Source organism: Pseudoalteromonas sp. APC 3694 (assembly GCF_030407565.1).
Classification (GTDB): domain Bacteria; phylum Pseudomonadota; class Gammaproteobacteria; order Enterobacterales; family Alteromonadaceae; genus Pseudoalteromonas; species Pseudoalteromonas tetraodonis.
On record NZ_JASDDE010000008.1, the window covers coordinates 1 to 101478 of the forward strand.

Here is a 101478-nt window from a genome sequence, read left to right on the forward strand (position 1 = left end):
GCGCAAAGAGCAGTTTAACCAATCAATTAACGACGATATTTAGCCAATTTCAATGTCCGGTTATTGCTCATCGGCATCACGAATACGTTCTTTACGTTCTTGCTCTTCATCAAAGGCGGCTTGAATTTCGTCAAGTACAGAATCTACATCTGCAGCTTCGCCATCGTCTTCAAATTCGCCACTGAGTTTTGAGTGCGGGGTTAAGTTAGCATCTGCAAACAGTGCCCACATTTCTTTGGCGTATTGCGTGTGTAATAACGCCGGTGCAAATTGGCCATAATAGCGGCGCATGTTATTTACATCACGGGCAAACATGGCTTCTGCGCTATTATTAGCAGAGGCGTTAACCGCTTGGGGTAAATCAATAATTACTGGGCCGTTGCTATCAACAAGTACGTTAAACTCCGATAAATCACCGTGAATAATCCCAGCGCACAGCATGAGTTTAATGTAGTGCATCATTAATGTATGTTGCTCAATGGCTTGTTGCTCGGTTAAATCAACTGCACCAAGCTGTGGTGCAACATCGCCTTCATCATCGCTTACTAGCTCCATTAGCAATACACCGTCAATGCAACCGTAGGTTTGTGGTACGCGAACACCCGCTGAGGATAAACGCGATAACGCGTCAACCTCGGCATTTTGCCAAATTTCTTCTTCTAATTGGCGGCCATAACTAGAACGTTTACCCATAGCACGGGCTTGTCGGCCACTGCGTACTTTGCGGCCTTCTTGATACTGGGCGGCTTTTTTAAAACTGCGCTTACTGGCATCTTTGTATACTTTAGCGCAGCGAATGTCATCACCACAGGCGACTACAAATACATCGGCCTCTTTACCGCTCATTAACCGGCTGATCACCTCATCAATAAAACCATCATCAACTAATGGCTGTAAGCGTTTAGGTATTTTCAAACGACACCTACTAAAAATACAGGGTTGGCTTTTTGTTTTGCTATGTGGTTCAAACGAGGCATACCTTTGGGGATTGAAGAAAGTTATAAATTATTAGTAAACTTTAAAGTTACATTTAATGACTAAATTACGCAGCTAGAATAAGCGACTACAGCTAAAAAGCCAACCGCCTTTTTTGCTTTTTAAACATTATTGAACAAGAGCCGAGATAAAACCAAAAAACGAGCACGGTTTAGCGTACTCGTTTACTTTACATTATTAAAAAGTGTTTAGAACTGCCACACTAAAGACGCCCAATAGCGGCGACCATCTTCAACATAGCCATACTCTTGCTCTGTGATCTCTTTATCAAGCAAGTTGTAAATTCCAGCACCGAGTTTAACATCATCAGTTAGCTGATAATTAGCGCCTAAATTCGCAATGGTATAATCAGGGGCAATTAAACTACTTTGTGAAGGCCCTGTGGTAGGCTGACTTTCTTCACCGCGATATTGCACACGTAACCATCCGCCTAACTTATCTGTTGGACGCCAATTTAAAGACGTTTGTAAACTATGTTTTGGTAGCTGATTAAGTGGGCTGCCCTTATATTGACCGGTTTTTTGCTCTGAATCGGTGTAGGTATAACTAGCACTCACATCAATTTCAGTTGAAATATCGTAATCTACTGATAGCTCAATACCTTGGGTTATGGCTTCATCCACATTAATGTACGTAGTTGGCATCGAGCCGAACTGATTTGGGCCATCTGTGCACTGCGTTAATGGGCATGCTATACGGGTTATTTTGTCATCAAATTCATTGTAAAAAACGGTTGTTGATATACTTAAATCGCGTCCAGAATCATAGTAAACACCCATTTCATAGTTAACTGATTGCTCAGGCTTTAAGTCAGGGTTACCATAAATATTCCCGCCACGACTCACTTGTCCCCATTGCGCGGTAGATTGACGAATATTTGGGGCCCGAAAACCGGTTGATATGCCGCCTTTAATGGTGATCAACTTAGATGCGCTATAAACACCATACAAACGTGGGCTCCAATGACCTGCAAAATTGCCATCATGATCGTAACGTAGGCCTGCGGTGAGCTTAAAGTCATCGGTTGCTGTCCACTCGTTTTCACCAAAAACAGACCATTGCTCGTTTTCTACATGGGTTAAGTCGCTGATTTTATTACTTGTATAATCATCCAATGACTCTTTTAAATAGGTCGCACCAAACGTAGAGTTATGATCACTAAATAGCGGTAAACTCCATGTCGTTTGAATGTCGGTATTTTCGACAAACATTTCACGTGAGTTATTATCAAACTTATCGTACTTAATGTAACTACGCGACGAGCCAAAGTCGTAAAAACCGTTGTGTGACATAGAGTATGTTTGTTGCTCATACTCAGTAGTTGCTGATTCAGGGCAGCCACGTCGACCACAGCTTTCACCTGGGGCAAGCGGGGCAACTGTTTTACCAAGTGTTTCGTCTAATGTTTGTTTTGCCGAGCCAAGTTCAAACATTAATTCGTGACTATCATTAGGTGTTAATGTGAACTTGGCTTTAACATTACTTTGCTCTTTGCCTCGAAATCCTGCAGTAAAATCATCTTCATTTCGCTTTGAAAATTGACCGTATAATTGCACGCCCAATAGATCTGGAATAATGCCACCAGAAGTGAAAAAGCTGGCTTGGTTTATATCACCTGACTGGCTTTGCTCTTGAATGGTGCTGTCTAAACGCAGTTCTCCATACCACTGCTCTGGCGCTTTACGGGTAATAATATTGATCACACCACCAATAGCATCAGAGCCATACAACGACGACATAGGGCCACGTATTACTTCAATACGTTCAATCGCTGAAATTGGCGGCGTCCAAGCACCTTCTACGCCCGGACCATCACTATTTGGTCGTGTTTCTCTTGAACTTTGGCGTTGCCCATCAATAAGAATAAGCGTGTATTGGCTTGCCATACCACGCAAGCTAATATCTTTTCTGTCACCTCCGCCAGTCACTATTACACCCGGAATATCAGCCATTGCGTCGGTTAAGTCACGATAAAAGCGTTTTTCTAGCTGCGCTCTGTCGATAACACTAATACTTGCAGGTGCCTCTTTGAGCATTTGTTCGTAACCAGAAGCAGTGACAACCATTACTTCCATATCTTGTTTTTTTTCATCAGCAAAAGCAGGGTTAGCAATTGCAAAAGTACTTAAAATAAATGCAGTTACCGGCCTTAACTTACAACTTACCGTGTTCATGATATTTCTCCGTGACATTTAGCATGTAAATGATAATAATTAGCGTTTGCGATAATAGTGAGAAGTTCCCTTTCTCACAACGTTATTTTTATTAAAGCTAATTTAAGTAAGGCTTAACGGTATGAGTGATAAGTTAACTAAAACCCTGAATATATTTGTTCGCACAGTACAAACGGGAAGTATGAGTAAAGCTGCCGCAGAACTTTTAATGACAACCTCTGCAATTAGCCAGCAAATAAAACAAATAGAGCTAGATGTAGGTTTGAGTTTATTTAATCGCAGCCCTCGAGAATTAACGCTTACCGAGGCGGGTGAGCTGTATTATCAAAGTTGTTTACAAATGCTTGCCGTTGCAACAGCTACTTCAGAACAATTACAGCATTTACAAAATTGTCCGAGTGGGCAATTAAAACTAGCCGCCCCTGTTGGTTTTGGTGGTGGGTTATTAAGCGAGCCTGTAAAGCATTTAATTAGCCAATTTAGTGATATAGATGTGCACTTAACGCTTTCTGACGAGCCCATTGATATGATCAGAACAGGTATAGATTTAGTGCTGGCGATTGGTCCTCTCGAAGACTCAAACTTAATTGCACGCCAACTCGCTAGTTGGCCATTAATACTGTGTGTTCATAAAAATCATGCACTAGCACAGCAACCAAAAATCACACTGGATGACCTAAAAGCGCATAACCGCATTGCACATATAGCTGTTGATCCGGCGCTTACGCACCTTACCCGCGGTGAAAGCACAACACTACCAAAAGCACGTATTGCCATTAATAATATGCAAACTGTGATTCAATTTGTTCTCGATGAGTTAGGCTATGCTATTTTGCCAGAGCCTGAAGTACGCAATTTCTTAGCTACAGGAGAACTTTTAGAAATATGCACTGATTGGCAGCTTCCCCATTACGATGTATTTGCTCTAACGCCTGCACGCGACACGTTAGCAGCAAAGACAAAAGCTGCAATTAAAGCACTTAACGCATCATTTTCAGCTATTTAAATAACCTAAGTTCAGTTTAAGGCTTGTTTATAGTTAACTAATTGCAAGCCAAACTCCTACCTGCATCATTTAAATCCCCGCAATACGATTCAGTCAATTAATATTATTGTCTTTGGTTAAAGTTTATTCTAGCAGTTTTTCTGTTATGTAAACGCAAAACTAGCATATAGCTAAGCGCTCATTCAGTAAGACTGCATTATTATTAATACTTTATAGAACATTAATAAACACAGGATTATTACACAGGAGTATATATTACATGGCAACCACACCTAAAAATTCACATGAGGTTAGTAATGCGCAATCGGCTTTATTAAACCCAGAGCACAGCATTCAAGTACGAGGCGCGCGTGTTCATAACTTAAAAAATGTGGATGTAAACTTGCCCCGTAATTCACTTGTTGTTTTTACTGGTATATCGGGCTCGGGTAAATCATCGCTCGCCTTTGGAACATTATTTGCCGAATCACAGCATCGTTATCTTGATTCGGTATCGCCTTATGCGCGCAGATTAATAGACCAAGTAGATGAGCCTGATGTAGATTCGATTGAAGGGCTGCCACCCGCGGTAGCATTACAACAACAGCGTGGCGCACCCTCGGTACGTTCATCGGTCGGTAGCGTAACCACTATTTCTAACGCGCTGCGAATGCTTTACTCACGCGCGGGCGAATACCCCAAAGGGCAAGGTATACTGTATGCCGATGCGTTTTCGCCAAATACACCACAAGGCGCCTGCCCAGAGTGCCATGGTATTGGCCGTGTATTTAACGTAACCGAAGAGCTGTTAGTGCCCGACCCTACTAAATCAATTAAAGAGCGCGCCATTGCAGCATGGCCGCCAGCTTGGCAAGGTAAAAACCTAAGCCGTATTCTTACCTCGTTAGGTTACGATATTAATAAACCGTGGAATACCCTGCCCAAAAAAGCCCGTGATTGGATTTTGTTTACCGACGACACGCCCACAGTACCCGTGTTTCCCGAGTACACGCTTGAGCAAACCCAAGCGGCTATTAAAAATGAAGAAAGCCCCAGCTACATGGGTACATTTATAAGTGCTAAACGCTTTGTTTTACAATCGTTTGCGAGCACTCAAAGTCCGCGCACAAAAAAGCGCGTGTCGCAGTATATGCAAATATCACAATGCCCACAGTGCGAAGGAAAAAAACTTAAAAAAGAGTCGTTATCGGTTAAAGTAGCAGGCCTTGATATAGGCGAAATTTCGCAGTTAACACTTGGCGAGCTGGCAGAAAAACTCAGCATTGCTGCCAATAACCCCGCTAAAAGTAACGCAGCCAACCCCGAAAAAACCATTGTGGCAAAGCGCATCACAAGCGACATTATCAAACGCGTAGAAGCACTCACTAAGCTTGGTTTAGGGTATTTATCGCTTGAGCGTACTACGCCATCGTTATCAGCTGGGGAATTACAACGCTTGCGGCTTGCAACGCAAATTCGCTCAAAATTATTTGGTGTTGTGTATGTGCTAGATGAACCTTCGGCAGGTTTACATCCAGCCGATACGCAAGCACTTTTAAGCGCCCTAGATGAACTAATAGCGGCTGGTAACTCAGTATTTGTGGTGGAGCACGATACAAGTGTAATTCGCCACGCCAATTGGGTGGTTGATGTAGGGCCAAATGCGGGTTCGCATGGCGGTAATATTGTTTACAGCGGCCCAGTTGAAGGCTTAGAGCAAGTGATCAACTCACATACAAGTCAGCATCTTTTTAAGCATAACAATAACGCAAAGCCAAATCATCAAACACAACGTACGCCCGCAGCCTGGCTTAAGCTAAGTGGTATTGAGCGCAACAATTTACACAACATCAGTGCCGAATTTCCGCTTGGGGTTATTACAAGTGTTACGGGGGGTTCTGGCTCAGGTAAATCAAGCTTAGTAAGCCAAGCCTTAGTCGAGCTTATTCAAGATGCTTTAGGACAAAAAACGCCGCCGCCAATGCCTACCGATGAAGCCGACTTGCTTGATCAAGAACTCCAAACACCAACCCATGGCAAAATTACCGAGGGCCTTGAGCATATAAAGCGCCTAATAACGGTTGATCAAAAAGCCATTGGCCGCACGCCTCGCTCAAACCTTGCTACTTACACTGGTTTGTTCGATCACGTACGTAAATTGTTTGCCAATACCAAAGAGGCAAAAGCGCGTAAATACGATGCAGGTCGTTTTTCGTTTAATGTGAAAAAAGGCCGTTGCGACAACTGCGAAGGCGTAGGTTTTGTAAGCATTGAGCTGTTATTTTTACCGAGCGTGTATTCGCCGTGCCCTGTGTGTAACGCTAAGCGCTATAACCAAAAAACACTCGAGATTACCTATAAAGATAAAACCATTGCCGATGTGCTTAATTTAACGGTGGAGTCAGCGCATACATTTTTTGCCGATGAGCCTGCTATTTTACGTGCGCTAAATGCGCTCTTACAAGTAGGCCTTGGCTATTTACGTTTAGGCCAACCTGCTACTGAGCTTTCGGGCGGAGAGGCCCAGCGCATTAAACTTGCCACAGAGCTGCAACGTGCGCAGCGCGGCGATACGCTGTATATTTTAGATGAACCAACCACCGGCCTACACCCAAAAGATGTAGCCATGTTGATGACGCAGTTAAATGGCTTAGTTGATGCCGGCAACACCGTCATTATGGTTGAGCACGATATGCAAGTTGCCAGTAACAGTGATTGGGTTATTGATATTGGCCCCGGAGCCGGCGATGAAGGCGGCTTAATTGTAGCACAAGGTTCCCCCGAAAAAGTGGCAAGTGTAAAGGCGAGTAAAACCGCACCATTTTTACTTAAATAGTTAATAGATGACGCTTTTAGTTGTATAAAAGCGTCACCTATATATGGTAGTTAACGCTGAAAATAACGGCTCGAGATAGATTAATTATCCAAAGTTCAGGTTTACTAATACATCCCTTTTTTATCTTGGTAACCAATCTGAAATAGCTTTACCTATTTCGTGCGGTGAATCCTCTTGGATGTAGTGAATACCGCTTACGGTTACCTCAGTTAGGTTTGGCCATGTGCGCACAAAATCTCTTGCGTAACCAACTAAAAAAGCACCCGGTTCAGCATTAATAAATAGCTTAGGAATATCGTGAGAGTTAGCTAAATAGCTCGCATAGCTTTTAACTAAAGCCACGGTATCGGCAGGCTCTCCAGCAATGGGCAGTTGGCGAGGCCCTGCTAAAATTGCACGGCGATCTTCTCCTGCATTTATAAAGGGTCTGCGATACTCATCATGCTCTGCCTGCGTTAATTTGCGTGCAATGGTCGCTGGTAATATTGTTTCAATAAAAAAGTTGTCATCAAGCACCATTTTTTCACCCTCAGCTGAGCGCATAGTGCCAATGGGTCCGTGCAAATCTTTAGAAAAATCGTCCCATGTTGGAAAATCGGTAACAATTGCTTCCATTAAGCCAATCGCTTTTACTGCATCACGATGTGTATTAGCCCAGTTAAAACCAACACCAGAGCTCCAATCGTGCAGTACTAAAGTAACATTACTGTTCACGCCCAACGCTTCTAAAAGTGCAAATGTGTATTTGCTGCTTTCATGGGTGTTATCTAACTTTTTCGAATCTCCTAATCCAATCATATCGATAGCAATTAAACGCCCTTTTCCTTGTAAATATGGCATAACATTTCGCCAAAGGTAGCTAGATGTAGGATTACCATGTAAAAACACAATAGGATCGCCTTCGCCTTCATCTATTTAGGCCATTTTTTTTATCTAATATAGTTTTAAACTTTTTTGTATAACGTAATGTTTCTGAATCATTTTTTATTTAATTGATATACATGACTGAATCACACAATAAACGAGCGTACTTAACTTGTCACTATATTTATGTGATCGAATCACATACAATTGAATTAATGAAAAATGAAAAATACATATCAAATTTAATCGGCACGTTTACCACTTTTGTTTCTAATGACATTGAAAAAGCAGATTGCCGAATTAGGCGGGCGAAGCTTAAGCCACGAATCGGCACTCTTCACTATTTACAACCACCCAAATGAAACCATAGATGTACTGAGCAAGGTTTTAGGCTTAACGCACTCTGGTGCGGTTAGATTAATAAATACGCTTGAAAAAGAAGAGCTTGTAGAGAGGCGTAAATCGGTAAAGGATGCTCGCTCTGTTGTTTTATACGTAACTGATAAAGGAAGTCAAAGGGTTAAAAGAGTACTAAACAGCCGAGAAACAGCACCTCTAAAATACTAAATAGCTTTAATGATGAACAAAAACAAAGCTTTTTAAGTTTGATAGAACTAGCGCTTAGCAGCCTAACAAGCGAGCAGATAGAAGCCCGTAAAATATGCAAACTATGTAACGAAGGTGTATGTAGAAAGCGTGGTTGCCCAGTAGAAAATGCTATTAAATAAAGTACACCCCACTTAAAAATTTATCCAATAAGTTAAAGAATGATAACAGCCACTTTAGTCGTTTTTCTTACATGAAATTAGGTAAAGATAGATTCGATTATAGTTATAAAATTCATGCATCTTTTTAAATTGTAAAGGTATTCCCCCCTTGTACCTTTTTTAAAATAAGAAAAAAGAACCGTTTTAATGAAAGTTTTTAGCTATAAGGTTGACCCATCTAGTTACAAGTGTTAAAAAGTAAAAATGAACACTAACTTAATAAAGGAATAATTGTATGATAAAGGGAATAAAAATCGCTTTAGTATCAAGTGTAATGCTCTCTGGCTGTGTAGTTACTGAAACTATTAATGGAGGTATTGCTATTTTAAATAACTCTCTCACAACTGCTGAATTACCTATTACATACACAAAAGCGGCTAAAGAAAGTGGCACTGAGAAAATGAAGCGTCTTGCAGTTATTTCAAATAACAGAAACGCAGCTACAGGTATAATTGAAACAAACCTTGCAAATATTCGTGTGAATGGCCAACCTTACTTTACCTTTGTTGATAAAGCTTCTCTTAGTAAAATTATAGAACAACAACGGTTTAATGAAAGTGATATCAGTAACTCAAAAAACAGAACCCGCCTAGGTCAACTTACAGGCGCAGATACACTTATCACTGCTGACTACACTGCTGATGTAGATACCTCTACTTACTACGAAAAAGACAGTGAATGTATACAAAAAGGTGATAAATGGTACAAGTGTGAGAAGTCTAGAGAAATAACCATTAAGTGTTCAGAAAAAATTGCGAAAGTAAATTTTAAACCTAAGGCTGTATCTGTAGAAACAGGGCAAATTGTTTTTACTAAACAATATTCACGCCTATCAAGTAGTAAAGTATGTAAAGGTGACGACCCTCATCCATCTGACTCTGTATTACGAGGCAGAGCACTTGCCGCTGTAATAGAAGAATTAAAACAAGATGTTGCACCACACCAAGTGACTAAAAATGTAAAGTTGATGGAATCTGATGATTCAGATTTAACTGATAAAGCAGAAGAGTTATTAGACCTCGCTGTTGAATTTGTAGAAAAAGACATGCCTGACCACGCCTGCAAAACCTTTGCAAAAGCTCAAAGCCAGTATTCAGAATCACTGGCTATAAACTACAACAATGGTGTGTGCGCAGAAAGAGCGAATGATTTAGAATTAGCAAAAGCATATTATGAAAAAGCGAGCAACTTAACATTAGACGTTGACGAACTTAAGTTTGTTATTGAAGGCCAAACACGGCTTGTCGAGCGTGAATCGGATAACGCAAAGCTAACTCTAGCAACAACTTCAAACCGTTTGTAATTTAAGTTAAGGCCTACCAATTTTGTGTTAGGCCTTATTGCTGTTGGTAAAACTATGACTACTAGAACATCCTCACTACTATTAGCGGCAATAGCGCTAAGTCCTTTCCTTACTAATGCAGCATCACATTGTAGTTGCAGCTCATACTATGCAAAGAATGCCCAGCCTAAGTGGGTAGGAATAGATATTGTTGATGATGAAAAATTAGCTAGCTCAGGCTCTTCACAATGCTCTGGTTTAAAAACAATTGATGAACGTCGGTCAGCTAAAAATGCGCGTGAAGAGCTCGCAAAATTACTAAGTACTGATATTTCAGTGAAAGAAATAATTAAAAACACCTCATCAAGCACAGTAAGCCATTCTGATTACAAATCGGTGATTGAGTCTCAAACCAATCAGCTATTAAAAAGCGCAAAAGTATATGATCGTTATGTAGACCCTATTAACTGTACTGTATATGCAGCTATTTCAATTAGTAAAGCCGATCTTGAAGAAGGCCAACAAGAAAAAATAAAACAACAACAAGCAATGCTAGGCGCAAAAAATAGTTGCTTAAAAGTAACGGGCGAAAATAGCTCTCAACTTACAGAGTTACTCACTGAGCAACTTTTACAGCATGGATATAAATTAACAAACTCGGCTTGCGAAGTGACCTATTTAGTTAAAAACTCGATAATAAAAGCACAAAGTAAACTTGTAATTACACAGTTAAAACTTCAAATAGATACACAAAGCAAAAAGTCTATTTGGCAACAACGTTTTGAAGGAAAAGGTTTGAGCTACTCTAAACGCTCAAAAACCGAGTTAATTCATTTAGCCAATCAAGACAGCACAACTAATTTAATAAATAGCATTGTAAAGTTAAAAAATACTGCTATCGATTCTTATTAGCGATTATATTAAGCCATGTTTTAAACAGTTATATTTAACACTGATAAACTATATTTTAAGGATGAAAATGTCTGTAGGAAATAACTTAGAGCCTGAGGCTAACACTGAAGAAAATAAATCTTTGTTAGCTAAATTGAAAGGTTACTTTATTTTACTTATGGTTACTTTAATGGGTCTTGGAAATTGGGCCGATAGTAAAGCACTCATAATTGAAGGGTACAACGGATTCATTACTCACTTTACGAACCAAATCGAAGAAAAAAAGATTACTGCGCTAGATATTGGCAACTACTTACCTTACGCTGAAAAAAAAATAGGTATTCCGCAAGTAATTAAAACATCATCTTTGAATACTGATTACGAATATAGGTATTACAAAAATACGAAATATTTACTCACACTTATTAATAAAAATACTCGTATAGTCGGCATCGCCGTACATAGCTTAAAATACGATAAAGCTATGGTACCGGAATTTACACCCTTAATACCTTTTAATAAAAAAATGCTCAGAGTTAATAGTTTAAGCGATGTTATAAAATCAAGTAACGAATTTTATTTTGATTCTCATAATATTAAATATTATATGCAGTCAAAACAGTTAAATGCTCAAGGTATGTTTTTGAACCTTAGCGTTGGCTTTAGTAACTACGCACCATTACTTGATGAAACGCAAAAAGCTTTATTTAAACTTGATGAGTTAATGCTTACTCAAGATGACGAAAAAGCCTTAGCTAAAACAACCGAGATACTTGCTAACACTGCGGCTACATTTTATGCAGTATCTGAGCTATCTAGTGAATACATCTCTGATTCATTACTGACCAAGTATGAATTTAACGCTTATTTTTAAGGATAAAAAATGCGTCACACTTTATTATTTTTTGCTTTATTTAGTGCTTACAGCGGGGCTACCACGCCGACGTTCGAAGAATTTAAAAAACAGCAACTTGCAAAACAAACCACTTTTAAAAACGATCATCAGTTGGAATATCAAGCATTCAGACAAGCATATCTCGAGGAATACGATAAATTTAGAGATAGATTATTGCAAAACTGGTCAAGACCTGTACAAAGCTCATTATTAGAACGTGTTGAATATAGTGCGGATAAAAAAACACGTATTATTATTGATGAACAAAATTCGACCGTGACTGTACAAACACTTGAAGACTCAAATGAAACAGGACTAAAAGCGACTTCTCAAGAAGAAGCATTAACAACAAATCAATTGTTAAATAATGTTAAATTATCGCCGGTTTTAACTGATATTTTTAAAGACCTTAGCTTACTCGATAAAGCAGTAAAAACAGCAAAAGTTGATATAAAAGCACAGCCAGACAAACATGAAAGCGAAGTCGCATTAATTAATGAAATTACTTCTCAACACGAGCAATCATTGAGTAGTTTAGATAAAAACGAGCAATTACCTAAATCACAAATTGATATCCAAAAAGAGCAGCTTACCAAAGAAAAAGAACAACGTATTAGTAATTTAAATAATGCGCTAAAAAAAACAAAAGAGCAAAACCTTACCTACAAACGCATTAAGTCGCATACTTTCGCTCTACCCGATACTTATTTACAAAAAAAAGTAGCGCCTTTTGTTACTTATTATAGCCAGTTTTCTAAAGACCAATTATCTTTACTATTAGCTATTTCACATGCTGAGTCGTCATTTGATCCTAATGCAAAATCGCATATTCCAGCATTTGGATTAATGCAAATAGTGCCAAACTCAGCAGGCTTAGATGTTGCTCGCAAACAATTTAAAAAGGATATAGCTCCTACAGCTAAAGAATTATTCGACCCAAAAACTAATATAACTTACGGTGCTGGGTACTTAGACATTTTAACGACTCGATATTTGCGCAAAATTAATAATCCCATAAGCCGAAGATATTGTGCCATTGCAGCTTATAATACTGGCGCTGGTAACGTAGCTAAAGCATTTAACTTAAATAGAAGTACGAATATAAATAAAGCGGTAGCCTTAATAAACCAATTAGATAGCGAAGGTGTATACGCACAACTTATAAATAATTTACCGTACGACGAAACAAAAAAGTACTTACAAAAGGTAAGTAAATTAGATATTCAATATCAAAAAAACTTAGAACAATGGAACCTTAACAATAAGGAAGTAAATCATGCGAAATAAACTTTTAATATTGGCAGTTGCTGGAGTTATTACAGCATGTGGTACAACACCACAAAAGTCTCAACCTCTTGCTGAAAACGATTCTGTTCCAAGCTGGGTTTTACAACCTACAGCACCCGAGGGCGGTTTGGCTTCATCTAGCTGTGTAGTATGGACGGGAAATATGGCTGCAAGTAGAGCACAAGCTATTGCCAATGCACGTGCCGATCTAGCAACTCAAATTAGTGCTAAAGCGCAAGTAATGGATACACTAATAAACAAACAAACCCAACAGCAAGACTCAACGACGACTAATTCATCATTTACGCAAATAAGTAAACAGGTAGCTGAGCAAAGCTTAGTAGGGGCTATTGCTAAAGAAATTGGTTTTGCTCGCTTAGATGGAAAGAAACAGTTATGTGCGCTTGTAACTATGGAAAATACTAAGCCTTTATTTGATAAATTAATCGAAACGTCAGGAAAGAATTTAAGCCCTAATGATGAAGATATGCTTTATCGTGAATTCAAATTAAAAACAACAACTGATGAGCTTAAAGCGCTAGATAAATAAGCGTTTCATAACAGCCCTAATATAAGTTAGGGTTGTTATATTAATTAAATAACTACAATAAATTACCCTAGTATTAACCAAACCCCCACTAGCACCATTAAACTTCCCGCAATACGATTCATCCACTGAATGTTGTTGCCTCTACTTAAAAATAACCGCAGGCTTTTACCACCTGTTGCGTAAATCATCATACAGATAAACTCTGAGAGCAAAATAATGGCCACCAGCACCGCTAATTGGGGCGCAACACTGTATTGTACGTTAATAAAAGGAGGTAATAAGGAAATCATAAACGCCCACCCCTTTGGATTGGCAATGGCGGTTACAAACCCCTGTGAAAATAATGAATATCGGCTCACGGCTGTTGTATTATGCGTATCAACCGACATTTTACCTTTTGCGCGCCACATATTTATACCTATATAAATTAAGTATGCACCGCCTACCCATTTTAAAATATCGAACGCATTAGGGTAATTTAGCATTACGCTTGCAACACCTAATACCGCAGCAATAGCAACACTTGCGACCCCTAACAGCTCGCCAATCATCATCCATAAAGTTCGGCGCACGCCTATACTCATGCCTAAAGTCATGGCCAGTGTCATGCACATACCCGGAGTAATAGACACAAAAAAGAAGGTAGGAATAAAAACGGCAAGTGCAGCTACATCAATCATTTAAAGCTCGCAATAGGTTAAAAAAGTAGTGTTAATTTTGAATGAAAGGGTAAAGGAAAAATAGCTATCGGTAAATTAGAAATAACAGCATCGAGAGTCGGGCTACGGGCTACGGGCAATGGGCAACGAGCTTAGCCGAGTTAGCAGCGCAGTATTTCGCGCCGCCAAACCTCGAAGCCCTGAGCTCGAAACTCTTAGCAAATTAATTTACTGTTGTTTCAGTGTCTACTTCGTTATCACTTAACAAGTACTTATCTAGCCACTGCTCTTGCTCCCACAGTACATGTAATAAGCTTTTACGTGCGCGGTAGCCATGTGCCTCGTAAGGGAGCATTACTAAGCGAGCGTCTTTACCTAAGCCTTTTAGGGCGGCGTACATGCGCTCACTTTGCATTGGGAAAGTGCCAGAATTAGGATCTTCTTGACCGTGGATCATTAGCATTGGCTCGTCAATTTTTTCAGCATGGAAAAACGGCGACATGTTAGCGTACACACTTTGTGCTTGCCAAAAATCACGTTCTTCACCCTGAAAACCAAACGGCGTCAATGTGCGGTTATACGCACCACTGCGGGCAATACCTGCCTTAAATAAATCGCTATGTGCTAATAAATTAGCCACCATAAACGCACCGTAAGAGTGCCCTGCAATAGCAATGTTATCTTTATCGGCAATGCCCTTTTCAACCAGCACATCGACTGCAGCTTGTGCACTTGAAACTAGCTGCTTTCTAAAGTTATCGTTTGGCTCGCTGCCATCAATACCTACAATAGGCATTTTAGGGTCGTCAAATACGGCAATACCTTTAGCAAGGTAAGGCATAGGGCCCCAATAGCCAATGTAAGTAAATTCGTATGGCGATTCGCGCACTTGTGATGCTACGGCTTTATCTTTGTATTCAAGTGGGTACGCCCACATAAGTACGGGTAACGGGCCATGGGTTACGTCGTAACCTGGTGGTAAATAAAGCGTACCTGAAAGCTCAACACCGTCATCACGGGTATAACGTAGTTGCTCTTTGGTAACCCCTTTAAATGCTGGGTACGGATGAGCAAAATTAGTAAGCTGTGTAAGAGTATCGTTATCTAAATCACGAATAAAAAAGTTAGGTTGCTCGGTTTTAGACTCTCGCACAGTTATAAAGCGCTCGCCTTCGTCGTCAAGCAATGCACGAACACGCTCGTAGTATGGCGCTTGTGATTGCCATAAACGCTTGCTGCTATTCGTTTTTACATCGTACTGGTCTAAAAACGGAATATTACCTTGCTCAGACGCGCCGTTACCGCGCAGATACATATAACGCCCGCCAACAATTTTAATAACGTTGGCGCCTAAATCGTTACGCTCGTATATAAAGCTACCTGGGTTTTTGTACGCATCGTTATAGCTTCGCTCAGAAAAAAGCACGCGGTTACTATCGGCATTACGTGGTTGAATTACATAAGTGCGCACTTGTCGGTCACTAAAACGCCAATCACTTAGCATAGCAATATTATCATTACCCCATTGTATGCCAGCAAAACGACGCTCTACTTTGGCAAATAATTTAGGGTCGCGTTTAAATGGCGCTCGCAAACTGTAAAGGTAGTCATGATATTCAACCTCAGTTTTCATATCACCGCCATCTTGCGCCTCGGCCCATATGACTTCAGCGCCTTGATCCGCGCGCCATTCAAAATCACGACGACCGGTGCGTACACTGTCGTAGCCTTGTGGAATGTTGTCGGCAAGGGGTTGCTTTGCCAGCTCTACTAATGCATAGCCACGCATTCCCCATATTTGCCATGTAGTTGCAAAACGACTGTAAGGGACTTGATACGAAAATGGCTCGTCGATGGTCGCGACTAAAATATTGGTTGAATCAGGCGATACCGAAAACGATTTAAATAATGCAGGGCTGCCAATGGCTTGTGTATTGCCATCAAGCGTTACGTAAGCTAATTGCCCTTGGCCGTAAAATTTAAACTGCGCTTCGTCAAACGGGCTGGTTAATAAGTTTTGATAAGTACGCGCGGGGGCTTTTTCGCCTGTGCTTTGCTGTATAACAGGCACTACATTTTGACTGCTGTTTTTTAACGCGGGTTTACCTATATTAACCGCTAAATTTGCAACCAGTGCGCTGCTATCGGGTAGCCATTGGTAAGGCGTAGCGGTAATAACTGAGTTAAGCGCTGCATTTGAGAGCATTTTAGCTTGCTTTGTCTCTACACTGTAAAGCCATAAATTTGCTTGGTTTTGTTGCTCTACAACAAACGCTAAATATTTACTGTTAGATGACCATTTAGGCGAGCGAATAATACCGTTTGGTAAATTATTAATATTAATAACGGTGCCGCTTTGCACATGCTTAAGCTCAAGCGCGCTGTATTTAGCGCTAACACGCGAGCGTGAAAAGTTAGCAGGGTTAAGCTTTATACCCGCAAGTTTAAGCTCATCTTTAGCAAGCTCGTCAAGCGTCTCTACGCGCTTACGCTCAAATAAAGCAAGCCATTGGCCATCGCTAGATAAAAAACTAGTGGGTGCTAATTTGGCATCTACCACAGCGGCTAGCTCAGGCGAAGGTGTTTGATAACCTTGCTCAGCATAGCTGTTTGGCATTATTACAACACAACAAATAAAGGCAACTAACAGCCTAAATGCGTTCATGTTTTTATCCTTTTGTTATTTTTAAGATTATAAAAGGTATATAAACATGTTTTGCTCTGTTCATAAAGTATTAAGCTTTAAATTACAGGGCTAAAAGATGACTTAAATGCATTATATACGCTACACTACGCAGCTATTTACTCACTACTGCGCGCTTAAAATACCATGCCTAACAAAGCTAAATCGGTCACTATTTTTGATGTTGCTCACCGTGCGGGGGGGTCTAAATCGACCGTATCGCTGGTGCTTACGCACAGCAATAAAGTAGCCGATAAAAGCAAAAAAAAAGTGTTACAAGCCATAGATGAGCTAGGTTATGTGTATAATCGCGATGCAGCGGCTATGCGCTCTGGGCGCTCTAATTTAGTGGTTGTAGTAATTGACGATTTAACAAACCCGCTTATGGCATTACTTGCTAAAAATATAGAGCAGGCTTTAAGCGAGACTTTTTTTCAGGCCATTATTGTTAGTAGTAACAACAGCGTAGAGCGCCAAACGCAGCTAATAAATAATTTAAAAGAATACAAAGTGGCTGCATTTATAATTTGCCCTGTGGCTAGTACCTGTGCGCAGTGGCTCGACAACCTTGCTGCTGCCTACCATGTTATTAGCCTAATGCACGAAGTACCTTACAGCTCAGCCCCGTGTGTTTTACCCGACTACACTAAAGCAAGCCATGTAGTAACATTGCAGCTAATAAATGATTCGCCTAAAAACATACTGTTTATGGGTGATGACAGCTTATCTGCACAGGGTTTATTAAGTGGCTTTAATAATGCGTGTAAAAAACACAATATAACCCCTGAGCCTGCAATTACGTGCACAAAAAGCACCCCATTACATGCTAAGCAAGTATTTAGTAACACATTACTTAATAATCCGAGTATTGACGCGGTTGTATACGCTAATAATATAATTGCGCATGGCGTTTTAGCCGCCGCCCCGCATTTAAAAAGCAATATAGTAAGCTGCTTACATATTCCTGATATTACCGAAATGCAACCTCGCTTTACTTGCGCCAATATAAACACGCAAGAGCTTGCTAAGCGCAGTATTTTAGTGCTGCAAGAACAACTTCAAACAAACACTGCACCAGTAAAAACACTGGTAAATGTAAACCTACAGATTAGAGAAACACCGTAATGAAAAAAGTGCTGGTAATTGGCTATGTATGGCCAGAGCCCAATTCGTCTGCTGCGGGTACGCACATGATGTCGTTACTTAATGCGTTTAGGGCGCAAAACTGGGATGTTGAATTTGCTACGCCTGCACAACCTACCGAGCACATGGTAAATCTGAACGATTACGGCATCACCAGTCAAAGCATCGCACTTAACTGCGATAGTTTTGATGATTACGTTAAAGCCTACAACCCAGATATTGTTATGTTCGACCGTTTTATGATGGAAGAACAATTTGGCTGGCGCGTAGATAAGCATTGCCCAAATGCACTTAAAATTTTAGACACCGAAGATTTACAATGCCTGCGTAATGCCCGCCATGAGGCGCATAAAGGCGAGCGTGAATTCAACCATAGCGATTTACTATCAGACATAGCTAAACGTGAAATAGCCGCAATATTGCGCTGCGACCTAAGCTTAATTATTTCAAGCTATGAGATGGAACTACTCAATGAAGTGTTTAAAGTTGAGCCTAGCGTGTTACATCACTTACCATTTATGGTTGATTTAAGTGCCTTACCTGAGCAAACTAAATCGTATGAACAACGCCAACACTTTATGACCATTGGCAACTTCCGACATGCTCCAAACTGGGATGCGGTACTCTATTTACAAAAAATTTGGCCGCTTATCCGCAAACAACTACCGCAGGCAGAGTTGCATATTTATGGTTCCTACCCACCGCCAAAAGCCACCGCGCTTAATAATCCTAAAACCGGCTTTTTAATTAAAGGTTGGGCCGATGATGCGTATGAGGTAATGCAAAGTGCGCGTATTTGCTTAGCTCCTTTGCGTTTTGGGGCGGGTATTAAAGGTAAACTTTTAGAGGCCATGATCATGCAAACTCCAAGCATCACCACGCCTATTGGCAGCGAAGGTATGCACAACACGCTACCGTGGCCAGGTGTGGTAACAGCAGATGCGCAAGCTTTTGCAGATGCCGCAGTCTCTTTATACAACAACGAGGCTAAATTTAGCGAAGCGCAAGCCGCTGGCAACCTTCTACTTAATACTCTGTATGACAAAGTGCAGTTAAGTGCTCACTTAATTGAAAAAATCGACTCAATAAGCAGTAATTTAGATGCTCACCGGATGAAAAATTTCACGGGTCAAATGCTCAAACACCATACCATGCGCAGTACACAATATATGTCGCAGTGGATAGCAGAAAAAAATAAAAAATAACTTTAAAAATCACTAGACAGGCGGCGATTTGTGTTTAAAATCGCCGCAAATAAACTTGGGCAATTTTAGCATTATTGCCTATATTTTTAGCTTAGTTATTTAATAGTTGGTTCAAAACAAATTTGAAAACCGCAACGTTTACTGAAAAACGCAAATTTATCGTTAAATTGGGCAAAATGCTCCATAAATACGGTACCCCTGCCTATCGCTTAGAAGCCCACTTAATGGAAGTGGCGACTTATTTAGATCTTAAATCTTCGTTTGTTATGTCGCCCACGTCGGTTACCTTTGTTATTTGGACCGATGGCCATGAAGATGAATATACCCATGTTGCCCGCGTTGACCCAGGCGATCACGATTTAGGTTCACTTGCCGATACCGACGATTTAGTTAATAAAATGCTCAATGGCGAGCTCACGTTGCAAGAAGTTGATCAGCAACTTGATATCATTTTTGATGCCCCAAACCCTTATAACAGAGTGCTGACAGGTGTTGCTTTTGCTACCTCTGGCGGCGCATTTGCCATGCTCATGGGCACCAGTTGGAATGACGTTCTGTGGTCTGGGTTATTAACCTTTATTGTATACTTATTTGTATTGTGGTCGGCCCGTTCGAAACGTGTGGCTCACATGCTTGAGCCATTAGTAGCAATAGTGTCGGCTATTCTTGCTTGTGCTATTAGCGTTCATTTAGATGCACACATCAACATTCGATTAATTGTACTCTCTGCCATTATTGTGTTTATACCCGGTTTAGCCCTTGCACTTGGCCTTGCTGAACTTGCAGCCAGACACTTAGTATCGGGCACAGCACGCGTGATGGACTCATTTATGTTGCTGTTTAAGCTTTATTTTGGGGCTTTTATTGGTCTTGCTATTGGCTTTGCGGTCTTTGGGCAAGCCGATTTCGTACAACCTGAGCCGCTACCAAAGTGGACTGCATGGCTCGCTATTTTACTTTTGTGTAGTAGCTTAATCGTTATCTTTAGAACAAAGCTTAAACATGCAATGTGGTCTATTGCCTCAGGCTTTATAGCTTATGGCACTAGTATTGGGCCTGCTATTTATTTAGATTTAAATTACACGTTAGGGACCTTTACTGGTGCATTTTCTGTTGGTGTGTTCAGTAATTTATTTAACCGGGTTGCTAATGCCCCGGCCTCAATTGTAGCTATGCAGGGATTAATTGTATTAGTGCCTGGGAGCAAAACGTATATTGGTTTAAACTCACTCATTGAAGGCCAAGACTTTGTTTATGCAGATCATATTGGTCAGCAAACGTTTTTAATTTTCATGTCGCTCGTGGCCGGACTTATTTTTGCAAACGTGGCGCTTCCTCCTAAAAAGAGTCTATAGATTTATGCGCGGTTTTAAGCCGCGCTTTTGCATAACTACAACATTAAACCTCCTCTTTTGAGGATTAATCGCATTTTTTAGTATATTGAGAACACCTTGCTATAATGGCTGAAATCTAATAAAGCAAAGGAAATAACAATGCTAAAAACTAGCTTAGCGATAGCAATTGGGCTCTCAAGCTCACTTGCATTTGCGCAATCAGCAATTACTGTTGAAGACATTCCCAAAGTAAAATCGGTAATACAAACAACCGTTAGCCCCGATGGCGACAGTGTTGCATTTACCCGTTCGTTACCTCGCAAGCTTTACGTTGATGAAAATGGTAGTAATTACAGTGAGCTTTACGTTGTTGACGATAAAGGTGTTGAACGCCCTTTTATTACCGGTTCAGTTAATATTAAAAGCCTACAATGGTCAAACGACAGCAAAACAATTTACTTTTTAGCGAAATTAAAAGACGACAAATATACTTCGCTTTACCAAATACCTGTTGATGGCGGCCAAGCACAAGCGGTTATGTCATTAAAAGACACATCTATTTCAAGCTATCAGTTAAGCCCTGATAACAAGCAAGTCGCTATTTTAGCAATGCCAGCTGCTGATGAGTCAGAAAAAGAACTTAAAAAACTTGGCTTTAAAGCTGAAGTATATGAAATGGGCTTAAAGAACAAGCAGCTTTTTATTGTTGACTTAGCTAAAGCGGATAAACCACTTACCCCCACCGCACTCAACGTTGATAATTACGTGAGTGATGTTAACTGGGCTGCTAATGGTAAAAAGCTACTGGTTAAAACTCAACCTACCGCATTGATTGATGATAAATACACAAAATCTATGTGGCATTTGTTTGATATTGCTAGCAATAAAGTAACCTTATCGTTTAAAACTGAAGGCAAGCTAGGTGATGCAGAACTGTCGCATGATGGTAAATACATTGCTATTTTAGGTGCAGAAGATAAGCACGACCCTGCAACAGGCCGCTTATTTATTGCTGACACTAAAACCGCTGAAATCACTGAATGGTTACCTGACTTTATGGGGCACGTTGTTGATTTTGAATGGTCGCATAAGCGTAATACACTTAACTTTATTGCCAATGTAGGCACGCAAAGTTTTGTAGCGAGCATTAAAACGGGCTCTAATAAATACAAAAAATTAGTCAAAGAAGGTGAATTTATTGCCTCACAATTGAGTGTTTCAGATTCAGATAAAACACTCGCACTTCGTGGTAATACCGCAAAACACCCTAACGAAGTGTTTATTGTGCGCAGCAATAAAGCAACACGTTTAACCGATTCAAATAGCTGGTTAAATGATAAACGCTTTGCCAAGCAAGAAACCATTACCCTTAAAGCACGCGACGGCGTTGAGCTTGATGGTGTGCTTGTTTACCCATTAAATTATGAAAAAGGCACACGCTACCCACTGATTATGTCGGTACACGGTGGCCCTGAAAGCCATGATAAAGACGGCTGGGTAACTAACTACTCGCGCCCAGGTCAAATGGGGGCTGCACGTGGCTATGCGGTGTTTTATCCTAACTACCGAGGCTCTACAGGAAAAGGGGTAGATTACTCAAAATTAGGTCAAAACGATTACGCAGGTAAAGAGTTTGACGATTTAGTTGATTTTAAAAATCACCTTGTTGATATGGGTTTAGTAGACACTAAACGTGTTGGTATCACTGGGGGGTCGTACGGTGGTTATGCATCGGCGTGGGGCGCAACAAAACTAACCAAACACTTTGCTGCAAGCGTTATGTTTGTGGGTGTCACCAACCAACTGTCTAAATTTGGTACTACTGATATTTCTAACGAAATGAACCTAGTTCATGCGCGTTCATACCCATGGGATAAATGGCAGTGGTACTTAGAGCGCAGCCCTATTTACTGGGCAGGCCAATCTGAAACACCTCTGCTTATTATGCACGGTAAAGACGACCCTCGCGTTCACCCTGCACAATCTATGGAGCTTTACCGCTACATGAAAGTGCAAGGTAAAGATGTACGTCTTGTTTATTACCCAGGTGAAGGTCATGGTAACCGTAAAGTGGCAGCGCAATACGACTACAGCTTGCGTTTAATGCGCTGGATGGACAACTATTTAATGGAAGGCAAAAAAGAGATGCCTGCGTTTGAAATTGACCATGCTGCTAAGTTAAAAGAAGTTAAAGACGCGAATAAATAAGCACTTATAAACGCGTTTAATTTTAAAAGGCCAACATAAAAATGTTGGCCTTTTTTATAGGTCTAAATTGGCGAGCACGCATCCTTAGTGACATAGCACAGCTTATGTTAAACTCTCGGAAATTATTTTGTTAACTGCTAATTTTACTGCCATGTCAAACCCTGCTAGCTGCTTTACCGTTTTTGATGAAAACGTCGATTCCCTTGCTCTGCCTGAGCAGTTTACATTTCCATTTTATTATAAACCGCACCCTTTGGCCGTTGTCGCTGCACAGCAATTACAACAGCAATTAAAAAAGCTAGATAAGGCTATTTTAGATACGGATGATATTGATGCGGGTAAAATGTTTGGTGTGCTAGTCGTTCAAAATCAGGCGCAACAACTGGGGTTTATTAGCGCGTATTCGGGGCAAATAGCGGGCATAGATGAGCTATTGAATTTTGCACCTAATGTGGCACTTAAACACATAGACGATGCTGTATTTAGTCAGCAAAGCCAAATCATTAACGCCATTAATGCGCAAATTACGGCATTAGAAAACAGTGAAGATTATCAAGCCCTTGAGCAGCAATTAGCTACAGCACGTAAAAATTATGAACAGCAACTTGTAGCCAAACAACAAGCCATGCAAGTGACCCGCAAACAGCGAAAAGAGCAACGCCAAACTGGCCAAGAGCAACTCAATGCCGATGACTTTGAACAACTTAAAACAACCTTAGCTGGGCAGAGTATTGTTGAGAAAAAACAACTGCAGGCATTAAAGCAAGACTGGCAAACGCAAATTACAGCGCTTGAGCAAACCCAAGCAGCTATGCTGGGTGAAATTAACGGATTAAAAAAGCGCCGCAAAACACTCTCAAAAAACCTACAAAAGAAATTATTTGCTCAATACCAATTTTTAAATGCACACGGTGAAGTGACCGATCTGAATGCTATTTTTGCCAAACTTCCTGAGCACACGCCACCTTCGGGAGCGGGGGATTGCGCCGCCCCTAAATTATTACAATATGCATATAAGCACCATTTAAAACCAGTGGCTATGGCCGAATTTTGGTGGGGTGCACCGCCTAAATCAGCAATTAGGCATCACTTACATTATTACCCATCGTGTTATAGCAAATGCCAACCCATTTTAGGTCATATGCTAAAAGGCTTAAATGTTGAAGAAAACCCATTACTAACAAACCCTGCAAAAGGAAAAAACTTAACTATTGTTTATCAAGACGATGATTTACTGGTAATAAACAAACCCGCTGAATTTTTATCGGTGCCAGGGATTAATATTGATGACTCAGTGTACATGCGTATTAAAACTCAGTTCCCCGCGGCTTCTGGCCCACTTATTGTGCACCGGTTAGATATGTCGACCTCAGGGCTGTTAATTATTGCGCTTAATAAGCGCGCGCATAAAGCGCTGCAAAAACAGTTTATTGAACGCACAATTGAAAAGCGTTACGTTGCTTTAGTGGCGGGCAATATTACTGAGAATAGCGGAGTGATTAACTTACCTCTTGTGCTCGACTTTGATGATAAACCACGCCAAATGGTGTGTTATAAAACCGGTAAACCGTCGTTAACAACATGGCATGTACTGGAGCGCAAAAACAACACCACCCGACTGCAGTTATACCCTAAAACAGGGCGCACACATCAGCTACGGGTGCATTGCGCACATCAATTAGGTTTAAATACCCCGATAGTTGGCGATACTCATTATGGTGCAGAGGCAGAGCGCTTACATTTACATGCCGAGTATTTAGCCTTCACCCACCCTATTTCTCATCAACGTTTAGAATTTGAAGTAGCCGCTGATTTTTAAATCAGCGATACTAAAACTCCCCTCTGTTTTAAAAGCCTTGTCATTTTTTATATTGCAAAGTCGGTAACCTTTACCGTTACAATATAGAAAAATTTACCTGCATTATGCAAAGCTTCTACTTATAAACAATAAATAGCTATATATTTCAATGCATTAAAAGTTGGCATTAGCTTTGCTTTTATAAAAACAAGTATTTATTACAGTCCTCTTTATTTGATTAAAAGCGCCAATAAGCGCTTTTGATGACACACAGTAAATGGGTAACTAACCGTTTACTGTGTACAACAGAACTTCCTACACTCCCTGTGTACTTTATTGGTTATAGGCTAACGCTTATAACCATTTTTTTTTGCCTTTATTATTTAATCGTAAATTTTACGTCTTGATCGCGTAATAAATAAAGCGCAAAACACGCAGCCCACATCGGCCACGCCGCAAAAAACAGTAAATTATTAAAGCCATCAATATATTGATTATATGAAGAAAGCGTAGATAAACCATGCATTATAAAAATAGCACCGTAAGTAATACGTTTTTTAATACCGACCAAAAATGCTATCACTAGCAATAATTGCAGTGCACCTAAAATATAAGCAATAGTATCGGTAGAGCCACTGATCCCATAAAAGTGTTCAAAAATTCGGGCGCTATGCCCCGGATTTACAAATTTATCTAGCGTCCACTAGGGCCTGTTGACCTTTGCAGATTTAAATTTGTTCAAGCTAGGGGCGATTTAATCGCGGCGCGAGGTTTGTAGCCTAGTGGACTAAGTAAAAACCGAGCAACAAAGAGTAAATCGCCCCTAGGCAGAACCCTTCGAGCAGGGTCTGTTTGGCATTTATGCTGCGTTATCGCCTATTTATGGGGAATAACCACACTACATAGGCTCTGCCTTGCCTAAAAGCCAAACATACAGCTGCAAATTAAACCTCGAAAGATAAACAGGCCCTTTACATCACTATAAACACCCCACACCGAAGCGATAATAAAGACCACTGCAAACGATTTTGTACATCAGTATTCATTGAACCTGTCATAAAATTTCCTTAAAAAAGATATAAATAAACTAATAAGCAATAAAGACCGTACAAACTCCCTTTTATTTCATAATAATTGTAAATAGCTGTTAAGCTTGTTTAATAAATCGATTAACAAAGCAGCTATTTTTAATATTTTAATAAATAACAATATTGTTAAATTGCTGAAAGTTATTTTTAAGCCTTTCGGTCTTTTATAACCATCAACATACAATTACAGAGAGAAAACGTTTGAAATATTCATCCTTGGCCGTATCTATAGCCGCTTTATTAAATACACCCGCTATTGCTTTTGCTACAACAAAGCCTGTAACAGAAAATGCCATAGAGCGTATTGAAGTAGCGGGCCAAAGTTTAAATTCTCAAGGACTTTCTGTTAAAGATGCAACCATAAATGGCCCCTTTGGCGATAATTTAGCACTGCAAGATATAGCACGTTCAGTCACGCCTATTTCAAAAGAGCTAATAGAACAACTTAACATTACTACCTTGCAAGACGTACTTGCTGTGAGCCCTAATACGTATGCCGCCAGTGGCTTTGGGGCACCAAGCTTACCCACTATTCGAGGCCAATTTGGTGAGCTCTTTCAAGATGGAACTCGTCGCCAAGCGGGTAATAACGGCTTTGGTGTACCGCTATCATTTAACGCGGTAGAACAAATAGATGTAGTTAAAGGCGCTCCTCCAGTATTGTTTGGTTCAAGCCAGCGCAATGGTGGCTTTGTTAATTTACACTCTAAGCAAGCCTCAACTGAAGAACACAAAGGTAAAGCGAAGCTCTCTGCGGGTCGTTGGGATCAATACACCGCTCAGCTTGATTACACCGCACCGATTGTAAAAGACAAAATTGGTTTTCGTGTAAGTTATGAACACCTTGATCATGGAAGCTACTACGATTACTCAGGGACTAAAAGTGACAGCCTTTTTGCAGCACTGCGAGTATTGCCTGATGATAAAAGCAGCTGGGATATTAACTTTGAGCTATATCAGGTTGAGTTTACCGACAACGCAGGTATTAACCGCCCTACTCAAGCACTCATCGATCATGGCCTTTACATTACCGGCCAAGGCGTTCAAGCAAACGGCAGCACAGTACCCGCAGCGGGTTCAATTGTATCTCCAACAGGGTTAGTTAACATTGATCGCAGCACGGTACTTACCGATCCTGATAACCAAAACGAAGCCACTACTTACCTATTTCACAGTATTTATAAGCGCGAGCTTTCAGATAAAGCGTCGCTTAAAAATATTAGTTATTTTCAGCACTTAAAACGTGATGAAGTGGCTCAAAACAGTTTTGTTGAAATTATAGATGGTGCCGATACCGCACAGAACCGCACTGAACTAACGTATCAATGGAATAATGAACAGCAAACTATCTTAGCCTTTGATGTACGCTACAACAAAGTACTTGGCTACAGCCAATTTACCACCGAGGCCGACACGCCAATTGATTTAACGGGTCCACTTTCAAACCGTCGTATTCCATTAACCGATGCGCAAAAAGCACGCTTAGTTGAGCTGCGCCCCGGTGTATTTGTATCCCCAGGTGGTCAATACGATATAAACGGTGATGGCAGTGGTGATTTTAACTTATCAGACACCACCAACTCGCGTTCTTGGCAAACTGGCTTTGCTATACAACAAGACTCACAGTGGACAAATAAATTACGCACCAGTGTGGGTTACCGCGTTGATTATTATGATGTAGAATCACACGATCCCATAGCACCACAAGGACAAATAGCAGCCAGTGATAGCATTAACGACACACTGCAATCTGGCCAAATCAGTTTTAATTACAAGCTCAATACTGATTTTACAAGTTACGGCGCAGCAAGTTACAACGAAGCGACTTCAAATAGTATGGCCGGTGGTAACACCTTAGGTGGTGACAACACGATTAGTGCGCAAAACTTTGCAACCGAAAACACGCTGGTAGAATTTGGCTTAAAATATGCGCCTACCAACAGCGATTGGTATGCTGATGGCGCCCTATTTAGCCAGCGCCGTAGTTTACGCAACCGCGATGGCAGCAATACCGGTATTCGTACCTCAGGTTTTGAAGGCCAAGTATTTTACGACGCTTACCCATATTGGTTAAGTGCAGGTTATAGCTATATTGACGCGCGCTACGATAACTCTGCGACTGGCCAAGACTCGGCGCAAATTGCTGATGCGTTTGATAACTCACGCCCAGATATTATTGCCGGTAATGGTATAGGCGCGCCAAGTTATACAGCGTTTGCCCCTTCAAATAGCCAAGTACAAGGTATTCCTGAGCAATCGTTAAGCGTTAACGGTAGTTATTCTATTAATGAGAAATGGCAGGCAGGTTTTTCAGCATTATATACAAAGAGTTACCCGCTGGACTTTTTACAAACAGTGAAAATTCGTGACCAATACACGTTAAACGTCAATACCAGCTATGCGTTTACGCCTAGGACTAAATTGCGATTAGATGTGAACAACGTCACAAATCAAGATAACTGGCGCCCAGTGTTTGAAGGCGGCTATTTTGGCGCAACATTGGCATTCCCTGAACTACCAATAAACGCCAAGCTTACCCTAACGCATAACTTTTAAGCCCAAGAGATAATATGATTAAAAAACTATTGTTAGTATTGATTGCAGCAGCCGGTATTGGCATGTTCTTTCATTTTAATTTGCACCAGTTGCTTACACTCGATGGCTTAAAAGGGTCGATGGATCAGTTTAACCAATACAAAGCGCAATCGCCGTTGTTAGTTTTTGGCGGGTTCTTTTTACTCTATGTGGTAGTAACGGCTCTCTCTTTACCCGGCGCAGCTATTTTAACATTGGCCGCAGGCGCATTATTTGGCTTAGTAGAAGGCTTACTGGTGGCGTCGTTTGCCTCAACGATTGGTGCTACCCTTGCCTTTTTAGTGTCACGCTATTTATTACGCGACACCATTAAAAAACGGTTTCCTGAGCGTTTAGCTGCTATCGATAAAGGCGTAGATAAAGAAGGCGCTTTTTACCTTTTTACTTTGCGTTTAGTGCCTGTATTTCCGTTCTTTTTAATTAACCTATTGATGGGCTTAACCGCTATTAAGTCGTGGACTTTTTATTGGGTGAGCCAAATTGGTATGTTGGCAGGCACCTTTGTATTTGTGAATGCCGGTACTCAACTTGCACAAATTGAGCGTTTATCGGGCATTTTGTCACTAGATTTAATTCTGTCATTTGCTCTATTAGGTGTATTCCCACTGATTGCGAAAGCGATTTTAAATGTATTTAAAAAACAACGGGTTTATAAAAACTACACTAAGCCCAAAAAATTCGACCGTAACATGATTGTTATTGGCGCGGGTGCAGGCGGCTTAGTTACCAGCTATATTGCCGCCGCAGTAAAAGCCAAAGTCACCTTAATTGAAGCCGGCGAAATGGGTGGTGACTGCTTAAACACTGGCTGTGTGCCTAGTAAAGCGATTATTAAAAGTGCAAAAATAGCACAGCAAATGCGCCATGGCGAAAACTATGGCCTTGAAAACACTACACCGCAGTTTTCCTTTAAAAAAGTAATGGCACGTGTACATCAGATCATTGCTGATATAGCCCCGCACGACAGCATAGAGCGCTACACAAATTTAGGTGTGGAGGTTTTAAAAGGCTATGGAAAATTGATTGACCCGTGGACAGTAGAAATTAAACTTAACGATGGCAGCACGCAAACTCTTACCGCTCGCACACTTGTTATTGCCACCGGTGCTCGCCCGTTTGTACCGCCACTGCCAGGTATTGAAGAAACCGGTTACGTTACCAGCGATACTTTATGGAGCAAATTTGCCGAGCTCGACGAAGCGCCCAAAAAACTGGTTGTTTTAGGTGGCGGCCCGATTGGTTGTGAGCTTGCACAAAGCTTTGCCCGTTTAGGCTCAAGTGTGACGCAAGTTGAAATGACTCAGCGCGTTATGATCAAAGAAGATGTTGAAGTGTCAGCTTTTGCACACCAATCACTGACCGATAGTGGCGTTAATATTTTAACCTCACACCAAGCGCTGCGCTGTGAAGCACGCGAGGGTAAAAAGTACCTCGTGGTGAAACACAACGACACCGAAATTGATATTGAATATGATGAGCTACTGTGTGCCGTTGGCCGAAGCGCACGCCTCAAAGGCTATGGCCTTGAAGAGCTTGGTATAGAAACTAATCGCACCATAGTAACTAACGACTACCTAGAAACACTCTACCCTAATATTTTTGCCGCAGGCGATATTGTAGGCCCGTACCAGTTTACTCACGTTGCGGCTCATCAGGGGTGGTACGCGGCGGTTAATGGCTTATTTGGCCACTTTAAAAAGTTTAAAGTAGATTACCGTGTTATTCCATGGACCACCTTCATTGATCCAGAAGTAGCCCGCGTAGGCCTAAACGAGCAAGAAGCGATTGATAAAGGCATAGACTATGAAATCACCCGCTTTGAGTTTGAAGAGTTAGACCGCGCCATTACTGAGAGCGCCAATAATGGCTTTATTAAGGTGATCACTCCTAAAGGAAAAGACAAAATACTCGGAGTTACTGTGGTTTCTGAGCATGCAGGCGATTTAATTGCTGAATTTGTTTTAGCCATGAAACACGGCCTTGGCCTTAATAAAATTCTAGGCACAATTCACAGCTACCCAACATGGGCAGAAGGCAACAAATATGCCGCTGGTGAATGGAAACGTAACCATGCTCCACAAACTGTTTTAAACATGCTTGAAAAATACCATGCATGGCGCCGAGGTTAAGCCTTTGTATACGTTATTGAAGTTTTTAGTTTTAAGTGCACTACTGGTCACGGCGTTTAAAAGTAGTGCACAAAACCTGCACGATAGTTGGAACACGCTATTAACTAAACATGTTGTCGCTATTAATCATCGGCACAGCACTGAGGTTGATTACGCTGCAATTAAACACGAGCATACCCAATTAAAAGCATATTTAAATACGTTAACAGCCATCACACCAGGTGAATTTAACACGTGGGACAAACACAAACAGTTGGCGTTTTTAATTAATGCCTATAATGCCTTTACCGTTGAACTAATATTATCGCAGTACCCTAATATTGAATCAATCAAAGAGTTAGGTAGCTTTTTTAGTTCACCGTGGAGCAAAGAGTTTATTTCGCTGCTAGGTAAAACACGCAGCCTTGATGATATAGAGCATGAGTTAATTCGTGGTAGTGGTAAATACAACGACCCGCGTATTCACTTTGCAGTAAACTGCGCCAGCATTGGTTGCCCTGCACTTCGTGAAGAAGCCTACTCGGCAGATAAACTAGAAGAGCAATTACACCAGCAAACTGTTCGTTTTTTGTCAGACAACACCCGCAACATGGCAACAGGCAATACTTTAAATGTATCACCTATTTTTAAATGGTACGGCGGTGATTTTGAACAAGGCTTTAAAGGAGCAAACACATTACACCCGTTTTTAGCACAATACGCTGATGCATTAAAACTGCTACCCGCTCAACAAGAAGCGCTGCAAAATAATGACATGAAAATTAAATTTTTAGATTACAACTGGAATTTAAATGCACGTCGTTAAGCCAATACAAATACTCAGCCGATATTGTTTTTTGAGTATTGCTTTGTGCATTGTTTTAATTGCTAGCTTTAAAACCATGGCAGCCTCTTTTTCTGATACTCGCTGGCAAACTATCCAAAGCCAAGGTAAAAACCAACCCGTTTATTTTTATGCGTGGGGCGGCGATCCGCAAATAAATGCCTACATTCAATGGGTGGCTGAGCAGGTCAAAGCGCAATATGATATTGAATTAGTGCATGTAAAATTAAGCGATACCAGCGAAGCAGTAAGCCGAGTATTAGCAGAAAAATCAGCCAATAATCACGTTCAAGGCAGTGTCGATTTAATTTGGATCAATGGCGCTAACTTTGCCGCTATGAGTAAGCATGACTTGCTGCTTAAAGACTGGGCCCAGACGCTGCCAAATTTTGCATTAACCGATCCTAATAATAACCCCGCGGTAAACTTTGATTTTGGTTTGCCTACAAACGGAATGGAAGCGCCTTGGGGGCAAGCGTCGCTCACTTTTTATTACGACAGCCTAGCAATAGATGGCAGCACAACGAATCAATTACCCACCACCCTACATCAGTTATTAACTTGGAGCGCGCAAAACCCTGGGCGTTTTAGTTACCCAAAGCCGCCTGATTTTTTAGGCATGAGCTTTTTAAAATACGCTTTAGTGGTACTACATAACAACAGCGATGATGAATTAAAAGCACAGCTAAACCAGCCAGCTACAGATAAAAGCACCACTGAGGTGCTCAACCCTTTGTGGGTATTTTTAAATAAATTACACCCAACGCTTTGGCGCAGCGGCAAACATTTTATGCAAAGTGGCGCACAAATGCGCCGCTTAATTGACGATACTGAGCTTAGTATCGGGTTTACCTTTTCAGCGTCAGAAGTGCCCGCTGCAGTACAACGCTTTGATTTACCCACCAGCACCCGCAGTTATGCTATGCATGATGGTAGTTTAAGTAACACCCATTTTGTAGCAATACCGTATAATGCAAGCCATGCACAAGGCGCACAGTTAGTCGCTAATTTTTTATTAAGCCCTCAAGCGCAAGCTCATAAACAAAAGCCCACTATTTGGGGCGATAAAACCGTGTTGATCCAATCAATGCTAAATACCCAGCAACAAGCCTTATTTAAAACCACACAACCGCACCCAAGTGCGCTGCCTTTTAATAACATAAAACGCACACTCAGTGAGCCTCACCCAAGTTGGGTTAATGCCATAATGCAAGGTTGGCAAACGCGCTATGGGGTTAGCCAATGAATAAAGTACCCGCTTCAAATAGCCTATTTACCTTTTTGGTCAAACTAAGTCCTTACTGTTTGGTTGCATTGCTTACTTTACCTGTTTTAGGGGGGGTAATCGGCGTGCTTTTACCTGCCTTTGGTTGGGCGCCGGCACTCAATGAAACAAATATTGGCTTAGCAGGGTTTAACGCATTGTGGCAAACGCCTGGATTGACACACATGGTAGGGCTGAGCATACGAACAGGGCTTATTAGTACCTTGATCGCGTTTATGCTGATGATTATTATGCTTGGCGCGTTTTTTAATAGTGCGTGGCTTAAACGCATTGAATATATTTTAAGTCCAATATTGGTTATTCCGCATGCCGCTGCGGCGATTGCAGTGAGTTTTTTAATTGCCCCATCGGGTTTATTTACTCGTTTAGTTTCTCCATGGTTAACTGGCTGGCAATTAGCGCCAGAAGGCGCGTTACCTTACGACGCTTTTGGCTGGAGCATTATTATTGGGCTTGTGCTTAAAGAGTTACCTTTTTTACTACTGATTGCATTGGGTGTTTTGGCACAACCCGAACTTGGCAAAAAGCTACGCAAGCAGCATCAAATTGCGGTTAATTTAGGTTATTACCCTATGGTGGCGTTTTTTAAAGTGGTGCTACCCAGTTTATACCCACTGTTACGTTTACCTATTTTTGCAGTACTTGCTTATGCCTGCGCCAGCGTTGAAATGCCACTCATTCTTGGCCCAAATACCCCTCCCACTTTAGCCGTTGCTATAATGCACTGGTTTAACGATGTAGATTTAAACCTGCGAATAAAAGCCTCGGCGGGTGCCCTGTTACAATTAGCGGTCACTGTTGGACTACTCTTAACGTGGCTATTGCTTGAAAAAATCATCGCTCTAGTTTTTAAGCAATCACTTATTAATGGCCGTCGCCAGTATGCACATCAACTGATCCGCACGTTTACTCATGCATCCACAAGTCTAATTTTAACGTTTATTGTTGCTGCGCTAATTGGGTTAGTGATGTGGTCAATAGCGGGCTATTGGCGTTTTCCTGATGCTGTGCCCTCAAGCGTGGTATTTCTGCATGTTCAACATGCATTTACACAAATACATACTCCCTTGTTTAATACCTTAATAATAGGGGGAATAAGTACGCTGTTTGCTATCACTATGGTATTGCTGTGCTTAGAAGCCGAGCAGTTAAACACGAAACTCTTGTCGAAATGGACACAGTTAATTATTTATCTTCCTTTATTAGTGCCCAGTATTGCGTTTTTATTTGGTATTGTGTGGTTACAACAACTGCTCAATAGCCAGCATGCCTTTTTTAATGTGATATTTGTGCACGTTTTATTTGTTTTACCGTATGTTTTTTTATCTATTGCCGATAGTTACAGGCGTTTAGACCCTCGATTAGCGCGCGTTGCCGCAAGCTTGGGGGCAAGTCCCTGCAAGGTGTTTTTACAGGTTAAATTGCCACAACTATTCGCCCCTATTTTAATCGCGATAGCGCTTGGGCTGGCGATTAGTTTTGGCCAGTATTTATCTACACTTTTAGCCAGTGGCGGGCGTATAAGTACCATTACCACCGAAGCCGTAACCCTTGCTAATGGCGCAAGCAGGCGCACCAGTGCAGTTTACGCCATTTTACAAATGGCATTACCGCTAATTGGTTTTGGTGTGGCATGGGTGTTACCTAAATACTTTTTTAAAGCGCGCGCTTAACTATAAAACCATTAAGGCTATTTAATGCAGTCATCATTACACATCAAAGATTGTCAGCTTTATCGTCAAGGCGAGCTGTTACTAAGCTTAAACGAGCAAGTAAATGGCGGCGAAATACTCACCATTATGGGTCCATCGGGCAGTGGCAAGTCAAGCTTATTAAATTGGCTTACAGGCTGTTTGCCCAAAGACTTTAGGGCACAAGGCGAAGTATGGCTAAATGATCAAAATATAGATAACACACCCCCGCATTTACGCCATATTGGGGTGCTCTACCAAGACGCTTTATTGTTTTCGCATTTAACAGTGGCAGGAAATATTGCCTTTGCTATGCCCAAAGGCAATAAAAAGCAGCGTCTTGAAAAAATAGACCACGCCCTAGAACAAGTTGGCTTAACAGGGTTGGCAGCCCGCCATCCCGACAGCCTATCTGGTGGGCAGCAAGCGCGTGTTGCACTGCTACGCATGTTGCTCAGCGAACCTAAAGCTATTTTACTCGACGAGCCTTTTAGTAAACTCGACACCCAATTGCGTGTTGATACCCGCGAACTGGTGTTTAATCAAATACGCGAGCATAAATTGCCTGCCATTATGGTTACGCACGACCACAGTGACGCGGAGGCAACAGCTGGCAAAGTGATTACTTTAGGCACTGATGCTTAAAACCTGACTCATATTCAAGGCAATACGTATGTTAGATAAATTTGTTACCCCCATTATAAAGCCACTACTAACACCGGTTGTTATGCTCATTAATAAAAGCGGCATTACAGCTAATCAACTCACTGTTTTTGGTTTTTTAGTGGGTATGTTTGCCGTGCCTTTACTTGCCTTTGAAATGTGGTATGGCGCATTAATCGCCATTGCGTTGAATAGAATTTTAGATGGACTGGATGGCGCATTAGCCCGCTATGCTAATCAAAGTTCTAGCGCGGGTGGGTTTTTAGATATTACTCTCGACTTTTTATTTTACGCAGCGATTCCACTGGGCTTTATTTTGGCTAATCCAGCACAAAATGCCATTGTAGGTGCTATTTTACTGGCTACTTTTATAGGTACCGGTTCCAGCTTTTTGGCCTTTGCAATTGCCGCTGAAAAATTTAAACTCGACAAACCACAATTTAAATATAAAAGTTTTTACTACTTAAATGGCTTAACTGAAGGCACAGAAACCATTGCCTTATTTGTTGCCTTTTGTATTTGGCCGCAGCACTTTGCCATAATGGCCAGCTTATTTGCTGCAGCTTGCGCCATAACGATTTTCACCCGTATTTATGGCGGTTATCACACATTAAAACAACAAGAAACTAATATCAGTAAAACGGAGGCTACCAATGGATAACGAATTATGGTGGCGGCTTGGATGTTTTGTAAGTATTTTAGTCATAATGATGCTGCTTGAGTGGCAAACCCCTGCACGGCAATCGCCCATAAAAGCCACTAAACGTTGGGTTGCGAATTTTGGTCTTGTATTTACCTCTTCAGTGATTGCTCGGTTAGCGGTTCCTTTAGGGTTAACCGCCGCCGCGCTTTATAACCAAGAACATAGTATCGGTTTGTTTAATCAACTAACTATGCCTCTTTCAGTAGCAATTATACTTAGCCTGCTGTTGCTAGATATACTGATTTATTGGCAACACAGGTTATTTCATAAAATTCCAGTTTTATGGCGTTTACACCGTGTTCACCATGCTGATGCGCACGTAGATACAAGCACTGGGCTGCGCTTTCACCCTATTGAAATAGGTCTTAGCATATTGATAAAGCTTGCCGCCATAACTGCTCTTGGCGTGCCCGCCATTGCAGTACTTATATTTGAAATAACACTCAATGGGTTAGCACTGTTTAACCACGCAAATATTCGCTTGCCAAACGCAATAGAAAAACCACTGCGCCTCATCCTTATTACCCAAGCGCTGCACCGCATACATCACAGCCAAAACCCCGAAGAAACAAACAGTAACTTTGGGTTTAGTGTAACTTGGTGGGATAGACTTTTTGGCAGCTATAAATCACAGGCAAGCCAGCCTGATAAACGTATTGCACTTGGTTTGAGCCAATACCCAAACCCCGAACAAAATTCATCCTTGTGGCAATTGTTAATAATGCCATTTAAAAAATAGCAATACGGCTAATGAAAACGCCCATGTACACCTTTTAAACCTTTATTTATAACATTACTTGGGCGTTTAACCGTTCCTGTTAACAAAAACACCCTGTTAAAGGTAAATAAATTGTAAATTATTTAAACAAATTCTTGACCCAGTTAAAAATCCTCCATATTATTTGTAAGCGCTTACATTTATCACACACAAAAATGTAAGCGCTTACAAAAATGAAAGAATCAACAAATACACTATATTCTGACAATAATCAGTTGAACGGGGTTCAGTTATGAACATTGAAACAACACGCATTACTCGCCTTTTGGCTGCTATTTCATTAGCATCTCTGGCGGGTTGTGGTGGTGACGCAGCAACCACTACTACAGATATTGAAAAAGTAAGCCCTACTGAACCAGTCTCTGACTGGCGTATGGTATGGAACGATGAGTTTGACAGCACTAGTATTGATACTAACAAGTGGAACTTTGAACTAAACTGCGCTGGCGGTGGTAACAACGAAAAACAATGTTACACCGACAGTGAAGAAAACGCCTTTATAAAAGACGGTGTACTAAACATAGTCGCCTTACCTGCTGAAGAAGGCGCAGAAAAAACATACACATCAGCCCGTTTAAACACCCGTTACAACGCAGACTTTACTTATGGCCGCTTTGAGATGCGTGCAAAGCTGCCTTCGGGTCAAGGTAGCTGGCCAGCTTTTTGGATGATGCCAACCGATGAAGAATATGGTACTTGGCCGCGCTCTGGCGAAATTGATATTTTAGAAGCGGTAAATTTAAAAACAGTTGCTGAAGATGGCACCGTTGAAGCTAATATTCATGGCACACTTCACTATGGCCGTGAATGGCCAAATAACTCAAGTTCAGGTAAAGCGTATACATTCCCTGAAGGGATGAATCCTGCAGACGATTTTCATACTTACGCAATTGAATGGCAAGAAGGCGAAATTCGCTGGTACGTAGATGGCTATTTATACGCCACTCAACGTCGCTCTGAAGTTCGTTACAATTCAAAAGACGAACCCGTTGGCTTAAAGCACAAAGGCTGGTTTGCTGAATACTTTGAACAAGGTAGCGGCGAGCTAACAACGCATTGGGATAATGCCCCATTTGATAAAGACTTTTATCTTATATTAAACAATGCTGTTGGTGGTGATTGGCCTGAAAACGTAAATAACTTAGGCGTTGACGCTGCAGCATTTGCAGAAGGTCAAAGCTTTGAGATTGATTACGTGCGTGTTTACGAATGTGCCTCTAACCCAACCACAGGTAAAGGCTGTGAAACAGTCCGCCCAGGTTACGACAACTTAGAAGATGCACTTGTTGAAGGTAAAGCCCCTGTACCTACCCCGCCAAGTGATGGTGTTGCAAAGAATCTTGATATTTTTGATGGCAGCTTAAATGCCAACTGGATCGCATGGGATTGTTGCGGTGGAACCACACCAGAAACCATTACCGATGCTGACAAAGGCGAGGTAATTAAGTTTAACATTAACGATAATAACGGGACTGTGCTTGGGTTTTCTACCCGCGGTGGTCACTTCCCAGATGATTTTACTGGCACTTCATCTCCATTTGATGCATCACCTCTACTTGATTTAAATGGTCGACTCACCTTTGATATGAAAGTAGTAACCCCGCCAACATCTTCAACTACTTGGTTATTAAAAGCTGAAGCGGGTGATGGTGGTCCTAATACCGGCGATGTAGCCCTTAGCGATAGTAATGAAGGTGTAACCCCTGTTACTGGCCAATGGCAAACCTATACATTCCCACTTTCTTTACTACAAGAAAGAGGCTTAGATTTAAGTGCCATTGATGTATTAATGGTATTTCCTACATGGCAAACAGGTGAAGGCGCTGAGTACTTAATTACCAATGTGGCTATTGAAGGCGATGTTGGTGAATCACCATCTGTAGACCTATTCACAGACGGACAAAACTTAGATTGGCCAATGTGGGATTGTTGTGGCGGTTCAACACCAATTGAAGCAATGGACGATGAAGAACACGGTTTAACAGCAGAGTTTAGCATTGGCGTTGCCCCCACTGTAATGGGTTTCAACACTCGCACCTCAGCCGGTGGTAGTGGTAAACCATTTGATGCAACAAGTATTTTAGAAAATGGTGTACTACAGTTTGATGTAAAAGTAATGTCAAATCCAAATGATCCAGCAGCTATTTGGACAATGAAGATTGAATCTAATGAAGGCGATACAGCGGTAGAGCTTCCATTAACCGATGCTGGCGATGCACCCGTTGCTGGTGAGTGGAAAACTTACACTTTTACATTCGCTGACTTAGCGGGCGCCGGTTTAGATGTAAGTGCCATTGATGTAGTGATGATATTCCCAGCATGGGGCACAGGTGAAGGTGCGGTTTACCGTGTTGATAACGCTAAAATGTACGATCCGAGTGCATCAGCAGGCGATGAAATCACTATTTTCCAAGATACAGCCGCAGATATGTGGAGTATTTGGGACTGTTGTGGTGGCTCTACACCGACTGAAGAAACTGACGATGCTGAACACGGCACAGTGGCTGAGTTTGTTATTGGTGCTACACCAACAGTAATGGGCTTTTTAGCTGACGAAGGTGTTTCTTTTGATGCATCAGCAATATTAGCAAATGGTGTTGTGCAATTTGAAATGAAAATGGTGACACCACCAAATGATCCTGACTCAGTGTGGACATTTAAAATTGAGTCAACAGGTGCAGCAACGGCGGTAGAGCTTCCTCTTGAACAAAGCGTTGAAGGTGAAGTACCTGTTATTGGACAGTGGCAAACATACACGTTTACGTTGCAATCATTATTTGATGCAGGTTTAGACATTAGCGATATCAATGTACTGATGATGTTCCCAGCGTGGGGAACAGGTGACGGTGCAGTTTATCGTATCGACAATGTGGTTATCGCTAACCCATAAACCCTAATTCAGTGGTAGGTACTAAATTAAAAGTACCTACTTACCGTAATAAATTAAGTAAAAGCAGAGCAATTATGAACACAAATAAGTTTAAAAAAAGCCCACTAGCGGCTTCTGTGTCACTTATCATCGCTGCAAGCACATTTAACTTCGCTTATGCTGCGCAAGAAAATACTGTCGAACCTGAACTAGAAGTTATTGAAGTAAAAGGTATTCGTGGTTCATTAATACGTTCAATGGACGTAAAACGCGATGCATCAGGCGTGGTAGATGCCATTTCTGCTGAAGAAATGGGTAAATTTCCAGATACTAACTTAGCTGAATCGCTACAACGTATTACGGGTGTATCGGTAAGTCGCTCAAACGGTGAAGGTAGCCAAATTACCGTACGTGGTTTTGGCCCATCATTTAACCTTGTAACACTTAACGGCCGTCAAATGGCAGGCACCGGTTTTACGCGTTCATTTAACTTTGAGAACTTATCATCTGAAGGTGTTAGTTCACTTGAAGTTATGAAAACAGCGCGTGCGGATACACCAACAGGTGGCCTTGGTGCAACTGTAAATATTGTTACCGCTAAACCTCTACAAAAGCCGGGTCAGCGCTTTTCATTGATGGCTAAAGGCATTCACGATACATCGGTAGAAGAAGGTGATGAAGTAACACCTGAAATTGCAGGTATTTACAGCAATACTTTTGCTGACGAAATGTTTGGTTTTTCAGCTAACTTTTCATACCACCGTCGTGATTTTCAGCGCCAAGCAGCCAATGTACGCTCTTGGTTAGTCAACCCTAACCTATCGGTTGATGCTGAAAACATAATTGATAACCGTCCAATGGATGCAGACGGTAATCCAGCTAAGCAGTTTTTCGATCCAAATGCTGGGGATAATGGTGAATTTGTATCTGCCGCTTTCTTCCCACAAGAAGTGAGCTTTTCAAAAGATGATATTCAGCGTGAACGTTTAAATGCGCAAGCCACATTTCAGTTTGCACCAACAGATAACTTAACGTTTACACTAGATCACACAATTTCAAATGCAACAACGGGTAATAATTCGTTATCGTGGGGTGTTTGGAACGGCTCGTTTGGTGGTAATGGTAATGCCTATGAGCTAGATGAAAATGGCACCGCTATTTACTATAACTCAGCTGGTGATGATGCCTCATTCACGGCATTTCGTGAAACTGCCGAGGTAGACTCAAAAGCAACCGGTATTAATGTTGAATGGTTAGCAACAGAAAACCTTAGTTTTAACTTTGATGCCCATACTTCAAAAACCACAACAGATAATGGCAAAGATCCTGGCTTAAACTCTAATGCCCGTATTATTTTGGGCTCAGCAGAGCTATCTACTAAAGAATACTTTTTCCGCGAAGGCGATGTACCGGGTTTTAATATTAATTGGAACAACGGCACACAAGAAGTAAGTCCAAATCAAATTGGTTCTAACTTCAGTATTTTTACCAGAACACCAGGTGAGTCAGAAGTTTCTCAAGTACAATTAGACGGTAAATTATTTACTTATACAGATATTGGTCTTGAAACCGTTAAATTTGGTGCGGCTTACACTAAACAAACACTCAGTGGTTGGGGCGGCTCTAATAACGCCAATGCACCTGGCTTTAACAACGGTACATTCGCTGAAATTTTCCCAGATGCGATGTTCGAAAGGGTTGATTTAAGCGGATTCCTTGATGAATTTTCATTTGGTCCTAACGGCGTAGCGCCAGGTTATGCTTACACTTATGACCTTGATGAAGCATTTGCTCGTCAAAGTGCTTATTTGACCGAAGACGTAATTGGTAGTGATTATTACCGAATTGGTAGCTTTGATAACTTCCCAACTAACGAAGTAGAAGAAGAAACCATTAGTGTTTACCTTTCTAGCAACTGGGTATTTAACGTTAGCGACTACGACGTATTTGTAAACTTAGGTCTTCGTTATGAAGAAACTGATATTGTCAGCCCAGCAAAAAGTCGTGTAGCGGAACAAGTTTACTGGGCAGGCGGTTCAGAGTGGTTAACTCAATTTGCCGCTGGTGGCGAATTAGTTGAAGTAGACTATGAAGGACAATACGACTTACTACTTCCTATGATTGATATTAAAGTCGATCTTACGGATGACTTAGTAACCCGCGCATCATGGGGACAAACAATCACCAGACCAACTCTTGGCGATATGTTAGGTAACTTGGCTTTAACACCATCACCTAAATTAAATTCAAGAAGTGGTAGCCGTGGTAATCCAAACTTAGAGCCATTTAAATCAACTAATCTAGATTTAAGCCTTGAGTATTATTACAGCGAAGGCAGTTACGCTGCTGTCGGTCTATTTTGGAAAGACGTAGATAATTGGATTGATAACACCCAGGTAAAAACTACCTTTGAAGGTTTACATGATGTGTATTTAGGTGAGCGTTGGAACAATGCAGTAGCCGCCATTGAAGGTCGTGGAGAGCAAGCAACTGACACTGCAATTTACAATGAAATTGTAGCTAATGGCGTAGGCATTGGTGAAAACAACCGTATATTACCAGATCCAGCGACTGATCCGCTGATTGAATGGACCATCAATTCACCTGAAAACGTTGGTTCACGTAAAGTAAACGGTTTTGAATTTGCTGTTCAGCACTTGTTTGGCGACTCAGGCTTTGGGGCAGGCTTTAATGCCACCGTTGTTGATGGTGATGTAGAGTACGATAACTACTACCTTGCCTCTCAAGCAGTATTAGCTGGTTTAAGTGATTCTGCAAACATACAAGGCTTTTACGAAAAAGATGGCTTATCGGTGAAAATTACCGGTGCATGGCGTGATGAGTACTTAATTGCGCAAGGTTTACCTGACTCAGGTGCTACGGCTCCTCCACAATACGCAGAAGAGTACTTACAGTGGGATATTAGTGTGAACTACGAAGTTAACGAAAGCACAACGGTATTCTTTGAAGGTGTGAACTTAACCAACGAAACCGAGCGTTCATTCAGTCGCTTCGAAAGTCAGTTCTTAAGCGCGGCTCAATACGGCCCTCGTTATGCCTTTGGCGTTAGATACTCTATGGGCAATTAATACATTGCCCAAATACAGTTTTTGATTACCCCTTATAGTTGAAAAGTCAAAGCCGCTCATTGAGCGGCTTTTTTTATAACTGTTTAATTTTTTCTAATAGCTTATCGGTTGTCCAATCAATATCGTTATAGGCAATATCGGGTTTATAATAATCGCCCTTTCCTCTTGCTCTATTCACATACACTTTATTAGGCACTATCACTTTACCTAAACCTGAGGGTAACTGGGCTAATCGAACATCCATATACAGTGAGTCAGCACTGCTTGGCGCGCCAAATAACTGAGTGTTTGAAAACTGCTTAAATACATCAATGGCATCAAGACACGCACTTGCACACTGTGGCGGCACAATAACAAAAACCTGTGTTTTAAAGTCACTTACTGGTACCGTACTTTCGCTTTGGTTTGATTTACTTTGCGGCTCTTCGATGTAAAATAGCTTATTGTTTTCAAGTGACTGCGCCATACCTGCAGCTATTTCTTTAAATTCTTTTTGTGCTTTAGGTTGATCTTTCAACACTTCAATTAATGATTTAACATGGTTAGTATTATCTTTTGACGCTCTCCACCAAACTCGGCTATTTTGTGAGTAGCTGTCCATTTTTTGTTCAACAACTTGCTCACCCCACAGCGCTTTTGCAAGCTTTAAGCTCCAATACGACGAGCCACCTTGGTTGTGGCGAAGATCTAAAACCACCGTTTTTGCACTGAGTAACTTAGTACGTTGATCAGTCACTTTTTTATACAGGTTATTGTAATCATGAGTTTGCTTATCGTTATTTGCAAAACTGGGCATAGCAATCCACGCTATGTTTTGCGCAGGCCAAGTTAAATCGGTTGTAAGCTCATCCCCATTATAGGAATGTGTTAAATGCTTACTTACACTCTTTGGCCGAACAGACCAATCAAGGGTTTTACTGTAAGCTTGCCCATTAGCTTTAATAAATTGACATTCTTTTAGAGGTGTTAAAAATGGGTTGCCCTCATCAATTAGTAACCGCCAACCTTGCAGCCACCAATGCCCAGGTTGTGTAACCTGTCCATGAAATTTAAACACTCTTTGTCGCATTAACGTCTCGGTACTTTGCCCATCGCATCCACTTATCACATCACCTTTATTTATATTATCTGTTTCACTGTAATACACTTTTAATGCATCACCCCGCCAAACGGCACTAAAACCAGGCCAACGACGAGCAGGTCGTTCAACGCTTGAAAACACACCTGCATGACCATCTTGTAGCACAGTACTAAAACGCGCAATTGCCGCAACATGAACCTGCGGCCCGCTCGCTTTAGCCGACAGTGCAAGTGCTTCTGCTTTTGCTTGCTTTAATAGCTCAGGAAAGACTGGGTTGTTAACATCAAACATACCGGGGTGGTTTTTTGCCGAAATACTGTAAGCAGCTTCAATATCACGATCAGTAACACTGCGCCATTGCTCTGGTGTTTGAGGAGTAACTGCTAATTCTGCCATGCTCAAGGTAGGCGTAATTAATAAAGCACTCAATAAAGTACGGCTAACTATTTTTGTTTTTATGTTCATGAAAATCCATTTTAAATTAGGTTATATAATTACTGTAAACTCATTTGGTGGAACTAAAAATACCTTAAATCAAATAACTATCAGCAAATTATTTTTACAGCATTAACTTAGCAACATTAAAAGCAGCTAACAACGAGTAAGATTTAAAATGAACTGGCTTTAATTTAGAGCAACAGCTTACTTAGATGTTTGTTCAATTTTGGTTTGCAGTAGTGTTATGCGGGCATTGAGTTTTCTAAAGCTATACTGTGAATAGAAAAAGTTCAAAAAGAAAGCAGCAAAACCTGAACAAGCAAGCCCTATCAATGGGCTGAAATAAAACATTAACAACAAAACAATAGCAGCCATCGCTATCGTAAGTCCCAAATAATGAGATGCACTAAATAACTTTCGGTTGTTTTTTTCAAGTTGAACTATATGAGAATCTATATCCATTAAAAATTTTCTTTTTAAAAACTGATATTTAACAAATCAACACTAACTATTCTTTCAGCTTACTACCTACATAGTATTATTTAAACAAGTGAGTTACTCCACTGCGACTTAGTTAATCGATATAACTGTACGGTACGACCATGAAATTCATGAGTACTGTAGTCTGTAAAGCCAATTTTCTTTGCTACTTTTAATGACGCAATATGCTCAGGTTCAATAATAACAACGACGGATTGATGAGTAGTTTGAGTAAACACATACTTTAAAACACCTTTAGCCGCTTCGCAGGCTAATCCTTTATTCCAAAAATCGACCGCTAATCGATACCCTAAATTAGGCTCTTCGTTACCCGCGAAACTTTGTGGAGAAACGCCACAAAACCCAATGAGCAAATCGCTATGTTTATCTATTAATGCCCATGAGCCCAAACCATATGAATCGTAGCATTGTAAACACCACTTTATAAAATCACGAGTTGCGGCTTCATCGCATACACCACGAATTGAATATTTCATCACTTCATCGTCACTAAGAATTTCACTTAATGCCGGCACATCATCAATTGAGAATGGCCGGATAACCAACCTTTGGGTTTCACAAATTTTCACTCAAACCTTCTTGTTATCAAAGCTAAAAAATTTCAACAAACCAAGTGATTAAGGTTGTTATCTCAGTTATTTCGCTCTTTTTTATATTTCGAATGCCACAAAAAGTATCCAAATAATATGCCTACTAAAGGAAATATTATTAAAGATGAAATGATTCCATCAAAAAAATCTTGCTCACCTGTAAAGTACATAATTAATTGAAATAAAATAGCTGTAGGAATTCCCCAGCCTAGAACACCTTTTAGTAAAATAAAACGGAATTTAGCGTGGTTTATATTCATGAGCCTTCCTTGAGTTGTGGCGCCAAATAATAAGCTGAAATAAATCATAGTCGTTAGTGAGTTAAGTCTCTAAATTATTGAAGACGATTTAAATTAGTTTAAAATTACATTAACACTATTGAAAAAACACTTAACCAACTTAATTGGATACCATAAGAGATACGTTGATAGGTACCTGGATTACTTTGAAGCTTAACCGCTTTAGCCATAGCAAACAGATAATAAACAGTAGCGATAACAGAAATAATTGAAAAAACACGAAAGTATAAAGGAGTAATTTCTGTGGTTGGACTGATCGCTATTAATATTGGTGCTACAACCAACGAAAGCAACATAATGAAACCAGCCCAAGAGTGAACCTTGCAGCTAAAAGTTGGATGTTTAGTAAATGGGTCAGCATCCATAGGAAAATAACCCGCAACCCAGGTACCAATACCATGCACTATAACTAACCAACCAACAATATTAACCAATATAGAAACATTAGCCAATTGCGCCAAATACCAGCCAAAAAAGCAAAATAGAAAACCTAAAGGATAATTATTAATTAGCGGTGACAGTTTTTCAGTTGGGCTTCCCGTTGCACCTAATTCACTACAAAATTGTTTAGAATGACTGTAACCTTCATAAAACCGACTTGCTACATAAACACCAATGAATATCCATAATGTGGCTATTAACCCTGAATAAATCGCAATCGTTTCAAACATCACCATAATCCTTTTTGTGATTAATTCATTAAAGCCTTTTTGAACGCAGAGGAGAAAATGAGCCGGCTTCGAGTGACGAGCTGTGAGCTTGTACAAACAGCCTGAAACCTAGTCATAACAGCCCTGAGCTAGAACCTTTAATCTACTTTTTCAACCCAGCGCCTCATTAATAAATCATTTCTTTATCATTATAATTAACCACTAATCAAATGCTATCGGTATTAGTTTTAAAAAACAAAGCGCTGCAATAATGCAGCGCTTTCATTACTTATAGGTTGTTTGTTTAAACTAAAACGCGTTATTAAAAGAAGCCGAGCGGATCTTCGCTGTAGCTTACTAGCAAGTTTTTGGTTTGTTGGTAATGATCAAGCGCGAGTTTGTGAGTTTCGCGGCCTATACCAGACTTTTTATAACCGCCAAACGCAGCGTGCGCTGGGTACATATGGTAACAATTGGTCCATACGCGGCCTGCTTCTATTTTGCGACCAAAGTGATAAGCGCGGTTCATATTACGACTCCATACCCCTGCGCCTAAACCAAATTCTGAGCTGTTAGCCAGCTCAAGTGCTTCGGCTTCGTCTTTAAAGGTCGACATTGAAATAACGGGGCCAAAAATTTCTTCTTGGAAAACACGCATGTCATTACGCCCTTTTAGCAGTGTGGGTTGAATGTAATACCCGCCGTTTAGCTCGTCGCTTAATTGCTCAACATGGCCGCCAGTTAATACTTCAGCACCTTCTTCTTTACCAATTTCAATGTAGCTTAAAATTTTATCAAACTGCGCTTTAGAGGCTTGTGCGCCTACCATGGTTTCACTATCAAGCGGGTTGCCACGTTTAATTTGTTTAGTACGTTTTAAAATACGTTCTATAAATTGCTCATAAATATCTTCTTGAATGAACAAGCGTGATGGACAGGTACATACTTCACCTTGGTTAAAGTAAGCAAGAATGGCGCCTTCAATCGCTTTATCTAGGTATGAGTCGTCTTTTTCCATAACATCGCTAAAGAAAATATTAGGTGATTTCCCCCCAAGCTCTACCGTTGATGGAATAATATTCTCGGCTGCACATTTTAAAATATGTGAGCCCACAGGAGTTGAGCCTGTAAAGGCAATTTTAGCAATGCGTGTACTGGTTGCCAGTGCTTCACCAGCTTCTTTACCAAAGCCGTTTACCACATTTAAAACACCCCCTGGCAGTAAATCGCCAATAATTTCCATCAACACTAAGATTGAGGCGGGTGTTTGCTCTGCGGGTTTTAATATTACACAGTTACCTGCTGCAAGCGCAGGCGCAAGTTTCCAAGCGGCCATTAATAATGGGAAGTTCCACGGAATAATTTGCCCTACAACGCCTAGAGGCTCATGAAAATGATACGCTACCGTGGTTTCGTCTATCTCGCCAATACTGCCCTCTTGAGCACGAAGGCAGCCTGCAAAGTAACGAAAGTGATCGGCGGCCAGTGGAATATCAGCGGCGAGGGTTTCGCGAATCGCTTTGCCATTATCCCATGTTTCGGCCACTGCAAGTAGCTCCAAGTTTTGTTCAATACGGTCGGCAATTTTTAATAGTATATTGCTGCGCTCGGCGACTGAGGTAGTGCCCCACTGGGTTTTTACTGCATGGGCTTTGTCGAGTGCAAGGTTTATATCGTCTTTATCTGAGCGCGGTACTTTACAAAATACCTTGCCATTAACTGGGCTTATATTATCAAAGTACTGGCCGTTGACAGGGGCAACCCACTCGCCGCCAATGTAATTACCATACTGCTGTTTAAATGTGACGAGTGCGTCTGCTGAACCTGGGTTTGCATAAATCATATGTGTGTTCTCTTGTTGTTAGCTAAAAGTCTAAGCCGAAATTTGTTAGAGTAATGTAGCAACTTGCTTTATATTTAATCGGTATTGATTGACATTAGACCATTAAGCGCTTAAAAACTTGCTTAGCTGTCCAAAAAAGTTGTCTGTGAGTCCACATTAAAAACGCTCTATAACGATTAAAAAAGGCTGAACATGCACACATCTCAGTTAAATAAAAAACGCCAACAACTTGATGTACTGATTGAAAACAAAGTGACCTTTGCTGCCGATAACTCTGAGCTAAGTATTTACGATACCTATAAAAGTGCGCAAAAAGTGGCGTTGCACTCAAACGAATTACTGTTTTGTGCCATGCTCAGTGGTAAAAAAATAATGCATGTTGAGAGCAGTCAATACCACAAAGCGTTTTTACCACATGAATCGTTTGTATTAGCACCCGAGCAAGGCGTACTAATTGATTTTCCGCATGCATCCTTAAACGCACCCACCACCTGTTTAGCCATTGAAATAAGCACCGATAAAATAACCAATGTGGCTAATGCGCTTAATATGCAGCAAAGCTTTGCTAGTGATACCTTGTTTGAATACACCCCTAATTTAGTGCATACCCAACATAATACGCAAACTCAGCAGTTATTAGAGCGCATGGTGCATTTATTTAGTGAGCAGGGCGCTGAGCGACACTACTTAATTGATTTATCGTTAAACGAATTGATCACCCGTTTATTACAACAGCAAAGCCGTGATTTATTGCTGGCCAACTGTGACAAGCTGCGCCTAAAAAGTAACGTGAGTGATGCACTGCATTATATTGAAGAGCATTTAAACGAAAACCTCGACATAAACACCCTTTGCAAAATAACCTGTATGAGCCGTAGTAAGTTTTATCAGCAGTTTAAACTTGCTTTTGGTACAAGCCCTGCGCTTTGGCAACAACAACTTAGGCTTAAAAAGGCCCGTACGCTTTTATTAGAAGGCCACGCTATAAGCAAGGTGTGCTACGACCTGGGTTTTAATAGCGCCAGTCATTTTAGCCGTTTATTTAAGCAAACTTTTGGTATTGCACCAAAAGCGTGTCGCCACTAACCTAACACAACAGTTTTTGTTATATTAAACAGCCTAATATGCTAGATTGTTTGCAATGTTGTAAGTAGTAATGAGTCACCGATGAGTAAACCCACCCGCTGGACATTAAAGAGTATTGCCAAAGAATTAGGTGTGTCTAATGCTACGGTATCAAATGCGTTTAATCGCCCTGATCAACTCTCTGCTAAACGCCGCGAAGCCATACTTAAAGCGTGCAAAGAGCTGGGGTATTATGGCCCTAATAAAGCGGCGCAGTCTTTGCGAAGTGGCACCTTTAATATTGTTGCATTAGTCCTTCCCGATAGCGTGGAATACATGGTATCAGACCCTGTTGCGAGCAGTTTTATGCGGGGAGTAACCTCGGTACTTGAAAAAAACAATATTAATGTTTTATTGTTTTCAGGCAATAGTGACAACCTCAACAGCGTTGTTGATTTTGTCGATGGTTTTATTTGTTATGGTCGCCCGCGCAATAAAGCACTAGTAGAGCAACTAAAAACAGTCTCCAAACATGTGGTGACGGTTGATTTTGACATTGCCCGTAACGCCTCAATTAATGTTAATAACGAGCAAGCCAGTTATGAAATAGCCAAACATGTTTTACATAATCAAGATGATAAAGTGGCTATATTAGGCTTAAGATTACTTGATGAAAATGTATTGTGCCGAGTATACGAACATCACGAATTTGAAACTGGCCAATCTATTTCGCATCAACGTTTGCGTGGTTATCAACGCGCCTTAAGTGAGGCTAATATAACGGTTGCCGACGACCGCATTTGGAATATTCCTGAAAGCAGTGAGCGCTTTGCAAATATTGCCGCAAAAGAGGTATTAACAGCCTCCCCTCGCCCTAATGTGATTATATGCATGAGCGATTTAATTGCCCTTGCCACCATGCGAGAAGCCATAAAACAAGGAATAAAAATAGGCAGTGAGCTGCGTATTGTGGGGTTTGATGGCATAGAAGAAGCTGCCCGTTTTGTACCTCGCCTCACTACAATTCATCAAAATAGCCAAGAAAAGGGCGTTATGGCTGCTAACTTATTTATTTCTAAAGAAGAAAAACAATATGAAGTAGGTTACGCACTCGATATTGGTGCAAGTAGCTAAGCACTGTTAATAAAGCAAATAAAAAAGCCAAGCAGAAACTGCTTGGCTTTTGGTTTTCAACAAATAAAGCTATTAAGCCAATAAACTTTGTAAGTTTAGAGTGCTTTCTTGAGTGCCATTAAGCTGCGTAATAAGTGCAGTACGGCTTGCAAAGTCAATCCTCAATGAAATTGATTGTTGTTCAAGCTTCCACATTAAACAACAAACACTTGCGCCGCCTTGAGCCGAAAATTCACCTGCAAATGCGGGATGTTCATTACGCATTTTAATTAGCTCTATCAGCCCTTTTACTACCGGTTTATTAAGGGCTTGCTCTATTTTAGCCGCGTTCAAATATGGGCGATTTATATCACGGCCAACATTGGTTTTTGCTAACAGTTCCATATCGTTTTCACAGGCAAATAAGCCGCCGTAATAAACTTGCGGTACACCTGGCGCAAAAAATTGAATTGCGCGCGACAGTAAATAGTCAAAATCATTAGCACCTAATGCATTGTAATAAGTACAGTTTACTTGATATAAATCGACATTACTGGCAGCCGCGCCTGTTGCTTGGCGGCTTTGATTGTTACTATTTGCATGCATGGTTTCTACTAGGTTATCAATTTGCTCTGCATTTAATAAGCCTGGTTTTTCACCCATTGGGCCTGCATCAATAATGCCTATGCCATCATGCGTATCAAGTACCGTTAAACAGTTACGCGGCGATATTTTTAGCCATTTGAGTAATGCATCCGCATTGTTATTAAACAAGCTATGTAGAATTAGTGGTGGCAACGCAAAGTCATAAACCATATTAACGCGCTTAGCTACATCTACTTGTGTTTGATAATGGCTATGAATTTCTGCAATGGTTTCCATGCCTAAATCATTGGCTTGCTTTGATAAGTTATCTAAGTAGCCAAACGTTTCATCTAGCATAAAACAATTAGTACCCGCCTGCTTAATGGCATAACCCGCTGCATCTAAACGAATAATATTAACGTTGTTAGCAGAGAACTTAGTAAGTACATTATTTAAATACGCAATTCCTGCCTCTACTTTTACGTTTATATCAATTTGATTGTCGGTAAAAGTGGTCCAAAAATCATACGTTTGACCATCACCGCATTTCATTGGCGTAAAACAACTGCCTGGGCGTGGACGGTAAATAGCTTGCTGCTCAGCCTCGCTCATACCATTGGGGAACACGTCTTCTTTGGTTAAAAATAAATCCCAAAATGCTGACGCTTTACCTTTAGCCAGCACATCTTGAAATTGAAAAGATTGCGCCGACACATGGTTCACTATTAGATCAGCCATTAAATCATGGTCTTTACCGAGTACCTTTATGTCGTCCCAAGTACCGATTCGAGAATCAACTTCACTATGATCAATCGGGTCAAAGCCTGCATCGCTGCCATCAATTGGGTTATAAAATGGCAATAAGTGCACACCACCAAAAACGCCCTCTAATGGGCCATGTAAAAGAGTGGTAAGTGCATTTATATCTTGGCCAGTAATTCGATCAGCGTATGTGATCAATTGAACTTTATTCTTCATCATTGTGTGATTACCATGTTGAAACTTAATCGATTAAGATATATCTTTAACTAGCACGTACGAATTTACAAGTTATTTTTATAAATTTTACATACAAATATCGTGGCGACATTAATACTATAATCAGTAACTGACTTACTGAGTGTTAAGAACGCATTTAACGAGGAAAAGCACATGACAAAATCACACACACACGTAAGCAGCGATCCGTTGCAACAAATTCGCTGGCTCACATATATGATGTTTTTTATGTTTGCCATGACCTCCGATGCCGTTGGCATGATCATTCCCGAGCTCATAACTGAATTTGGTTTAAGCATGACCCAAGCCAGCGCATTCCACTATGCGCCTATGGCACTCATTGCCTTTAGCGGATTATTTTTAGGCTTTTTAGCCGATAGCCTCGGGCGTAAAAAAACGATTATGCTTGGGTTATTAATATTTTCTGCGAGTTGCTTTTTATTCGCCATTAGTAGCAGCTTTATATTTTTTGTTTTTTTGCTTTGCTGTATTGGTTTAGCTATTGGCTTATTTAAAACCGGCGCTTTGGCGTTATTAGGCGATATTTCTCATAGCAACGCAGAGCACACTAAAACCATGAACAAAGTAGAAGGCTTTTTTGGTATTGGTGCCATTGTTGGACCTGCACTTGTTGGTGTATTACTGGTACAAAATGTAAGTTGGACTTATTTATATATTATTGCCGGCATTATGTGCTTAATTTTAGCGTTTTTAGCGTGGCGTGCAGAGTATCCGAGCGTTGTTAAAAACACTGAAAAACCTGCTTCACTTGCTACTACCATGAAAATGATTAAAAACCCCTACGCGCTTGGCTTTTCGCTCGCCATTGCGCTTTATGTTGCAACCGAGGTTGCCATTTACGTATGGATGCCGACGCTGTTAAAAGACTACACAGGCTCTTGGCCCCTTTTGGCAACCTATGCACTCACCATATTTTTTATACTGCGTGCCGCAGGGCGTTTTATTGCGGTGTGGTTATTAAACCGCTATAGCTGGCAAGGTGTTATGGCTTACTTAAGTTTAGGTATTGCACTATGTTATGTGGGTACTTTAGTCGGTGGCGTTGATTGGGCTGTTGGTTTATTGCCGCTTTCAGGGTTATTTATGTCGATGGTTTACCCGACCTTAAACTCCAAAGGAATATCGTGCTTCCCGGTACAACAACATGGCGCAGTTGCTGGGGTTATATTATTTTTCACTGCACTTTCAGCCGCATTAGCGCCTTTATTTATGGGTATGATCAGCGATTACTTTGGTCATGTACGTTATGGTTTTTACCTTGCAACCGGCTTTGCCATTATTTTATTTTTAGCGATGCTGTTTAACTATTTCCGTGACCCATCAGCCTGCGCTTTACAAGAGAGCAACCTAATAACTGAGTAAATCAACAAATTGGGGGCTAAAAAAACACTATATAAATCAATAGATGAGTAAAAAAACAGCAAATAAAGAATAAAATAATTTGCTTATTGTAAAAGATTTGTTATTTTTACTTAATCGATTAAGTAAAAATAACAAACCCCTTCGGGCTCACAAAACGAGGCGTTCACATGACAACACACAACACACCTTTATATTTAATGAGTGCTTTAGCGCTGGCTGTAAGCCAAGGCGTTTATGCACAACAAGAAGAGCAAAACACACACGCGCAAGCTAACAAAGGTCTTGAGACTATCGTTGTAACCGGTGTACCACGTCGTACAACCATTATGGCATCAAGCTCATCAGTGAGCAGTTTATCGCTTGCTCAAGTTGAAGTATCTACACCGCGTTCAACTGCTGAAGCGTTTAGAATTATTCCGGGCGTACGCTCAGAATCAACCGGCGGTGAAGGTAACGCAAACATTGCTGTACGCGGCTTACCTGTGGCCTCTGGTGGTGCTAAGTTTTTACAATTACAAGAAGACGGTTTACCCGTTATGCAATACGGTGATATTGCTTTTGGTAACGCTGATATATTTATGCGCCTAGATAATACCGTACAAACTATCGAATCAATTCGTGGTGGTTCGGCCTCGACTGCAGCAAGTAATGCACCGGGCGGCATAATTAACTTTATATCTAAAAATGGTGAAAACGAATCAGGCAGTGTTTCTACAACACTGGGCCTTGATTACGACACTATTCGTACAGACTTTGAATACGGCACTTACCTTAGTGATAGCGTACGTTTTCATGTAGGTGGTTTTGTGCGCCAAGGTGAAGGCCCGCGTGAAACAGGTTACACATCAAATAAAGGTGGGCAAATTAAAGCCAACCTTACCAAAGACTTTGAAAACGGTTACGTGCGTCTTTATTACAAACATTTAGATGACAAAAGCGTGGGTTACTTACCAATGCCAATGTATGCAAATGGTGACTCAATCCCTGGGTTTGACGCACAATCGGATACACCACACTCGGCATTATTTACTAAAACAGTGCGTTTAAATGGCGAAAATCAAATTAGTAGCGGCGATATTCGCGATGGCATGAACCCGCAAGTTGACTCAGTGGGTTTTGAAGCCGTATTTGACTTAGATAACGATTGGCGTATTGAAAACCGTTTTCGTAAATCCTCTGTTAGCGGTAACTTTAATTCACTTATTCCTGCTGAAGTAGGCAGCGCGACTGCTATTGCACAAAGTATTGGCGGCGCAGGTGCAACGCTTAGTAATGCAAATACCGGAGCTGCATTTAATGACGATTTAGCCATGCGTATTCATACGTTTGACGTCACAATGAACGACTTTGACTCTATTGTGAACGACTTCAAACTAACTAAATCACTAAGCGATGATACAAGCGTTACGTTTGGTTACTATGCTTCAACGCAAAATATTGCTATGTCATGGTTATGGAACTCTTACCTTATGGAGCTTAAGGGCGATAATGCGGCGCTACTAAATGTAACAGCTGCTGATGGTACAGCGTTTTCTGAAAATGGTTTATATGCATACGGAACGCCTTTTTGGGGTAACTGTTGTCAGCGTGATTACGATACAGAATACGATACCCGCGCCCCGTACGTTTCATTTTCAACAAAAGTGGGTGATGTAAGTATTGATGCCAGTGCTCGTTACGATAGTGGTGAAGCACGCGGCAACTATGCAGGTGCCGTTACCTCAACGGTCGATATGAATCGCGATGGAGTGATTTCAGTTCCTGAACAAAATGTAGCAGGCATTGATACCGCAAATGCTAGCCCAGTAAATTACGATTGGGATTATGCATCCTATTCAATTGGGGCTAACTACCAAATAGATTCAAGCCTTGCGACATTTGCAAGACTGAGTAAAGGTGGCCGCGCAAATGCTGACCGACTTTTATTTGGTAAAGTACGCGCTGACGGTTCGGTTGCTGATGAAGATGCCGTTGATGAAGTAAACCAGTATGAATTTGGGGTTAAAAAACGTTTTGATTCACTCTCAGTTTTTGCAACAGCGTTTTATGCAGAAACAGAAGAGCAAAACTTTGAAGCAACATCGCAAACCTTTTTTGACCGTGAGTACGAAGCAAAAGGGATTGAAATTGAATCAACTTACTACATCGATGCATGGGATTTTCGTGGTAACTTAACATGGACTGATGCAGAAATTGCTAAGGATGCACTTACACCTGAAGTGGTAGGTAATACGCCACGCCGCCAAGCTGATTTAATCTACTCTTTAATGGCTCGTTATAGCTTTGATAAAGGTGCTGCCGGTGTCAACTTTATTGGTACTACTGATGCTTACGCTCAAGACAATAACGACCTTAAATTTGACGGTTACACTCAAGTAAATGGCTTTGTAAGTTACGATTTATCTGAAAACCTTAATATTGCACTTAATGTAAATAACTTATTCGATACGGTAGGTATTACAGAAGCTGAAGAAGGCTCAATTCCAGATAATAACATTATTCGCGCCCGTACTATTAATGGCCGCACAACAGCAATAACGCTTAAATACGCGTTTAACTAACCATCTTTAGTGTAACAAACGCTGAAGCTATGTTTTTCAGCGATTGTTACACTAACTTTAATTAGTTTTAATAATTCTCCCTTGAATTTTGACCTAGCTCTGCTGGGTTTTTTAGGATTTACACTATGACCAAATTACTTAGCCTCGGCGAGCTACTTATTGATATGCTGCCACAAGATTCTCAAAACAGTGCTTATTTGCCCATTGCAGGAGGTGCCCCTGCCAATGTAGCGGTAGGTTATGCAAAGTTAGGCGGCAAGGCTGCTTTTTGTGGCGGTATGGGTGATGACTACTTTGCTAAACAATTAAGTAAATCGCTTGAGCAATATAAAGTAAGTACAGAGTACTTATTTACGATTAAAGACTCTCAAACGGCCGTAGTTATTGTGAGTTTAGATGAAACCGGTGAACGAAGCTTTAATTTTTATCGCCACAATACCGCCGATTTACTGTTAACGAGTGATCACTTAAACCATATCAAATGGGATGAATTGAGTACCCTACACTTTTGTTCCAACACGTTAACCAATCCAGCCATTGCAAACACCACCGTGTGTGCTTTAAAGCTGGCTAAAAACAACCATAAACTCGTTAGCTTTGATGTAAATTTACGCTATAGCTTGTGGCAAAATAGCAATGACATTGAACACAATGTACACGCGTGTTATGCCTATTGCGATATTGTTAAGCTATCGCGTGATGAGCTGAACTTTTTAGCTGAGCAAACACAGCATGCACCTGATGATTACTTACAATCTATTTTAAATATAGGTGTTAAATTGGTATTTTTAACCGATGGCCCTGCACCGGCAACGGTTTACCATAAGGCGTTTATATTAAACGAATCGGCGCCAATCATTAATGCTGTGGATACTACCAGTGCCGGTGATGCGTTTATTGCAGGCGTGTTATATTATTTAAATCACACCGATGAAAATAGCCCGCTCATCGAAAAAATTAATAATGAGCATCTAGTAAAACACGCTTTAAATTTTGGTTTGCGCTGTGGCTCTAAAGCCTGCTTAGCCAAGGGGGCATTTCCCGCATTACCTACACTTCAAGAGGTATAATACCAATCCGCAATAATACTTAATCATTTTATGGGGCTAAACGTGTCGCTATCTGCGTAAAAAATTCTCATTTTGAACAACTAAATAGCAAACTTTTTGCCTAGCTATCAACACGTTTTTCCAGCCTCAAAATAGATCACTTAATTAAGCGAATTGATATAAATACTTTAAAAATAAAAGCCGATTATGGCCTTTATTTAAGCATCCGCTTCTTCATCATTACTTTTTAACCATTCTAAAGCCGCAGTGGCGTTCTCAAAATATTGAATTTCACCTGATACAAACCAACTGCCTAATTTAGCGATGGTTGATTGCCAGTCCTTGTTGCCGTATATGGCTATTTTTTTAAACTCTTTGTTATGTTTTAAGCCAAGTTTTAAATCATCCCATGCGGCTCTAAGTTCCCAGCCATCAAGCTCAGTACCATCTATGAGTACATTAACAATAGGATGTTTAACTTCGCCAAGCGCAGAGTCAATCATCGGCGTGATCACCTCATAATCTTTGTGAGTGAGTGTACCTATAGCTTTTAAGGTTAAAAAAAACTCGCAACCAGAGCGCTCAATACCAATAGATAAGCCGTGTGTTAAATTTACCATAACCCGAACTCCACAATAATATGAGCATCAAGTATAGGTGATAGCTTATTAACCAATAGTGAAGTAGATCAAAAAACAGGCACATCACTTTTATTGTGCCCATTTTAATTAAATGCTGAATTATGCATTTTTAAGCCGTGCTATTTGGTTTTCAACATCTGTTAAATGACCGATTTTAAGCCACACTCTGGCTCCTTCACTGCCTGCTGTTGCTTTAATTTCGCTGTTAGGCGGCACTCTTAACCAGCTGTGCTTTACTAATGTATCGCCCTGCTCTTCAAGCGAGCCTTCAAGAACTAAAAGCTCGCCCCCACCTAAGGCGTTTAACGATATTTCACTGTTAGGTGCAAATGCTAAAATACTCACCTCTTCAAAGGCATCTTTATAAAGAGGAGCCACATTTACATTACTAAACTCAGGGTGAGGAACACCGTGCATGGTATTAGTTTGCAAGCGAACATGCTCTGTGTCCTCTGGCTGAAACTGCCATAATTTTACAAATATAACGCACCCGTTTTCAGAGCTTGGTGTATGTTTTGACTCAGGCGGATTACGAATATAAGAACCCTTGGGGAAATCACCATGTTCATCTTGAAAAACACCTTCAAGCACAATAAATTCTTCACCGCCGGTATGTGTATGAGCAGAAAAATGGCTGTTTGGCGCATAACGTACAATGCTGGTTGCGCGTGCAACCTCATCGCCCACTCTATCAAGTGGACGCCTATCAACACCCGCCATCGGTGAGGCTATCCATTCTAACGATTCGCTATGTACAACAACACGTTCGCTAAAATCAGCTGCAATTTTCATATTTGACTCCATATCTAAACAGCAATGCTTGGACGTTGAGCGACCTTTTCTTGCCATGCTATTAAATGTGATAGCTCCTAGGAATAGCTATTTTTGCAAAGCCTGCAAACACCAGACCGGCGTACAAAGTAATATCTGCAACACTAAAATTCTCACCGGCAACATAAGCAGAGTTGGCTAACACTGTATTAAAATAAACAAAGCCTTGGCGCGCTTTTTCACCTTGCTTTTCTCCACAAGCAACATTTTGATAGGTTTCAAGCGCTGGGCCTAAACCATCCGTTGCATGATGAAAGTAACTGGCTACAGCATCAAGCACCATAGACTCCGCACGCTTTTGCATCATATTAATCACCACGCGTTCTTTTGCCTCAACACCGGTTAATGAAGAGCCTGCAAAAGCGGTATCAATATATTCAGTAATCGCGGTGCATTCTGTTATGAACGTTCCATCATCTAGCTCTAAAGCAGGTACGCCTGCTAAGGGTTTTTAGTTAAAAAAGCCTCAGTACGGTGCTCACCATTTAATAAATCGACAGCAACAAACTCTACTTTATCAGTCGCCTTTTTTCAGCAAGCGCAATACGTACACGTAATGGATTAGGAAAGTTTTCTACGTCAAAAATTTTCATAATTATCTCTTTATATTTTTTACCACAGTTTGAACTCATACTGGCAAGAATAAATTACCTACCTCCTGATAGGTAATTTATATTAAGATCTCGACCTTTGCAAACTAAAAATAAAAGAGCTTGAAAATAACTACCTACTGGTTGATAATTTTTGCAGCGATATGAAGGAAGTTTAAAATGACAAAAAAAGCGGCCCTGTTAAAAGCAGCAGAAAATAAAGTTAGACTTGGTGGCTATAGCAATTTTAGCTTTAGAGAGTTGGCCAGTGAAGTTGGTATTAAAAGTGCCAGTGTGCATTATCACTTTCCAACTAAAGCTGATTTAGGTGCAGAGCTTGCGCATCAATATACCGATGCCTTTATCGCTGTACTTGGTGAACCAGAGGCACACAAAGCAAACGGTAAAAACCCTATTGATATTTACACTCAGTTATTTAGAAATGCACTCGTGATTGATAAAAAAATGTGTTTATGTGGCTTGCTCGGCGCAGAAAGCGACAGCCTACCTGATAAAGTGCGGGTTGAAGTTCAGCGGTTTTTTAATAAAAATTTAGCCTGGTTAACCCAAGCACACGCTGCGAATGGTGAAGAAAACCCTGCTCGCGCGGCAATACAAACAGTGAGCTTATTAGAGGGTGCGATGATGATTAGTAAAACCCTAGATGATATCAGCTACTTCGAACAAGCCACTTTTTAGCGATTGGCGATCAAGTATAAAAAAAGCGAGCCTTAATAAGGCTCGCTTTTACATTTTTAAGATTACGATTTATTAAGCCGTACGCACTTTATGCTTTGAATGCACAACAGCTAATACAATAAACCCTATAACAGCCACCGCTGCACCAATCGGTTTACCTAAATCACTTGATAAGTTTAACCCTATTGCCGCGGTCATTATGTATGACAAGGTCACTGCTGTAGCGATTACTGCTGGTATACTAGTGATCCAGTGGAATGTACCACGGTCAAATAAGTACTTGGTCGCAAGCCACAACACACTGGTAGAAAGCAGCATATTTGAGAATGCGAAGTAGCGCCAAATCACAGAGAAATCGAGCTTAGTCATAAAGTAGGCAATGGTTAAAATAGGGATTGCTAGCAATAAACGATTACGTAAACTTTGCGGAATACTAAACGCATCAACCACAGTCAAGCGCAGTGAACGAAACGCCGTATCGCCTGAGGTAATAGGGAAAACAGCAACAGCAATAATTGCCATAATACCGCCAAATACACCTAAGTAGCTGTTTGCAATATGGTTAACCACCAAACCTGGGCCACCAAGATCAAGCATAGCTTTTAAACCCGCATAGCCTTCAGGGAATGCAGCAATACCCGCTAATGCCCAAACACAACCTACAATGCCTTCACACATCATCGCACCATAATAAACTGGGCGTACGTATTTTTCGTTGGTTAAACAACGGGCAATAATAGGGGCTTGCGTTGAGTGAAAACCACTAATAGCACCACAGGTAATGGTTATAAATAGCAGCGGCCAAGTGGGCAGTCCATCAGGATTTGGTGCTAAGAAGTCATGAGCGTGATCAGCCTCAAAGTATGCTAAAAAGTCGCCCGCTACTGGTAAATGCGGTGCGTTTATTAGCAGTGATACCGCAATAGCTACTGTCATTACGATCATTAACAAACCAAAAATAGGGTAAAACTTAGTGATGATTTTATCAATGGGTAATAACGTGGCTAAAAAGTAGTAAGCTAAAATGGCCAAAACCCAAAAGGTATTATTTGCAAATATTGTATCCTTAAATATATCAAGGTTACTTAATAATCCTGCCGGGCTCATAATAAATACAACACCAACAAAAAATAGTAGCATCGCAGTAAAAATAAGCATAAAGCCTTTAAATACAACGTTGTAGTAGTGCCCAGCTATTTCCGGTAAGCTTTTACCGTCTTCTTTTATACTCATTACTCCTGAGAAGAAGTCGTGTACAGCGCCACCCAAAACATTACCAAGCACAATCCATACAAGCGCAACCGGACCATATAATGCACCCAATATTGGGCCAAATATGGGGCCTACGCCTGCTATATTTAAAAATTGAATCAAAAATGCACGAACAGGGTGAATTGCAACGTAATCAACACCTTCGCTAAAGCGTTTTTGTGGTGTGTCGACCGTTGAATCCATGCCCGCTTGCTTTTCAACAAACGGGCTGTAAAACTTATAGCCTAATATTAAAATAGTTAGGCAAATAAAAAAGATGATCATAAAGCACGCTTCTCTTTTTGTATGTGTGTATAGGGCCAATTATTACAGCCCAAATTTTAAAATAACAATTGAACGTAGCATATGAAAAAGCACGCAACAATGAGACGTTTGGCTAATGCTCTGGCAAAATCAAATTTATTCAAAAAATAAAACTAAGTAACAGCATAAGTTACTTATAAAAAAGCGTTAAAAAACGTTAAAAGTACTTATATTGCGACTAAAATCTATACGCCAATTTGCAACAATAGCTACACCTGAATGATTAATTAGCCTACGATAAACATTATTACTACTTTAAATGTACTGCCGTTGGCCTACGTGGCTTTACAAAAAACAAGGATGCCCTCAATGACACAGTTTACTACGCCCGATTTATACGATGAACATCGCGACCATGTGCAAGTCGCTGACAGTGGCTTGCAACACTTTGGTAATAAAACTCTCTTTTATGGTCAAGTAGTGACTGTCACCTGCCCAGACGATAACTCATTTGCTGGCAATATATTACATGAAAATGGTGAAGGCAAAGTGTTGGTTGTGAATGGCTTTGCTAGTAAACGTTTTGCCTTCATTGGCGATATGATTGCAGAGCGAGCCCTAAAAAATGGCTGGCAAGGCATTATTATTAATGGTTGCTGCCGCGATATTGAAATTCTTGCCACGCTTGATTTACCCGTGATGGCACTAGGCGCTACGCCGCGCTGCACCACTAAGCGCGGTTTAGGTGCCAAAGATCACCCGGTTAATATGTTAAACACCACAATTAATACCGGTGATTGGGTGTATGCTGATGTCAATGGATTAATTATTAGTAATAAAGCCTTGTTTTGAACAATAAAAGTGACTGTTCGCGATAAAAAAAGCAGCTCGAAAGCTGCTTTATATAAAATCTAACATTAAGGTTTTACATTAAAGTGCTAACCATACATCGGTTACGCCTGGCTCGTGGTATTTAAATAACCAATCCCTTCAAACTCTTTAGTGCCGTATACGTTCCATTGTGTTAATTATGAGTCTAAACCGGTGTCAAATAAGGCAGCATTGTCCCCTACATGTGAGTTCCATGCGCCATGTAAGTCGTAAGACATAATGTTTACATAATCCAGATATTTAACCGCTTGAAAGGTTTCCATACCTCGTAATAAATAACCAGAAGATGGAGACGCAAAAGTGAGTAAATAGTGCTTACCTGCGGCTTCACCTGCACGATATAGCTCTTCACGTACTTTTTTCATTAGCACTTGGTATGAGGCATTCAATTCTGCACGGCGCGCGTTGGAAATAGGAAAATCATCGGGGTGACCTGAGTCGTTCATTGAAGATCGGTATTCGTAATCAATATCAACGCCGTCAAATTCATATTTTTCAATAAACTCAACGGTGGTTACCTCTCCATCGTTATCAATTGCTTGCGTCGATACGACAACGCTGTCTTTATCGGTTAGTTGAAAACCGTCTGCTGGCATTAACTCGATAATTAAGGGAATTTCATTTTAATGACAGCGTTGTCAAATGCACCCAGAATTTTCCAATCTTTATAATCACCAGCATTCTCCACTGGATTGGCTTGTGTCCACCAGCTAGCTTCATACGCTTGCACTTGCACTTGATCTCCAGCAACGTGTGTCTGGCCTGTTTGCCACTGTTCTAACGCACTGCAATCAATAGACGCGTGTACATTTAAACTAAGAAAATTTAACGATAAAGCACTTAGATTAAAGGCATTTGTTATTATTTTACGTGAGCTCATTGGCTCCTTCATTAACGATGTTTATACTCATTATTTTTTACCTTTCAGGTACAAACTTAACATGGATATCGTAAATACCAAGAAAACAATGCACAAAAACACATACAAAATAGTTACATTATAAAATTAACTAATTATTTATAACTATAAAGTTAAGAAGGGATATTCCATAAAAAAGCCCAGCATTGCTGGGCTTTGGATGTCTAAGGGGTAAACGTTTTATTCAGAAAATGAAACCGTAATAATATTCGAACATACGTTTTCAGATATACATAACTGGTAGTCGTATGCCGGTAATGTTGCTTTACGTAAGTAATCACGGTAACGGCCATTATCCGATACGGTATCTACTAGTTCGCCATTTCGGTATAAGCTAAGTGACTCAGCCCCTACTTCTGCCCAGTTTAACTCAACACGCATAGTATCAAGACGTGACTTGTTAGCGCGTTTTAAGCTCAATTCAATTTCAACATCACTAACAACCACTGTTTGAGTGAATGTATCTGAGTTATTTTCACTATCCGTTACGGTTAATTCAACCTCATAACTTCCTGACTGAGCGTAAACATGTGTAGGATTTGGGTTTGTTGATGTTGAACCATCACCAAAGTTCCAGCTCCACTGTGAAATGTCATCATTTACATCACGACTTGTATCTACAAATGTAGCAGTTAAACCTTGTGCTGAAACACTAAAGCCAGCTTGTGGTGGTTGTGGGCTTACCTCACCGATAGCGCTAAATGTAAGTGACCAACCATTGATATTACCCGTATCTGCACCAGCTGTATCTTCAACATGAAGTGTCCAATCTCCAGTTGCCACTTCAGAATTAAATACGCTTGATGTAAATGACTTAACAATATCGTCTGCACTGCCACCTTCATTGCTTTGTAAAGTTACTTCTGTACCTTGCGCTGAAATAAGCGTAAGTACTAAGTCACCAGACCAAGTATGCGTAATATCTACATCAGCAGTGGTGCCAAAAATAGTTAAATCATCAGCAACCGTAATAACCGAGCTTGCGCCCTCTGGAGAATTATCTGGAATAGCGATGTTTTCATCACTGCTGTAAGTAAAGTCATTTAAACCAGCAGGTTGAAGCATTAAGCTAACAGTTTGTTCTTTAACTTGCTCGTCTGATGTCGCAGTTACAGTAAAGTCGTAATTTCCCCACTGAGTATCGCTGTTAGTTGCAACTGTTAGAACAACTTCATCGCCCGGACGAGCAGTAGTTGCGCTTAGTGATGCACCTGAAAGATCTGAAGCTAAAGCCAGTGAAACGTCACCTTCCCATTGTGAAATTGAACCAATCGTAAAGGTATAAGTAACCGTATCACCTACAGTCGCTTGCTGAGAAACCGGCGATACAGATAATTTAAAGCCTGGAGTTGGATCAGCATCTATTAGCGCTTGATTAACATTTAGGCGTGTACCTGCAACCGTTTTACCATTTAATGCTGCATTAGCATCACCACTAGACATAAGTAATTCTTTAAGCTCTAGTGTTGTTAAATCAGGATTAACTGACAGTACAAGTGCAGCAGCACCAGCTACATGCGGTGTTGCCATAGATGTACCTGAATAAGTAGCATAGCTATTACCAGGAACGGTCGACAAAATACCTGAGCCAGGTGCGCCCATATCAACACTTGTTAGGCCCCATTGAGAAAAACTAGACATATTATCTCTGCTATCAGTACTTGCTATCGATAATACGTTGTCGTTTTCATAGTTAGATGGGTAGTGTGGATTTTGATCGTTATCAACCGCATCGTTACCCGCAGCAGCAACAAATAAAATATCAGCTTGCTCACTAGCCGTAATCGCATCAGCTAACGCTTGGCTAAAACCACCGCCGCCCCAGCTATTATTTAACACACGCAGATTAACTCCTGCATTTTTAAGGCCAACCATGTAATCGATACACTTAATAGCACCAGAGGTAGAACCTGTACCATCTGCGGCTAAAAACTTACAACCAACAATAGAAACATCATGGTTTACACCAACAACACCGACACCATTGTTACCACTGGCACCGATTGTACCCGATACGTGTGTACCATGGCCTTGGTCATCCATTGGGTCGCCAGCATCAGTAATCGCATTAATACCGTGAACGTCATCAATGTAACCGTTACCGTCATTATCGATACCATCACCAGCAATTTCACCGCTGTTTACCCACGCGTTCGAAGCTAGATCAGGGTGGCTATAATCTACACCGGTATCAATAACACCTACGACAACATCACGGCTACCAGTAGAGATTGACCATGCTTCTGGTGCATCAATATCGGCATCAGCCGTGCCACCAGTTTGGCCTTCGTTGTTTAAGCCCCATAAATCATCAAAACGAGGGTCATTAGTTGCACTTGCAATGCTCACGCGATAATCAGGCTCAACATACTCAATAGCTTGATGAGATTTTAAGCGGTCAATTGCTTCTTTAGCGCTCATTCCTGATATTTTAAATTTTGCGAGGCGGCCAGAAAATAACGAGGTGAAGTTATCATCAATTTCATCGTTATTTAGATCAGATATTTTGGCTTTTACTAACGAACGAGCTTGCTTACGCATTTCCGGCGAAGCATTCTTTTTATACTTAACAATAATCGAGTCACTGCTCGCAGTTACTTTTTGAGTTGTACTGTTAACATCAGGCAATTTAGCCGCAGCTAAACAAGGTAAAAGTGCAAGTGTAATAATAGATAATTTTGTTTTCATTGTTCTATCCGTAATTAAGTTAACTTAGCTTTACTAAGCGAAATATTTACGTTTATGAATTTAAGTAATCACGTGGCAAGCGTTAAGAAAACGGTTAATCAGTCAATAACTCAAGTAAAAAAAGCAAAATCAGGAACAAAACCATTATTTTTAACTAGAAATACAGTAAAAAAAACATTAATAGCAGCCATTTTAATGAATTAAATAACTTATTTTTAACATGGTATTAACTCATTATTTTTTACTGGTTTTTGATGTAAATAGATAGAAAATACAAATTAAACGGGTAAGCAATTGAAATTTATAGATTTAAATTATCATTAAAAAAGATGATTCAAAATGAACTCATTGAAGAATACATTGACTGAGCAGTTATGAATTAGTGAATGGCAAACCACCTTACCAAGTACTAATGACCAAACCCTAGTTCATATTTAAAACAGCATTTTACGTTTAAGAATAAAAAGCTAATCACACATTAATGGCAGCACGGCATGCTGCAACGAAAATACCTTTTTAAAACTTAATAAATAATCAAGGTATTTTATTTTATCTTTCAAGGAGAATAATAATGAAATTGAATAAATCACTTTTAAGCTGTGCAATTGCAATTGCAATGGGCGCCAGCTTTACAGCAAACGCAAACACAGAAACAAAAGCAGGTTCAACTTCTGAGCTTGCAGCTAAAGTATCTGTAAGTAGCATTGAGAATGCTGTAACAGTTAAGCAATCATTTTCTGACAACACGGCATTAGTCTCTCAAGATGGCGATGGCAATACTGCACTAGCTACTGAAATCGGTAACAACAACGATGTTAAAATAGCTCAATTACAAAATGGTAATTACGCCGAAGTTGAAACAACAGGTGATAACAACCAACAAACTTATGCACAAGATGGTGTTGCTAATGGTTTCATTACGCGCATAACGGGTGATAACAACGGCGTTTATGTTTCTCAATTCGGCCAAGGATTATTTCAAAACAATGAAGCAATCAATATTATCACTGGTAGCGACAATAATATTGACGTAGAACAAGGAAATGGCGGTCACTGGTTTTACAATATGGACATGAGAGGTAACGGTAACGAAATTATTTCATCTCAGTCTGGTATGTGGCAAGAATTTGAAGTACTTAGCTTATCAGGCGATGAAAACATTATTGAAATTGAACAAACAGACACCTGGAATGAATTTAAAATAGGCTCATTACGCGGTAACGAAAATGAGATTGACGTTAGCCAGGATGGTTCACGTAACATCATTACATTTACTGATATTGCTGGTGATGACAACGAAATAGCTATTGAACAAAGCAGCGGTGATAACAATACCATTACTTTTGCAGCCGTTACTGGTAATGATAATGAAATAAAACTAGACCAAGAAGGTTCGAATAATGCTATTGAGTCTGGTCTTTTTGACGGTTCATTCAATGAAGTAACAGTTAATCAAATTGGTGATGAAAACCTTGCGACTACTGAGCTAATGGGCGATAACAATGAGCTTACAGCAATGCAAGTTGGTAACACTAATGAAGCATACATGGGTGTCATTGGTTCAAATAATGAATTTACAGTAACCCAGGTTAGTGATTTTAACTCGGTTCATTTAGCTAACTTTAATGGCTCAAACAATGACGTTAATCTAACTCAAGCCGGTGATGAAAACGCAATTTTAGTGCAGTCTTCATACCCTGATGTTTCTCTCACTTCAAACGATAACGATATTGATGTTAATCAAGTCGGTAATCAAAACGAAGCAATCGTAACTCTTGCTGGTATCTTAGATAGTAACTCAAACCAAATTGATATTGCCCAAAATGGCGACATCAACCTTGTGGATATGATGGTTGAAGGAAGTGGTCATAGCGTTGATATTTCACAAGAAGGTTTTGGAAACTGGGTTATTGGAACTGATGATTCAGCATTTTTACTCGGTGGTGAAAATGTAGCATTTAATGTTACTCAAACTGGTAATGATAATATTGTTGAAGGCGCTGTTATTGGTTTTAATAGCACTGTTTCTGTTACTCAATTGGGTGATGGCAATACAACAACAATTACACAAATGTAATTGATAAATGAGAGGGAGATTGACTCTCCCTTTTTTCTTTATGATAAAAACAAAACACACCTACTTACTTGCCGTTTTACTCTTTTGTTCACCAGTGGTAACGGCTGCTGATGACCTAGAGATAGATGGTTTATTGCTCGATCGTAGTATTAGTCGCTTTGGTCATCAGTTTTATTACGAATTTTCTAATTACTGGCGAGATCTCCCCTCTACCGCTGGCTTTAATATAGAGATTAAAGAAACCGTCATTCCAAAAGCAGGTACGAAATTAACCTTAATAATGAATAATCAAGTTGTTTATGCAACATACTTAGGGCGAAGACTAGAGCCACTTGATGAACGTGTAGAACAAGCTGTTTACACAGTTATAGACGCCATGGCGCGTTCCAATATGAAAGTCTCCTCTCCTGATATGGCATTAAATGGATGGTAACAATGAAAAAAATAGCATTAACAATAATAACAACTTTAAGCTTTTCAGTCTCCGCTACTGAAATTATTTATACCCCTATTAACCCGAGCTTTGGCGGTAATCCACTCAATGCCAATATGTTACTTAGTAAGGCACAAGCACAAAATAAACATAAAGCGCCGGTTGTCGAAAAAGGGTATGCAGAGCAATTTCAAGACTCATTAGAGCGAACATACTTAAACCGTATGGTTAGAGAAATAACAGATATGGCCTTTGGCGAAAATATTGAAGACAGTATTTTTAACCAAGACTCTATATTTATGAGTGGTGATTATCAAATAGAAGTCATCACCAGCACAACCGACACAATCACTGTAAAAATAACAAACATAATTGATGACTCTGTGGTGATCATTGAAGTTCCGAGGTTTGGATAATGTATAAAGTAATTATAATAACAATCGCTCTTTCTCTTAGTGGTTGCTCTACCATGGGTAATTTAATTCCTCCATCAAAACAAAGTGCGGTAACGTTAGAGCCAACAGATGTTTTTTCTGATTTAAAAAGCTTACCTAAACCTGCGGGCAGCATTCCAGTCTCGGTTTATTCATTTCGCGATCAAACCGGTCAATATAAACCACAAACTAATGTTAGTTCGTTTTCAACGGCCGTAACTCAAGGTGCAAACTCTATTCTAGTGCAAGCATTACATGAGTCTGACTGGTTTACGCCGGTTGAACGTGAGGGTCTACAAAATATTTTAACAGAGAGAAAAATAATTAGAGCGGCACAAGCGACTAATCCTAATCAAGGCGAGCTACCGCCGTTAACCACTGCGAAAATCATTTTAGAAGGCGGTATAATTAGTTACGACACCAATGTAAAAACGGGTGGCTTAGGAATGGAATATTTTGGTATTGGCGCATCAGAGCTATATCGTGAAGATGCAATATCAATCTATTTACGTGCCGTAGATGTTAGAACTGGCCAGGTATTGTTATCAGTAGCCACCAGCAAAAAAGTATTGAGCCAAGAAATGCGAGCAGGTTTTTTTAGGTATGTTAGCTATAAACGTCTGGCGGAAGCTGAGGCGGGCTTTAGTGATAATGAACCAATGAGCATTTGCGTAACGCAAGCAATAGAAAAGGCGCTTACAGATCTTATCACCAAAGGTATTGATAAAGGCTTATGGGCTAAACAGGCAACTTAACCTACTCTTGCAGATGGCCACAACGTCATTGATGTGGCCAAGCAAATAACGATTAGCTCTCAACGGGTAATAATACTGAAATATATCTTTGCGCCCAATTGGCCAATTCAACTCTATTACGCGAATTAGTTTTTTTAAATGCGCTATAAAGGTGAGTTTTAACAGTATGGTCGCTAATATTTAGTTTGTCCGCTATTTTATTATTACTCGCTCCTTGTGCAATTAAATGAATAACCGACTTTTCTCGTTTAGTTAAATGCTTATAGTCAGCTTCATTTAACGTGATATCTTCGCTTAAGGAGCTAAACGAAGAGGCCACACTTAGAATATCATTAAAGGCCTTAGAGATTACTTTACGAGTAAACCAAAGCTCACCAGTAGAAATTCTTACTAAGCCTTTAAATATATCTTCTGCTGCTGCCGATTTATAAAATACCCCATTAAAATGATTGAGTAATAAGTTTTTTTCACATACTTGCTCTAGTTCTACATTAAAAAGCACAACTTTATACTGTTTAGCCAAACAAATTAAATCTGCTGGGATCAAGTCCTGCCAATCATTTTGAGAGCCATCAATTAGAAAAATGTCATAAGCACCACGCTGATCAATATGTGGGATAGTACTGTCCATTTTTATATCACCAAAAATGGCTTGAAGTGTTCTTAAAATAACTGTGTAGTTTTGAGAATGGAAAGACGATTGAAGCGTTGTCTTAATAAAAGCCGAGCTTTTTTGCAACATATAACTCATCCTTGAAACATTAGATTTACAACAATCGCCACATTACCTAAATTAACTACAAAACACAATGCTCTTTTGGTATAAGCCAATGAGTTTAGTTACCCTATAAAAGTGTATAAAAGCGTGATGTAACACCGTTAGTCCAACCAAATCCTTGTTGTACTTGATATTCACCCCCGCTAGCTTTTTGTTGCGGTGTGCATACGTTATATTTTTCGAGCAAGCATTTATTTTCAATAAAATCTTGTTCTACCATTGTTAGCCAGTTTTTCATTATGCGTGTAGCTAATTGATCAATACCATAATTACGCAAGCCTTTTACCGCAAACCATTGTAATGGAGCCCAGCCATTCGGGCTATCCCATTGCTGTGGAGTATCAACAACCGTTGTTACAATACCATCTACTTTTAAAAACTGCTCGCTCAATACGTTTGCAACCAGTTCAGCTTGCTGTTGCGAGGCTAAATTAACAAAAAGCGGGGTACTTGCCGCTGCACTTAAAATAGCAGACGGCTTAGATAGCTTATGATTATAATCAACAAAAAAACGCTGCTCATTACTCCAAAGATATTGATTAATAAGTGACTTTCTTTTTACAGCATAGTCGCTGTACGTTTGTGATTGTTGCTCATTGCCAAGCAATTTAAAGCATTCACTAAGCTGATTTTCTAAATTGTACAGTAGGCAATTTAAATCTATAGATACAATATCTGTCGTTTGAATTGAGCTTAGTAAGTTTGACTCGGCTAACCAGCGCGAGCTAAAGTCCCACCCAGATTCGCACGCAGCACGAATATTAGGATAAAACTCAGATTTTTTATCATCACTAAATCCTGATGCAAGCGCTAAGTCTTCTTTTAATGACTCTGCGCGAGGAGCCGCCTCATCATCCCAATAGCGATTTAATACCCCACCACATGGCATTGTTACCACGCGTTTTACACTTGTTTGCGTATCACTGAGTGTATCTGCTCCTTGCATCCAAAATGCGTGCTCTTTTGTTAAAGCTTCAACACACAATTTAAGCCAAGCTAAATTATGTGTTTTACTGTGAGTGTGCTGCCATAAAAGATCAACCATCAGCGCTAAAATCGGCGGTTGTGAACGCGATAAATAATAACTGCGGTTACCATTTGGAATGCAACCGTAATCGTTAATTAAGTCTATGAAGTTTTGTAGCATGTCTTCTGCTACATCACTTTTATCTGCATCAATTAAACCCAGCGCAGTAAAGTAACTATCCCAATAATAAATTTCTTGAAAACGTCCACCAGGTACAATATAGCTGTGCTTTAAAGCGAGTAAAGAATTAGCTTTGGGTGTATCGGCTTCACGTCGAAGGCCGCTCCACAGTGAGTTTATGTAGCCTTTTACACTGGTGGTATTTGCAGCCCCTTTCATTGTTAATAAAGGCGTTGTTATAAAATGCGCATCAACAAAGTCTCTTAATTGAGTTTTATCAAGGGGTGCTATTTGCTCATACTGTTTACAGGCACTTTGCCAATCAACACGCGCTATTGCATCAGCAAACGTTTTACAGTCGCTAAATATGTGCTGCGACTGTACATCTTTAAATAATTGGCTATTAAAAAAACTCATAACTGTCCTAATCTATTAACTATTGACTGCGTGTTGCGAAATGGCATGGGTGCGTTTTTTAAAAATAATCACGCTAATAAAAATTAAACTAATGGGCACAAGTGAAAGATAAAAAGCATGCTGGCCACTAAAGTGCTCAAATACATACCCGGTTATCACCGACCCTGTGGTGCCACCAAGTGCTGAAAACACAACGATTAACCCTGTCATTGCAGCATGTTGATGCTTTTGAAGCGCACTGAGCATGACTGAGTTGAGTACCGGATAAATGGGCGCCATAAAAAAGCCAATTAATGGCAAAACAAACGCCGCCAGAGGCGCATCAAATAAACTATTCACCTCGCTTTTAGGTAAGTTTTCCGTTAGTGGTAAGGTAATAATGATCAACGCAGCCATAGCAACTAAACAACAGCTAAGTACTACAAACCAATGAATATGCTTTAATACTTGGCCCGCCACTAAGCGCCCTAAAGCAAGAGCTGCGGCAAAAATACTCGCTAGTTGAATACTAATGGCTACTGGTAATTGCAAAACTTGATTATTAAATGTAGGCAACCAAGTCCCTACTCCTTGCTCGATTAACACATACAAAAATGCACTAATAATAAAAATCAGCACTAACGGTTGATAGGTAAGTTTGAGCATAGCAATAAAGTCATTCCAACCAGAGTTGCTTTTTTGACCTTTAATAGCAGGTTTTATTGGTGCTATTACGACACTGATAATCACCAAAAGCGTAAGCGCTGCTAATACGTAATAAACATTCAACCAGGCATTGCTATCAACAGGGTCTATAAATGCGGTGAATACCCAATAGCCACTTAATACACCCACCATAAAAATGCCTTCTATGGTGTTTAGTAATGATGAGTGACTATTTGCATCCTCAGTCACTTGGCCAATAATTGAATAAACCGACACCTTAACGACCGCAAAACCACAACCCACAATGGCAAGTACGTGTAACACCAAGCTATGACTTTGAAGTAGACGGCATGTATGCCACTTTATATGGTACCTTGTCAGCAGTGGATGACCGCTTTGGTAATAACGAAAACACCGTGACACTTGATGGCTACGAAAAAGTAGACTTAGGTTTAATTATTGAACCAATGGAAGGCATTAAACTGCAATTAGCCATAGATAACCTAACCGACGAGCAAGGTATCACTGAAGGCGACCCGCGCAATGCCGACGCCCCCAATGGCCGTTACATTATGCCACGTACAACACGCTTAAGTGTTAGTTACGCATTTTAATACACTCCCTAAGTAATAAATTAAAGTCGCGGTGATTAATATACTGCGGCTTTTTTTATTATAGGTGTCAACCTATTAGCAAGCTCTCTATGCTCACTAACAGGTAAATGTATGCCCTCTTTATTGCAAGATTGTATCAGCGGGTAACAATCTAAAAATACACACGTGTGACGATCAGCGGCGGCTTTAAATTCAATAGATAATTGTTCAGCTTTTATACCTGCACCTGCGTAAATACTTTTATAACTTCCCACTTCATGAACCTTGGGCGGGCTTATAATGATAATCTTTGGTATTGTTTTACAATGATAAAAGGCTTTAATGGCTAAAATCAACTCCTCAAGCGCTTTGCTAATATCGATAGCAGACAGTGCAAAACGGGCTTTTAAATCATTGGTGCCAAGCGCAATAATAACAACATCAACAGTGTGCGCTTCCAGATACGGTTTTAAATACTTTACGCCTGATTTATCGCCGCTAAATGGCGGGTTATTCACTAAGGTACGATTAGGCTGCCCAGCTTCAATAACGAGGTGCCCTGTACCCAACAGCTCTGCTAATATGCCCGGCCAGCGTTCATGCGCAGGCAGCCGCTTTCCATCAACGGGTGATGTACCAAAGGTATTGGAGTCGCCAAAACAAAGAATATTCATGTTTAAAACGGATTCAACGTATAGTCTTGTTGCTGTAACTGCGCATGCGCAGTCATCGCAGAAAGCGCCATTTTCACCCCAGGTATAAGCTGATCTGCAGCTACCTTCATATGCATTGCCGACTGCCCGCATATATATACCTGCGTGTTATTCGCAAGCAGCTGTTTAATTAAAGATTCGGTTTTGTTATCTTCTTCAAACCGTGCTTTATAAACGCTGTTTTGAAGTACATCAACACTGGCTCCACCGTGTACCACTAGCGCCAGCTGAATACTTTCCGGCTTAACGCCATGAGCCACATGCATATTGATAAAGCGCGCTAACGAATTAATATGATTATTTTGCGCGCCTTTTTCAGCGCCTTTACCTACATCAAAAGCTATCTTAAACTGTGCTTGGCTTAAATCAGATTTATGCTCGGGCACATTATAAAAATAACCATAGTCTTTAATAACAGGCGCAGGCTCTGCAGCAAGAGTACTAAAGCTAGCCAAAAGTAAGCTTGAGCCAATAAGTAACGTTTTCATACATCATCCTTTTTACTTTTTGTTTAGCCTAACGCTATTTAACGTGATTAACTAGCCTGAACATGTGAATGCGCTTTAAAAGTCATTCCTAAATAATTAAAGGTATGTTTAAACATATCGATAAATGCATCTGGCGCAGAGGGAGATGCGGCATTAGACAACAGTGAAAACTGTTTTTGACGTAAAGTTCTAAGCTTCGGTTTTAACGCCTCATCATCCATGTAATCTGTGATCCTGTCCATAAATGCTTTCATTTGTGGCGTGGTGTTATACCAGTACACAGGCGATGCGAACACCCAATGTTCGTAGCGAAGTAACACTTCAAACAAATTGTAAAAATCATCATTGTGATACTGCTTATCGTAGCGATAAGGTGAAATAACATAATCATCTAAGCAAAAAACAATGCCGCTTTGTTGCTTACTATAGGCATTAACTTGCGCGGTAGTGTTGCCATTTTTACGACCACTTGAATATATGATTGCGATATGGTGTGCTGATTTTTCTTGCATTGGGTTAGCTCCTTTTCTTATGATGGAGCAAAGCTTAAAACCTCAAGATAAGTTCAGGTCAATAAGAAATAATTTAATTTTTAAAAGGAATTAAAGTGATGGCGGTACAAAAAAAGCTTACTGGAGCCAACTTAACGGTTGGGTTTGTCGCTAAACGCAGTGGCGTTAAGGTATCTACACTGCACTTTTACGAAACTAAAGGGCTAATACGCAGTTGGCGAAACAGTGGCAACCAACGACGCTTTAAACCAGATGTACTAAGGCGAGTCGCAGTTATAAAAGCGGCACAAGCGATGGGGATCACGCTAGAAGAAATTAAACAAACTCTGGCAACGTTACCAGAGCAGCGCACACCTACCCAAAAAGACTGGTCTGCACTTTCAAAACAATGGCAAGCACAGCTTGATGAGCGCATTGCTTATATGCAACGTCTACGTGAACGGGTTGATGGCTGTATTGGCTGTGGGTGTTTATCAATGAGTAAGTGCCCTATTTATAACAAAGACGACCACTTAGGTGAAACCCAAAGTGGTGCCATTTTGTTAGAGCGAGATTAGTTAAATTTTACATGCACCATATATCGTAAAGAAATGCTCTGGCGCTTCTTCTATAGGTATGTCGTATGTTTGTGGCTCTTCGGCAATATCACACTCTAAGTTAGCGAGTAAGTTTTTTAGGGTATCACTGCCCTCGTACATAGACACGGTTGTATACCAAAGAACAACGCCCTCAGGCGTACCATTTTCTAAATAAACATGTTGAACGAGTGATTCGTTATCAAACATATTTGACGGTTTACCTGTTTTTATGATTTTCGCTTTAAAGGTAAAAAAACCATTATCATCGGTTATTGCTTCATCTTTATATTCATCACCATAAGTGAGCGAGCGTACAACCTTAGTATTTGCAACAGGCTGCCCTTTATCTAATAATTGCCCTTTTACCGGAGCCGATAAAACAAAATCCTGCTTATTAAAAAAACCAAACATATCTGCACAAGCCTGTGTTGAAGTAATACTAAATAAAATCACTAGTAAAATAGCTTTGAAAGCTGATATCGAAGTCCTCTCCATGGTTTAAACCCTAAAATGCATGTTTTTACTACTTTTTGAGTATTTGAAAGCTACATTATTAATGTTTGAAACCTAAATAAAATAACCGTTTAGAAATCATTAACACAATTGAACCCATTAATATCCTTTAAGCGACTAAACCTATAATCAGGAAGTTTAATTAACTTTTGAAGTTACTCATTTCATTTTGTATTACTGAAAACCTAATACTTAAATACCTTAGCAAATAAACATCCAGAAATAACCTAGAAAACATATATTAACCACAATACATACCCATAGCACTGCAATAAAGACTCGCTTTTGTGACTTATGTCGTAAACTTTGCTGCGCAATAAGTGCACCGGGCCATCCTCCAAATAAAGCCAATAGATGTAAGTGTCGTTCAGGTATACGACTGACTTTTTTATGGTTTGATTGTACCGCTTTTAGCTTATCCCATGCGTAACATACAAATGTAATACAGCTGATCGATGAAACATATATGGGTAAGTACATTTCAACTTCATTATTTAAGTAAGCTAACCAAAATAAGGCTATAAACAAGCTGGAAAATATAATTAAGCTACTTTTTATCAAAAAATAATCGCCTATAATGAAGATAATTAAAAGAAACACCAAGGTTAAATTATGACATATTTAAAGGCTTCGATGCTGCTGTTTTCACTATGTATATTCAGTATTCAAGCAAATAATAAAACGGATTTACTAGAGCCTGAGCTTGCGGTATTCACTCCTTACTTAGGTACTTGGCAAGCTGATTTTCATATAGATAAAAACCCGCTTCCAACCCAAGATGTGACCAAATGGGAGCGCACCTTAAATGGTAAAGCCATTCGCACTACGCATTCTATAAATGAAGGTGAGTATGGGGGCGAATCAATGATTTTCTATGATCGCAAAAAACAGTCATTAGTATTTTATTATTTTACTACGGCTGGCTTTTATACCAAAGGAGTCATGAAAGTGTTGAGCCCAACACAATTTGTTGCTTATGAAGACGTCACTGGCAGCCAAGAGGGAATCACTAAAGTTAAATCAACTAGTGAATTCAAGGATGAGCAATTTGTTGTTTCCACCAGTTATTTAAAAAAAGGTGAATGGACTAAGCCGCAAATTCGCACCTACCATCGCAGCAATAAAGAAGTAAAGTTTAAATAAGTTTTACTTATTGCCTTGTAATACCTAAAAACGTATTAGTTCTTTAAAAAACAGTGTTCTAGCCATTAATAATTACGATTTTGAACTAGAACACTGATTTTAAGTTACGTTATAAATTTTCTAAACGCATTATCAACAGGCGTATCTGCAAGATGGTTGGTGTAATTACTCATCACCTTTTGCGCAAGACCCAACACAATTTCAAGAAGCTGTTGTTTTGTATACCCTGCTGCAAAAAACTTTTCCTGCTGTGACTGACTTAACACACCACGTTCTCGTGTCATTTCAAGCGTTGTCTCACGAAGTGTCTCAAGTTTAGGATCAGCAAGCGGGGTTTTATTGACTAATGCATCCACAATATTCTCATCAACCTTCATGGCAGCGGCTATACCACTGTGTGCTGGCACACAATAATGGCACTCGTGCTCAACATTAATTGATTGCCAAACAACCGTTAACTCTTGTGCATTAAACGATGTTTTTTGAAATAACTCATGCAGTACTTGATAACCCTTTAGCAATGTTGGTGCCTCAGCCATCACAGCATGAAGATTAGGCAACATTCCAAAAGCGGCGACAGAGTCTGCTAATAAAGGTTTTGCCTCTGCTGATGCATTTTCTTGCGTGTATAAGGTAAATTCAGCCATAGTTTGCTCCTATATAATAAATAGTATTAAGTCATGTTGAGAAACATATTATTTGATTTTGAGCGGTCGCTCAAGTTAAAATTGAACAGTCGCTCAAATTAATAGAAACTATTATGGCCAATAAAATTAAATTTGAACGTGAACATGTTGTTCGCGTGGCAAGTCAGCTGTTCTGGGAGAAAGGTTTTCATGCTACTTCTACCCGCGATTTACAGGAAGCTATAAATATGCGGCCAGGAAGTATTTACTCTGCATTTGGCTCTAAAGAGGGGTTATACAGCGAATCTTTAAAAGACTACACCGCACAGATGAAAAGCCAAATCGAGGGCTTTATAGCAAACTCTGATTCGATTTTAGGTGGTTTGCGGGCATTTGTTGAAAATGTAATTATTAAAACCAAGGACTGCAGTCCAAGTGCTATTTGTATGTTAGTAAAAGCAAATACCGAATTTGCTGAAAAAGACACGGCTTTAAGTGAGTTAAGCGCAGGATTACTAACTAAATTTGAATCTTATTTAACCACATTGTTTACCCGCGCTATTGAAAATGGTGAGCTAAGCGGTGATTTAACTGCAACTGCATACGCACAATTTTTCCAAGTGCAATTTACAGGATTACGAGGTTACTTTAATCGTCCTGCAGTCGAGCATTTGGCGATGCCGATGATCAACCAAATGTTTGTACTAATCAAAAAACTGTAATCCTATTGGGTGACTTGTCTTTGCGCTTAAATAAACTCTTTTTATATTCAGTTTGATTATTCAGCGTATAAAAAAGCGGCTAATCTGTATTAAATTAGCCGCTTGTTTAACTCTAAATAAAAAATTTACGTTTTCAACTTATTCAGCTCAGCGTCTTGCTGTGCAACCAACTTATTGAGTTCTTGGCTGCTATCGCCTGCCTGAGCAGATAAATCAGAGAGCTGAGATGCCGCATCAGAAATAATAGTTAAATTACGATTTATTTCTTCAGTGACCAAACTTTGCTCTTCAGCTGCGGTTGCAATATGGGTGATTTGGTTAGTTATTTCATCCACTTTTACAACAACACTGTGCAGTGTATCAAAGGCAGTAGAAGTTTCATCAACTGCATTTTCAGCACGTACAACGCCTTTTTCGATGACAGTTGAGGCATTTCCTACTTCTGATAACAAGCTATCAATTAGGCTGCTAATATCATCGGTGGATGAGCGAGCTTTAGACGCTAAAGCCCTAACTTCATCCGCAACAACTGCAAAACCTCGGCCATGTTCACCGGCACGTGCAGCCTCAATGGGGGCATTCAATGCCAGTAAATTTGTTTGCTCAGAAATAGTTCGGATCACATCCAAAATTTGCGTAATATCATTACTACGTGAGGCCACTTTTTCGACTGCTTGGTTGGCTTCTTTGATTTCCTCAGACATTGTTTTAACTTGGGTCATCGCAGAAGATAAACTCGACTCGCTGCTAACCACTAAGGTATTGATTTCATCAGCTTGTTGCGCAGATTGCTCAGAAGCTTTTGCCACTTCAAGTGCAGTCGCGCTCATTTCGTTCATTGCCGTCACAACACTTTCAATTTCTTTAAACTGTGCCTGAACATTATGCTTGGTTTCTACGGCAATATTTGAGGTAACTTCGCCTTGATGCTTGGTTTGATCCGAGACCGCTTTTAGCTCACTAATAAGTTCACGCAGTTTTGATAAAAACTTATTAAATCCTCCGGCCAAAGCTATAAGCTCAGCATGCGTATCAACATGTAGTGTTTGTGTTAAATCACCTTCAGAGCTGGCTAGGTTATCTACACGTTCTTGTATTTGTTTAAGTGGCGCCACAACACTGCCTACAACAAGTTTCATTACTATAAATGCCAATACCGCAATCACAGTTCCCGTGATCAAAATAATCACACCCAGCTCTTTTGCAGCCTCAGACATCCCAGCAGTTAATTGAATAGGTCCTTCAAAGGCAAGTTCAGCGGGTACTTCAATTAGCAGCATCCATTTCACATCAGCAAGCTTAATTTTAATCGGGTAAGACACGATTATTTCAGCGCCTTGTTTGTTCCTTTGGTACCTTTTAGTGCTTTGTAACTCTCATAACTTTTAGCGCTAACCGCTTCTTTTAAAGGGCGACCTAGTTTTTCTTTGTAGTGGCTCGTACCGACAATTAAACCTAAATGACTAAGTAACGTTACTTTTGCTTTACCATCGTAAAGCGCTTTTGAAATACAGGTAGTGTAATATCCGCGCCTGTTACCCCTACAAACTGGCCTGATTTAATAATAGGCACCACTAAAGAGGTCATCATTTCAGAATAACCCGGTGTTATTTCATAGAGGTAGGGTTCCATGATACAGGGTTTTAATTTGTCTTTTGCACACAAGTACCATTCGGCTTCACGTAAACCGAATTCATTAATTTTATCAACATATTTTTCTGAGGCATCTTCTACTACTTGTTGTTCAACAACGCCGTTCGAATTTCTCGTTAGATAAACCTCTAGTGTGCCAGCTCCAGCAACTGAGTGATCGTACCCTTGGGTAAAATCACTATCTTTGCCATCAAAGCCATTTTTTTCAAACTGTGAGTAAATACTAGAAATCACATGATTGCTTTCTAGTATTGAACGATTTAGTAGAACGACAGATTCTCTGTTTATGGATGTTTTATCGGCGTCCTCTAAGATACTGCCAAGAGAGTATGGGATCCGATAAGCTTCATTGATAAATGCCGCGATTTTCTCACCGTATGCGGCTGCATTTGCGGTTAAGCGACCATCTACTTCACTGACAATTAATGCTTCTGCCTCTGAAGAGGTTTGTGCATTACTTGATGATAATTTAGACCATAATATTCCTGAAAATAGTACAACCGTTAAAAGTATACTTCCGACACTTATCCACAATAACTTTTTTTGCTAACGCTATTTCCCCGTATTAAAATTACCTTACCTTACATATGTATTTTTTAGTTTAGACCAATTAAAAGAACATACTATAAAATATTTCAGAAATACCGTTTAGTGACTTATTTTAGTATTTAGTGTTCGGCTAACTTTGTTTAGTTAACCGCTGAGTGATTAAACAAACGAGCAAAAGTAAGCTAGCGCTTACCCACAAACAGGCCTGCAGCCCATATACTTTATACATAAAACCAGAAAGTACTGTCCCGACCAGTCTTCCTGCAGCGTTAGCCATGTAATAAAAACCTACATCCAAAGAAACACCATCACTTTTAGCAAGGCTGACAATCAAATAACTGTGTAATGATGAGTTAATAGCAAATGCAGCACCAAAAATAAATAGCCCAACAATTAGCGTAGTGTTTACAGCTATATTCAACTGCATCAAACAAGCTAATAACAAGGTGACACACGCCAATACTCCCCCCCAGTAATACGCTTTATTTATCGCATCATTACTGACAAGTGACTTACCCGTAATTTTTGGTGCTTGAGATTGCACTACCCCATAAGCAATCACCCATAGTGCCATAAAACCACTAACCCACCAGTGTGGCCAATTAAATTGCGAGGCTAAATAAACAGGCAGTGCAACAACAAACCATACATCACGAGCAGCAAATAAACAAAACCGAGCGGCACTGAGTAAATTAATTGCCCTAGACTTAGAAAATAACGCTTTAAATTTTGGTTTATTTTTAGCTTTGCCTATATCACCCTCTAAATACACTAAGCTAATGATCCAAGCGATAGTTAAAAGCATAATTAAAGCAACTAACGCTCCAACAAATCCTAGTAAAGTAAGTAATAGCCCCCCTAAAAAGAAGCCAACTCCTTTTAATGCATTTTTAGAGCCCGTTAATATAGCAATCCATTTGTATAATTGGCTTTGCTGATTGTCACCTTCGGGAACTAAATATTTAATCGCACTTTTAGCGCTCATTTTATTGAGATCTTTGGCAACCCCACTTAAGGCTTGCGCTAACATTACATAACTTACCGATAACCAATCGCTTGGTGCACACAACATTGCTAAGGCCACAACTTGCAGCCCTAATCCTATGTTCATGGTTTTATTTAAACCTAAATGCGCACCTAACCAACCGCCAATTAAGTTAGTAATAACCCCAAATAACTCATAAAACACAAACAGCATGGCAATCGCGAGCGCGCCATACCCTAACTGATGAAAATACAGCACCACCAGCATGCGAAGTGCGCCATCTGTTAGTGTAAAAGCCCAGTAATTACCCGTAATAATGCCATACTGTTTTAAAGCCGATGGTAAATTGGCGATTTGCGAAAACATCTTCAATACCCTGAACTAGTTTACTAAATCACTTTGTCCTACTTTGAGCATCAGCTCAGCAGTCCGGTTGGCATAACCCCATTCATTATCATACCAAGCATAGAGTTTAAGTTGAGTGTGGTTTATAACCATTGTCGAAAGCGCATCTATAATTGTGCTACGAGGGTCTGTTTTGTAATCAATAGATACCAATGGCTTTTCTTCATAGCCTAAAATGCCTTTTAGCTCGTTATTAGCCGCTTGCTTAAACCATCCATTCACTTCTTGTTCGGTTACACCACGCTCTAGTTCAAACACGCAATCAGTAATTGATGCATTCGTTAGGGGGACTCGAACTGCATGGCCGTTTAATTTTCCTTTTAGCTCAGGGAATATCTGCGTAATAGCCGTTGCACTGCCGGTAGTGGTAGGAATTAAACTTGTTCCGCATGACCGCGCGCGACGTAAATCTTTATGAGGTGCATCTATAATGGTTTGGGTGTTGGTAATGTCATGAATCGTTGTTATGGATCCATGCTTAATCCCTACTTTTTCTTGCAATACTTTTACCACAGGCGCTAAACAATTTGTTGTGCATGAAGCCGCGGTAACAATTTTATGTAACTGCGGATTATAAAGATGATCGTTCACCCCTATTACCACATTTAAAACACTTTCTTCTTTAACTGGGGCAGTAACAACCACACGCTTTACACCTTGCGCTAAATAAGCGTTAAGTAATTCTGTGGTTTTCATTTTACCGCTGGCTTCAATCACCACATCACATTGTGACCAGTCAGTCTCTGCAATCGATTTATTATTTGTTACTTTAACCGTATGCTTTGCTACAGAAAAACTATTATCATCGGCTTGCACCTCATATTTTAGGCGCCCGTGAACCGAGTCAAATTCTAATAAATGGGCATGTGTTTTCGCATCAGCAGCCACATCATTAACATGTACAAATTCAACCTCAGGCCAATCAATTGCCGCTCGTAAGGTTAAACGTCCGATTCGTCCAAAACCATTTATGCCTACTTTAATCGTCATTATAAAATTCCTTTAGTTAGTCACAGCATTTTAAAATTCGCTCAGGACGCTTGCCCATCACATTTAAACGCTTTAATTGATGCTCATAAAATGTAGGGGTGGCATGTAATGTTTTTGTAATTACATCTTTCGCCCAATCAGGTAGTGATTTATTTAAGCTATAGAACACCCATTGATTTTGCTTACGATCAGCAAGCAAACCGCATTGACGTAATACAGCTAAATGCCGTGAAATTTTAGGCTGGCTTACATCAAGTGCCGCCACTAATTCACATACACATAACTCATCTTCATGCGCAATAAGCAGTATTATCTTTAAGCGGGTGTCGTCAGCGATACATTTAAAAAAATGCAGAGGATTTAGTTGATTCATACAGTGTAGTCTTGTTTTGCATACAACAACAATATATGAAAAGAAAGACATATGGAATAGTGAATATGTGAAATTTCATATATTCAGGTAAAGTTATCTATTTTCCGCGTCAACTCAAGTTTGGCTTTTAGAGGTGTGCCCAATAAAAAACACGCAATGATCACTCATGGCGTGTTTTTATAAACAATATAAAGGGGTTAATTAAATAACCGACAGCTCTACTTCAATATTGCCGCGAGTTGCATTTGAATATGGACATACTTGATGTGCTTTCTCTACCAAGGCTTGTGCCGCTGCTTTGTCCATATCACCTAGTGATACAGCCAATTTTACAGCAATACCAAAACCGGCATCAATCGCACCAATAGACACTTCAGAGTTAATGTAAGTATCACTTGGTAACGCAATTTTTTCGCTACCCGCTACAAACTTAAGTGCACCAATAAAACAGGCAGCATAACCTGCTGCAAATAATTGCTCTGGATTAGTGCCTTGTCCATCGTCACCACCTAACCCTTTAGGTGTTGATAAGTTAACATTTAAACGACCATCATCCGATTTAGCAACGCCTTCACGTCCGCCTGTTGCCGTTGCTTTTGCTGTATAAGCTACATTTTGTAATACATTCATAGTGAACTCCTAAGATTAAAATTTTTAAGTTAATTACTTTGCATGCAAAATAATAGATCAACTAAATTCCGATTGCAAATACTTTGCATGCAAACTAAAATACTCTGTATTGAAATGAAGGATAAAGCGATGTCGTTTGAACAGTTAAAATTAAAAAATCAGTTATGCCATCGTTTATATATGGCGTCCAACAGCATAGCCCGTGCCTATCGAGAACCTCTAGCTGAGCTTAACCTTACCTATCCTCAGTATGTTGTTATGATGGCGCTGTGGGAACAAGATGAAGTAACCATCGCTGAGCTAATAGATAAAACCGCAATTGATGGTGGCGCGCTTACTCAAATATTAAAAAAAATGACCGACAAGTCATTACTTAGCGTTATAAAAGACGAACACGATAAGCGTAAGCGTTTGGTGCAACTGACTCACACGGGTCACTCTTTAAAACTTGAAGCTGCCGACATCCCAAAAAGGATTTTTTGCAAATTTGACAGTATCGACACAACCCAAGCACAACAATTAATGCAGTTACTCGACTTAGTGGTCAATGATCTAACTGACTAAAAACCCAGCTTTAGCCAGCTATAACTTAACAAACAAGGCGTTAATTAATGACTCATTTAAAAAAACGACTTATTGCTATTACTTACAGCATTACATTACTGGTAAGTAATGGAGCACTTGCCAATAATAGTGAATTAACCACTGTTGCGACATTTGATGCACAACACCCGCCTGGCAACATAGCCATTACGCCATCTGGCCGTAAGTTTTTATCCATACATGGTTTTTATGGGCAAAATCAAAAAATCATGGAGCTATTAAGTGATGGCACCACTAAACCCTACCCTAATGAGCAATGGGCTTACGCATACAACAAAGGTAAGGGCTTTTACGGGGTACTCGGTGTTAATGTATCAAGTGACGGCATACTGTGGATGCTTGATACCTCAGGGCCTGATCATGCGGGGCGATTAGTTGGTTGGGATACCAACCAAGAGCAACTGCATAAAATTATTTACCTAGCCAAACCAACAATTACCGATACCTCGTTTTTAAACGATTTAGTTATCGATAATAAACACGGCGTTATTTACATTGCCGATACAGCACAAGGCAGTCAGGCTGCGATTATTATAGTAAACCTAAAAACCGGTGAAGCGCGAAGAGTATTACAAGATAGCCAATACACCACCGCCGAAAATATTGATATGGTTATTAATGGCCGAACAATGCGCCTGGGCGGACAACCTGCGCGTTTAGGTGTTAACCCAATTACGCTTGATCCTAACGAAGACTGGCTTTACTTTGGGTCAATGTCGGGGACTTCGGTTTATCGTATTGCCACCAGCGCAATTAACAACGAGCAGCTTTCAGCAAAAGCGCTAGAAGCTAAAGTAATGCGCTACGGCACTAAACCCATTTCCGACGGCATTACGGTGGATGGGGGCGGTAACGTCTATGTGACCGATATAACCAATGGTGCTATTGGTGTCGTAAAGCCAAGCGGCGACTATGAAGTGTTATTTAAAGATGATCGCCTAAGCTGGCCAGATGGCTTTAGTTATGGTGCAAATCATAAAATATATTTTACAGTAAACGATTTGCACAACTCGCCGGTGTTAAGCAATGATAAAACTCAAAACCCTAATAAGTTTAAAGTGATGTCGTTTACGCCCCTTGTAAAAGGTAAAGTAGGTCGTTAATAACCTAACGTAATTACCTTAGCCCTGTCATGTAATGCAGGGCTTTATAACATCACACCAAAAAAGTGCATATTTTATAATTACTCCCCCAATTTGGTGCCTCAACCAAACTAGGTATTAAAGAAATAATAATAAATATCTGATTTATATTCATAAAATATTCAATAAACAATTGGCATACTTCTTCCTTATATTTAATTGTCATTAGTTACACCAAGGAAAAAAATTATGTCTAATTTATACAACACTCTTTATTTTTTATGGCGCTTAGATATCACAGTGTGGCAAGTTAATGAGCCAACAAATACGCATACCACCAGTGAAAAAGAGCGTATCTACTCGCGTTAAAAACTATTTTTGAACAGACTTTGCAAGCTAAGTCATAGCGTTGTATTGTAAAAGACTATTTAATTGGTTAGTGGAACGTGTATGCATGCTTTAGAAGTTAATTTTGACGGCTTAGTCGGCCCTACTCACAACTACGCAGGTTTGTCGTATGGAAATGTTGCCTCGTTAAATAACGCGGCGAGCTTTTCAAATCCGCAAGAAGCAGTATTGCAGGGCTTGGCTAAAATGAAAGCCATGCACGATAAAGGCTTAACCCAAGGGGTATTTGCGCCTCATGCTCGCCCAGATTTAAATGTATTGCGGCGTTTAGGGTTTACTGGCAACGATGCACAAGTCATTAATAAAGCCTTTAAAGCCGATCCTATTTTATTGCGCGCTTGTTATTCTGCCTCAGCCATGTGGACCGCTAATGCAGCCACCGTATCGCCTTCACCTGATACTAACGACGGCAAAGTACACTTCACTGCGGCTAATCTAAATAATAAATTTCATCGCTCTTTAGAGCCAAACACCACTACACGTTTGCTCAAAGCGATGTTTAATAACGAACAATACTTTGCACACCATTCACATTTGCCTGAGCAAGGTTTTTTTGGTGATGAAGGCGCAGCAAACCATACTCGCCTGTGCGACAGCCATGGTGAAACCGGGCTAGAATTATTTGTATTTGGTGCAAGTGCCTTTAACAGTCAGCTTGTTAAACCCGTTAAGTTCCCTGCAAGGCAAACCTTGGAAGCGTCTGAAGCCATTTGTCGATTGCACAATATAAAAGATACCAGCCAAATACTATTACAACAAAACCCTGATGTGATTGACCAAGGGGTGTTCCATAATGATGTAATCGCGGTGGGTAACGCTAATGTTTTATTATGCCATCAGCAGGCGTTTTTAAATCAAACGCAAGCATTAGACGATATCCGCGAAGCCTATGTAGGTAACAAACAGCTTTATATTATTGAAGTGCCAACCAGCAAAGTGAGTATTCAAGATGCCGTTAGTAGCTATTTATTTAATAGCCAACTGGTTAGCCTTAGTGACGATAAAATGTTGCTCGTTGCCCCACAAGAATGCCAGCGTAATCCTGCTGTAAAAGCGTATATTGAAGAAATGATTATTGCCGATAACCCCATAAATCAAGTGCAGTTTTTTGATTTACGCCAAAGCATGCAAAATGGCGGCGGACCTGCTTGTTTGCGTTTACGCGTCGCGCTTAATAGCCAAGAATTAGCAGCGGTAAATCCTGAGGTTATTTTAGATGAGCAAAAGTACACCCAATTATGTGATTGGGCTACGCGCCATTACCGCGATAAACTCGGTGCTAACGATTTTGCCGATCCAGCGTTATTAACCGAAAGTTATCAAGCGCTTGATGAGTTAACCCAGTTACTTAGCCTAGGATCGGTATACCCATTTCAACTAGAAGCTTAATTGCTTTCGGCTACTAGGGTTTGAAACATACGTTCAAACCCTTATCGCTAATCTCTCTAAATTCAATTAAGGTTAAGTTTATATAATTATACTTATAGCTTAACTATTCAAAAAAATATGATTCTATCTATTAGGGTAATGAATTACTCCTGATAGCATGCTTAAACGACATTACTGTCACTCAATTAACCCTAACTAACTCATTTAATTGAGTCTATACACTCAAGCTTGGCAGAATTCCAAAAAAGGAGACAAACCATGGCAACACAGAAAGTAATTTTAATTACCGGCGCATCGAGCGGCATTGGCGAGGCAACTGCTAAAACATTAGTTAATAATGGCCACAAAGTAATATTAACTGCGCGCAGCGAAGATAAACTCAATAAACTAGTTGACGAGTTAGGCCATGAAAATGCATTTAGCGTTTCAGCCGATGCCACTGAATTTAATGAACTTGAGAATGTAGTGAGTAAAGGCGTTGAAAAATTTGGGCGATTAGACGCAGCATTTGCTAACGCCGGCATGGGTGTGTCATCACCTGGTACAGAGAATGGCGATCCTAAAGAGTGGTCAGCCATGGTTGACCTTAATATTAAAGCACTACTGTGGACCGCCAAACTCACTTTGCCTCATTTACGTGAAAAACAAGGACATTTTATTTTAACCAGCTCTGCAGCAGGGCGAAGACCCATTGACGGCTCTATTTATGGTGCCACTAAATGGTTTGCCCATGGCTTTGGTCAAAACCTTGCAGAAGAAATGAAACCTTGGCATGGCCGCTGTACCACCATAGCCCCTGGAATGGTAAACACCCCATTTTTTGATGAAGCAAAGCCCGACAAACTCGACCCACAAGATGTAGCCGACGCCGTATTGTTTGCCATTGAAGCTAATCAGCGTAATAGCGTACGCGAAATCTATTTAATGCCCACCAACTAATAATAAAATGTAAAGGCCAATGTTTACTGGCCTTTACTATAAAAGTGCTTACCTGTGTTTTATTCAAATCACTATCTATTCAATCAATAAAAAATCACTTATTGAAACGCCGCTTACCATGCTAAATCACAATTTTATGTCTATTATATAAATAAAGTAATTCAATAACTGGAACCTATTTAATGGCTCCCAATAAAACTAATAATATACCGACTCATCAATATGTTACAAATGACCCATTGCACCAGCTTTTTGATGCTGTCGATTCTATCTCAGTACAAGGTTACGATGAGCAAAGACGTGTTATTTATTGGAACAAAGGCAGTGAATTGCTTTATGGGTATACACACCAAGAAGCCATTGGCAAAAAACTCGAAAATTTAATTATACCCGCACCAATGCGAGAGCCCGTTATTAAAGCGCATGGTAATTGGATTAAGCATGATATTGAAATTCCCGCCTCAGAACTTATCCTCAAACATAAAGAAGGTAATGATGTGGCTGTATTTTCAAGCCATGTTATGTTTACTAATCAATACAATACCAAACAAATGTACTGTATTGATATTGGCCTTTCTGAGGTTCACAAAGCACAAGCAGAAGCCGTATTTAATGCCACCATGCTCAAAACTTTATTTGAGGCAATTCCTGATTTATTTTTTGTACTAGAGCAAAATGGCACTATTACTGACTACCATGCAAACAATGAAAACGATTTATATATTTCACCTAACCAGTTTATTGGTAAAAAAATGGTGGATGTATTACCTGAAAAAATAGCGCAAAAGTTTCAGGTTCATATAGAAAAAACGATAGCACAAGACAGTATGGTCAGTTTTGAATACGAATTAAGCATGCCTGAAGGCGTAATTTATTACGAAGCGAGATTGCGTTTATTGCCCAAAACAAACCAAATTATGGTGATTATTCGTAATATTAGCGAACTACACCGCTCCGCTGAACTAATTCGCCATCAGGCCCACTTTGATAGTTTAACCGATTTGCCTAATCGCTTTTTATCTCTAGACCGCTTATCACAAATATTACTGGAAGCACAAAAGAGCCACGAAAAAGCCGCCGTGTTCTTTTTAGATCTTGATGACTTTAAAAAAGTAAATGACTCTTTAGGCCATGAAGTGGGGGATAAATTATTAATTGCGGCAGCAGCAAGATTACAGCAAACACTTAAAAAAAATGACACAATAGGCCGATTGGGCGGCGATGAGTTTATTGTTTTAATATCCAATTTAAATGATGAAAGCGATGCTTTAGCGATTGCTGAGCGGTTACTTCAAGCATTTAAGAAACCATTTAAACTTGTAGGCAGAGACTTAATACTGACATTAAGTATTGGTATTGCTATTTCCCCTAAGGATGGCACCTGCGCCTCGGTGTTGTTACGAAATGCCGACACCGCTATGTACCAAGCAAAAACCATGGGGCGAAACACGTTCTCTTTTTTCACCCCACAAATGAACGTCGCCATGCGCCGCCGCTTTGAAATAGAAGAGCAAATGCATGGTGCACTAGAGCGTAATGAATTTGAGCTTTATTACCAACCACAAATAGATGTAAAAACAAACACTATCGTTGGCGCTGAAGCCTTGCTTCGTTGGCATAATATAGTGTTAGGGGAAATCACCCCAGATGAGTTTATCCCAATTGCAGAGCAAACCGGCTTAATTGCGCCTATTGGTGTATTTGTTCTTCAACAAGCCTTACGCTTTTTAAATGAATGGCAATCAATTAACAAGCAAAACTATACCATGGCGATTAATTTATCACCGCGCCAATTCAGAGACCCTGAACTGGTCAATATAATTAAACACACTCTGCATAAAAATAGTATTAATAATGAATGTTTAGAGCTGGAAATTACCGAAGGGGTGCTGATGAATAGCCAAGCATCAATTCATGATGCCTTATTGCAAATTGATGAGCTGGGCATAAAGCTGTCAATGGACGACTTTGGCACAGGGTATTCATCATTAAGTTACTTACGAGAATACCCTTTTGATGTGCTAAAAATTGACCGCAGCTTTATTACTGGTATAACAGATAACAAGGCAGACTGTAATTTAGTGAAAGCGGCCATAGCTATGTCACACAGCCTAGAAATAAAAGTAGTAGCTGAAGGGGTAGAAACCAAAGAGCAGCTAGATTTACTCAACGAGCTAAACTGCGATATTGCTCAGGGATTTTATTTAAGTAAGCCCTTGCCGGCCGCCAAGCTGCTCAATTTTTCATTGCGTTACTTAAAAGCACTTTAGTTAAAAAGTGCTTTTATAGTTATGTTTTAGCTCATGATTTTAAAGAGTAAATCGCGCACCGTAGCAGGCTCAAACGGTTTGTCACATATTGTATCCACACCCGCTTGAGCAATATTAGCTAAATGGGTATCGTTAGCTTGTGAGCTCACCATCAGAATTGGAATAGGCGAGTACGCATTCGATTGCCTTACCGTTTCAGCTAATTCTTTACCATCCATTTCTGGCATATTGTAGTCTGTAACAATTAAATCAAATGATTGGCTGTTTAACATTTCAATCGCTTGTTTAGCGTCTTCGGCCTCTACCGGTGCTAGAATTCCCATCCCCGCCAAGACACGTATTATATGTTTTCGCGCAAAACGGCTGTCATCAACCACAAGCACTCTAAGAAGCGTCACATCAAAGTGCTCTAGTTCCACTTGTTGCTCGGTATTACTATTACTGCGTATTGCCTGTAATAAAGAATCAGCTGTGCCATCACTTAAATACAGGCTGCTAATGACTAAATCAGGGTGATAATTTGATAAAGCAGCCAACGCGTTTTCTTGAGTGCTGGCCGTTTCAATTTGTGTAACACCGCACTGAGCCAGTGATTTTTTTATTAGCTTTTACTGAACTTCAGAAGGCTCAACTAATAAAATAGATAAGTTGGCTATTGCCGTTAAATCACTCATTTCAACCCTGTTATTATTAATTCTATAATTTTTATAACGCTCATTATAAAGTAATAACTTACAAGAAAAAGCTAAAACAGCAACAAAGCAGCTTGTTTACCCAAACTCAACACACTCAGCTTAAAAACGGTAGTTTGCCCGCATAATAACGTCTTCCCGAATAGCTTGAGTTTAATAACCGAGACTCTGTATCATTACCTAGGCGCTTTACCGACTCAGATTTAGTTAAATTAATAACTGCAGCGGTCAAACTCAAATCCTCTAATAAATTAATCGAAGCATTTACATCAACTTGCTCGTATGGGTCTTGGTATACATTTAAGCCGCTGTTTAAACCCAACACGGTTTCACCGCGTTTATTATAAGAAGCACGAACATTAAAGGCATCTCCCTCATAATATATCGAGGTATTGTATTGATACTTAGCACTGCCTATTAATGGTGATTTACCAAACTCTTTACCATTAACACTTACATCGGCTTTATTGGTTTTGTTATAAGTGTAGTTTGCATAAAAACCAAAACCACTATCAAAGGCATGCTGTATAAATACTTCCGCCCCTTTAGATACGGCATCAGTGCCATTACCTACTGTGCTATATGGCGATACAGTAATATTTCCTGCCTCAACTATGCCCTCTTTACCAGCAAAATCTTGTTGTACGTCAATAACTAAGGGAACAACAAAATTATCAACAGTTTTATGAAACAATGCTAAACCAATGGCAGAGCCTTCGCTGTAATAATATTCAATAGATAAATCAGCTTGCACCGACTCAAATGGCTTTAAGTTTTTATTACCGCCACTGCCACTAAAACCCGGAATTTCATTAAACTCAGCTCTATCGTCTGCCCACTCATCTGAGACAAAGGTAATGCGTTGTTGTGCGCCTAAATCGGCATAATCAGGTCGTGACATCACTTTAGCAACCGCGCCTCGCACCACTACATCATCACTTATATCCCATGCAATATTAAAGCTAGGAAGAATTTGAGTATCGGTACTCTCTTGAGTAATAAGTTGATAGTCTTCAACAAATCGATCATCTCCGGTTACCGGCTCGCCGCTGTCATCATTGGTATGATCTAATAAATAAGTATATAGGTCGGTTGATGATGTCATGGTTTTAGTGCGCACCACCCGTACCCCTAAATTACCTCGCACGCTATTAAACTCAAAGTCACCTTGCAGATAAAACGCCGCTATTTGCTCTTCAATATCATAAATAAAGTTATCTTCTTTGCGTGTATACGGCACATAATGACTGGTCACAATATCGCGGTATTTTTGCCAATCAATACCGGGCATTTGGTTAATATTAAAACCACCCGCAATGTTACCTTCGTTAATAAACACGTCTTGTGCTAGTGGCATACCGTTGTTCCACTGATAACTGTCAAAACGTGTGATCCCCCCCTCGCTGGCTTCTGCTGCAGCAATATCAAAATTAGGATCTAAAAAGAAGGTATTACCGGTTTCGCGATGCAGCGTAGCTTCTCGGTACTTAACCCCTGTTTTAATTGTTCTTAAAATGCCCCAATCGGTATAAATATCAAAGTCAGCTTGATAATAATCTTCTTCGAGTTCACTGCGCACAAAGCTTGAATTTGACGAGCCTGGATCGCGCCCACCGCCCACACCATTTAATAAGTTAGCTAGCGTATTAGGGTCTATATTTAAACTAATATCGTTTTCATTAATTTGCCAACCCGCTGTTTGCGATGCATTTTCTATACGGCTTTCATTTTCACCGGCGTTTGAACTTTTATACGCCGCTTCCCAACTCTCCTTTGGCCCGCCTTCAGAGCGCGTATTGCCCGCCACAAAACGGGCTTTAAAATAATCGCCTTCATAGGTTAAATTAAAATCAAAGGTGTCTGAGGTCGACTCTTCACGCACATAACGGCCTCGCATCCACGGCAATTGCATATCATTCTCTATGCCACTTGCAGCTGCATCAAATTGCATCCCATTGATAATAGTGCCCGACTCATCCAAACTTACATCGGTTAAAAAGTCAGGATTTAAAGACCATTCAGGTATATCAATCACCGACTCAGTTCTATTTTTATCAAGTGAAAATCCAAAATAGTTAAAGCCAATTTCAACACGGCTGGTTGGGCGCCACTGCGTGCTAAATTGCATCCCTTCTCGCTCACGTAATTCGTTTACAATTGAGCCACGAACCACTTGAGGAAACCAAACATCGTTATAATTATTACCCTGAGCATCACTTATTGAGTCCCACTGATTATTGTTTTCAACCAGCTCACCATTGGTATCTATCGGGTTATCGCCGGCAAAGCGCCATACGTTTGCATCTGTGCCTCCTGAGAGAGTTCGGTTAGTGCGTTTTTGTGAGGTATAACCAAGCAACACCCCAAAGGTATCAGCCTCATTCTTCCAAGAATAAAGCGCAGTTAACTGCGGCTCAGACTCTTCAGTCACATCGGCATAGGTGCTTTCAATGTTAATTATCCCAGAGTTTGCCTCCATACTTAGCGGTTTACGACTATGCATTAATACCGTGCCGCCCACACCACCTTCGTCTAAACGTGCCTCTGGTGATTTATACACTTCCACGCTTTCAATCATGGCTGAGGGGAGTAATGCATAATCAAACGAACGAGATGGCTCACCTGGTGATGACGCAATAAAATTACCATTTAGCTGAGAAAAGGTGAGTTCAGATGATAACCCCCTAATACTTACCGATGAGCCTTCGCCTCCGTCACGGTCAATCACCACGCCAGGTACGCGTTGTAATGAATCAGCGACATTTTTATCAGGAAACTTACCAATATCTTCTGCTGTTATGGCATCAACCACAGAGCTCGATAAACGCTTTATATCTAAATTAGCCGCCATACTGGAACGAATACCACGCACCTCAATGACTTCCATATCTTTGCTTTTTAATGCTTTATCTGCTGCTTCATCAGCATATGCATGATTGATAACAGATAGAATAGACACGCATAGCGTTGATTTAATAAAAAGTGGAAAAGAGTGATGTGCAGCGTGGCTTATTCGATGAGCGGTCATAGTTTTAACAGTTCCATTTAAAATACAGTTAACACTTAAAGATGAGCGTACCGGCTAAAGCTGATACGAAAAAAGTAGCTGTATTTTACACAACCAAGCTTAATAGTTTGTTAATGTAAACTGATAAGTAACTGAATAAACTATCAAAAAATAGTCAATTCAAATAAAGGTAGGAAGTTAAGCAGCAAAATTGCTATTTAGCTGCTTATTAAAAGAGCATAAAAAAGGAATGACGCGATTAAACAGCAATACACCGTTATTTTTTATCACTAATAGCTTGAATATAATAGCCTAAACTCGCATGAGAAAGTTCTCCCATATGACTGGTAACTAACTCACCTTGGCTATTATAAAACAAAGTGGTTGGTAAGCCCGCAGCACCTGATTCGCGACTCACATTACTACTTTGATCAAAAAACACATGATTTAGGTCGAGTTGCTGTTCATCAAGGAACGCTTTTACCGTGTGTAAGTCTTCGCCTTGATTGACAAATGCCACCGTGATATTCGGGTTATTTTTTTGAGCCGCTTGCAGTACCGGCATTTCTTTTCGACACGGCGGACACCACGACGCCCAAAAGTTAATCACCACCGGCTTACCTTTGAAGTTTTGTAAGTTAACTTGCTGCCCTTGCATATTATGCACAACAGACTGCGGTAACTGCACACCCGTTTGGTAGATAGACAGCGCAAAGTTAGGAATAATCATTGAACAAAAACCAACAAACCCAGCAATAGCGTAGTTTTTCATTACCGCTTTTTTACCACGTGCATAAAACGCTAAAACCACTATACCGCTGAGCCAACCATAATAACCAATAAAGCCACCGTCGCTAATATTAAAAAGCTGCCACCAGTTACCTTGATAGGCATCCCACATGGTAAACACAAACGCTAAACGCGAGACTAAAAAGCCCACCACAATTGCTTTAAAAACCGTATCTAAAATCGCTTTTTGTAATGGATGTTGGCGCGTTAATAAATAGGTGAGCCCCCAAAAAATGCCTAACCCTAAAAAAATAATTAACTGAGAAATGGAAATAACCAAAGGTCCAAGAGAAATACTTAACATTGCTACCGTCTTCTTAATAATATTTTTAAGTACCTAAAATAACGAGTACCAGCGTGAATTAAATACCAACAATAACATAATGTAAGTTGTACTGATTATTAATAACGCATAATAGGTTATGTATACCAGCTGCAATACATAACCTATTTACCTAATTAACCTTGTTGCTGTATGTACTCCAATGCAGTCATTTTTTTATAGCTTACATTTGAGTGCAATACATGAGTAGGTTCAGGGTCAACAATTTCAATTGGAATAGCATAATTACGTGCAATCTCTAGTGCCATTTGGGTAATGTTTACACTAAAAGAGGTCCCCATAAATACCATTTTATCGGCATCAATCATTCGCTGCTGCGCCTCAGTAATACGGTATAGCTCGGTGTAATATTCATCAAATAACAGCACAAAGGGCTTTAAAGAATGATTAAGCTTTGGCTGATGGTTTTCAATATTGAATAACGCAAGTAGAGAGCGATGTAAGTTGCTCTCATCAACATTACTCCATAGCGTAGCTTGTGGTGTAACGTTATCACCTTGATGATGAAACAGCGTCATTTGATCAAGCCGACCATGAATCGCAATGTAATTTTTATTACCCGCCTTACCATCTAGCCCATCAATATTTTGAGTTATTAAGTTTTTATCACTAAGCCAATGATGCACTTCGTTAGGACCATGATGACGATAAGTTGCAAAGCGATGATAATACCAAGCTAAAAACTCACTTGGGTTATTTTCATACATTGCACGTGTCGCCATTTCCATTGGCGTATAGTTTTTACTACCAATGGTCCAAAAGCCATCCTCACCGCGAAAGGTGGGAATACCGCTAGCAGCACTTACTCCAGCCCCTGTAATGTATAAAGTATTCATAAAGCCATCTCTTATTTTCAATAAACCTATAATACTTTATAAAACTTTGTTTTTAGATCCTAACTGTAAGTATTTTTATAGTTAATTATTCTTTACTAGGTGCGGGGGCTTGATTACGTATAAACGCTGGTATGTCAAAAATATCAGAGGGTTGAGGTTTGGCTCTCGCAGCTGGCGATTGTTCGGTTTCGCTACTAGGCGCTCTATTAAAAGGTTCAACAATCATCTTAGCGCTTGCACCAGTGGCGATGATCAACAGTTCATAATTCGTTGCTAAATTTTCTATTTTTGAAACACCACAAATAACCAACGCATTTGGGCTCACCTGCTGGCGCACTGTATCGGTAATCAGGTTATAACTACCCAGTGAAATCTCTTCCTTACAGTTTACCTGTATAATTACACCGGTACTTGATGACATATCAACTTGATTAACTAACGGGTTATTAAGTGCTCCATCAAGCGCATTAGTTAGCTCGCTTTCTTCATCGCATTTACCAACACCTAGTACTGCATCACCCTGGCAATCCATAATTTTAGCAAAATCGTTTAAATCAACATTTATTAGGCCTTGATAGCACAGCATATCGATGAGTGATTTTATCAGTGAGTGGAGTATTTGGTTTGAGTGTTTAAACGCATCAAATAAGCCAATATCATTACCAAGTACTTCAATAAGTTGATCGTTTGGGAGTGTAATAACCGCATTAGCATGTTCTTTGAGAGCATTTAGGCCGGTTTGCGCAATGTTGCTTCTAAACTCGCCTTCACTACTAAAAGGTAATGTGGCAACGAATATAATGGGTTTACCTTGCTCACTTGCAAGCTCTGCAATGTAAGGGCTAGCGCCAGTTCCAGTACCACCCCCCAGCCCTGTAGCACACAGTATTATATCGCAGCCATTAATGAGCGTTAAAAGCTGCTCTTTACTCTCTTCCGCTGCTTGTAGCCCAACTTTAGGGTCAGCGCCTGCACCATAGCCATGAGTGAGCTCTGCACCTATAAGTACCGTTTCATCACTTTTCGTATGCTCGAGTACCACTTTGTCGGTATTAACACTGTACAAGTGCGCCTGCTCAGACTCGCGTTGTTCAAAAATACTGTTAAGCGTATTACAGCCACACCCACCAATACCAAATACACCAATCGATAAACCATCATTTTGTTGAATTAATTGAAACATAATCTAATCACTCCTTAACTTTTAAAGGAGCATAACAAATAGGTGCGTCAAAAATTGACGCACCTAAACTAGTTGGAGTTATTTATAAATGTTAGCGGCCGCTTGAAGCTTGCTAACAATTCTTTGCCGCAACTTTTCAGGTTTAATTACTTCTAGCCAATAAGAAAATTTAAATAATTCATCGGTTAATTGCTCGGTATCAATAGTCTGGTAAGTAACTAATACACTTTTTTCATCAATATGTTGCTTATCAGTCAGCTCGCCAAGCTCAATAAACTCTTGATTAACAGCAGAGTGTTTGGGGACTTTTATAATTAACTCAATCCCTTCTTGCAACATGCCTTTGTTAATCGCACTACGTAACGACTTTAACTGCCCAATACTTGGCTCACGTCGTGTCTTTTGCAAAGTGTGTATATTGCGTATACGGTAAACCGGCATCTGGTAACACTTATCGTGAAGCGTCCCCACCATAAACTGCGCCATCAACACACCGCCGTGCTCAACTAAGTTGTAAAAACTCAACTCAGCAAACTTCAACCAATGTGCCTCATCATAAAGCACCCTATAAAGCTCAGCGCTTACTGCACGCTTATGCTTAATCACATGCTCAATTTGCGCCACTAAATGAGTATCAATATTCACCTTTAATGAAGGCTTAGGCAAGTTTGAAAGCCAGTCAGGTACATGGCCATTAAAACGTTTAAGCGCCTGCTCTGCTTTAGTATGTACCGACTGTTTAACATAACTCGGGACAGATTGCGGCAGTAACTGCTCCAACAACAAATAATGTTCAGCTACTTCACTGCTCATTATTTTAGCGCTACCACCTCGCCACTGCGCATTGATAGACCAACCATACGGCTTACTACGCGTGTCTTTTTCAAGCCCAAAACAACCTTGATCGTAAAGTGATTGTAGGTCTCGCTGGAGCATCCGAGTTGTTACTTTAAAGCCTTGATTTAGTAGCATAAGCTTCAGCTCAGAGGTTGACCTACGAAAAGGTCTAACGGGTATACAATCTAAAATAATTTCGTATCGTAAAACTTGCATGATTAATTCTATAAATTAAATACTTATACTAAAGACACTAATTAACAACTTTTCTTGGTCATCAAAACCATATGGTTGAGCATCTTCTAACAAGCTATATCTAACACTAACTTTTGCTTTACCTTCTAACTGTGTACTAAGGTAATCTAATCTTTTGTCTATTAAATCACTTGCTTTTGTACTTTTTAGAGTTTCTTTGAGGCGCCGAACACTAACGATATAGCCCGTTTGTAAACGCTTAGATCCATGTTCGGCATCCGCCAAAGTATAAATCCTCTTTGCCTCTTTCAACAATTCCTTTTGACTAATGGAGCGTTTAACTTCGATAACATGCCTTATTCTTTTTGATTTACGACTGACTATTGCTATGTCAAACTTACCACCAATTCTTAAATCTTGATCGTTGCTGGTTTCGATAAGCCCAAAACTCCCTAATACTTCTCGAACTGGTATCTCTAATCTATAGCCAAGATTTGGAAATTTATCACATAACGCATTTACTATACTCACATTAAGAAAATACTCTGGCATTTGCCTATATGTGACCCCCGTTAATTGATGCGCTTTTTCTAAACTGTCTTGAATTGAGTCTAAAATTGTATCCTGAACTTGTATCTTAGTTGCTTTAGTCATTATTGTTCCTTTGAATTGATTTTTTAAAATATCACTACACTTTAATAATAGTTAAACAAACCCAATCTTCTGCTTCCCACCTTCTTTTAGGTCGTTTTGCTCTTGTAAAATCGATAACATGCTCTCTTGAGTCATGCGCTTTTTTGAAAACTTCATTTGCCTTTTTACAATCGCAAAGTCACCTGGTGTGAGCTTTGTAAGCTTGAATAACTTATCCATTAAGTGCTTATTTAACACTCCAGAGCCTAATGTATCTTTAAATAATTGCTTAGCCTGTACCGCAGTCAAATAGGTTAAGTTTAAATAAAAATCAAATCGCCTCATTACCGCTTTATCTAAATTTTTAGTAAAGTTAGTTGCGGCAAAAAGTGGGAGTTGAAATTGCTCCATTTGGCATAATAATTCATTGACTGTTTGCACCTCCCAGTTTGCCGTCGCTTGTTCACGGCTGCACAACAAACCATCAGCCTCATCAATAAATATTGCACTCCCCTCCTGTGTAGCTTGTTTAAATAATTGAGCAATATTTTTCTCATTTTCGCCAACCCACATACTTAATAAGTCAGATGCTTTGACCGAAATAAGTTTAAAATCTGCTTTTTCGCATAAGTAATTTACAAAAGCTGTTTTACCGGTGCCTGGCGGGCCCGTTAGGAGAGTTCGTGAACTTGAATATTCAATTACAGCCTCTTCTACCTGTTCGAGTGACGCATACTCAGACTCTATATTCACCATTTTAGGATTAAACTTTTGCGCTGCTTGATAAGTTAATTCGTGAGCAGAAAAGCCGCATGCAGTTAAAGTATCTTGAATATTCTCTTCTATGCAGTCACGCGCGGTTTGTGCTTTAAATCCGCATAACCTGGCTACATGAACAGCTTTAGCAATATGAGCTGGCAATAAGTTTTGTTGGGCAGCTAATTTACTTATAAAACTGTTACCAACACTCAAGCCTTTAACATATTTACCGATCATTTTTTCTTTAGTCGTTCTGTTTAGCTCAGGAATTTCGTAAACAATATTAAATCGTCTAATAACGCTCTGTGGTAAATCCTCTAAATGATTAGTGATCCAAATACTCACCACAGGGTGGTTCTCAATGTAGGTATGAAGTAGCTCTTTAGAGAAGCTTTTAGAGAATAAATCACGCTCAAAAATGTTTTCACACTCATCCAGTAGCAGCATTGTTTTTTTACGTTTACCTACCAACTTACTCACCACATTAAAGTGCTCTAAACGCAGCTCAGAACTTGCACTTCGGCTATCGAGCTCGTTTGTTGGATTTATTAAGTTACTACCTTTAGCTTGTACCTTAAGCAACTGCGCACCAGAGGCTTGCGCTATATATTTCGCCAATGAAGTTTTACCCGAACCTGGTACACCATAAAATAGAATACTTAATGCTTGATCACCCGTCTTAGTCGCATTTTGCGTAGCTTTTAGTAAAGTATTTAAATCTAAGTGAGATAAATCAGCAGCGCTAAGCTCAGAAGTTTCACAAGGAGAGACCAAGTTAGATAAAATATCACTTTCACTATTTAACTTACCTTCGAGAAGACTTTTAGCAATTGCGTTTGGTAATATTAAAAACTCATCTTCCCCTGCAAATATCTCCATATCCATTGAAAACATGCCAGATTCAATAATTAACCCTATTTGCTTGTTGAGTAGTGCTTCATCAATACCAATCACATAAGCTATTTTTTCTAAAATAACGCTCGCGTAATCGTCGCGTAAGTATTCAACAAGTTCGCGCAATGGCTTACTGAGCGTCATACAGCAAGAAAAAATAACTAAAGGAGTAACCGTTTTTGGTAAACAAAACGCTTTACAAAATATATGTACATTTTTTTGTAGCGTTTTAGGCGTAATATTTATTGCTAAATGATCTAATCTCGAGATCAAATCATCAGCATCTAAGCCCTGTAAATTTGTATAGCTAAAGCCCGAAATGTTACACAAAGCCTTTTTAAATAGCTTATCGTGCCAAAGCTCTTCTACATCGAACTCTTCTAATAATTCAGTGGCAAAGTGTGCCACAATACGTTTTAATTGGGGGGTCGTGTTCATGCTGTGTACCTAGTTGTTTATAATCAGTAAGTACATAGTAACTGGTATAAACTAGTATTTTATAACGTAAAAAACGCACAAAAAATCATGCGTAATGCATTGATTTTAAATAAATTAAATGTGGTTCTATTTGTTTTTTTCATTGAGGAGTTGCAATACCTTGTAAGGTTTTGTTTAAAAAAGAAAAAAATTAAATAAATTGAGTTGAAGCGTTAATATAAACTTTATTAGGATTTATATGGAAATAATAAATAAAAACCCAGGCTCATTTGACAACCCTATTACTATCAAAAATAAACACCAAAACTCAAAATTATCGAAAGAATATAGAGCTCGTGATGAGACATACATTCATCGCCTATTACTACAAAGCTCTACTAAAAATAACAATGGCGATATTTTTGCATTTGATAAAGCACCTGAAGGAGACGAACACTTTGCTTTAAATGTTATATCCAACCCTAACTTACAACCGCTTGATATTAAAATAGCCTTAGCCTTATTTGAAATACTTGAATGGCGTCACAAAGGCGACGGCATGGTTTATCTTTGTACTTCAAAAGAGTTAGACCTCGAAAACTATGGTGAATTCGGGGAGGATATTGTTTTTAGCGATGGATTTGAGAGAGAAATAGACCCCATCCCTCTTGCCGAGCAATTATCTGCGTTATTTAAAAATTCAATTTCTACCGAAGCTTTAAATAAAGTACTTAGCCGCTTGGATAGCTTCCACTATATAAACGTAACCCCAGTTACAATGGCTAATTGCATATTCTCTCCAGCTTTGATCACCCAATTGCATTAACTTTGATCGCTTATTC

80 protein-coding genes and 6 pseudogenes are annotated in these 101478 nt (G+C 40.0%); 44 read left to right on the forward strand and 42 right to left on the reverse strand.

The window, feature by feature from the left end; all coding sequences use genetic code 11:
- Positions 1-60: 60 nt before the first annotated feature.
- Positions 61-915: a PA4780 family RIO1-like protein kinase gene (locus QMA00_RS04610; RefSeq protein WP_076921996.1), complete on the reverse strand. Its 855-nt coding sequence runs from the start codon at positions 913-915 to the stop codon at positions 61-63.
- A 269-nt stretch (positions 916-1184) separates the two neighbouring features.
- A complete protein-coding gene (locus QMA00_RS04615; RefSeq protein WP_290156204.1) occupies positions 1185-3170 on the reverse strand; it encodes a ligand-gated channel protein in 1986 nt (661 codons plus the stop codon).
- Between the two features lie 121 nt (positions 3171-3291).
- Between QMA00_RS04615 and QMA00_RS04620 the strand changes: the two genes are divergently transcribed.
- Complete coding sequence (locus QMA00_RS04620; protein ID WP_290156206.1) at positions 3292-4176, forward strand: LysR family transcriptional regulator; 885 nt, start codon at positions 3292-3294, stop codon at positions 4174-4176.
- 259 nt (positions 4177-4435) lie between these two features.
- The gene (uvrA, locus tag QMA00_RS04625) at positions 4436-6991 is read left to right on the forward strand and encodes an excinuclease ABC subunit UvrA (RefSeq protein ID WP_290156208.1); all 2556 of its coding nucleotides are present in this window, start codon (positions 4436-4438) and stop codon (positions 6989-6991) included.
- Between the two features lie 120 nt (positions 6992-7111).
- On the opposite strand, the gene QMA00_RS04630 is transcribed toward uvrA, so the two are convergent.
- Positions 7112-7879, reverse strand: coding sequence for a haloalkane dehalogenase (locus tag QMA00_RS04630; protein WP_254843654.1), 768 nt, complete (start codon positions 7877-7879; stop codon positions 7112-7114).
- A 249-nt stretch (positions 7880-8128) separates the two neighbouring features.
- Between QMA00_RS04630 and QMA00_RS04635 the strand changes: the two genes are divergently transcribed.
- The 6 genes from QMA00_RS04635 to QMA00_RS04660 all read left to right on the forward strand — a co-directional run bounded on the left by QMA00_RS04635 (position 8129) and on the right by QMA00_RS04660 (position 13527).
- Positions 8129-8422 (forward strand): MarR family transcriptional regulator, encoded by a 294-nt coding sequence (locus QMA00_RS04635; protein ID WP_253944076.1) that lies wholly within the window; start codon positions 8129-8131, stop codon positions 8420-8422.
- 435 nt (positions 8423-8857) lie between these two features.
- Entirely contained in the window at positions 8858-9925 is a 1068-nt protein-coding gene (locus QMA00_RS04640) for a hypothetical protein (protein ID WP_076921992.1), read from the forward strand.
- Between the two features lie 54 nt (positions 9926-9979).
- Positions 9980-10816 carry a TonB-dependent receptor gene (locus QMA00_RS04645; protein WP_138765091.1) on the forward strand — a complete coding sequence of 279 codons (837 nt, stop codon included), beginning with the start codon at positions 9980-9982 and terminating at the stop codon, positions 10814-10816.
- Positions 10817-10883: 67 nt separating this feature from the next.
- Entirely contained in the window at positions 10884-11669 is a 786-nt protein-coding gene (locus QMA00_RS04650) for an ETEC_3214 domain-containing protein (RefSeq protein WP_013463048.1), read from the forward strand.
- A gap of 9 nt (positions 11670-11678) precedes the next feature.
- Positions 11679-12977 carry a transglycosylase SLT domain-containing protein gene (locus tag QMA00_RS04655; RefSeq protein ID WP_024602726.1) on the forward strand — a complete coding sequence of 433 codons (1299 nt, stop codon included), beginning with the start codon at positions 11679-11681 and terminating at the stop codon, positions 12975-12977.
- Positions 12967-13527 carry an LPP20 family lipoprotein gene (locus tag QMA00_RS04660; RefSeq protein ID WP_013463046.1) on the forward strand — a complete coding sequence of 187 codons (561 nt, stop codon included), beginning with the start codon at positions 12967-12969 and terminating at the stop codon, positions 13525-13527. The genes QMA00_RS04655 and QMA00_RS04660 overlap by 11 nt, the downstream gene beginning before the upstream one ends.
- A 62-nt stretch (positions 13528-13589) precedes the next feature.
- Here QMA00_RS04660 and QMA00_RS04665 read toward each other — a convergent pair whose 3' ends face one another.
- Together QMA00_RS04665 and QMA00_RS04670 are read right to left on the reverse strand one after the other, a co-directional pair.
- The gene (locus tag QMA00_RS04665) at positions 13590-14207 is read right to left on the reverse strand and encodes a LysE family translocator (protein WP_076921991.1); all 618 of its coding nucleotides are present in this window, start codon (positions 14205-14207) and stop codon (positions 13590-13592) included.
- A gap of 202 nt (positions 14208-14409) precedes the next feature.
- Positions 14410-16851 (reverse strand): prolyl oligopeptidase family serine peptidase, encoded by a 2442-nt coding sequence (locus tag QMA00_RS04670; protein ID WP_076921990.1) that lies wholly within the window; start codon positions 16849-16851, stop codon positions 14410-14412.
- 165 nt (positions 16852-17016) lie between these two features.
- Between QMA00_RS04670 and QMA00_RS04675 the strand changes: the two genes are divergently transcribed.
- From QMA00_RS04675 to QMA00_RS04695, 5 genes are all read left to right on the forward strand, one after another.
- Positions 17017-17994: a LacI family DNA-binding transcriptional regulator gene (locus QMA00_RS04675; RefSeq protein WP_076921989.1), complete on the forward strand. Its 978-nt coding sequence runs from the start codon at positions 17017-17019 to the stop codon at positions 17992-17994.
- On the forward strand, positions 17994-19217 hold the full coding sequence (locus QMA00_RS04680; protein ID WP_076921988.1) for a glycosyltransferase family 4 protein: 1224 nt from the start codon (positions 17994-17996) through the stop codon (positions 19215-19217). The genes QMA00_RS04675 and QMA00_RS04680 overlap by 1 nt, the downstream gene beginning before the upstream one ends.
- A gap of 122 nt (positions 19218-19339) precedes the next feature.
- Entirely contained in the window at positions 19340-20572 is a 1233-nt protein-coding gene (locus QMA00_RS04685; protein WP_076921987.1) for a threonine/serine exporter family protein, read from the forward strand.
- A 138-nt stretch (positions 20573-20710) separates the two neighbouring features.
- On the forward strand, positions 20711-22759 hold the full coding sequence (locus QMA00_RS04690; protein WP_290156215.1) for a S9 family peptidase: 2049 nt from the start codon (positions 20711-20713) through the stop codon (positions 22757-22759).
- A 151-nt stretch (positions 22760-22910) separates the two neighbouring features.
- The gene (locus QMA00_RS04695; RefSeq protein ID WP_076922019.1) at positions 22911-24578 is read left to right on the forward strand and encodes a pseudouridine synthase; all 1668 of its coding nucleotides are present in this window, start codon (positions 22911-22913) and stop codon (positions 24576-24578) included.
- Positions 24579-24936: 358 nt separating this feature from the next.
- Here the strand turns inward: QMA00_RS04695 and QMA00_RS04700 are convergent.
- Positions 24937-25260, reverse strand: a pseudogene (locus QMA00_RS04700) (hypothetical protein); the annotation flags it as partial.
- 586 nt (positions 25261-25846) lie between these two features.
- Here QMA00_RS04700 and QMA00_RS04705 point away from each other — a divergent pair.
- The 10 genes from QMA00_RS04705 (at position 25847) to QMA00_RS04750 (ending at position 42270) form a co-directional block, all read left to right on the forward strand.
- A complete protein-coding gene (locus tag QMA00_RS04705) occupies positions 25847-28201 on the forward strand; it encodes a TonB-dependent receptor (RefSeq protein ID WP_076921985.1) in 2355 nt (784 codons plus the stop codon).
- Positions 28202-28215: 14 nt separating this feature from the next.
- Complete coding sequence (locus tag QMA00_RS04710) at positions 28216-30369, forward strand: bifunctional TVP38/TMEM64 family protein/FAD-dependent oxidoreductase (RefSeq protein WP_076921984.1); 2154 nt, start codon at positions 28216-28218, stop codon at positions 30367-30369.
- Positions 30350-31174, forward strand: a complete 825-nt coding sequence (locus QMA00_RS04715; RefSeq protein ID WP_076922018.1) for a DUF547 domain-containing protein — start codon at positions 30350-30352, stop codon at positions 31172-31174. Before QMA00_RS04710 ends, QMA00_RS04715 begins: the two co-directional genes overlap by 20 nt.
- Positions 31161-32438 (forward strand): ABC transporter substrate-binding protein, encoded by a 1278-nt coding sequence (locus QMA00_RS04720; protein WP_076921983.1) that lies wholly within the window; start codon positions 31161-31163, stop codon positions 32436-32438. Before QMA00_RS04715 ends, QMA00_RS04720 begins: the two co-directional genes overlap by 14 nt.
- Entirely contained in the window at positions 32435-34150 is a 1716-nt protein-coding gene (locus QMA00_RS04725; protein ID WP_076921982.1) for an ABC transporter permease subunit, read from the forward strand. Before QMA00_RS04720 ends, QMA00_RS04725 begins: the two co-directional genes overlap by 4 nt.
- 24 nt (positions 34151-34174) lie before the next feature.
- Positions 34175-34813: an ATP-binding cassette domain-containing protein gene (locus tag QMA00_RS04730; protein WP_076921981.1), complete on the forward strand. Its 639-nt coding sequence runs from the start codon at positions 34175-34177 to the stop codon at positions 34811-34813.
- Between the two features lie 28 nt (positions 34814-34841).
- Positions 34842-35492 (forward strand): CDP-alcohol phosphatidyltransferase family protein, encoded by a 651-nt coding sequence (locus QMA00_RS04735; protein ID WP_076921980.1) that lies wholly within the window; start codon positions 34842-34844, stop codon positions 35490-35492.
- Positions 35485-36273 carry a sterol desaturase family protein gene (locus QMA00_RS04740; RefSeq protein ID WP_076921979.1) on the forward strand — a complete coding sequence of 263 codons (789 nt, stop codon included), beginning with the start codon at positions 35485-35487 and terminating at the stop codon, positions 36271-36273. The genes QMA00_RS04735 and QMA00_RS04740 overlap by 8 nt, the downstream gene beginning before the upstream one ends.
- 271 nt (positions 36274-36544) lie before the next feature.
- The gene (locus QMA00_RS04745; RefSeq protein WP_076921978.1) at positions 36545-39202 is read left to right on the forward strand and encodes a glycoside hydrolase family 16 protein; all 2658 of its coding nucleotides are present in this window, start codon (positions 36545-36547) and stop codon (positions 39200-39202) included.
- Positions 39203-39276: 74 nt separating this feature from the next.
- Entirely contained in the window at positions 39277-42270 is a 2994-nt protein-coding gene (locus QMA00_RS04750) for a TonB-dependent receptor (RefSeq protein WP_076922017.1), read from the forward strand.
- A gap of 73 nt (positions 42271-42343) precedes the next feature.
- Here the strand turns inward: QMA00_RS04750 and QMA00_RS04755 are convergent, their stop codons facing one another.
- From QMA00_RS04755 to QMA00_RS04780, 6 genes are all read right to left on the reverse strand, one after another.
- Positions 42344-43816, reverse strand: a complete 1473-nt coding sequence (locus tag QMA00_RS04755; protein ID WP_076921977.1) for a S41 family peptidase — start codon at positions 43814-43816, stop codon at positions 42344-42346.
- 177 nt (positions 43817-43993) lie between these two features.
- Positions 43994-44251 (reverse strand): hypothetical protein, encoded by a 258-nt coding sequence (locus QMA00_RS04760; protein ID WP_076921976.1) that lies wholly within the window; start codon positions 44249-44251, stop codon positions 43994-43996.
- A gap of 80 nt (positions 44252-44331) precedes the next feature.
- Complete coding sequence (locus tag QMA00_RS04765) at positions 44332-44859, reverse strand: GNAT family N-acetyltransferase (RefSeq protein WP_076921975.1); 528 nt, start codon at positions 44857-44859, stop codon at positions 44332-44334.
- Positions 44860-44921: 62 nt separating this feature from the next.
- Positions 44922-45140 carry a hypothetical protein gene (locus QMA00_RS04770; protein ID WP_024602708.1) on the reverse strand — a complete coding sequence of 73 codons (219 nt, stop codon included), beginning with the start codon at positions 45138-45140 and terminating at the stop codon, positions 44922-44924.
- Between the two features lie 104 nt (positions 45141-45244).
- On the reverse strand, positions 45245-45850 hold the full coding sequence (locus tag QMA00_RS04775; protein WP_076921974.1) for a DUF998 domain-containing protein: 606 nt from the start codon (positions 45848-45850) through the stop codon (positions 45245-45247).
- A 301-nt stretch (positions 45851-46151) separates the two neighbouring features.
- Positions 46152-47672 (reverse strand): aldehyde dehydrogenase family protein, encoded by a 1521-nt coding sequence (locus tag QMA00_RS04780; protein WP_064663761.1) that lies wholly within the window; start codon positions 47670-47672, stop codon positions 46152-46154.
- Positions 47673-47864: 192 nt separating this feature from the next.
- Between QMA00_RS04780 and QMA00_RS04785 the strand changes: the two genes are divergently transcribed.
- Entirely contained in the window at positions 47865-48758 is an 894-nt protein-coding gene (locus QMA00_RS04785) for an AraC family transcriptional regulator (protein WP_076921973.1), read from the forward strand.
- 81 nt (positions 48759-48839) lie between these two features.
- Entirely contained in the window at positions 48840-49871 is a 1032-nt protein-coding gene (locus QMA00_RS04790) for a LacI family DNA-binding transcriptional regulator (protein ID WP_016900594.1), read from the forward strand.
- Positions 49872-49943: 72 nt separating this feature from the next.
- On the opposite strand, the gene gtfA is transcribed toward QMA00_RS04790, so the two are convergent.
- On the reverse strand, positions 49944-51416 hold the full coding sequence (gene gtfA, locus QMA00_RS04795) for a sucrose phosphorylase (RefSeq protein WP_290156223.1): 1473 nt from the start codon (positions 51414-51416) through the stop codon (positions 49944-49946).
- A 171-nt stretch (positions 51417-51587) separates the two neighbouring features.
- Between gtfA and QMA00_RS04800 the strand changes: the two genes are divergently transcribed.
- The 3 genes from QMA00_RS04800 to QMA00_RS04810 all read left to right on the forward strand — a co-directional run bounded on the left by QMA00_RS04800 (position 51588) and on the right by QMA00_RS04810 (position 56448).
- A complete protein-coding gene (locus QMA00_RS04800; protein ID WP_290156224.1) occupies positions 51588-52817 on the forward strand; it encodes an MFS transporter in 1230 nt (409 codons plus the stop codon).
- 167 nt (positions 52818-52984) lie between these two features.
- On the forward strand, positions 52985-55378 hold the full coding sequence (locus QMA00_RS04805; RefSeq protein WP_290156226.1) for a TonB-dependent receptor: 2394 nt from the start codon (positions 52985-52987) through the stop codon (positions 55376-55378).
- A 125-nt stretch (positions 55379-55503) separates the two neighbouring features.
- Complete coding sequence (locus tag QMA00_RS04810; protein WP_069439127.1) at positions 55504-56448, forward strand: carbohydrate kinase; 945 nt, start codon at positions 55504-55506, stop codon at positions 56446-56448.
- 197 nt (positions 56449-56645) lie between these two features.
- Here QMA00_RS04810 and QMA00_RS04815 read toward each other — a convergent pair whose 3' ends face one another.
- The 3 genes and pseudogenes from QMA00_RS04815 to QMA00_RS04825 form a co-directional block, all read right to left on the reverse strand.
- Positions 56646-57047, reverse strand: a complete 402-nt coding sequence (locus QMA00_RS04815) for an STAS/SEC14 domain-containing protein (protein WP_013463012.1) — start codon at positions 57045-57047, stop codon at positions 56646-56648.
- Between the two features lie 120 nt (positions 57048-57167).
- The gene (locus tag QMA00_RS04820; RefSeq protein WP_076921969.1) at positions 57168-57860 is read right to left on the reverse strand and encodes a cupin domain-containing protein; all 693 of its coding nucleotides are present in this window, start codon (positions 57858-57860) and stop codon (positions 57168-57170) included.
- A gap of 14 nt (positions 57861-57874) precedes the next feature.
- Positions 57875-58492, reverse strand: a pseudogene (locus QMA00_RS04825) (glutathione S-transferase).
- Positions 58493-58669: 177 nt separating this feature from the next.
- Between QMA00_RS04825 and QMA00_RS04830 the strand changes: the two are divergent.
- Positions 58670-59188: a TetR/AcrR family transcriptional regulator gene (locus tag QMA00_RS04830; RefSeq protein WP_076921968.1), complete on the forward strand. Its 519-nt coding sequence runs from the start codon at positions 58670-58672 to the stop codon at positions 59186-59188.
- A gap of 72 nt (positions 59189-59260) precedes the next feature.
- On the opposite strand, the gene QMA00_RS04835 is transcribed toward QMA00_RS04830, so the two are convergent.
- Complete coding sequence (locus tag QMA00_RS04835) at positions 59261-60724, reverse strand: carbon starvation CstA family protein (protein WP_013463008.1); 1464 nt, start codon at positions 60722-60724, stop codon at positions 59261-59263.
- A 348-nt stretch (positions 60725-61072) separates the two neighbouring features.
- Between QMA00_RS04835 and QMA00_RS04840 the strand changes: the two genes are divergently transcribed.
- Complete coding sequence (locus QMA00_RS04840) at positions 61073-61555, forward strand: putative 4-hydroxy-4-methyl-2-oxoglutarate aldolase (protein ID WP_036983776.1); 483 nt, start codon at positions 61073-61075, stop codon at positions 61553-61555.
- A 116-nt stretch (positions 61556-61671) separates the two neighbouring features.
- Here the strand turns inward: QMA00_RS04840 and QMA00_RS04845 are convergent.
- The 3 genes and pseudogenes from QMA00_RS04845 to QMA00_RS04855 form a co-directional block, all read right to left on the reverse strand.
- Positions 61672-62109 (reverse strand): annotated as a pseudogene (locus QMA00_RS04845) (glycosyl hydrolase family 18 protein); the annotation flags it as partial.
- Positions 62110-62201: 92 nt separating this feature from the next.
- Entirely contained in the window at positions 62202-62474 is a 273-nt protein-coding gene (locus QMA00_RS04850) for a hypothetical protein (protein ID WP_076921967.1), read from the reverse strand.
- Between the two features lie 219 nt (positions 62475-62693).
- Positions 62694-65201, reverse strand: coding sequence for a S8 family serine peptidase (locus QMA00_RS04855; RefSeq protein ID WP_076921966.1), 2508 nt, complete (start codon positions 65199-65201; stop codon positions 62694-62696).
- A 571-nt stretch (positions 65202-65772) separates the two neighbouring features.
- Here QMA00_RS04855 and QMA00_RS04860 point away from each other — a divergent pair.
- The 4 genes from QMA00_RS04860 to QMA00_RS04875 are packed head-to-tail and all read left to right on the forward strand — an operon-like array spanning position 65773 to position 68900.
- Positions 65773-67278 (forward strand): curlin, encoded by a 1506-nt coding sequence (locus tag QMA00_RS04860; RefSeq protein ID WP_076921965.1) that lies wholly within the window; start codon positions 65773-65775, stop codon positions 67276-67278.
- Positions 67279-67318: 40 nt separating this feature from the next.
- Entirely contained in the window at positions 67319-67711 is a 393-nt protein-coding gene (locus QMA00_RS04865; protein WP_010389316.1) for a curli production assembly/transport protein CsgE, read from the forward strand.
- Positions 67705-68127 carry a curli assembly protein CsgF gene (locus tag QMA00_RS04870; protein WP_076921964.1) on the forward strand — a complete coding sequence of 141 codons (423 nt, stop codon included), beginning with the start codon at positions 67705-67707 and terminating at the stop codon, positions 68125-68127. Before QMA00_RS04865 ends, QMA00_RS04870 begins: the two co-directional genes overlap by 7 nt.
- Positions 68127-68900, forward strand: a complete 774-nt coding sequence (locus QMA00_RS04875) for a CsgG/HfaB family protein (protein WP_076921963.1) — start codon at positions 68127-68129, stop codon at positions 68898-68900. Before QMA00_RS04870 ends, QMA00_RS04875 begins: the two co-directional genes overlap by 1 nt.
- 52 nt (positions 68901-68952) lie before the next feature.
- Here QMA00_RS04875 and QMA00_RS04880 read toward each other — a convergent pair whose 3' ends face one another.
- From QMA00_RS04880 to QMA00_RS04890, 3 genes are all read right to left on the reverse strand, one after another.
- Complete coding sequence (locus QMA00_RS04880; protein ID WP_013462996.1) at positions 68953-69642, reverse strand: LuxR C-terminal-related transcriptional regulator; 690 nt, start codon at positions 69640-69642, stop codon at positions 68953-68955.
- Between the two features lie 103 nt (positions 69643-69745).
- On the reverse strand, positions 69746-71242 hold the full coding sequence (locus QMA00_RS04885) for a trehalase family glycosidase (protein WP_290156232.1): 1497 nt from the start codon (positions 71240-71242) through the stop codon (positions 69746-69748).
- A gap of 15 nt (positions 71243-71257) precedes the next feature.
- Positions 71258-72214: an MFS transporter gene (locus QMA00_RS04890; protein ID WP_356947884.1), complete on the reverse strand. Its 957-nt coding sequence runs from the start codon at positions 72212-72214 to the stop codon at positions 71258-71260.
- On the opposite strand from QMA00_RS04890, the pseudogene QMA00_RS04895 reads away from it, so the two are divergent.
- Positions 72193-72501: pseudogene (locus QMA00_RS04895) on the forward strand (TonB-dependent receptor); the annotation flags it as partial. The gene QMA00_RS04890 and the pseudogene QMA00_RS04895 sit on opposite strands and share 22 nt — an antisense overlap.
- 35 nt (positions 72502-72536) lie before the next feature.
- Here QMA00_RS04895 and QMA00_RS04900 read toward each other — a convergent pair.
- Genes QMA00_RS04900 through QMA00_RS04910 form a run of 3 tightly spaced genes read right to left on the reverse strand, consistent with a single transcriptional unit; the run spans position 72537 to position 74193 of the window.
- Complete coding sequence (locus tag QMA00_RS04900; RefSeq protein WP_076921961.1) at positions 72537-73154, reverse strand: GDSL-type esterase/lipase family protein; 618 nt, start codon at positions 73152-73154, stop codon at positions 72537-72539.
- Between the two features lie 2 nt (positions 73155-73156).
- Positions 73157-73681, reverse strand: coding sequence for a DsrE family protein (locus tag QMA00_RS04905; protein ID WP_290156234.1), 525 nt, complete (start codon positions 73679-73681; stop codon positions 73157-73159).
- Positions 73682-73728: 47 nt separating this feature from the next.
- Complete coding sequence (locus tag QMA00_RS04910) at positions 73729-74193, reverse strand: NAD(P)H-dependent oxidoreductase (RefSeq protein WP_138621740.1); 465 nt, start codon at positions 74191-74193, stop codon at positions 73729-73731.
- 98 nt (positions 74194-74291) lie between these two features.
- Between QMA00_RS04910 and soxR the strand changes: the two genes are divergently transcribed.
- Positions 74292-74750 (forward strand): redox-sensitive transcriptional activator SoxR, encoded by a 459-nt coding sequence (soxR, locus tag QMA00_RS04915; protein WP_290156254.1) that lies wholly within the window; start codon positions 74292-74294, stop codon positions 74748-74750.
- Here the strand turns inward: soxR and QMA00_RS04920 are convergent, their stop codons facing one another.
- Positions 74751-75266 carry a DUF6795 domain-containing protein gene (locus QMA00_RS04920; RefSeq protein WP_290156238.1) on the reverse strand — a complete coding sequence of 172 codons (516 nt, stop codon included), beginning with the start codon at positions 75264-75266 and terminating at the stop codon, positions 74751-74753. It abuts the gene before it with no gap.
- 219 nt (positions 75267-75485) lie between these two features.
- Complete coding sequence (locus QMA00_RS04925) at positions 75486-75845, reverse strand: DUF1294 domain-containing protein (RefSeq protein ID WP_076921957.1); 360 nt, start codon at positions 75843-75845, stop codon at positions 75486-75488.
- Positions 75846-75896: 51 nt separating this feature from the next.
- Between QMA00_RS04925 and QMA00_RS04930 the strand changes: the two genes are divergently transcribed.
- Complete coding sequence (locus QMA00_RS04930) at positions 75897-76427, forward strand: hypothetical protein (RefSeq protein WP_013462954.1); 531 nt, start codon at positions 75897-75899, stop codon at positions 76425-76427.
- A 104-nt stretch (positions 76428-76531) separates the two neighbouring features.
- Here QMA00_RS04930 and QMA00_RS04935 read toward each other — a convergent pair whose 3' ends face one another.
- Complete coding sequence (locus QMA00_RS04935; protein ID WP_076921956.1) at positions 76532-77074, reverse strand: carboxymuconolactone decarboxylase family protein; 543 nt, start codon at positions 77072-77074, stop codon at positions 76532-76534.
- Positions 77075-77187: 113 nt separating this feature from the next.
- On the opposite strand from QMA00_RS04935, the gene QMA00_RS04940 reads away from it, so the two are divergent.
- Positions 77188-77775 (forward strand): TetR/AcrR family transcriptional regulator, encoded by a 588-nt coding sequence (locus QMA00_RS04940; protein ID WP_076921955.1) that lies wholly within the window; start codon positions 77188-77190, stop codon positions 77773-77775.
- 125 nt (positions 77776-77900) lie between these two features.
- Here QMA00_RS04940 and QMA00_RS04945 read toward each other — a convergent pair.
- The 5 genes and pseudogenes from QMA00_RS04945 to QMA00_RS04965 all read right to left on the reverse strand — a co-directional run bounded on the left by QMA00_RS04945 (position 77901) and on the right by QMA00_RS04965 (position 83360).
- Positions 77901-79962 (reverse strand): annotated as a pseudogene (locus QMA00_RS04945) (methyl-accepting chemotaxis protein).
- Between the two features lie 145 nt (positions 79963-80107).
- Positions 80108-81328, reverse strand: coding sequence for an organoarsenical effux MFS transporter ArsJ (arsJ, locus tag QMA00_RS04950; RefSeq protein ID WP_076921954.1), 1221 nt, complete (start codon positions 81326-81328; stop codon positions 80108-80110).
- A 15-nt stretch (positions 81329-81343) separates the two neighbouring features.
- Positions 81344-82357, reverse strand: a complete 1014-nt coding sequence (locus QMA00_RS04955) for an ArsJ-associated glyceraldehyde-3-phosphate dehydrogenase (RefSeq protein ID WP_013462949.1) — start codon at positions 82355-82357, stop codon at positions 81344-81346.
- Between the two features lie 16 nt (positions 82358-82373).
- Entirely contained in the window at positions 82374-82730 is a 357-nt protein-coding gene (locus QMA00_RS04960; RefSeq protein ID WP_076921953.1) for a metalloregulator ArsR/SmtB family transcription factor, read from the reverse strand.
- Positions 82731-82931: 201 nt separating this feature from the next.
- Positions 82932-83360 (reverse strand): organic hydroperoxide resistance protein, encoded by a 429-nt coding sequence (locus QMA00_RS04965; protein ID WP_013462947.1) that lies wholly within the window; start codon positions 83358-83360, stop codon positions 82932-82934.
- Between the two features lie 129 nt (positions 83361-83489).
- Here QMA00_RS04965 and QMA00_RS04970 point away from each other — a divergent pair, with 129 nt between their 5' ends.
- The 5 genes from QMA00_RS04970 to QMA00_RS04990 all read left to right on the forward strand — a co-directional run bounded on the left by QMA00_RS04970 (position 83490) and on the right by QMA00_RS04990 (position 90051).
- Positions 83490-83924 carry a MarR family transcriptional regulator gene (locus QMA00_RS04970; RefSeq protein ID WP_076921952.1) on the forward strand — a complete coding sequence of 145 codons (435 nt, stop codon included), beginning with the start codon at positions 83490-83492 and terminating at the stop codon, positions 83922-83924.
- Between the two features lie 47 nt (positions 83925-83971).
- Positions 83972-85066 carry an L-dopachrome tautomerase-related protein gene (locus QMA00_RS04975; RefSeq protein WP_076921951.1) on the forward strand — a complete coding sequence of 365 codons (1095 nt, stop codon included), beginning with the start codon at positions 83972-83974 and terminating at the stop codon, positions 85064-85066.
- Positions 85067-85495: 429 nt separating this feature from the next.
- Positions 85496-86842 carry an N-succinylarginine dihydrolase gene (astB, locus tag QMA00_RS04980; protein WP_076921950.1) on the forward strand — a complete coding sequence of 449 codons (1347 nt, stop codon included), beginning with the start codon at positions 85496-85498 and terminating at the stop codon, positions 86840-86842.
- 258 nt (positions 86843-87100) lie between these two features.
- The gene (locus QMA00_RS04985; RefSeq protein ID WP_076921949.1) at positions 87101-87781 is read left to right on the forward strand and encodes an SDR family oxidoreductase; all 681 of its coding nucleotides are present in this window, start codon (positions 87101-87103) and stop codon (positions 87779-87781) included.
- A gap of 182 nt (positions 87782-87963) precedes the next feature.
- Positions 87964-90051: a bifunctional diguanylate cyclase/phosphodiesterase gene (locus QMA00_RS04990; RefSeq protein ID WP_076921948.1), complete on the forward strand. Its 2088-nt coding sequence runs from the start codon at positions 87964-87966 to the stop codon at positions 90049-90051.
- A gap of 26 nt (positions 90052-90077) precedes the next feature.
- Here the strand turns inward: QMA00_RS04990 and QMA00_RS04995 are convergent.
- From QMA00_RS04995 to QMA00_RS05030, 8 genes and pseudogenes are all read right to left on the reverse strand, one after another.
- A pseudogene (locus QMA00_RS04995) lies at positions 90078-90725 on the reverse strand (response regulator).
- Between the two features lie 115 nt (positions 90726-90840).
- Positions 90841-93771: a TonB-dependent receptor gene (locus QMA00_RS05000; RefSeq protein ID WP_076921947.1), complete on the reverse strand. Its 2931-nt coding sequence runs from the start codon at positions 93769-93771 to the stop codon at positions 90841-90843.
- A gap of 256 nt (positions 93772-94027) precedes the next feature.
- Positions 94028-94843: a TlpA disulfide reductase family protein gene (locus tag QMA00_RS05005; RefSeq protein ID WP_076921946.1), complete on the reverse strand. Its 816-nt coding sequence runs from the start codon at positions 94841-94843 to the stop codon at positions 94028-94030.
- Positions 94844-94998: 155 nt separating this feature from the next.
- Complete coding sequence (locus QMA00_RS05010) at positions 94999-95718, reverse strand: Sir2 family NAD-dependent protein deacetylase (protein WP_076921945.1); 720 nt, start codon at positions 95716-95718, stop codon at positions 94999-95001.
- Between the two features lie 85 nt (positions 95719-95803).
- Positions 95804-96901 carry a cell division protein FtsZ gene (locus QMA00_RS05015; protein WP_076921944.1) on the reverse strand — a complete coding sequence of 366 codons (1098 nt, stop codon included), beginning with the start codon at positions 96899-96901 and terminating at the stop codon, positions 95804-95806.
- 78 nt (positions 96902-96979) lie between these two features.
- Complete coding sequence (locus QMA00_RS05020) at positions 96980-97873, reverse strand: WYL domain-containing protein (protein ID WP_254843653.1); 894 nt, start codon at positions 97871-97873, stop codon at positions 96980-96982.
- A gap of 96 nt (positions 97874-97969) precedes the next feature.
- Positions 97970-98587 carry a hypothetical protein gene (locus tag QMA00_RS05025; RefSeq protein ID WP_076921943.1) on the reverse strand — a complete coding sequence of 206 codons (618 nt, stop codon included), beginning with the start codon at positions 98585-98587 and terminating at the stop codon, positions 97970-97972.
- A 51-nt stretch (positions 98588-98638) separates the two neighbouring features.
- Positions 98639-100657 (reverse strand): ATP-binding protein, encoded by a 2019-nt coding sequence (locus tag QMA00_RS05030; RefSeq protein WP_076921942.1) that lies wholly within the window; start codon positions 100655-100657, stop codon positions 98639-98641.
- Between the two features lie 238 nt (positions 100658-100895).
- Here QMA00_RS05030 and QMA00_RS05035 point away from each other — a divergent pair, with 238 nt between their 5' ends.
- A complete protein-coding gene (locus tag QMA00_RS05035; protein WP_076921941.1) occupies positions 100896-101462 on the forward strand; it encodes a hypothetical protein in 567 nt (188 codons plus the stop codon).
- Positions 101463-101478: the final 16 nt, after the last annotated feature.

Coding starts and splice junctions, on each gene's coding strand:
- QMA00_RS04615 (WP_290156204.1), bottom strand. CDS start 3,170: ATGAACACGGTAAGTTGTAAGTTAAGGCCGGTAACTGCATTTATTTTA.
- QMA00_RS04620 (WP_290156206.1), top strand. CDS start 3,292: ATGAGTGATAAGTTAACTAAAACCCTGAATATATTTGTTCGCACAGTA.
- uvrA (WP_290156208.1), top strand. CDS start 4,436: ATGGCAACCACACCTAAAAATTCACATGAGGTTAGTAATGCGCAATCG.
- QMA00_RS04635 (WP_253944076.1), top strand. CDS start 8,129: ATGACATTGAAAAAGCAGATTGCCGAATTAGGCGGGCGAAGCTTAAGC.
- QMA00_RS04640 (WP_076921992.1), top strand. CDS start 8,858: ATGATAAAGGGAATAAAAATCGCTTTAGTATCAAGTGTAATGCTCTCT.
- QMA00_RS04645 (WP_138765091.1), top strand. CDS start 9,980: ATGACTACTAGAACATCCTCACTACTATTAGCGGCAATAGCGCTAAGT.
- QMA00_RS04650 (WP_013463048.1), top strand. CDS start 10,884: ATGTCTGTAGGAAATAACTTAGAGCCTGAGGCTAACACTGAAGAAAAT.
- QMA00_RS04655 (WP_024602726.1), top strand. CDS start 11,679: ATGCGTCACACTTTATTATTTTTTGCTTTATTTAGTGCTTACAGCGGG.
- QMA00_RS04660 (WP_013463046.1), top strand. CDS start 12,967: ATGCGAAATAAACTTTTAATATTGGCAGTTGCTGGAGTTATTACAGCA.
- QMA00_RS04665 (WP_076921991.1), bottom strand. CDS start 14,207: ATGATTGATGTAGCTGCACTTGCCGTTTTTATTCCTACCTTCTTTTTT.
- QMA00_RS04670 (WP_076921990.1), bottom strand. CDS start 16,851: ATGAACGCATTTAGGCTGTTAGTTGCCTTTATTTGTTGTGTTGTAATA.
- QMA00_RS04675 (WP_076921989.1), top strand. CDS start 17,017: ATGCCTAACAAAGCTAAATCGGTCACTATTTTTGATGTTGCTCACCGT.
- QMA00_RS04680 (WP_076921988.1), top strand. CDS start 17,994: ATGAAAAAAGTGCTGGTAATTGGCTATGTATGGCCAGAGCCCAATTCG.
- QMA00_RS04690 (WP_290156215.1), top strand. CDS start 20,711: ATGCTAAAAACTAGCTTAGCGATAGCAATTGGGCTCTCAAGCTCACTT.
- QMA00_RS04695 (WP_076922019.1), top strand. CDS start 22,911: ATGTCAAACCCTGCTAGCTGCTTTACCGTTTTTGATGAAAACGTCGAT.
- QMA00_RS04710 (WP_076921984.1), top strand. CDS start 28,216: ATGATTAAAAAACTATTGTTAGTATTGATTGCAGCAGCCGGTATTGGC.
- QMA00_RS04715 (WP_076922018.1), top strand. CDS start 30,350: ATGCATGGCGCCGAGGTTAAGCCTTTGTATACGTTATTGAAGTTTTTA.
- QMA00_RS04720 (WP_076921983.1), top strand. CDS start 31,161: ATGCACGTCGTTAAGCCAATACAAATACTCAGCCGATATTGTTTTTTG.
- QMA00_RS04725 (WP_076921982.1), top strand. CDS start 32,435: ATGAATAAAGTACCCGCTTCAAATAGCCTATTTACCTTTTTGGTCAAA.
- QMA00_RS04730 (WP_076921981.1), top strand. CDS start 34,175: ATGCAGTCATCATTACACATCAAAGATTGTCAGCTTTATCGTCAAGGC.
- QMA00_RS04735 (WP_076921980.1), top strand. CDS start 34,842: ATGTTAGATAAATTTGTTACCCCCATTATAAAGCCACTACTAACACCG.
- QMA00_RS04740 (WP_076921979.1), top strand. CDS start 35,485: ATGGATAACGAATTATGGTGGCGGCTTGGATGTTTTGTAAGTATTTTA.
- QMA00_RS04745 (WP_076921978.1), top strand. CDS start 36,545: ATGAACATTGAAACAACACGCATTACTCGCCTTTTGGCTGCTATTTCA.
- QMA00_RS04750 (WP_076922017.1), top strand. CDS start 39,277: ATGAACACAAATAAGTTTAAAAAAAGCCCACTAGCGGCTTCTGTGTCA.
- QMA00_RS04755 (WP_076921977.1), bottom strand. CDS start 43,816: ATGAACATAAAAACAAAAATAGTTAGCCGTACTTTATTGAGTGCTTTA.
- QMA00_RS04760 (WP_076921976.1), bottom strand. CDS start 44,251: ATGGATATAGATTCTCATATAGTTCAACTTGAAAAAAACAACCGAAAG.
- QMA00_RS04770 (WP_024602708.1), bottom strand. CDS start 45,140: ATGAATATAAACCACGCTAAATTCCGTTTTATTTTACTAAAAGGTGTT.
- QMA00_RS04775 (WP_076921974.1), bottom strand. CDS start 45,850: ATGTTTGAAACGATTGCGATTTATTCAGGGTTAATAGCCACATTATGG.
- QMA00_RS04780 (WP_064663761.1), bottom strand. CDS start 47,672: ATGATTTATGCAAACCCAGGTTCAGCAGACGCACTCGTCACATTTAAA.
- QMA00_RS04785 (WP_076921973.1), top strand. CDS start 47,865: ATGCACACATCTCAGTTAAATAAAAAACGCCAACAACTTGATGTACTG.
- QMA00_RS04790 (WP_016900594.1), top strand. CDS start 48,840: ATGAGTAAACCCACCCGCTGGACATTAAAGAGTATTGCCAAAGAATTA.
- gtfA (WP_290156223.1), bottom strand. CDS start 51,416: ATGATGAAGAATAAAGTTCAATTGATCACATACGCTGATCGAATTACT.
- QMA00_RS04800 (WP_290156224.1), top strand. CDS start 51,588: ATGACAAAATCACACACACACGTAAGCAGCGATCCGTTGCAACAAATT.
- QMA00_RS04805 (WP_290156226.1), top strand. CDS start 52,985: ATGACAACACACAACACACCTTTATATTTAATGAGTGCTTTAGCGCTG.
- QMA00_RS04810 (WP_069439127.1), top strand. CDS start 55,504: ATGACCAAATTACTTAGCCTCGGCGAGCTACTTATTGATATGCTGCCA.
- QMA00_RS04815 (WP_013463012.1), bottom strand. CDS start 57,047: ATGGTAAATTTAACACACGGCTTATCTATTGGTATTGAGCGCTCTGGT.
- QMA00_RS04820 (WP_076921969.1), bottom strand. CDS start 57,860: ATGAAAATTGCAGCTGATTTTAGCGAACGTGTTGTTGTACATAGCGAA.
- QMA00_RS04830 (WP_076921968.1), top strand. CDS start 58,670: ATGACAAAAAAAGCGGCCCTGTTAAAAGCAGCAGAAAATAAAGTTAGA.
- QMA00_RS04835 (WP_013463008.1), bottom strand. CDS start 60,724: ATGATCATCTTTTTTATTTGCCTAACTATTTTAATATTAGGCTATAAG.
- QMA00_RS04840 (WP_036983776.1), top strand. CDS start 61,073: ATGACACAGTTTACTACGCCCGATTTATACGATGAACATCGCGACCAT.
- QMA00_RS04850 (WP_076921967.1), bottom strand. CDS start 62,474: ATGAGCTCACGTAAAATAATAACAAATGCCTTTAATCTAAGTGCTTTA.
- QMA00_RS04855 (WP_076921966.1), bottom strand. CDS start 65,201: ATGAAAACAAAATTATCTATTATTACACTTGCACTTTTACCTTGTTTA.
- QMA00_RS04860 (WP_076921965.1), top strand. CDS start 65,773: ATGAAATTGAATAAATCACTTTTAAGCTGTGCAATTGCAATTGCAATG.
- QMA00_RS04865 (WP_010389316.1), top strand. CDS start 67,319: ATGATAAAAACAAAACACACCTACTTACTTGCCGTTTTACTCTTTTGT.
- QMA00_RS04870 (WP_076921964.1), top strand. CDS start 67,705: ATGGTAACAATGAAAAAAATAGCATTAACAATAATAACAACTTTAAGC.
- QMA00_RS04875 (WP_076921963.1), top strand. CDS start 68,127: ATGTATAAAGTAATTATAATAACAATCGCTCTTTCTCTTAGTGGTTGC.
- QMA00_RS04880 (WP_013462996.1), bottom strand. CDS start 69,642: ATGTTGCAAAAAAGCTCGGCTTTTATTAAGACAACGCTTCAATCGTCT.
- QMA00_RS04885 (WP_290156232.1), bottom strand. CDS start 71,242: ATGAGTTTTTTTAATAGCCAATTATTTAAAGATGTACAGTCGCAGCAC.
- QMA00_RS04900 (WP_076921961.1), bottom strand. CDS start 73,154: ATGAATATTCTTTGTTTTGGCGACTCCAATACCTTTGGTACATCACCC.
- QMA00_RS04905 (WP_290156234.1), bottom strand. CDS start 73,681: ATGAAAACGTTACTTATTGGCTCAAGCTTACTTTTGGCTAGCTTTAGT.
- QMA00_RS04910 (WP_138621740.1), bottom strand. CDS start 74,193: ATGCAAGAAAAATCAGCACACCATATCGCAATCATATATTCAAGTGGT.
- soxR (WP_290156254.1), top strand. CDS start 74,292: ATGGCGGTACAAAAAAAGCTTACTGGAGCCAACTTAACGGTTGGGTTT.
- QMA00_RS04920 (WP_290156238.1), bottom strand. CDS start 75,266: ATGGAGAGGACTTCGATATCAGCTTTCAAAGCTATTTTACTAGTGATT.
- QMA00_RS04930 (WP_013462954.1), top strand. CDS start 75,897: ATGACATATTTAAAGGCTTCGATGCTGCTGTTTTCACTATGTATATTC.
- QMA00_RS04935 (WP_076921956.1), bottom strand. CDS start 77,074: ATGGCTGAATTTACCTTATACACGCAAGAAAATGCATCAGCAGAGGCA.
- QMA00_RS04940 (WP_076921955.1), top strand. CDS start 77,188: ATGGCCAATAAAATTAAATTTGAACGTGAACATGTTGTTCGCGTGGCA.
- arsJ (WP_076921954.1), bottom strand. CDS start 81,328: ATGTTTTCGCAAATCGCCAATTTACCATCGGCTTTAAAACAGTATGGC.
- QMA00_RS04955 (WP_013462949.1), bottom strand. CDS start 82,357: ATGACGATTAAAGTAGGCATAAATGGTTTTGGACGAATCGGACGTTTA.
- QMA00_RS04960 (WP_076921953.1), bottom strand. CDS start 82,730: ATGAATCAACTAAATCCTCTGCATTTTTTTAAATGTATCGCTGACGAC.
- QMA00_RS04965 (WP_013462947.1), bottom strand. CDS start 83,360: ATGAATGTATTACAAAATGTAGCTTATACAGCAAAAGCAACGGCAACA.
- QMA00_RS04970 (WP_076921952.1), top strand. CDS start 83,490: ATGTCGTTTGAACAGTTAAAATTAAAAAATCAGTTATGCCATCGTTTA.
- QMA00_RS04975 (WP_076921951.1), top strand. CDS start 83,972: ATGACTCATTTAAAAAAACGACTTATTGCTATTACTTACAGCATTACA.
- astB (WP_076921950.1), top strand. CDS start 85,496: ATGCATGCTTTAGAAGTTAATTTTGACGGCTTAGTCGGCCCTACTCAC.
- QMA00_RS04985 (WP_076921949.1), top strand. CDS start 87,101: ATGGCAACACAGAAAGTAATTTTAATTACCGGCGCATCGAGCGGCATT.
- QMA00_RS04990 (WP_076921948.1), top strand. CDS start 87,964: ATGGCTCCCAATAAAACTAATAATATACCGACTCATCAATATGTTACA.
- QMA00_RS05000 (WP_076921947.1), bottom strand. CDS start 93,771: ATGACCGCTCATCGAATAAGCCACGCTGCACATCACTCTTTTCCACTT.
- QMA00_RS05005 (WP_076921946.1), bottom strand. CDS start 94,843: ATGTTAAGTATTTCTCTTGGACCTTTGGTTATTTCCATTTCTCAGTTA.
- QMA00_RS05010 (WP_076921945.1), bottom strand. CDS start 95,718: ATGAATACTTTATACATTACAGGGGCTGGAGTAAGTGCTGCTAGCGGT.
- QMA00_RS05015 (WP_076921944.1), bottom strand. CDS start 96,901: ATGTTTCAATTAATTCAACAAAATGATGGTTTATCGATTGGTGTATTT.
- QMA00_RS05020 (WP_254843653.1), bottom strand. CDS start 97,873: ATGCTACTAAATCAAGGCTTTAAAGTAACAACTCGGATGCTCCAGCGA.
- QMA00_RS05025 (WP_076921943.1), bottom strand. CDS start 98,587: ATGACTAAAGCAACTAAGATACAAGTTCAGGATACAATTTTAGACTCA.
- QMA00_RS05030 (WP_076921942.1), bottom strand. CDS start 100,657: ATGAACACGACCCCCCAATTAAAACGTATTGTGGCACACTTTGCCACT.
- QMA00_RS05035 (WP_076921941.1), top strand. CDS start 100,896: ATGGAAATAATAAATAAAAACCCAGGCTCATTTGACAACCCTATTACT.